The organism is Rhizobacter sp. P5_A1, from assembly GCF_056400745.1.
In genome coordinates this window covers 109,389-221,185 of sequence record NZ_JBFUKR010000003.1, presented here as the reverse complement: position 1 = coordinate 221,185, position 111,797 = coordinate 109,389, and the positions used below count along the sequence as shown (strand labels likewise).

At 69.7% G+C, this 111,797-nt stretch carries 108 protein-coding genes (2 of these 108 cut by a window edge); 36 read left to right on the top strand and 72 right to left on the bottom strand.

Annotation, left to right across the window (positions count from 1 at the left end):
- From AC1DTW_RS04605 to def, 9 genes are all read right to left on the bottom strand, one after another.
- Positions 1-136, bottom strand: partial view of a carbohydrate ABC transporter permease gene (locus tag AC1DTW_RS04605; protein ID WP_477979581.1) — the start only. The gene continues 749 nt to the left of window position 1, outside the view; the window shows 136 of its 885 coding nt (coding positions 1-136); the start codon lies at positions 134-136; its stop codon lies off the left edge, out of view.
- Positions 133-1,437, bottom strand: coding sequence for a sugar ABC transporter substrate-binding protein (locus AC1DTW_RS04600; protein WP_477979579.1), 1,305 nt, complete (start codon positions 1,435-1,437; stop codon positions 133-135). The genes AC1DTW_RS04605 and AC1DTW_RS04600 overlap by 4 nt, the downstream gene beginning before the upstream one ends.
- Entirely contained in the window at positions 1,434-2,954 is a 1,521-nt protein-coding gene (locus tag AC1DTW_RS04595) for a glucoamylase family protein (RefSeq protein WP_477979577.1), read from the bottom strand. The genes AC1DTW_RS04600 and AC1DTW_RS04595 overlap by 4 nt, the downstream gene beginning before the upstream one ends.
- A gap of 80 nt (positions 2,955-3,034) precedes the next feature.
- Positions 3,035-6,034, bottom strand: coding sequence for a TonB-dependent receptor (locus AC1DTW_RS04590; protein WP_477979575.1), 3,000 nt, complete (start codon positions 6,032-6,034; stop codon positions 3,035-3,037).
- A gap of 85 nt (positions 6,035-6,119) precedes the next feature.
- Positions 6,120-7,157 (bottom strand): LacI family DNA-binding transcriptional regulator, encoded by a 1,038-nt coding sequence (locus AC1DTW_RS04585; protein WP_477979573.1) that lies wholly within the window; start codon positions 7,155-7,157, stop codon positions 6,120-6,122.
- A 13-nt stretch (positions 7,158-7,170) separates the two neighbouring features.
- Positions 7,171-8,523, bottom strand: coding sequence for a GH1 family beta-glucosidase (locus AC1DTW_RS04580; protein ID WP_477979823.1), 1,353 nt, complete (start codon positions 8,521-8,523; stop codon positions 7,171-7,173).
- A gap of 182 nt (positions 8,524-8,705) precedes the next feature.
- Entirely contained in the window at positions 8,706-9,557 is an 852-nt protein-coding gene (gene htpX / locus AC1DTW_RS04575; protein WP_477979571.1) for a zinc metalloprotease HtpX, read from the bottom strand.
- 73 nt (positions 9,558-9,630) lie between these two features.
- Positions 9,631-10,599 carry a methionyl-tRNA formyltransferase gene (fmt, locus tag AC1DTW_RS04570; RefSeq protein ID WP_477979569.1) on the bottom strand — a complete coding sequence of 323 codons (969 nt, stop codon included), beginning with the start codon at positions 10,597-10,599 and terminating at the stop codon, positions 9,631-9,633.
- Positions 10,596-11,102, bottom strand: coding sequence for a peptide deformylase (gene def, locus AC1DTW_RS04565; protein WP_477979567.1), 507 nt, complete (start codon positions 11,100-11,102; stop codon positions 10,596-10,598). Before def ends, fmt begins: the two co-directional genes overlap by 4 nt.
- Positions 11,103-11,351: 249 nt before the next feature.
- Between def and AC1DTW_RS04560 the strand changes: the two genes are divergently transcribed.
- From AC1DTW_RS04560 to AC1DTW_RS04550, 3 genes are all read left to right on the top strand, one after another.
- On the top strand, positions 11,352-12,530 hold the full coding sequence (locus AC1DTW_RS04560; protein ID WP_477979565.1) for a LysM peptidoglycan-binding domain-containing protein: 1,179 nt from the start codon (positions 11,352-11,354) through the stop codon (positions 12,528-12,530).
- A gap of 67 nt (positions 12,531-12,597) precedes the next feature.
- A complete protein-coding gene (gene dprA / locus AC1DTW_RS04555) occupies positions 12,598-13,701 on the top strand; it encodes a DNA-processing protein DprA (protein ID WP_477979821.1) in 1,104 nt (367 codons plus the stop codon).
- An 87-nt stretch (positions 13,702-13,788) separates the two neighbouring features.
- On the top strand, positions 13,789-14,241 hold the full coding sequence (locus AC1DTW_RS04550; protein WP_477979563.1) for a Smg family protein: 453 nt from the start codon (positions 13,789-13,791) through the stop codon (positions 14,239-14,241).
- A 73-nt stretch (positions 14,242-14,314) separates the two neighbouring features.
- Here AC1DTW_RS04550 and AC1DTW_RS04545 read toward each other — a convergent pair whose 3' ends face one another.
- From AC1DTW_RS04545 to AC1DTW_RS04515, 7 genes are all read right to left on the bottom strand, one after another.
- Positions 14,315-16,609: a DUF1631 family protein gene (locus tag AC1DTW_RS04545; RefSeq protein WP_477979561.1), complete on the bottom strand. Its 2,295-nt coding sequence runs from the start codon at positions 16,607-16,609 to the stop codon at positions 14,315-14,317.
- Between the two features lie 38 nt (positions 16,610-16,647).
- The gene (secF, locus tag AC1DTW_RS04540; RefSeq protein WP_477979559.1) at positions 16,648-17,694 is read right to left on the bottom strand and encodes a protein translocase subunit SecF; all 1,047 of its coding nucleotides are present in this window, start codon (positions 17,692-17,694) and stop codon (positions 16,648-16,650) included.
- A 41-nt stretch (positions 17,695-17,735) separates the two neighbouring features.
- The gene (gene secD, locus AC1DTW_RS04535; RefSeq protein WP_477979557.1) at positions 17,736-19,616 is read right to left on the bottom strand and encodes a protein translocase subunit SecD; all 1,881 of its coding nucleotides are present in this window, start codon (positions 19,614-19,616) and stop codon (positions 17,736-17,738) included.
- A gap of 92 nt (positions 19,617-19,708) precedes the next feature.
- On the bottom strand, positions 19,709-20,044 hold the full coding sequence (gene yajC, locus AC1DTW_RS04530; RefSeq protein WP_477979555.1) for a preprotein translocase subunit YajC: 336 nt from the start codon (positions 20,042-20,044) through the stop codon (positions 19,709-19,711).
- Between the two features lie 107 nt (positions 20,045-20,151).
- Positions 20,152-21,303 (bottom strand): metallophosphoesterase, encoded by a 1,152-nt coding sequence (locus AC1DTW_RS04525; RefSeq protein ID WP_477979553.1) that lies wholly within the window; start codon positions 21,301-21,303, stop codon positions 20,152-20,154.
- An 89-nt stretch (positions 21,304-21,392) separates the two neighbouring features.
- Positions 21,393-23,165, bottom strand: coding sequence for a bifunctional metallophosphatase/5'-nucleotidase (locus tag AC1DTW_RS04520; RefSeq protein ID WP_477979551.1), 1,773 nt, complete (start codon positions 23,163-23,165; stop codon positions 21,393-21,395).
- Between the two features lie 90 nt (positions 23,166-23,255).
- Positions 23,256-25,625: a TonB-dependent receptor gene (locus tag AC1DTW_RS04515; RefSeq protein WP_477979549.1), complete on the bottom strand. Its 2,370-nt coding sequence runs from the start codon at positions 25,623-25,625 to the stop codon at positions 23,256-23,258.
- 40 nt (positions 25,626-25,665) lie between these two features.
- Between AC1DTW_RS04515 and AC1DTW_RS04510 the strand changes: the two genes are divergently transcribed.
- Complete coding sequence (locus AC1DTW_RS04510; protein WP_477979547.1) at positions 25,666-25,791, top strand: hypothetical protein; 126 nt, start codon at positions 25,666-25,668, stop codon at positions 25,789-25,791.
- 109 nt (positions 25,792-25,900) lie between these two features.
- Here the strand turns inward: AC1DTW_RS04510 and AC1DTW_RS04505 are convergent, their stop codons facing one another.
- From AC1DTW_RS04505 to AC1DTW_RS04455, 11 genes are read right to left on the bottom strand one after another with little or no spacing between them, the layout of a single operon-like run.
- Positions 25,901-26,848 carry a nucleoside hydrolase gene (locus AC1DTW_RS04505; protein ID WP_477979545.1) on the bottom strand — a complete coding sequence of 316 codons (948 nt, stop codon included), beginning with the start codon at positions 26,846-26,848 and terminating at the stop codon, positions 25,901-25,903.
- 40 nt (positions 26,849-26,888) lie between these two features.
- A complete protein-coding gene (locus tag AC1DTW_RS04500) occupies positions 26,889-28,097 on the bottom strand; it encodes a phosphopentomutase (RefSeq protein ID WP_477979543.1) in 1,209 nt (402 codons plus the stop codon).
- The gene (gene deoA / locus AC1DTW_RS04495; protein ID WP_477979819.1) at positions 28,094-29,428 is read right to left on the bottom strand and encodes a thymidine phosphorylase; all 1,335 of its coding nucleotides are present in this window, start codon (positions 29,426-29,428) and stop codon (positions 28,094-28,096) included. Before deoA ends, AC1DTW_RS04500 begins: the two co-directional genes overlap by 4 nt.
- Before the next feature lie 3 nt (positions 29,429-29,431).
- Complete coding sequence (gene deoC / locus AC1DTW_RS04490) at positions 29,432-30,217, bottom strand: deoxyribose-phosphate aldolase (protein WP_477979541.1); 786 nt, start codon at positions 30,215-30,217, stop codon at positions 29,432-29,434.
- Positions 30,218-30,230: 13 nt separating this feature from the next.
- Positions 30,231-31,040 (bottom strand): purine-nucleoside phosphorylase, encoded by an 810-nt coding sequence (locus AC1DTW_RS04485; protein ID WP_477979539.1) that lies wholly within the window; start codon positions 31,038-31,040, stop codon positions 30,231-30,233.
- Positions 31,037-31,444, bottom strand: a complete 408-nt coding sequence (locus tag AC1DTW_RS04480; RefSeq protein WP_477979537.1) for a cytidine deaminase — start codon at positions 31,442-31,444, stop codon at positions 31,037-31,039. Before AC1DTW_RS04480 ends, AC1DTW_RS04485 begins: the two co-directional genes overlap by 4 nt.
- 30 nt (positions 31,445-31,474) lie before the next feature.
- The gene (locus tag AC1DTW_RS04475) at positions 31,475-32,455 is read right to left on the bottom strand and encodes an ABC transporter permease (protein ID WP_477979535.1); all 981 of its coding nucleotides are present in this window, start codon (positions 32,453-32,455) and stop codon (positions 31,475-31,477) included.
- Positions 32,448-33,596 carry an ABC transporter permease gene (locus AC1DTW_RS04470; protein ID WP_477979533.1) on the bottom strand — a complete coding sequence of 383 codons (1,149 nt, stop codon included), beginning with the start codon at positions 33,594-33,596 and terminating at the stop codon, positions 32,448-32,450. Before AC1DTW_RS04470 ends, AC1DTW_RS04475 begins: the two co-directional genes overlap by 8 nt.
- Positions 33,593-35,173, bottom strand: a complete 1,581-nt coding sequence (locus tag AC1DTW_RS04465; protein WP_477979531.1) for an ABC transporter ATP-binding protein — start codon at positions 35,171-35,173, stop codon at positions 33,593-33,595. The genes AC1DTW_RS04470 and AC1DTW_RS04465 overlap by 4 nt, the downstream gene beginning before the upstream one ends.
- 31 nt (positions 35,174-35,204) lie before the next feature.
- Complete coding sequence (locus tag AC1DTW_RS04460) at positions 35,205-36,212, bottom strand: LacI family DNA-binding transcriptional regulator (protein ID WP_477979529.1); 1,008 nt, start codon at positions 36,210-36,212, stop codon at positions 35,205-35,207.
- 33 nt (positions 36,213-36,245) lie between these two features.
- Positions 36,246-37,220: a BMP family lipoprotein gene (locus AC1DTW_RS04455; protein WP_477979527.1), complete on the bottom strand. Its 975-nt coding sequence runs from the start codon at positions 37,218-37,220 to the stop codon at positions 36,246-36,248.
- Positions 37,221-37,450: 230 nt separating this feature from the next.
- Between AC1DTW_RS04455 and add the strand changes: the two genes are divergently transcribed.
- Positions 37,451-38,506, top strand: coding sequence for an adenosine deaminase (gene add / locus AC1DTW_RS04450; protein WP_477979525.1), 1,056 nt, complete (start codon positions 37,451-37,453; stop codon positions 38,504-38,506).
- A gap of 82 nt (positions 38,507-38,588) precedes the next feature.
- On the opposite strand, the gene AC1DTW_RS04445 is transcribed toward add, so the two are convergent.
- Both AC1DTW_RS04445 and AC1DTW_RS04440 read right to left on the bottom strand, forming a co-directional pair.
- A complete protein-coding gene (locus AC1DTW_RS04445) occupies positions 38,589-39,290 on the bottom strand; it encodes an anti-sigma factor family protein (protein WP_477979523.1) in 702 nt (233 codons plus the stop codon).
- 26 nt (positions 39,291-39,316) lie between these two features.
- Positions 39,317-39,820 (bottom strand): sigma-70 family RNA polymerase sigma factor, encoded by a 504-nt coding sequence (locus AC1DTW_RS04440; RefSeq protein WP_477979521.1) that lies wholly within the window; start codon positions 39,818-39,820, stop codon positions 39,317-39,319.
- A gap of 67 nt (positions 39,821-39,887) precedes the next feature.
- Between AC1DTW_RS04440 and AC1DTW_RS04435 the strand changes: the two genes are divergently transcribed.
- Together AC1DTW_RS04435 and AC1DTW_RS04430 are read left to right on the top strand one after the other, a co-directional pair.
- Entirely contained in the window at positions 39,888-41,213 is a 1,326-nt protein-coding gene (locus AC1DTW_RS04435; protein ID WP_477979519.1) for a S8 family serine peptidase, read from the top strand.
- Between the two features lie 123 nt (positions 41,214-41,336).
- A complete protein-coding gene (locus AC1DTW_RS04430; RefSeq protein ID WP_477979518.1) occupies positions 41,337-41,780 on the top strand; it encodes a hypothetical protein in 444 nt (147 codons plus the stop codon).
- Here the strand turns inward: AC1DTW_RS04430 and AC1DTW_RS04425 are convergent, their stop codons facing one another.
- Positions 41,781-42,911, bottom strand: coding sequence for a 3-deoxy-7-phosphoheptulonate synthase (locus AC1DTW_RS04425; RefSeq protein WP_477979516.1), 1,131 nt, complete (start codon positions 42,909-42,911; stop codon positions 41,781-41,783).
- Positions 42,912-42,942: 31 nt separating this feature from the next.
- Entirely contained in the window at positions 42,943-46,536 is a 3,594-nt protein-coding gene (locus AC1DTW_RS04420; protein WP_477979514.1) for an indolepyruvate ferredoxin oxidoreductase family protein, read from the bottom strand.
- 91 nt (positions 46,537-46,627) lie between these two features.
- On the opposite strand from AC1DTW_RS04420, the gene AC1DTW_RS04415 reads away from it, so the two are divergent.
- A complete protein-coding gene (locus AC1DTW_RS04415) occupies positions 46,628-47,143 on the top strand; it encodes an Lrp/AsnC family transcriptional regulator (RefSeq protein ID WP_477979512.1) in 516 nt (171 codons plus the stop codon).
- Positions 47,144-47,145: 2 nt separating this feature from the next.
- Here the strand turns inward: AC1DTW_RS04415 and AC1DTW_RS04410 are convergent, their stop codons facing one another.
- From AC1DTW_RS04410 to AC1DTW_RS04400, 3 genes are read right to left on the bottom strand one after another with little or no spacing between them, the layout of a single operon-like run.
- Positions 47,146-47,529, bottom strand: coding sequence for a VOC family protein (locus AC1DTW_RS04410; RefSeq protein WP_477979510.1), 384 nt, complete (start codon positions 47,527-47,529; stop codon positions 47,146-47,148).
- A 30-nt stretch (positions 47,530-47,559) separates the two neighbouring features.
- The gene (locus AC1DTW_RS04405) at positions 47,560-48,219 is read right to left on the bottom strand and encodes a class I SAM-dependent methyltransferase (RefSeq protein ID WP_477979508.1); all 660 of its coding nucleotides are present in this window, start codon (positions 48,217-48,219) and stop codon (positions 47,560-47,562) included.
- Positions 48,220-48,244: 25 nt separating this feature from the next.
- Positions 48,245-49,036 carry a hydroxyacylglutathione hydrolase gene (locus AC1DTW_RS04400; RefSeq protein WP_477979506.1) on the bottom strand — a complete coding sequence of 264 codons (792 nt, stop codon included), beginning with the start codon at positions 49,034-49,036 and terminating at the stop codon, positions 48,245-48,247.
- A 79-nt stretch (positions 49,037-49,115) separates the two neighbouring features.
- On the opposite strand from AC1DTW_RS04400, the gene AC1DTW_RS04395 reads away from it, so the two are divergent.
- The 4 genes from AC1DTW_RS04395 to modC are packed head-to-tail and all read left to right on the top strand — an operon-like array spanning position 49,116 to position 52,412.
- Entirely contained in the window at positions 49,116-49,880 is a 765-nt protein-coding gene (locus AC1DTW_RS04395) for a DUF72 domain-containing protein (protein WP_477979504.1), read from the top strand.
- Positions 49,881-49,888: 8 nt separating this feature from the next.
- Positions 49,889-50,653, top strand: coding sequence for a molybdate ABC transporter substrate-binding protein (gene modA, locus AC1DTW_RS04390; protein ID WP_477979502.1), 765 nt, complete (start codon positions 49,889-49,891; stop codon positions 50,651-50,653).
- Positions 50,650-51,336, top strand: a complete 687-nt coding sequence (modB, locus tag AC1DTW_RS04385) for a molybdate ABC transporter permease subunit (protein WP_477979500.1) — start codon at positions 50,650-50,652, stop codon at positions 51,334-51,336. The genes modA and modB overlap by 4 nt, the downstream gene beginning before the upstream one ends.
- Positions 51,333-52,412 (top strand): molybdenum ABC transporter ATP-binding protein, encoded by a 1,080-nt coding sequence (gene modC / locus AC1DTW_RS04380; RefSeq protein ID WP_477979498.1) that lies wholly within the window; start codon positions 51,333-51,335, stop codon positions 52,410-52,412. The genes modB and modC overlap by 4 nt, the downstream gene beginning before the upstream one ends.
- Before the next feature lie 15 nt (positions 52,413-52,427).
- On the opposite strand, the gene AC1DTW_RS04375 is transcribed toward modC, so the two are convergent.
- Both AC1DTW_RS04375 and AC1DTW_RS04370 read right to left on the bottom strand, forming a co-directional pair.
- Positions 52,428-52,829, bottom strand: a complete 402-nt coding sequence (locus tag AC1DTW_RS04375) for a hypothetical protein (RefSeq protein ID WP_477979496.1) — start codon at positions 52,827-52,829, stop codon at positions 52,428-52,430.
- Positions 52,830-52,885: 56 nt separating this feature from the next.
- A complete protein-coding gene (locus AC1DTW_RS04370) occupies positions 52,886-53,518 on the bottom strand; it encodes a LysE family translocator (protein ID WP_477979494.1) in 633 nt (210 codons plus the stop codon).
- A gap of 125 nt (positions 53,519-53,643) precedes the next feature.
- Here AC1DTW_RS04370 and AC1DTW_RS04365 point away from each other — a divergent pair, with 125 nt between their 5' ends.
- A complete protein-coding gene (locus tag AC1DTW_RS04365) occupies positions 53,644-54,414 on the top strand; it encodes a glutathione binding-like protein (protein ID WP_477979492.1) in 771 nt (256 codons plus the stop codon).
- Between the two features lie 12 nt (positions 54,415-54,426).
- Here AC1DTW_RS04365 and AC1DTW_RS04360 read toward each other — a convergent pair whose 3' ends face one another.
- Both AC1DTW_RS04360 and AC1DTW_RS04355 read right to left on the bottom strand, forming a co-directional pair.
- Entirely contained in the window at positions 54,427-55,965 is a 1,539-nt protein-coding gene (locus AC1DTW_RS04360) for a glucoamylase family protein (protein ID WP_477979490.1), read from the bottom strand.
- Positions 55,962-58,352, bottom strand: coding sequence for a hybrid sensor histidine kinase/response regulator (locus AC1DTW_RS04355; protein ID WP_477979488.1), 2,391 nt, complete (start codon positions 58,350-58,352; stop codon positions 55,962-55,964). Before AC1DTW_RS04355 ends, AC1DTW_RS04360 begins: the two co-directional genes overlap by 4 nt.
- Before the next feature lie 126 nt (positions 58,353-58,478).
- Between AC1DTW_RS04355 and AC1DTW_RS04350 the strand changes: the two genes are divergently transcribed.
- Positions 58,479-59,786: an esterase-like activity of phytase family protein gene (locus tag AC1DTW_RS04350; RefSeq protein WP_477979486.1), complete on the top strand. Its 1,308-nt coding sequence runs from the start codon at positions 58,479-58,481 to the stop codon at positions 59,784-59,786.
- Between the two features lie 38 nt (positions 59,787-59,824).
- A complete protein-coding gene (locus AC1DTW_RS04345) occupies positions 59,825-60,652 on the top strand; it encodes an arylamine N-acetyltransferase family protein (protein WP_477979484.1) in 828 nt (275 codons plus the stop codon).
- A gap of 14 nt (positions 60,653-60,666) precedes the next feature.
- On the opposite strand, the gene AC1DTW_RS04340 is transcribed toward AC1DTW_RS04345, so the two are convergent.
- Both AC1DTW_RS04340 and AC1DTW_RS04335 read right to left on the bottom strand, forming a co-directional pair.
- Positions 60,667-62,817, bottom strand: coding sequence for a TonB-dependent receptor (locus tag AC1DTW_RS04340; protein ID WP_477979482.1), 2,151 nt, complete (start codon positions 62,815-62,817; stop codon positions 60,667-60,669).
- Positions 62,818-62,855: 38 nt separating this feature from the next.
- On the bottom strand, positions 62,856-63,779 hold the full coding sequence (locus AC1DTW_RS04335) for a LysR family transcriptional regulator (protein ID WP_477979480.1): 924 nt from the start codon (positions 63,777-63,779) through the stop codon (positions 62,856-62,858).
- Between the two features lie 140 nt (positions 63,780-63,919).
- On the opposite strand from AC1DTW_RS04335, the gene AC1DTW_RS04330 reads away from it, so the two are divergent.
- The gene (locus AC1DTW_RS04330) at positions 63,920-64,840 is read left to right on the top strand and encodes an alpha/beta fold hydrolase (protein WP_477979478.1); all 921 of its coding nucleotides are present in this window, start codon (positions 63,920-63,922) and stop codon (positions 64,838-64,840) included.
- A 19-nt stretch (positions 64,841-64,859) separates the two neighbouring features.
- On the opposite strand, the gene AC1DTW_RS04325 is transcribed toward AC1DTW_RS04330, so the two are convergent.
- The 5 genes from AC1DTW_RS04325 to AC1DTW_RS04305 form a co-directional block, all read right to left on the bottom strand.
- A complete protein-coding gene (locus tag AC1DTW_RS04325; RefSeq protein WP_477979476.1) occupies positions 64,860-65,078 on the bottom strand; it encodes a hypothetical protein in 219 nt (72 codons plus the stop codon).
- Positions 65,079-65,086: 8 nt separating this feature from the next.
- A complete protein-coding gene (locus AC1DTW_RS04320) occupies positions 65,087-65,290 on the bottom strand; it encodes a hypothetical protein (protein WP_477979474.1) in 204 nt (67 codons plus the stop codon).
- Positions 65,291-65,477: 187 nt separating this feature from the next.
- The gene (locus tag AC1DTW_RS04315) at positions 65,478-65,684 is read right to left on the bottom strand and encodes a DUF6494 family protein (protein WP_477979472.1); all 207 of its coding nucleotides are present in this window, start codon (positions 65,682-65,684) and stop codon (positions 65,478-65,480) included.
- A gap of 62 nt (positions 65,685-65,746) precedes the next feature.
- A complete protein-coding gene (locus AC1DTW_RS04310; protein WP_477979470.1) occupies positions 65,747-65,905 on the bottom strand; it encodes a DUF3096 domain-containing protein in 159 nt (52 codons plus the stop codon).
- Positions 65,906-66,016: 111 nt separating this feature from the next.
- Positions 66,017-67,171: an HD-GYP domain-containing protein gene (locus AC1DTW_RS04305; protein ID WP_477979468.1), complete on the bottom strand. Its 1,155-nt coding sequence runs from the start codon at positions 67,169-67,171 to the stop codon at positions 66,017-66,019.
- Between the two features lie 249 nt (positions 67,172-67,420).
- Here AC1DTW_RS04305 and exaC point away from each other — a divergent pair, with 249 nt between their 5' ends.
- From exaC to AC1DTW_RS04290, 3 genes are all read left to right on the top strand, one after another.
- Positions 67,421-68,941, top strand: a complete 1,521-nt coding sequence (gene exaC, locus AC1DTW_RS04300) for an acetaldehyde dehydrogenase ExaC (protein ID WP_477979466.1) — start codon at positions 67,421-67,423, stop codon at positions 68,939-68,941.
- Between the two features lie 67 nt (positions 68,942-69,008).
- Entirely contained in the window at positions 69,009-70,754 is a 1,746-nt protein-coding gene (locus AC1DTW_RS04295; protein ID WP_477979464.1) for a PQQ-dependent methanol/ethanol family dehydrogenase, read from the top strand.
- The gene (locus tag AC1DTW_RS04290; protein ID WP_477979462.1) at positions 70,754-71,074 is read left to right on the top strand and encodes a high-potential iron-sulfur protein; all 321 of its coding nucleotides are present in this window, start codon (positions 70,754-70,756) and stop codon (positions 71,072-71,074) included. Before AC1DTW_RS04295 ends, AC1DTW_RS04290 begins: the two co-directional genes overlap by 1 nt.
- Before the next feature lie 9 nt (positions 71,075-71,083).
- Here the strand turns inward: AC1DTW_RS04290 and AC1DTW_RS04285 are convergent, their stop codons facing one another.
- Complete coding sequence (locus AC1DTW_RS04285; RefSeq protein ID WP_477979817.1) at positions 71,084-73,183, bottom strand: sigma-54-dependent Fis family transcriptional regulator; 2,100 nt, start codon at positions 73,181-73,183, stop codon at positions 71,084-71,086.
- Positions 73,184-73,488: 305 nt separating this feature from the next.
- Here AC1DTW_RS04285 and pedF point away from each other — a divergent pair, with 305 nt between their 5' ends.
- Positions 73,489-73,995: a cytochrome c-550 PedF gene (gene pedF / locus AC1DTW_RS04280; RefSeq protein ID WP_477979460.1), complete on the top strand. Its 507-nt coding sequence runs from the start codon at positions 73,489-73,491 to the stop codon at positions 73,993-73,995.
- A gap of 36 nt (positions 73,996-74,031) precedes the next feature.
- A complete protein-coding gene (locus AC1DTW_RS04275; RefSeq protein ID WP_477979458.1) occupies positions 74,032-74,913 on the top strand; it encodes a substrate-binding periplasmic protein in 882 nt (293 codons plus the stop codon).
- On the opposite strand, the gene AC1DTW_RS04270 is transcribed toward AC1DTW_RS04275, so the two are convergent.
- A complete protein-coding gene (locus AC1DTW_RS04270; protein WP_477979456.1) occupies positions 74,855-75,820 on the bottom strand; it encodes a LysR family transcriptional regulator in 966 nt (321 codons plus the stop codon). The two genes, AC1DTW_RS04275 and AC1DTW_RS04270, sit on opposite strands and share 59 nt — an antisense overlap.
- Positions 75,821-75,924: 104 nt before the next feature.
- Here AC1DTW_RS04270 and AC1DTW_RS04265 point away from each other — a divergent pair, with 104 nt between their 5' ends.
- The 6 genes from AC1DTW_RS04265 to AC1DTW_RS04240 are packed head-to-tail and all read left to right on the top strand — an operon-like array spanning position 75,925 to position 80,928.
- Positions 75,925-76,797: an MBL fold metallo-hydrolase gene (locus AC1DTW_RS04265; protein WP_477979454.1), complete on the top strand. Its 873-nt coding sequence runs from the start codon at positions 75,925-75,927 to the stop codon at positions 76,795-76,797.
- Positions 76,791-77,435: a DsbA family protein gene (locus AC1DTW_RS04260; RefSeq protein WP_477979452.1), complete on the top strand. Its 645-nt coding sequence runs from the start codon at positions 76,791-76,793 to the stop codon at positions 77,433-77,435. The genes AC1DTW_RS04265 and AC1DTW_RS04260 overlap by 7 nt, the downstream gene beginning before the upstream one ends.
- 34 nt (positions 77,436-77,469) lie before the next feature.
- On the top strand, positions 77,470-78,732 hold the full coding sequence (locus AC1DTW_RS04255) for a helix-turn-helix domain-containing protein (RefSeq protein WP_477979450.1): 1,263 nt from the start codon (positions 77,470-77,472) through the stop codon (positions 78,730-78,732).
- 45 nt (positions 78,733-78,777) lie between these two features.
- Entirely contained in the window at positions 78,778-79,449 is a 672-nt protein-coding gene (locus AC1DTW_RS04250) for a Vgb family protein (protein WP_477979448.1), read from the top strand.
- Between the two features lie 38 nt (positions 79,450-79,487).
- Positions 79,488-80,267 carry a DUF899 domain-containing protein gene (locus tag AC1DTW_RS04245; RefSeq protein ID WP_477979446.1) on the top strand — a complete coding sequence of 260 codons (780 nt, stop codon included), beginning with the start codon at positions 79,488-79,490 and terminating at the stop codon, positions 80,265-80,267.
- 31 nt (positions 80,268-80,298) lie between these two features.
- Positions 80,299-80,928, top strand: coding sequence for a hypothetical protein (locus AC1DTW_RS04240; protein ID WP_477979444.1), 630 nt, complete (start codon positions 80,299-80,301; stop codon positions 80,926-80,928).
- Between the two features lie 181 nt (positions 80,929-81,109).
- Here AC1DTW_RS04240 and AC1DTW_RS04235 read toward each other — a convergent pair whose 3' ends face one another.
- The 7 genes from AC1DTW_RS04235 to argH are packed head-to-tail and all read right to left on the bottom strand — an operon-like array spanning position 81,110 to position 88,252.
- A complete protein-coding gene (locus tag AC1DTW_RS04235) occupies positions 81,110-82,498 on the bottom strand; it encodes an MmgE/PrpD family protein (protein WP_477979442.1) in 1,389 nt (462 codons plus the stop codon).
- Complete coding sequence (locus AC1DTW_RS04230) at positions 82,495-83,406, bottom strand: polysaccharide deacetylase family protein (protein WP_477979440.1); 912 nt, start codon at positions 83,404-83,406, stop codon at positions 82,495-82,497. The genes AC1DTW_RS04235 and AC1DTW_RS04230 overlap by 4 nt, the downstream gene beginning before the upstream one ends.
- On the bottom strand, positions 83,403-84,260 hold the full coding sequence (locus AC1DTW_RS04225) for a polysaccharide deacetylase family protein (protein ID WP_477979438.1): 858 nt from the start codon (positions 84,258-84,260) through the stop codon (positions 83,403-83,405). Before AC1DTW_RS04225 ends, AC1DTW_RS04230 begins: the two co-directional genes overlap by 4 nt.
- 7 nt (positions 84,261-84,267) lie before the next feature.
- Positions 84,268-85,098: an ABC transporter substrate-binding protein gene (locus AC1DTW_RS04220; protein ID WP_477979436.1), complete on the bottom strand. Its 831-nt coding sequence runs from the start codon at positions 85,096-85,098 to the stop codon at positions 84,268-84,270.
- A gap of 39 nt (positions 85,099-85,137) precedes the next feature.
- Positions 85,138-85,920, bottom strand: a complete 783-nt coding sequence (locus tag AC1DTW_RS04215) for an amino acid ABC transporter ATP-binding protein (RefSeq protein WP_477979434.1) — start codon at positions 85,918-85,920, stop codon at positions 85,138-85,140.
- Positions 85,917-86,819 (bottom strand): amino acid ABC transporter permease, encoded by a 903-nt coding sequence (locus AC1DTW_RS04210; protein ID WP_477979432.1) that lies wholly within the window; start codon positions 86,817-86,819, stop codon positions 85,917-85,919. Before AC1DTW_RS04210 ends, AC1DTW_RS04215 begins: the two co-directional genes overlap by 4 nt.
- Entirely contained in the window at positions 86,813-88,252 is a 1,440-nt protein-coding gene (argH, locus tag AC1DTW_RS04205) for an argininosuccinate lyase (RefSeq protein WP_477979430.1), read from the bottom strand. The genes AC1DTW_RS04210 and argH overlap by 7 nt, the downstream gene beginning before the upstream one ends.
- A 203-nt stretch (positions 88,253-88,455) precedes the next feature.
- Here argH and gcvA point away from each other — a divergent pair, with 203 nt between their 5' ends.
- Entirely contained in the window at positions 88,456-89,370 is a 915-nt protein-coding gene (gene gcvA / locus AC1DTW_RS04200) for a transcriptional regulator GcvA (protein WP_477979428.1), read from the top strand.
- A 139-nt stretch (positions 89,371-89,509) separates the two neighbouring features.
- The gene (locus AC1DTW_RS04195; protein WP_477979426.1) at positions 89,510-90,670 is read left to right on the top strand and encodes a hypothetical protein; all 1,161 of its coding nucleotides are present in this window, start codon (positions 89,510-89,512) and stop codon (positions 90,668-90,670) included.
- Positions 90,671-90,713: 43 nt separating this feature from the next.
- Here AC1DTW_RS04195 and speB read toward each other — a convergent pair whose 3' ends face one another.
- Positions 90,714-91,691 carry an agmatinase gene (gene speB, locus AC1DTW_RS04190; protein ID WP_477979424.1) on the bottom strand — a complete coding sequence of 326 codons (978 nt, stop codon included), beginning with the start codon at positions 91,689-91,691 and terminating at the stop codon, positions 90,714-90,716.
- Between the two features lie 131 nt (positions 91,692-91,822).
- Here speB and AC1DTW_RS04185 point away from each other — a divergent pair, with 131 nt between their 5' ends.
- Complete coding sequence (locus AC1DTW_RS04185; protein WP_477979422.1) at positions 91,823-92,578, top strand: NAD(P)-dependent oxidoreductase; 756 nt, start codon at positions 91,823-91,825, stop codon at positions 92,576-92,578.
- Here AC1DTW_RS04185 and AC1DTW_RS04180 read toward each other — a convergent pair.
- From AC1DTW_RS04180 to AC1DTW_RS04145, 8 genes are all read right to left on the bottom strand, one after another.
- On the bottom strand, positions 92,565-93,557 hold the full coding sequence (locus tag AC1DTW_RS04180; protein ID WP_477979420.1) for a Bug family tripartite tricarboxylate transporter substrate binding protein: 993 nt from the start codon (positions 93,555-93,557) through the stop codon (positions 92,565-92,567). The two genes, AC1DTW_RS04185 and AC1DTW_RS04180, sit on opposite strands and share 14 nt — an antisense overlap.
- Positions 93,554-94,549 carry a sensor domain-containing diguanylate cyclase gene (locus tag AC1DTW_RS04175; RefSeq protein WP_477979418.1) on the bottom strand — a complete coding sequence of 332 codons (996 nt, stop codon included), beginning with the start codon at positions 94,547-94,549 and terminating at the stop codon, positions 93,554-93,556. The genes AC1DTW_RS04180 and AC1DTW_RS04175 overlap by 4 nt, the downstream gene beginning before the upstream one ends.
- Positions 94,550-94,675: 126 nt before the next feature.
- Positions 94,676-94,891: a hypothetical protein gene (locus AC1DTW_RS04170; protein ID WP_477979416.1), complete on the bottom strand. Its 216-nt coding sequence runs from the start codon at positions 94,889-94,891 to the stop codon at positions 94,676-94,678.
- Positions 94,892-94,950: 59 nt separating this feature from the next.
- On the bottom strand, positions 94,951-95,514 hold the full coding sequence (locus AC1DTW_RS04165) for an ECF-type sigma factor (RefSeq protein ID WP_477979414.1): 564 nt from the start codon (positions 95,512-95,514) through the stop codon (positions 94,951-94,953).
- Positions 95,515-95,633: 119 nt separating this feature from the next.
- Complete coding sequence (locus AC1DTW_RS04160) at positions 95,634-95,873, bottom strand: hypothetical protein (RefSeq protein WP_477979412.1); 240 nt, start codon at positions 95,871-95,873, stop codon at positions 95,634-95,636.
- 76 nt (positions 95,874-95,949) lie between these two features.
- Positions 95,950-98,706 (bottom strand): serine/threonine-protein kinase, encoded by a 2,757-nt coding sequence (locus tag AC1DTW_RS04155; RefSeq protein WP_477979410.1) that lies wholly within the window; start codon positions 98,704-98,706, stop codon positions 95,950-95,952.
- Positions 98,707-98,867: 161 nt separating this feature from the next.
- Positions 98,868-99,371, bottom strand: a complete 504-nt coding sequence (locus AC1DTW_RS04150; protein ID WP_477979408.1) for an SRPBCC family protein — start codon at positions 99,369-99,371, stop codon at positions 98,868-98,870.
- Between the two features lie 88 nt (positions 99,372-99,459).
- Positions 99,460-100,560 (bottom strand): AraC family transcriptional regulator, encoded by a 1,101-nt coding sequence (locus tag AC1DTW_RS04145; protein ID WP_477979815.1) that lies wholly within the window; start codon positions 100,558-100,560, stop codon positions 99,460-99,462.
- Between the two features lie 15 nt (positions 100,561-100,575).
- On the opposite strand from AC1DTW_RS04145, the gene AC1DTW_RS04140 reads away from it, so the two are divergent.
- Positions 100,576-101,634, top strand: coding sequence for an ABC transporter substrate-binding protein (locus AC1DTW_RS04140; RefSeq protein WP_477979405.1), 1,059 nt, complete (start codon positions 100,576-100,578; stop codon positions 101,632-101,634).
- A gap of 48 nt (positions 101,635-101,682) precedes the next feature.
- Here AC1DTW_RS04140 and AC1DTW_RS04135 read toward each other — a convergent pair whose 3' ends face one another.
- Positions 101,683-102,141, bottom strand: coding sequence for a (2Fe-2S)-binding protein (locus tag AC1DTW_RS04135; RefSeq protein WP_477979403.1), 459 nt, complete (start codon positions 102,139-102,141; stop codon positions 101,683-101,685).
- Between the two features lie 10 nt (positions 102,142-102,151).
- Complete coding sequence (locus AC1DTW_RS04130; protein WP_477979401.1) at positions 102,152-104,380, bottom strand: xanthine dehydrogenase family protein molybdopterin-binding subunit; 2,229 nt, start codon at positions 104,378-104,380, stop codon at positions 102,152-102,154.
- Positions 104,381-104,545: 165 nt separating this feature from the next.
- Between AC1DTW_RS04130 and AC1DTW_RS04125 the strand changes: the two genes are divergently transcribed.
- Positions 104,546-105,295 carry a Crp/Fnr family transcriptional regulator gene (locus AC1DTW_RS04125; protein WP_477979399.1) on the top strand — a complete coding sequence of 250 codons (750 nt, stop codon included), beginning with the start codon at positions 104,546-104,548 and terminating at the stop codon, positions 105,293-105,295.
- Positions 105,296-105,318: 23 nt separating this feature from the next.
- Here AC1DTW_RS04125 and AC1DTW_RS04120 read toward each other — a convergent pair whose 3' ends face one another.
- The 4 genes from AC1DTW_RS04120 to AC1DTW_RS04105 form a co-directional block, all read right to left on the bottom strand.
- On the bottom strand, positions 105,319-105,531 hold the full coding sequence (locus tag AC1DTW_RS04120) for a hypothetical protein (protein WP_477979397.1): 213 nt from the start codon (positions 105,529-105,531) through the stop codon (positions 105,319-105,321).
- Positions 105,532-105,803: 272 nt separating this feature from the next.
- A complete protein-coding gene (locus AC1DTW_RS04115; protein WP_477979395.1) occupies positions 105,804-106,487 on the bottom strand; it encodes a PEP-CTERM sorting domain-containing protein in 684 nt (227 codons plus the stop codon).
- Positions 106,488-106,655: 168 nt separating this feature from the next.
- Positions 106,656-106,892, bottom strand: coding sequence for a hypothetical protein (locus tag AC1DTW_RS04110; RefSeq protein ID WP_477979393.1), 237 nt, complete (start codon positions 106,890-106,892; stop codon positions 106,656-106,658).
- Positions 106,889-107,041, bottom strand: coding sequence for a hypothetical protein (locus tag AC1DTW_RS04105; RefSeq protein WP_477979391.1), 153 nt, complete (start codon positions 107,039-107,041; stop codon positions 106,889-106,891). Before AC1DTW_RS04105 ends, AC1DTW_RS04110 begins: the two co-directional genes overlap by 4 nt.
- A 163-nt stretch (positions 107,042-107,204) precedes the next feature.
- Here AC1DTW_RS04105 and AC1DTW_RS04100 point away from each other — a divergent pair, with 163 nt between their 5' ends.
- The gene (locus AC1DTW_RS04100) at positions 107,205-107,612 is read left to right on the top strand and encodes a hypothetical protein (protein ID WP_477979389.1); all 408 of its coding nucleotides are present in this window, start codon (positions 107,205-107,207) and stop codon (positions 107,610-107,612) included.
- A 79-nt stretch (positions 107,613-107,691) separates the two neighbouring features.
- Here AC1DTW_RS04100 and AC1DTW_RS04095 read toward each other — a convergent pair whose 3' ends face one another.
- Both AC1DTW_RS04095 and yidD read right to left on the bottom strand, forming a co-directional pair.
- Positions 107,692-108,150: an Hpt domain-containing protein gene (locus AC1DTW_RS04095; RefSeq protein WP_477979387.1), complete on the bottom strand. Its 459-nt coding sequence runs from the start codon at positions 108,148-108,150 to the stop codon at positions 107,692-107,694.
- 126 nt (positions 108,151-108,276) lie between these two features.
- Positions 108,277-108,783 (bottom strand): membrane protein insertion efficiency factor YidD, encoded by a 507-nt coding sequence (yidD, locus tag AC1DTW_RS04090; protein ID WP_477979385.1) that lies wholly within the window; start codon positions 108,781-108,783, stop codon positions 108,277-108,279.
- A 119-nt stretch (positions 108,784-108,902) separates the two neighbouring features.
- Between yidD and AC1DTW_RS04085 the strand changes: the two genes are divergently transcribed.
- On the top strand, positions 108,903-109,595 hold the full coding sequence (locus tag AC1DTW_RS04085; RefSeq protein ID WP_477979383.1) for a hypothetical protein: 693 nt from the start codon (positions 108,903-108,905) through the stop codon (positions 109,593-109,595).
- Between the two features lie 78 nt (positions 109,596-109,673).
- On the opposite strand, the gene AC1DTW_RS04080 is transcribed toward AC1DTW_RS04085, so the two are convergent.
- Complete coding sequence (locus AC1DTW_RS04080; protein WP_477979381.1) at positions 109,674-110,633, bottom strand: LysR family transcriptional regulator; 960 nt, start codon at positions 110,631-110,633, stop codon at positions 109,674-109,676.
- Between the two features lie 138 nt (positions 110,634-110,771).
- On the opposite strand from AC1DTW_RS04080, the gene AC1DTW_RS04075 reads away from it, so the two are divergent.
- Together AC1DTW_RS04075 and AC1DTW_RS04070 are read left to right on the top strand one after the other, a co-directional pair.
- Positions 110,772-111,578 carry a (R)-mandelonitrile lyase gene (locus tag AC1DTW_RS04075; protein WP_477979379.1) on the top strand — a complete coding sequence of 269 codons (807 nt, stop codon included), beginning with the start codon at positions 110,772-110,774 and terminating at the stop codon, positions 111,576-111,578.
- 22 nt (positions 111,579-111,600) lie between these two features.
- Positions 111,601-111,797, top strand: the 5' end (the start) of a protein-coding gene (locus AC1DTW_RS04070; protein WP_477979377.1) for an aldo/keto reductase. It continues 655 nt past the right edge of the window; 197 of the gene's 852 nt are visible here — the first part of the coding sequence; the start codon lies at positions 111,601-111,603; the stop codon falls past the right edge of the window.

Sequence of the window (111,797 nt, the reverse complement as noted above, 5' to 3'; positions counted from 1 at the left end):
GATCGGCCAGTGCGTAGAGGTCGAAGTCGGTCAGGCTCAGCGCGAGACCGGCGGCGACCGGCAGCGCGAAGAACACGAAGATCACGACCAGCGCCGGCGCCGCGAGCGCCCAGCCGACGGCACCGACCTTCCTCATCGCGCGGCTCCCGTGCGCGTGCGCAACCAGCGGCGCTTCTCGAGCACCTTGTCGACCCAGCCATCGAGCTGCGCCGTCGCCGCCTCGGCGCTTTGCGTGCGTTGCACGACGCGCTCGGCGGTCTGCTGCATCTCCTGGAAGATGCGCTCCCACTCGGGGATCTTCGGCGCGGCGCGCACGCGTTCGAGCTGCTGCGCGAACGCCCGCGACGGCGCGTCGTTCGCGAGCACCGGCGCACGCCACGCGCTGCGGCGCGACGGCAGGTTGCCGGTCAGCGCGTGGAAGCGCAGCATCGTTTCGGGCTCGCTGAGAAACTCGATCAACTTCCAGGCCGCGTCCTGGCGCGGCGATTTCCTGAACAGCACGAGGCTGGAGCCGCCGGCCGTCGACACGCCCGGCCCGTCGGGCCCCGGCAGCGGCGCGGTCGCCCAGTTGCCCTGCATGGCCTCGGGAAGGCGGCGGCGGAACTCGCCGACGTTCCACGGCCCGGTGATGTAGAAGGTGAACAGGCCGCGTGCGAACTCGTCCCACACGTTCGACACCTGCGTGTTGGTCATCGCCGGGACGAGGCCGTCGTGAAACAGGCTCGTGTAGAAATCGAGCGCGCGCCGGAACGCCGGTTGCGAGAACGCGCCGCGCGTGTCGTCGTCGGCGAGCAGCGCGCCCTGCTGCAGCGCCATCGCAAACAACGGTTCGGGTTCGTTCAGCGGCAACAGTGCGCCGTAGCCGCGGGCGCCCCCGCGTCGCTTGATGGCGCGCATCGCATCGGCCCACTCGCGCCAGTTCTGCGGCGCGCGCGCGAAGCCGGCCTCGCGCAGCAGATCGCTGCGGTAGAACAGCAGCCGCGTGTCGGCGTACCAGGGCAGACCGAACAGGCGCGGGCCCTTCGACGTGGGCATCAGGTTCGTGTCGAGAATGCCGGCGAAATAGTCTTCGCGCTGCACGACGCGCGATGCGGCCACGCGCGCATCGAGGGGCTCCAGTGCATCGAGCGCGGTGAACTCGGGCAGCCAGGTGTTGCCGAGCTGGCAGAGGTCGGGCAGCGAGTCGCCGGCATAGGCGGTCAACAGCTTTTCGTGGGCCGCCGTGACCGGCATTTGCTGCACGCGAACCTCCACCTCGGGATGTCGTGCCTTGAACGGCGGCAGCAACTCGGCGACGACCTCGGCCTCGCGGCCCATCGCCCAGAAGTGCAGCGGGCCGCGCGGATCGTCGCGCCGCCCGCAACCGGCCAACGCGCCCGCGCCGCCCAGTGCGAGCGCGCCCAGGCGCTGCAGCGTGCCGCGCCGTGCGCCGTTCATCCGGTCTTCGACAGCCAGCCGCCGCTGAAGCCGGCGCGCTCGAGGCCGCGCCGGATCGGCACGCTCCTGCGCATGTCGTCCCAGACGAGCTCGTTGCGGTAGTTGCAGATCATCGCGAGGATCGGGCCCTGGTCGATGCCGAGGTGGTCCTTCGCGATCCAGCCGAAGCCGGGGTCGACGCGGCCGTCGGAGAGCCTCACGTCCTCGGCGGTGAAGCTGCGGTTGAACGAGTCGAGGTAGCCGTACTTCCCGTAGATGTAGAAGCCGTAGCGCGCATGCATCTCCTCGACCGCGGGGATCACGATCTCGGGTGCGAACGGCAGCGACGAGAGCGCCGCGGTCGGCGCGATCGTGCCGTCGTCGACGGTGTGCGCGCGCCCGGCGCCGCGCGCCGAGTAATCGAGAAAGTAGCGCACGCGGCCGCGCCGATCGAACTGGCGCATCGTGCCCGGCCCGTCGCAGGCGGTGAAGCCCCAGACGTTCGCGCCGTACTCGAACCAGCCGTTCGGGTTCGCGATCGCGTAGGCGCGCTGCGCGTAGACGGCGCGGCGCGTGTTCTCGAAGTAGTCGATGCCGCGCTGGCGCATCGACGGATCCTGCAGGCCGCGGAAGTCGATCCACACATGCGAATACTGGTGCCCGAACAGCGGCGCGAAGCTCAGGTGCTCGTAGCCCATGAAGCGGCCCCAGGTGCCTCGGTAGCTTTCGGACCATGCGCTCCACGCAGATTCTTCGACCGAATGCGTCGGCGAGCCGAGCGCGAGCAGCACCACCAGCATCGCCTCGTTGTAGCCGTTCCAGTCGTGCGGGATGAACTGCTTCTCGGGGCTCCAGCCCATGCTGATCAGCTGGCCGCGCACCTGCGCCCACTTCCAGTCGATGCGCCAGTAGATCTGGTCGACCGATTCGCGGATCGCGACCTCGTCCGGGTGCTCGCTGTCGAAGAAGGTCTGCGCATGCAGCATGCCGCCGACCAGCAGCGCGGTATCCACCGTCGAGAGCTCGCTCTTCGGCGCGCGCAGCCCGGTCTTCATGTCGAGGAAGTGGTAGAAAAATCCCTTGTAGCCGGCCGTGCCGCGCGGCTGCGCACCTTGCGGCGCATTGCGGAAGAAGCGCACCGTCGCGAGCACGCGCTCGCGCGCCTGTTCGCGCGTGACGAAGCCCCGGTCGGCGCCGATCACGTAGGCGGTCAGCGCGAAGCCGACCGCGGCGATGCTCGCCGGCGCGGGGCTCGGGTAGCGGTCGGGCACCATGCCGTTGGCCGGGTTGGACGTCTGCCAGAAGAAGTCGAAGGTGCGCCGCTCGATGTCGTCGAACAGCGGCGGCAGCGCGGTGCGCGGGGTGATCGCCGGCGGCTCGATCGGCTGCGCGGCGTTCGATATCGCATCGACATCGACCGTGTCGTACACCGGGCTGCGCAGCTGCGCGGCCCGATAGAGCGACGTGCAGCCGGCGAGCGGACCCAACAAGGTGGCGCCACCCCAGCCCAGCACACGGCGTCGGGAGATTTGTGACATTGGCGATTCGAAGAATGAGTCGGGCGAGCGCCGCGCGGCGGCTCGCCCGAATCTACCGGGCTGCGGTGTCGGGCCGCTTGTCAGAATGCGTAACGCATCGAAAGTTTCAGTGTGCGCATCGGGCTGGCGATGTCGTTCGGCACGCCGAGGTGGGCGTTGTCGCCGCCGAGGAAGTTGGCGGTGCCGGGACCGCCGGCCCATTCGTCCCAGCCCTTGTAGTTGGTCGTGTTGAACAGGTTGATCACGTCCAGGCGCACCGTGAACTGACCGCCGCCGAGCGGCACGTCCTTCGCGATCGTCAGGTCGAACTGGCGGAAGGTCGGCGTTTCGCCCTTCTGCGAAACGCAACCGAGCTTGCCGCCGCCCGTGTCGAAGCCCTTCGTGCAATCGGTGATCCGGTACGGCAGGCCCGAACCGAGCGTCATCTTGCCCGAGATCAACAGACCCCAGGGCAGGATGCGGTCGGTCACCGCGGTCGCGACGATGCGGTGGCGCTCGACGTCCTTCGACGGGTTGAAGCCCGAGGTCGAGCGCCCGTAGGTCCAGTTGAAGATGTCGTCGGTCCACTCCTTGTTGGTGGTCTTGCCGTCGGTGTAGGTGTAGGTCGCCGCAGCGCCCCAGCCCGCCGACTTCGTGTACGGCTTGTCGAGCTTGAAGTAGAGCGACGAGGTCTTGGTCTGGGTGATGAAGTCGCCGAGGATCAAGGTGCCGTAGTTTTGCGGCCCGCCCCACAGCGGGTCGATCGGCGACTGGTTGCCCCAGCCGCCCTGCGGGTCGCGGTTGCCGCCGAACCAGTTGAACTGGTTGTAGCCGCGCGCGTAGCTGACGCCGACCTCGCCGTTCCAGCCCGCCAGCCCCTTGCGCAGGCCGAGGCTGAACTGGTCGGTGTACGGCATCTTGTGGTCGCTCTTGATCAGCCAGATCTCGCCGTTCGGCACCTGGTTCTTCTGGATCTCGTCGAGCATGTGGTTCGCGATCGTGCGATCGTAGGCGCGGCCGAAGCCGCCGAACAGCACGGCGTCCTGGTCGCCCTGGATGTCGTACGAGAAGCCGATGCGCGGCTGGAAAGCGCCCTTGAACGATTCGCGATTCGAGCCGGTGCTGATGTAGTCGCGGATGTTGATGCCGCCCTTCGCGAGCGACTGGTCGTAGGTCTGGCCCGGCGCGACCGGAATGCCGGCCGGCGACGCGCCGCGGCCGGTCGAAAAGCCACCGACCTGCGGCTCGGCCGAGAACAGCGCGGCGACGCGGTCCGCCGGCGTCACGTACTTGTTGTTCAGCATGTTGGTCTCGTAGTCCCAACGCAGGCCGAGGTTCAGCTCGAGCTTGTTCGTCACGGCCCAGTCGTCCTGGAAATACAGTCCGTACTGCTTGTTCTTGTAGGTCAGCGAGACGCCCGGCTCGGCGCGCAGGATGTGGCAAGACGCCGTGTCGGCGATGGTGCCCGCAGGCGCCCCCGAAGCGCCGCCGGCGACGGTCGTGCAGTTGCGCGTCGCGGCGTCGTAGTAGGGCAGGCCGGTCGCGTTGTCCAGGATCGCCTCGATCGTGTCGACGCTGCGCGGCGTGCCCGACAGATCGAAGGTCACGTCCTTGAACTTGAAGCCGCCCTTCATCGTGTGGCGCAACACGCCGGTGTAGGTCAGGTCTTCCTGGATGTTCCAGGCCTTCTGGCGCCGATCCTGTGCGTCGGGCGAGCCGCCGGTCCAGAGGAAGTCCGAGGAGCCGGCCAGCAGGTTGCCCTGCGAGACCTTGTACTTCAGGAACGGATCGGTCGCATTCGAGTGCGGGTTCCAGCGGTAGTCTTCGTAGCCGATGCGCGCCTCGTTGAAGAAATCGCCGTGCGACCACTCGTGCTTCAGGTCGATGCGGGTCTCGTCGTTGGTGCGGTTCTTGTCGTTGCCCGGCAGGCTGACGGTCGCGCTCTCGGGTACCTTGTCCTTCTCGCGCCGGATCTTCGTGGTCAGGATCAGCTTGTTCTCGTCGTTGATCGCGAGGTCGAGCTTGCCGAGCAGCAGGTGCTCCTTGAACTTGTCGACCGTCGAACCCTGCTGGGCGATCAGCCCCGGGAACAAGCCCGCGCTCTTGTCGACGAGGTCGGTGCGCTGCGCGATCACCGAACGCGAGTCGTTGATGTCCTTGCCTTCGTAGGCGAGGAAGAAATGCGCGACGTCCTGCTTGATCGGGCCGCCGAAACTGAAGCCGTACTGGTAGGTCGTCGTCGGCTGGCGGTCGACGCCCTGCTCCTTCGCGAGCTTCTCGAACGGCGAGTAGGCGCGCCAGCTCGAGCCGGTGCGATCGACGAAGGCGTCGCCGTGGAACTCGTTCGTGCCCGACTTGGTCACCGCGGTGATCGCGGTGCTGCTGACCTGGTCGAACTCGGCCTTGTAGTTCGACGACAGCACCTTGTACTCGCCGATCGCCGACTGCGGGAACGGGTTGCCGCGGGTCGAATCGAGGCCCGAGACGCCGCCGCGCAGGATGTAGTTCTTCTGGCCGACGCCGTCGATGAACACATTGGTGTTGTCTCGGTTCTGCGCGCCGCCGCGCAGCGTGACCTGACCGGTCTTCGGGTCGGTGTCGAGCCGCACGCCCGGCGCGAGGTCGGCGAACGCGAGGAAGTTCCGGCTGTTCTGCGGCAACGCTTCGATCTGCTTCGGCGTGACGTTGGTGCCGACCTCGGAAGTCTTGCGGTCGATCGTCTGCGAGCCGACGACCGTGACCACGTTCAGCTGCGTTGTACCGACCGCCGCCAGTGGCAGGTCGAGGTCGACGGTCTGGCCGACGAACACCGTGAGATCCAGCGTCTGCGGCGCGAAGCCGGACGCGGTGATCGAGATCTTGTAGCTGCCGGGCGCGAGGCCGACCAGTGTGTAGCTGCCGTCGGCGCGGCTCGTCGTGCGCGTCACCTGCCCGGTCGCGACGTGCGTCGCGACGACGCTGGCGCCGGGCTGCGCCTTCGCGTCGGCGGTGATCGCGCCGCGCACGGTGGCGCTGCTCAACTGCGCCACGGCGGGCAGCGCCAGCGCGAGCAGCGCGGCGGCCGCAAGGGCACGGATCTGGAATCGGGGGTGTTGTCTCATGGGGTCGGCCTCTGTTGAAAGCTCTGTGGTGGAAAGAACCGCGGTGCAGGCGTCTCCGGATCGCCTGGCCCGCGGGCGAGGAAAGCTAGGAACTGTTCTCCGTACCAGCCGCGCCCGCGGACGGCGCGGGGCTGGCGGTGGACTGGCGCACGATCAGGTCGGCGCGCAAGGTCTGGTGCAGCGGCGCGCTGCGCCCGGGCTCCTCGATCGCGGACGCGAGACGCTCGAGCGCGAGGCCGCCGAGCTCGGTGATGCGCGCGCGCACCGTCGTCAGCGGCGGGTTCACGTAGCGGCTGATCGGCACGTCGTCGAAGCCGCCGAGCGCGATGTCGTTCGGCACCTGCAGGCCGGCCTCGTTCAGCGCCGACAGGCAGCCGATCGCCATCATGTCGTTGCTCGCGAACACCGCGCTGGGCCGCTGCGTCAGCGCGACGATCTGGCTGCCGGCGCGAAAGCCCGACTCCTTCGTGAAGTCGCCCTGCAGCACCTGCTCGTCGGTCTGCGGCAGCAGCTCGGCGATCGCATCGCGGTAGCCGCGCAGGCGCTCCTGGGCCTCGAAGTTGCTCTCGGGGCCGGCGATGAACGCGATCGCGCGATGCCCGCGCTCGACCAGGTGCCGCACCATCGCACTGGCGCCGCCGTAGTTGTCGACCGCGAACGACGAGTGGCTGCCGCCGGCGACGTGGGTGTTCATCAGCACCGCCGGCAGGTCGTCGGCGACGTTGCCCCACAGAAAATCGGCGCTGACATGCGGCGACATCACGAGCAGCCCGTCGACCCGGCCGTTCATCGCGCGCAGCGCCGCGGCGGCTTCGGCGGCGTCACCGTGGGAGCTCGACACCAGCAGGTGCAGGCCGCGCGCGCGCGCGGCGAGGTCGATGCCGCGGATCAGCTCGGAGAAGTACTCGCCGTGCAGATCGGGCAGCAGCGCGCCGACCGTGTGGGTGCGCCGCGTGATCATGCTTTGCGCCGCCGACGACGGCACGAAGCGCAGCTGCGCGACCACGCCCATCACGTGCTCGCGCGTCTGCGGGGTGACGTTCGAATGGCCGTTCAGCGCACGCGAGACGGTCGCGACGGAGACCCCGGCGAGGCGCGCGACGTCCTTGATGGTCGTGGCCATGCGGCGGCGTCGGTCAGGCGTCGCCGTCGAGCGCGGCGCCGTTCGACGCGATCACGCTGGCATAGAAGTGCGCGCTGTCTTTCAGCGTGCGCTGCTGGGTGTCGAAGTTGACGTGAACCAGACCGAAGCGCTTCGAGTAGCCGAGCGACCATTCGAGGTTGTCCATCAGCGACCAGGCGCAATAGCCGCGCAGGTCGACGCCCTGCTCGATCGCGTCGTGGATCGCGCGCAGGTGACTGCGGTAGTAGGCCAGGCGCAGCGGGTCGGCGACGCGGCCGTCGTCGCCGGCCTTCGGCGGGTCGTAGAAGGCGGCGCCGTTCTCGGTCACGTACTGCGGGATGTCGCCGTAGCGCTGCTTGATCCAGGTCAGGATCTCGGTCAGGCCCTGCGGGTGCACCTCCCAGCCGGTGTCGGTGTAGGTCGATTGCGACTGCGCCACGACCGCGGTCTTGACCGGCCACGCGCTTTCCTCGTGGCGAATCATGTCGCGCATGTAGTAGTTGATGCCGACGAAGTCGATCTTCTGGCCGATCAGCTTGTGATCTTCGGCCGGCCATTCGGGCCAGGCCTCGCCGAAGATCTCGGTCATCTCGTCGGGGTACTTGCCGAGAAACACCGGGTCGAGGTACTGGCGATTCATGTAGGCATCGGCGCGGCGTGTCGCGGCGATGTCTTCGGGCTTGTTTGTCGCCGGGTGCTTGGGCGCGAGGTTCACGACCAGCCCGATCTCGTGCCGGCCGAGCGCGCGATACGCCTGCACCGCCTTGCCGTGCGAGCGCAGCAGCTGGTGCGAGGCGATCGGCGCCTCGAAGCGGTTCTTGTGGCCCGGCGCGAGCGCGCCGTGCAGATAGCCGCCGTCGGTGACGACCCAGGGCTCGTTCAGCGTGGCCCATTTCTTCACGCGGCCGTCGAGGCGCTTGTACATCACGCTCGCGTAGTCGGCGAACCAGTCGGCGACATCGGGGTTGAGCCAGCCGCCGCGGTCGTCGAGCGCGGAAGGCAGGTCCCAGTGGTAGAGGGTCGCGAGCGGCTCGATGCCGTTCTCGAGCAGCGTGTCGACCAGGCGCTCATAAAAGCCGAGCCCGCCCTCGTTGACGCGGCCGCGCCCCTCGGGCATCACGCGCGCCCAGGCGATGCTGAAGCGGTAGGCGGTCAGGCCCAGGCGCTTCATCAGCGCGACGTCTTCCTTCATGCGGTGGTAGTGGTCGCAGGCGACGTCGCCGGTGTCGCCGTTCTTCACCATCCCGGGCGTCCGCACGAAGCGGTGCCAGATGCTCGGCCCGGCGCCGTCGGCCAGCGGGGAACCCTCGATCTGGTAGGCCGAGGTCGCGGCGCCCCAGAGAAAGGATTCCGGGAACTTGTACATCTTCACTGCGAGGTGCTCCGATGGTCTGGCGGGTTGATGTAAACGTTATCATTCGAGCACATTCGCACCCATTGGGGTAAATGCGGTGTGAAGAAATGTTCACATCCGGGGCCGTTCCGCGGCAGGCACGCACAACAAAAAGCCGCCTCGCGGCGGCTTCTCGGGCACGGTGAAGCGGGCGTTCAGGCGGCGACCGGCGCCATCGCGAGCAAGCGCGCAACGCGCTCCTCGGTCGACGGGTGTGTCGAGAACAGCCCGCGCAGCCCGCCGGCCGACAGCGGGTTAACGATCATCATCTGCGCGGTCTCGGGGTGGCGCTCGGCGGCTTCGAGCGGGACGCCTTGCGCGACGTTGTGGATCTTCTGCAGCGCGCTGGCGAGCGCGCGCGGGTTGCCCGAGATCTCGGCGCCGCCGCGGTCGGCCTCGAACTCGCGCGCGCGGCTGATTGCCATCTGGATCAGGCTCGCGGCGATCGGCGCGAGGATCATCACCAGGATGCCGACGATCGGGTTCGTCGAGCGGCCTTCGCTGTCGCGGCCGCCAAAGAACATCGCGAAGTTCGCGAGCATCGAGATCGCGCCGGCCATCGTCGCACTGACGGTGCTGATCAGGATGTCGCGGTGGCGCACGTGGGCGAGCTCGTGGGCCATCACGCCGCGCAATTCGGGTTCGGACAGCATGCGCAGGATGCCGGTGGTCGCGGCGACCGCAGCGTGCTCCGGGTTGCGGCCGGTCGCGAACGCGTTCGGCGCGTCTTCGTTGATCAGGTAGACCTTCGGCATCGGCAGCTGCGCGCGTTGCGCGAGCTCGGCGACCATGCGATAGAACTGCGGCGCGGAGCTCTCGTCGACCTGCTGCGCGTTGTACATCTTCAGCACCAGCGTGTCGGAAAACCAGTAGCTGAAGAAGTTCATGCCGAGCGCGACGACGAGCGCGATCGCCATCCCCTGGCGGCCGCCGAGCAGCGAGCCGATGGCCATGAACAGCGCGGTGATCGCTGCCATCAGGACCGCGGTCTTGAGCAGATTGAACATGGCGTGGTGTCCTCGTTGGGAAGACGTCATTGAAGACGCCGGAGACGCACAGATGCGGGCAGGCCGCCGGAGTTCAACGATTCGGCGATGTGAAGACCCGGCCGGAAACGAGCGCCCCGCCCTGCAGACCCTGGACGAATGGTGCCGCCGGCAGGCGCTTGCCGCCGGCGCGCTGCAGTTCGGTCAGCCGCAGCGCGCCTTCGCCGCACGCCACGGTGATGCCGGCGGCGTCGACCGCGAGCACCTCGCCGGGCGCGCCGGTGCCGGACACGACGCTGGCGCGCCAGCACTTGATCGTCTCGCCGTCGAGCGCGGTGCTGGCGCCGGGAAACGGATCGAACGCGCGCAGCCGGCGCTCGATCGTCGCCGCACTCCCGTGCCAGTCGATCGGGCCCTCGGCCTTGTCGATCTTGTGCGCATAGCTGATGCCGTCGAGCGGCTGGGGCCGGCGCACCAGCCCGCCGCAGGCCGCGAGCTCGAGCGCCTCGACGATCAGCCGGCCGCCGCAGGCCGCGAGCTTGTCGTGCAGCGTCGCGGCGGTGTCGTCGAGCGCGATCGGGAGCGATTCGGCGAGCAGCATGTCGCCGGTGTCCAGGCCGGCGTCCATCTGCATGATCGTGATGCCGGTGCGCGCGTCGCCGGCCTCGATCGCGCGCTGGATCGGCGCGGCGCCGCGCCAGCGCGGCAGCAGCGAGCCGTGGATGTTCAGGCAGCCCAGGCGCGGCAGGTCGAGCACCCATTGCGGCAGGATCAGGCCGTAGGCGGCGACGACGAGCACGTCGGGCCGCGCCGCGAGCAGCGCGTCGCGCGCCACCGCGGCCTCGTCGGCGAACTTGCCATCGAGCTTCAGGCTGCGCGGCTGCGCGAGCGCGAAACCGTGTTCGAGCGCGAATGCCTTGACCGGCGACGCATGCATCTTCATGCCGCGGCCGGCCGGGCGATCGGGCTGGGTCAGCACGAGGCCGATCCGGAACCCGGCTGCCTGCAGCTGCGCGAGCGCGAAGTGCGCGAACTCGGGCGTTCCGGCGAACGCGACGTTCATGCCTCCTCGCGCGCCTTCTTCAGCATCTTGGTCTTGATGCGGTCGCGCTTGAGCTGGCTCAGGTACTCGACGAAGACCTTGCCGATCAGGTGATCCATCTCGTGCTGGACGCAGATCGCGAGCAGGCCCTCGGCCGCGAACTCCTGCGACCGGCCGTCGCGGTCGAGCGCGCGCACCGTGACCCGCGCATGGCGCTGGACCTTGTCGTAGACCAGCGGCACCGACAGGCAGCCTTCGTCGACGAAGCTCATCTCCTCGCTCTTCGCGATCAGCTCGGGGTTGATCAGCACGCGCGGGTCGTCGCGGGTGTCGGAGGTGTCCATCACGATCACGCGCTCGTGCACGTCGACCTGGGTCGCGGCGAGGCCGACGCCATCGGCCGCGTACATGCTCTCGAGCATGTCGTCGACGAGCTGGCGGATGCGCGCGTCGACCTGCGCGACGGGTTTGGCGACGATGTGCAGGCGCGGATCGGGGTAGCGCAGGATGTTCAGCTTGGCCATGGAGGTTTCATTTCGGTGGCGCCTCGGGCGCCGCCGGCATTGTGGAACTGACGCAACGCCCGCCACCGTGACAGGTCTCACACGGCGCCGCGGGCGGGGTCACTTTCGTTGCGATATCAAGGGTTTAGAGGCAGAATCTGTGAAACTGATTGAGCATTTTCGCCGAAGCGTTGTTGGCACGGCGAAGACAGCGGACTAAACCCCATCGCGCGGGCGCCCCATGCCGTGCATCGCCTGAGAGACACCTACATGACCCGTCGTGATCGATCCGTTTCTCATGTTCGCCGGGCTGCCGGTACCGTGTCTGTCGGTGCGATGCTGGGCCTGGCCTTGTGTGCCAGCGCGGTTCAGGCTGCCGATTATCCGATCACTTCGCAGCAGCGCGGCACCGCGCAGAAGGTCGCGCAGGATGGCGTTGCGCTGTCGGAGCTGGCACCCAACGCGCCCGACTCTTACACGGTGAAGACGCGCGACACGCTCTGGGACATCTCCAAGCTGTTCCTGAAGAGCCCGTGGCGCTGGCCCGAGCTGTGGGGCATGAACCTGGAACAGATCCGCAACCCGCACCTGATCTACCCGGGGCAGGTGCTGGTGCTCGACAAGACCGGCGGCCGCGCCCGGCTGCGCATGGGCCAGGCGGTCGGCGCCACCGGGACCGACAAGCTCTCGCCGCGCGTGCGTTCGTCCGCGCTCGGGGCGGATTCACTGGCGTCGATCCCGTTCGGGCTGATCGAGCCGTTCCTCAGCGAGGCGGTGATCTTCCAGACCAACGAGCTGCAGGCGGCGCCGCGCATTGTCGCGACGCAAGAGGGCCGCGTGATCCTCGGCCGCGGCGACACCGCCTACGTGCGCGGCGAGCTGAGCAACGGCAGCGACTACCGCATCTTCCGCGAGCCGAAGCCGCTGGTCGATCCGACCACGAAGGAACTGCTGGGCTACGAGGCCCGTTACGTCGGCTCGGCCGAATACACGCGCCAGGGCGAGACGCGGGTCGATGCGGCCGGCAAGTCCGAGGTCGTGCCGGCCACCTTCACGGTGACCAGCGTGCGCACCGAGGCGGGTGTCGGCGACCGGCTCGCGCTGGTGCCGGCCCGCGAGTACACGAACTACGCGCCGCACGCGCCGCAGGGCGTGCTCGAAGGCCAGATCGTCTCGCTGTACGGCGATGCGCTGACGGCCGGCCAGAATCAGATCGTCTCGCTGAACCGCGGCACCCGTGACGGCATGGAGCGCGGCCACGTGCTTGCGCTGATCCACAACGGCGCACGTGTCGTCGACACCACCGACCCGAGCAAACCGACGATCAAGCTGCCGGACGAGCGGCATGGCCTGCTGTTCGTGTTCCGCGTCTTCGACCGGATGTCGTACGCGCTGATCCTGTCGGTGAAGGAACCGGTGTCGCCGGGGGACCGCTTCACGCAGCCCTGAAGTCCCGATCCCCGAACACAAGATCGGCCGGCGCCCCGCCGGCCGCGTGCCGCGACTCCGCAGCGTGATCGAACGCGATGAACTCGGCGCCTGGCTGCGCCTGCTGGAGACACCGCTGCTCGGGCGCGAGTCGGCGCGCCGGCTGCTCGCGGCGTTCGGCTCGCCCGAGGCCGTGATTGCAGCCTCGACCGCAGCGCGGCGTGAAGTCGTCGGCGCACAGCAGGCCCCCGCGCTCGAGACCGAGCCTGAAATACTCGAAGCCCTGCTCGATGCCACGCTCGCCTGGCTGAACACCGCGGCGGTCGAACCGCGCGCGGTGATCACGCTCGGCGACCCGCGCTACCCGCGCGCACTGCTCGACGCGCCTGACCCGCCGCTGCTGATCTATGCGCAGGGCCGGATCGAGTTGCTGCAGGCCGATGCGATCGCCGTCGTCGGCAGCCGCAACCCGACGCCGCAAGGCGCCGACAACGCCCGCGCGTTCGCCAGCCACCTGAGCCACGCCGGGCTGACCGTCGTTTCCGGCCTCGCGCTCGGCGTCGATGCGGCGGCGCACGCGGGTGGCCTCGACGGCGCCGCCAGCACGATCGCGGTGGTCGGCACGGGCCTCGACATCGTCTACCCGCGGCGCAACCTCGGCCTCGCGCACCGCATCGCCGACAAGGGCCTGATCGTCAGTGAATACGCGCTCGGAACGCCGTCGATGGCGCAGAACTTCCCGCGGCGCAATCGCATCATCGCCGGGCTCGGGGGCGGCACGCTGGTGGTCGAGGCGGCGCTGAAATCCGGCTCGCTGATCACCGCACGGCTCGCGAACGAGGCCGGGCGCGAAGTGTTCGCGATCCCCGGCTCGATTCACTCGCCGCAGTCGCGCGGCTGCCACGCGCTGATCAAGCAGGGCGCGAAACTGGTCGAGACCGCGCAGGACATCCTCGAAGAGCTGCGCCTGCCGGGCGCCACGCCGGATGCGCCGGCTGCCGCGCCGGGCGCCGATCCGGCCGATGCGCCTTTGCTTGCCGCGCTCGGCTTCGACCCGGTCACGCTCGACGCTCTCGCCGCGCGCACCGGCTGGAGCGCCGCGGAGCTCAGCACGCGGCTGCTCGGCCTCGAACTCGATGGCCGGGTCGCGCGCCTGCCGGGCCAGCTGTTCCAGCGCCGGGCACCAGGCTGAAGCGCGATGACCGGCGCGTCGATTGCGGCGCAAAACCGGGTATCCGCGACCGCCGTGCGGCCCGAGCGGCTGCGGTATAGTGAAACCATGTTCGATGTGCTCGTGTACCTGTACGAAAACTACTGGCGCCCCGATGCCTGTCCGGACCACGACCAGCTGACGCGCAAGCTCTCGTCGGTTGGCTTCGAATCAGACGAGATCGAGGAGGCGCTGTCGTGGCTCGACGGGGTCGCCGCCGCCGCGCAGGCGTATGTCGGCGAACAGGGCGAATCCAGCCTGCGCGTCTACTCGCCGGCCGAGCAGGAACACCTGGGCGAAGACTCGATCGGCTTCATCAGCTTCCTCGAATCGGCCGGTGTGCTTCCGCCGCCGATGCGCGAAATGGTGATCGACCGCGCCAGCGCGATCCCCGGCGGCCCGATCGACCTCGAAGACCTGAAGATCATCGTGCTGATGGTGTTCTGGAGCCTCGGCGAAGAGCCGGATGCGCTGATCCTCGACGAGCTGTTCGTCGATGTCGAAGACCGCTTGATCCATTGATGGAGGCCTTCGGCCGACGCACATGTCGGCCGATCCCCCGAGGGGATGCGGGGCCGCGGCCCGCGCGCGTTCCCTATGCCAGCAACCGGCTCGGATCGCCGTCGAGCTTGGCCATCGCGCTGCGCGTCGCGCGCACCGTCAGCGATTCGTCTTGCGCCGGCACGAGCAGGCCGGCCTGCAGAAACGCCGCGAGGCGGTTCTGCTGAAACAGCACGCCGCGCCCTTGCGGCGAGACGAACAGCGTCAGCTGCCGGCGCATGCCTTGCCAGGCGAGCTGCATCGGCTCGTTGCGGCTGCGGTAGTCGAGCATGTACCAGCTGCCGACCTGCAGCTCGCGCGCCCACGCGATCATCGCCGGCGTCGGCATCGAGCCACCCTCGGAAACGACCTCGAGCTCGGAGCTCTCGTGGCCCGACAGGTCGTGCACCATCGATTCGTCGATCTCGAGGTCGTCGGCCTCGGGAAGCAGCTCTTCGAGCGTCTCGAGGCGTGCCATCAGCTCTTCGAGGCGCTCATGCGGAATCGCCGCGGTCTTCGCGGTGAACGCGGCGGCGAGCGAGTTGTTCAGGCGCTGGATGTGCTCATCCTGCTTGTCGGCCGGCACGCCGGCGTTGTCCATGCCATCGCGCAGTGTCTTCAGCAGCGGCGGCAGACGGCGGATCACCTCGGCGCGTTCCTCGCGCGAGACCTTCGCGCTGGCCGACCAGATCAGGTCGGCGGCGGCGCGCTTCATCTCGCGCGTCGCATCGCTCTGGTTGCCGGCCTTGACGGCGGTCATCGCGAGCACGTCGGCCCAGACGTGGAACAGGAACTCGCGCACCCCTTCCTGAACCGGCACTTCGTTGAGCATCTTGCGCAACTCGATCGTGTACTGGATCGCCAGCGTCTCGCGCTGCTCGACCTGCTGCGCCAGCGACACGCCCTTGCGCGACGCCTCGTTCTCGTTCTTGAAGTAGTGCTCGAGGAACTTCTCGAACTCGATCAGCACGGTCTGGAACACGCGCCGTCCGGTGTCGGGATAGGCCTCGACGACCTGCACGATGCGCTTGATCTCTTTCTCGAGGATGTCGCCGACGGCACGGCTGGTCGCGTCGAAGCCCATCACGCACGAGCCCATGCGGTCGATCAGGCGCCGCGCCGGGTGGTCGATCGTCGCGAAGAAATCGGGCTCGCTGACCGCGACGCGCAGCACCGGCATCTGCAGCCGCGCGAACCAGACGCGCACCGCGCTCGCGATGCGCTCTTCGGTCAGGATGCTCTGGAACAGCAGCGCGACGATCTCGATCGTCGCACGCTCGACCGGCGTGGTCGCGGCCTGCTTCAGGGCCTGCTTGCGCTGGTTCAGTTCCTCGAGCAGCGCCGGCGTGCTGACATGGCCGCCGGCCACGGTGCGCTGGTGCTCGGCCGTCTCGAGGCGCCGCGCGATGCCCTGCTGCGCCTCGTTGATCGCGCTCTTCAGCCGGGGCGCGGTCATCACCGGGCGGTCTTGCTGCGTGACGCCGAAACCCGGCAGCTGCCGGCCGACGAGCCGGTTCAGGCGGCCGAGCACGGCTTCGGCATGATCGGCGCCACGCGCCAGCCCGCCGGCGCGGGTCATCATGCGGGTCTCGTCGCCGACGTTTGCGCGACCATCGGCGCCGCCCGACGCGGCAAAGCCGCCGGTGTTGCCATGGCCCGAGTGCGTGAAGCCGCCGGTGCGGCTGCCGCGCGAGCGCCGGATGAACGGGCGCAGGTCGATCTCGGGCAGCACGTGGCGCTCGAGCAGGAAGCGGTTCGTCTCGTGGTAGCCCTCTTCGGCGAAGAGCGCGAACTCTTCGTGCAGCACGCCCTGCAGCTGCCGCCATGCGTCCAGGCTCAACCCGGCGGCGCGCCACGACGCGCTGATGATGCGGGCAAACACGTGTGGACGCAGCACATCGTTGGTGTCGAGTTCGTCACGACCTTCGAGCATGTTGATGCGCGAGCGCAGGTCGGTGAACTCCCAGGATGCGCGATCCATCATCGACAGCGCGAGTTTCGAGCTGATGATCTCGTGCTCGATCGTGTCGTCGTCGACGAGGCTGAGCTTGGCGTGGCGGCTCGCCGGCAACGGCAGGTCGCCGGGACCCGTCGCGGACACCAGCCCGCTCTGGCGCGCGCCGCGCAGCATCGAGGTCATGCCCTGGAGCCAGAACGGCGCGGCCTTTTGCAGGTCGGGCACGAGCTCGCGGCGCTTCATCGCGACCATCGGTTCGGCCTTCTGGCTCAGCAGAAGACGGGCGCCCTGCTCGACCGCCTGCACCACGTTCGGCAGACCGGACAGCAGACCCTCCATGTAGGAGCGCCTGGCCTGTTGGGCCAATGCCGTCGGGTTGGCAGGGGTCGGCATGTGTCGGTGACGCTTCCTGAGAATATTACGGGCTGACTCTACACCACCGCCCCGGCGTTCGGGTCATCGGGATCGGTCTCCTTCGCGGGGCCGGCCTTGACCAGATCCTCGCGTTTGACGCCCAGCCACATCGCGATTGCGGCAGCCACGAATACCGATGAATAGATGCCGAACAGGATGCCGATCGTCAGCGCGATCGCGAAGCCGTGCAGCGTCGGCCCGCCGAAGATCAGCATCGACAGCACCATCGCCTGCGTGCAGCCGTGCGTGATGATCGTGCGGCTCATCGTGCTGGTGATCGCGTGGTCGATGACCTCGTGCGTGTTCATCTTGCGAAAGCGCCGGAACGCCTCGCGGATCCGGTCGAAGATGACGACCGATTCGTTCACCGAGTAGCCCAGCACGGCGAGCACCGCGGCGAGCACCGTCAGGTTGAACTCCCACTGAAAGAACGCGAAGAAGCCGAGGATGATGATCACGTCGTGCAGGTTCGCGATGATCGCGGCGACCGCGAACTTCCACTCGAAGCGGATCGCCAGGTAGATCATGATGCCGACGACGACCGCGAGCAGCGCATACGTCCCGTTGACCGCCAGCTCGCGCCCGACCTGCGGCCCGACGTACTCGACGCTGCGCTGCTGCACCGGTTCGATCGAACCGGCCGCCCCGCTCGCCGAACACGCCGGTCGGCTCACCGTCTCGCCCTTCTCGGTCGTCATCTGGCGCACGCTGACGCTGCCGTTCTCGGCCTTGCACAGCGTCTCGAACACCGCGGCGGCCACTTGCGTCTGTTTGGTCGCCTGGGTCGCCGGCAGCCGGATGATCACGTCGCGCGAGCTGCCGAAGTTCTGCACCTGCGACTCGCCATAGTTCAGCTTGTCGACGTTGGCGCGGATCTTCTCGACATCGGCGGTCTGTGCATAGCTCGCCTGCATCACGATGCCGCCGGTGAACTCGATCGAGTAGTGCAGCCCGCGCGTCGCGAGGAAGAACACTGCGGCAAGGAAGGTCACCGCCGAGATGATGTTGAACACCAGCGCATGCCGCATGAACGGGATGTCGCGCCGGATTCTGAAGAACTCCATGAGTGATCCTTGTGCTGTTGCGTCGTCGGGCGTTCGGCGGATCAGGTCTTCACCGCAGGCACATCGGCCGCCTGCGGCTTCCAGACCTGGCCGATCGCGACGCTCTTCAACTTCTTCTGGCGCCCGTACCAGAGGTTCACGAGGCCGCGCGAGAACACGACCGCCGAGAACATCGAGGTCACGATGCCCAGGCAGTGCACGACCGCGAAGCCGCGCACCGGCCCGGAGCCGAACGCGAGCAGCGCGAGGCCGGCGATCAAGGTCGTGACGTTCGAGTCGAGGATGGTTCCGAAGGCGCGCTCGTAGCCCTCGCTGATCGCGACCTGCGGCGACTTGCCGGCGCGCAGCTCCTCGCGCACGCGCTCGTTGATCAGCACGTTCGAATCGATCGCCATACCCAGCGTCAGCGCGATCGCCGCGATGCCGGGCAGCGACAGCGTGGCCTGCAGCATCGACAGCACCGCGAGCAGCAGCAGCAGGTTGAAGCCCAGCGCCAGCGTCGAGACGATGCCGAAGAGCTGGTAGTAGACGCACATGAAGAGCGCGATCGCGGCGAAACCGAACAGCACGCTGTGAAAACCCTTCGTGATGTTGTCGGCGCCCAGGCTCGGGCCGATCGTGCGCTCTTCGATGATGTCCATCGGCGCGGCCAACGAACCGGCGCGCAGCAGCAGCGAGGTGTCGTTCGCTTCGCCGGCCGTCATGCGGCCAGAGATCTGGAAGTGCGAGCCGAGCTCGCCGCGGATCACCGGCGCGGTCACGACCTCGCCCTTGCCCTTCTCGAACAGCAGGATCGCCATGCGCTTGCCGATGTTGTCGCGCGAGATGTCCTTCATGATGCGCGCGCCCTTGGCGTCGACCGTCAGGTTCACGACCGGCTCGTGGGTCTGGCCGTCGAAGCCGGGTTGCGCGTCGGTCAGGTTGTCGCCGGTCAGAACGACCTGGCGCTTGACGATCAGCGGGCTGCCGTCGCGATCGGCGAAGCGCTCGGTGCCGAACGGCACCGGGCCGTTGCCGCGCACCGCGAGCACCGCCTCGCTGCTGTCGTCGACCATGCGCAGCTCGAGCGTCGCGGTGCGGCCGATGATGTCCTTCGCCTTCGCGGTGTCCTGCACGCCCGGGAGCTGCACGACGACGCGGTCGGCGCCCTGCTGCTGGATCACCGGCTCGGCCACGCCGAGTTCGTTGACGCGGTTGTGCAGGGTCGTGATGTTCTGCGTGATCGCCGTGTCCTGCACGCGCTTCGCGGCCTCGGGTTTCAGGCTGCCGGTCAGCTTGATGTCGGTGCCGTCGGGCGTCTCGATCCATTGCAGGTCGGGCAGCTGATCGCCGAGCAGCGTGCGCGCGGCCGTCACCGTCTCGCGGTCGCGGAAGCGCACGTCGACGTTGTTGCCATCGCGCGTGATCCCGGCGTGGCGCAGGTTCTTGTCGCGCAGCAAGGTGCGGATGTCGCCGGTCAGCGCCTCGGCCTTCTTCGTCAGCGCCGACTTCATGTCGACCTGCATCAGGAAGTAGACGCCGCCGCGCAGGTCGAGGCCGAGGAACATCGGCAGCGCGTGCAGCGAGGTCAGCCAGCCCGGCGAGCGCGACAGCAGGTTCAGCGCGACGATGTAGCTGGGGTTCGCCGCGTCCGGGTTCAGCGCGGCGTTGATCGCGTCTTTCGCCTTGCGCTGCGCGTCGAGGTCGTCGAAGCGTGCCTTCACCGAGTTGCCCTCGAACTGCACGAAGTCGGCTTTCAGGCCGGCCTTGGCGATGATCTCCTGGATGCGCGGCGCCATCGTGGCGTCGAGCTTCAGCGTGGCCTTGCCGCTGCTGACCTGCACCGCCGGCGCTTCGCCGAAGACGTTGGGCAGCGTATAGACCAGCCCGACCAGCAGGGCGATCACGAGCAGTGCGTATTTCCAGGCGGGATAGCGATTCATCGATGGGTTCCTTCAGCGGCGCACGTCAAAAAAGCAAACGGCCCGTCGCACCTCGTCGGGTGCGCGAGCCGCCTGCGCGCGCAGCGCAGCATTTACTTCGCGGCGACCGTGCCCTTGGGCAGCACCTGCACGACCGCGCCGCGCTGCACCTGGATCTCGACGCCGCTCGCGACCTCGACCGTCAGGTAGCTCTCGCCGATCTTCGAGATCTTGCCGAGCATGCCGCCGGTGGTGACGACCTCGTCGCCCTTCGCGAGCGCGTCGATCATCGCCTTGGATTCCTTCTGGCGCTTCATCTGCGGGCGGATCATCACGAAGTACAGCACCACGAACATCAGCACCAGCGGCAGCATGCTGCCCAGGCTGCCGAACATGGAGTCGGACGCGGCGGCGGGTGCGGCTTGCGCGAAAGCTTCGGAAATGAACACTTGAGAATCCTCTTTGGGGTCCGGCACGGCGCCGGTAGCGAAACCCGTCGATTGTAAGACGCGCCCCCGGCGCGCGAATGAATGCCCCGACAGCGGCCCGCGCGGCGTCAGGCCGCCCGCGCGACGAGGCGCAGCCGCGTGATCTCGGACGGTGCGCCGAAGCGCTTCGGCGGCCCCCAGTAGCCGGTGCCGCGGCTGGTGTAGATCCACAGTCCGCGCAACCGATGCAGGCCCGCGGTGAACGGCTGCTGCAGCCGCACGAACAGGTTCCACGGCAGGAACTGCCCGCCGTGCGTGTGGCCCGACAGCTGCAGATGGAAGCCGGCCCGCTCGGCGGCCTCGGCGCTGCGCGGCTGGTGCGCGAGCAGCACCCGCGTCGTCGCGGCGTCCGGCGCGCCGGCGAGCGCGGCCTGCGGATCGCTGCGCTGGGCCGGATCGAAGTGGTGCGCGCTGTAGTCGGTCACACCGGCCACCAGCAGCGGCATGCCGCCGTGCTGCAGCACGACATGCTCGTTCAGCAGCACGCGCAGGCCGATGCGCCGCAGCTCGACGACCCACGCCGGCGCGCCCGAGTAGTACTCGTGGTTGCCGGTGACGAAGAAGGTGCCGTGCGTCGAGCTCAGCGCCGCGAGCGGGGCGACATGGCCGGCGAGTTCGTGCACCGAGCCGTCGACCAAGTCACCGGTGACGGCCACCATGTCGACCTCGAGACGATTCACCGCCACGACGATGCGCTGCAGGTAGGCGCGCTTGATCGTCGGCCCGACGTGGATGTCGCTGATCTGCGCGATCGTGAAGCCGTGCAGCGCGGCCGGCAGCCCGGTGATCGGCACATCGACCGAGACGACCGCCGCGGTGCGCCGCGCGTTGACGAAGCCCCACAGCGTGATCAGCGCGCCGAGCAGCGGCACCGCGAGCGCGCTCTTCGCCTCGAGGCCGAGTGCCGCCAGCGCGCCATCGGGCAACGCGAGCGTGACCGCCACCGCGGCGAGCAGCAACACATCGCGCAGCAGCGTCAGCACGAACAGCGACGAGAACAGCCCCATCGCGAGCGCGCCGGCCCATGCGAGCCGGTCCGACAGCGGCTGGCGGCGCACGAGCCGCGCGAGCAGCGCCATCGGCATCAGCAGCGCCGAGGCGAGCAGCAGCGCGACGAACAGCGCGGCCGGCCACGTGCCGCCCGGCAGCGCCGGCGCCACGCGCCAGCCCACGTAGGCGTGCAGCAGCGAAGAGACCAGGAACAGCGGAGCGAGCGACATCGGAGGAAACAGCGGCGGAAGTGAGTCAGCCGCATGTGGTTGCGAACCGCACGAGCGCAAGCCCTCGCGCTCGCCCGCGCGATGCGGGGTTACGGCAGGCGTGTGACGCGCGGCGTCGCGATCGGCGCGCGTTCGGCCTTCAGGTAGGCGAGCAGCGCGTCGAGGTCCTGCCCGCCGCCGGTGCGTGCCTCGCCCTTCTGCAGCGTGATGAAGCCGTCGCCGCCCTCGGCCATGAAACTGTTGACCGTGACGCGGTAGGCGCGGCCCGCGACGATCGGCTCGGCGTTCAGCCGCATGTCGCGAACGTGGTCGCCGGCGGTCGCGTCGGACTGCCAGGTGTAGGCGAACCCTTCGGACGGTTGCAGCACCGTCATGTCGCCGCCGGCCTTCTGCTGCGATTCGAGCAGCGCCTTCAGCTGCGCGCCGGTCAATGTCATCACCACCAGGCTGTTGCCGAACGGCTGCATCGTGAATACCTGCCCGAAGGTCACCGTGCAAGGCGGCGTGCCGCGGCACTCGAGGTCGCTGCGGATGCCGCCCGGGTTCATCAGCGCGATCTGCGCGCCGCCGTTCGACGGCTCACGCGTCGCCGCGAGTTGCGAGTCGGCGATCAGCCGGCCGGCGGCGCTGTCGACCTCGCCGCCGCGACCGAAGCGACTCGTGATCGTGCCGACGCGGCGCTCGGCCTTCGGCGCGACGATTGCCGCGTAGCGTGCGACCTGCGCGGCGATCGCTGGATCCGGCTTCGTTGCACGCAGCACGTCGGCATACGGCGCCGGCGTGGCAGCGGCGAGGCGTTCGCGCAGCAGCGGATCGGTCGCGTCGTTGACGACCGGCAGGTTGTAGCTGCGCGTCGCCGCCGCGACGATCGCGCGCGTCTTGCGGTCGATCTCGACATCGACGACCGAGACGCCGCGCCCGTACGAGGTGCCCGAGATGATCGTGCGGCCGCCGACGATGCAGCGGTAGCCCTGGTGCGTGTGGGCCGAGAAGACCACGCTGATCTCGGGCGCGAGCTGCTCGGCGATCTCGAAGATCGGGCCCGAGCGGTTCGGGCAGGTCGTGTCGTTCCAGTCGCCGCGGTTCTGCGGCGTGCCGAGCTCGCCGCCCTCGTGGAAGATCGCGACGATCGTCTTCACGCCGAGCGCGCGCAGCTGGCGCGCGGCGCGGTTCACGCCCTCGGCCTCGTCGATGAAACGCAGCCCGGCCACGCCCGACGGCACGACGATCGACGGCGTCGTCTTCGTGACCGCGCCGATGATGCCGACACGGATGCCGGCGACGCGCTTGATCGTGTACGGCGGCAGCACCGGCCTGCCCTGCGTGTCGAGCACATTCGACGCGAGCATCGGAAACTTCGCGCCGGTGTAGCGCTCGAGCCCGCAGGAGGTCACCGCGTCGTCGGGCAGTGTCGCCGCACAGCCGCCGGTCGCGATGCGTTGCAGCTCGGTGATGCCGGCGTCGAACTCGTGATTGCCGACGCTGCCGGCGTCGAGCCCGATCGCGTTCATGACCTCGATGGTCGACTCGTGGCGGAACAGCGTCGACACCAGCGGCGCCGCGCCGATCAGGTCACCGCCCGACAGCATCAGGCTGTTCGGCGCGCCGGCGCGCAGCGTTTGCACGATGCCGGCCAGTGCCGCCGCACCGCCCGCCGCGACACGCAGCGGCTTGCCGCCCTGCGGGTCGGCCAGGGTCAGGCTCAGACCGGTCGATTCGAGGTTGCCGTGGAAATCGTTGATGCCGATCAGCCTCAGGTGCACCGGCTCGGCGGCCTGCGCGAGGCCGCACACACCGAGCAGCGCGGTCAGCAGAAGGCGCCGGCAGGCGCGGGGAAACGGCATCGAATCGGGCATCGTCATGGTCGGATCGGCAAACAGGAAAAGTGAAAACGGCGCAAACGCCATCATGACGTTTGCGCCGGCTCGAGGCGGTCGAATCAGATCACTGGATCAATAGTCGACCTGGAAGGTCAGGCTCGTGAAGCGCGGCGCGCCCGCATAGTAGAACGGTGCGCCGGCAGCCCCGCCGTTGACGATCGTGATGTTCGAGCCGCTACCGGCGTTGGCCGTGAAGTACTGCTTGTTGAAGATGTTGCTCACGTTCAGCCGGATGATCGGGTTCTTGAAACCGTTGCCGCTCGGGTTCGGCAGCTTCCATGCCGTGTTCAGGTCGAACGTCGTGTAAGCCGGAATCGCAGTGTCATTGGTCAGCGTCAGGAAGCGGCCGGTCGTGTACTTGCCGGCGATGTTGATCAGGTAGGGACCGTTCGCGTACTGCAGCGACAACGCCGCCATGCCCTTGGGCGTATCGGGGAACTGCTTGCCCGCGGTCGGGTAGAAGGTCGTCGCGGTGCGAGGCATGTCGCTGTCCAGCGTGCTCTTCGTGTAGGTCAGCGAGGCATACGCACTGAAGCCGGCGACCGGCACCGTGCCGGCCTCGAGTTCGAGGCCCTTGGTCGTCGAATTGCCGACGTTGAAGTCGTGCGTGATGTTCTCGGTGATGTCGTAGCTCGACGCGATGCGGTCCTTGAACTTGTTGTAGAAGGCTGTCGCCGACGCGCGGAACATATCGCCCTTGTAGCGTGCGCCGAGATCGAGGTTGACCGAGGTCTCCGGCTTGACAGTCACCGGCAGGAAACCGGTCGCCGTGCCCACCCCGTTGAGGTAGGTCACGCCCTTCGCCAGGGTCATGTAGTCGTTCTTGTTCGGTATTCTGAAGTTCTTCGCCAGGCTGCCGAACAGTTGCACCCGGTCGGTTGCCTGCAGGCTGGCCGCCAGGCTGGGCAAGAGCACGGAGTACTTCTTGTCGACGCTGTAGTCGACTCCGCCGCTGCCGGCGCTGGCGCCGCTGCCCGCGGTGAGCGAGTTTGCATAGTTGCTGTATTGCCGGTGGGTGCTGCGGTAGCTGAGCGCAGGTGTGACTTGCAGCTTGTTGTTCAGCAGATCGATCGTGTCCTGGACGAAGATGCTGTGGGCCGTCGTCAGCGTGAACTGGTCGCGGTTCTGGTAGCTCGTTCCGTCGGCGTAGGTCAGCAGGTTGCCGCCAAGCCAGATGTCGGTAACGCCACCGCCGTTGTCGACCGTGACCGCGGGCGCCCACTCGCGGAACCGTGCCCGCTCGAACCAGACGCCGCCGTTGATCTTCTGGTTGTCCAGCACGTAGGTCAGTGTGGCAGTCACGCCCGGGCGGAAGGTCTTGGACAGCGTGGAGCGGTACACGAGGACGCTGTCGAGGGTGTCGCCGTCGCCGTTGATGTCGGCGATGCCGCCGTGCACGGCGGTGCCCGACGTCGCCTCCTGTAGCAGACTCTGTTGGACGCCACCGGTCCCGTAGCCGTACCAGAGGTAGGGCGAGACGTCCAGGCGCAGACGATCGGTCAGGCCGAAGCTCGCCTTGCCGGAGATCAAGTAATTCTCGAACGGGTTGAGCGAGTAGCCGTAGTAAGGCGGGTTCGGCGAGACATCACTCTGTTTTGTGCCCTTCACCGGCGTCTGGTGCTGCGGAACCACCGACGAGTAGTCGCCGTAGTACCCATTCGTGGCCCAGCCTGTTTGGTTGAACGACTGGAAGTTGTTCGTGATCGCACGGTTGTAGAGCAGGCTCGCGCTCAACTTGTTGCCGGAGCCGAGGTCGTACTCGGCACCCGCGTCGAGGTGCTTGCGGTCGGCGCGGCCCCCGCCTTTCCACTTGTCGACACGCGCATCGGAGATGGACAGAAAGCCCTTGAAGGCGCCGACCTTGCCCGTGTCGACACGCGCGAACCCGCGGAAGAACCCGAGCTGGCCACCCGACAGCGCGATGCGCACGCGCTGCGCATTCTCCGGTCCGCAGGACTGCAGGCCGACGTTGCCGCCGGTCGCGCCGACGTGCGGTGCATCGGTATCGGGTGCGCCCTGCGTCACGTAGAGCGAACACAGGTTCTCCACGTCGACATACTCCTGCGGGTAGACCCGGAAGTCGCCCGAGTCGTTGACTGGCGCCCCGTTGATCGTGAAGCCCATCTGGTCGCTGTTGAAGCCGCGCACCCGCAGGTTGCCGCCGAACATGCCGGTCGCGTCGAAGCTCGAGCTGTTGACGCCCGGCAGCAGCGACAGCGCCTGGAACGGGTTGCTGGTGGAGCGGATTTTTTCTAGCTGCGCCTTGGTCACTGAGCTGCGCGCCTTAGGTGCGTCTTCATCCATCAGCAGGCCGGTGCCGAGCTTGTCGCCTTCGCCGGTGACGGTGACCTTGTTCAGTTCGGTGCTCGCCGACTGCGCGTGGGCAGCGCCGAGCATGGCGAGCATGGCCAGGGCCACGGCGTTGAGCGTGAAGGTGCGCATGAAGAGATGTCCTTTCTGGGGGCGGGCGGAGGGAGGGCGAATGGGTGACGCGTTCGTCTCGGGCGCCGACGCCGGCGCATCAGGCAAACGTTTGCGCGATGCGGTCAAGGCAGCAAGCTGGAACGAGCTCATCAGGGAGGTTTCAGGCCGGAAACTGCGAATGTGAGGAAATGTAGAGCAAGGAGCTTGCCAGCCCTGGATGACGCGCGCGTGACCTGTTGGTGCAGCGCGACAGTCGCCGCGACCCGGAACAGTGCACTTTTCGAGCAGCGGCTTCAGCGCACGAAACAGGCTCGGAATTCGGCGCGCAGCCGCGCCGCGTCGACGCCGATGCAGACCGCTTGCGCCGGCGCGTCCGCCCACGCGCCGGCACGGGAACTGTCGGTCGCCAGCAGCTGGATCGTCTGCCCCGCGGCGATGCCCTCGGTGACGACGCGCACCGCGCCGCGGCGCAACGCGAAGGCCGATGCATCGAGCGCGCAGGCGACCGCGCTGGCATCGTGCGAGTAGATGCCGCCACCGGTCTGCGGTCGATAGAAATCCTCATAGCAGCGCGTGATCGCGCGGATGAATGCGCCCTCGGCGCCGCCGTCGCGGCCCAGCGCGTCGAGGTCGGCGGTGCTCAGCAGCACCTCGTGGGTCACGTCCAACCCGACGATCGTGACCGGCCAGCGCGCCGTGAAGACGCGGTCGGCGGCGTGCGGGTCGCACGCGATGTTGGCCTCGGCGACCGGCGAGACATTGCCGCGATGACCGTTCTCGCCGAACGCGCCGCCCATCACGACGACCGCCTTCACGTGGTCGACGAGCTGCGGATCGTGTTGCAACGCCAGCGCCAGGTTCGTCAGCGGGCCGACCGCGACGAGCGTCACCTCGCCGGGGTGGCGGCGCGCCATCTCGACGATGAACTGCGCTGCGGCGAGCGCTTCTTCGCGCCGCGTTCGCGCGGCCGGCAGGTCGACATTGCCCATCGCATCGTGGCCGTGAACCTCGTGCGGGAACGCCCCCGGTGGCGTGAACAGCGCCTGCGCGGCACCGCGCGCGATCGGCACGTCGATGCCGAAACGCTCGCACAACGCCAGCGCGTTCGCGGTCGTGCGCTCGATCGCGGCATTGCCGAACACGGTCGTGATGCCGAGCAAGTCGGCGCGCGGATCGCGGGCCAGCATCAGCAGGGCCATCGCATCGTCGATGCCGGGGTCGGTGTCGAACAGGATCTTCATCGGGTCGTGTTTCGAGGCAGAGAGGTGATGGCGCGACGGCTCACCAGCAGGCGCGGCCGTGCGCGAGCGCCGGCACGCCGAGGTGGCGCGCCAGCGTCTGGCCGAGGTCGGCGAAACTGGAACGCACGCCGAGCGGCAGCGCACGCGGAACCGGCACGCCGGCGAACAGCAGCGGCACATGCTCGCGGGTGTGGTCGCTGCCCGGCCAGGTCGGATCGCAGCCGTGGTCGGCGCTCAGCGCGAGCAGATCGCCGGGGCCGAGCGCACCGAGCAGGCGCGGCAGGAAGGCATCGAAGGCTTCGAGCGCATCGGCATAGCCGGCCACATCGCGGCGATGGCCGTAGAGCATGTCGAAGTCGACCAGGTTCGCGAACACCAGGCCGCCGTCGGCGCAGGTCCGCCAGGCTTCGAGTGTCTGCGCGCACAGCTCGCCGTTGCCGTCGCCATGGCGATGCTGCGTGACGCCGCGCCCCGCGAAGATGTCGCGGATCTTGCCGATGCCGTGGACCTCGCGACCGGCGCCGGCCAGCACGTCGAGCAGCGTCGGCGCGGGCGGCGGGGTCGTGTAGTCGTGGCGGTTCGCGGTGCGGCGGTAGTGGCCGCCGGCGCCGCTGAACGGCCGCGCGATCACGCGCGCGATGTTCGCCGCGTCGAAGATCGTCTTCGCGATCTCGCAGATCTCGTACAGGCGCTGCAGGCCGAAGTGCGTTTCGTGGGCCGCGACCTGGAACACGCTGTCGCTGCTCGTGTAGCAGATCGGCCAGCCGCTGCGCAGGTGCGCGTCGCCGAGGCGCTCGATGATCTCGGTGCCGCTCGCGTGGCAGTTGCCGAGGCTGCCGCCCAGGCTGCAGGCGGCATACCAGCGCTGCATCAGCGCGGGCGGGAACACCGGCACCGCCGGGTCGTCCGACTTCTCGAAGTAGCCCCAATCGAAGTCGACCGGGCAGCCCATCAATTCCCAGTGGCCGCTGGGCGTGTCCTTGCCGCGGCTGACCTCGGCGGCGGCACCGTACGCGCCCTGCGGTTCGTCGCAGACCGCGAGCCCGAGCGGCCAGTGCCCGCTGGCCGCTCGCGCCGCCTGCGGCAAGCCGAGCTGCGACAGGTTCGGCAAGTGCAGCGGCCGACCCTGCGCGACGCACCATTGCGCGATGTGGCCGAAGGTGTCGGCGCCGACATCGCCGAAGCGTGGCGCATCGGGCGCGGCGCCGAGGCCGAACGAGTCGAGGACGACGACGAGCGCGCGGGTCATCGTGCGCCCGCCTCGATGCGCTCGATCAGCACCGGCGCGGCCGGCGGCGCGGCATCGACGATCTCGAACAGCGGCGCCAGCCCGGCGCAGACTGCGTTCGCGCTCGCGTCATCGGCCGCATGCACGACGGCCAGCGGATCGCCGACTTCGACGCGCCGGCCGATGCCGACGACTTCGCTCAGGCCGACGCGATGGTCGACCGCATCGCTCGCCTGGCGCCTGCCGCCGCCGAGTTCGACGACCCGCAGTCCGACTGCGCGCGTCGCGATCGCGCCGATCCAACCGGCACGCGTCGCGCGCAGCGCATGCTGCACCGGCGCGGCCAGCAGGTAGGCGTCGGCGCGCTCGATGAAGTCGACCGGGCCACCGAGCGCGGCGACCATGCGCGCGAAACGATCCAGCGCCGCGCCGCTCGCGAGCACCGCATCGACACGCCGCAGCGCGCCATCGCGCTGCTCGGCGAGCCCGCCGATCAGCAACAGCTCCGCGCTCAGCGTGCGCGTGACCTCGACCAGGCGCGGATCACAGGCATCGCCGCGCAGGAACGCGAGCGCCTCGCGCACCTCGAGCGCGTTGCCGCAGCTGTGGCCCAGCACCTGGTTCATGTCGGTGATCCACGCGCGCGTCGGCAGCCCGGCGCCTTCGGCGACCTGCACGATCGATCGCGCGAGCGAACGCGCCATCGGCAGATCCGCCGCGAACGCGCCATTGCCGCTCTTCACGTCCATCACCAGCCCCTGCAGACCGGCGGCGAGCTTCTTCGACAGGATGCTCGCGGTGATCAGCGGGATCGATTCGACCGTCGCGGTCACGTCGCGGATCGCATACAGGCGCCGATCGGCCGGCGCGAGTGTCGCGGTCTGGCCGACGATCGCACAGCCGGCGGCGCGCAACGCGCTGCGCAGCCGCTCGGGAGTCGGCGCGGTCTGGTAGCCCGGGATGCTGTCGAACTTGTCGAGCGTGCCGCCGGTGTGGCTTAAGCCCCGACCCGAGATCATCGGCACGAAGCCACCGCACGCGGCGACGATCGGCGCGAGCAGCAGGCTCACCTTGTCGCCCACACCACCGGTCGAATGCTTGTCGAGGATCGGCCCGCCGAGGTTCGCCCCCGCCCACTCGAGCAGCTCGCCGGAGCGCGTCATCGCGCGCGTCAGTGCAACGGTCTCGGCGCTCGACATGCCGTTCAGGAACAGCGCCATCGCCATCGCGGCGGCCTGCGATTCGCTCCACGACGCATCGACCAGCCCGCCGACGAACGCGTCGATCTGCGCGCGGTCCAGCGCGTGGCCGTCGCGTTTGTGGCGGATGATTTCCTGCGCGAGCACGTTGATCGCTCAGTAGCTTCCGGGCGCCCCGGCGGCCGGCGCCACACGCCCACCGAGCAGTGCCTCGATGTCGTTCAGCAGCCCGCTGGCGCCGATCCGGAAGCGCCGCGGGTTCAGCGCCGACGCGCCGAGGATGCGTTCGCACAGCGCGAAGTAGGCCGCCGCGTCGGCGACCGTGCGGATGCCGCCCGAGGCCTTGAAGCCGACACGCCCGGCCGCGCGCGCATCGGCGGCGATCGCCTCGAGCATCACGGTCGCGGCCTGCGGCGTCGCGCTGACCGGGGTCTTGCCGGTGCTGGTCTTCAGGAAGTCGGCGCCGGCCTCCAGGCTCAGCTGCGCGGCGCGAGCGATCAGCGCATCGGAGCCGAGCACGCCGGTCTCGAGGATCACCTTCAGCGTCAGGCCCGCGCAGGCCTTGCGGACCGCGGCGAGCAGCGCGGCGACCGCGCGTTCGTCGCCCTGCTGCAGGCGTGCGAACGGCAGCACGACATCGACCTCCTGCGCGCCGGCAGCGACGATCGCGCGCGTGTCGAGCAGCGCGCGTTCGACATCGGCGCCGCCGTCGGGAAAGTTCGCGACCGCGGCGACCGCGATGGCCGCCGGCAACTCGCGCCGTGCGAGCGCCGCAAAACGCGGCCACACGCACACCGCGGCAACGGCGCCAGACGGGCCGTTGGCGCGCGCGCAGAGCTTGATCACGTCGGCCTCGGTGTCGGCGTCGTTCAGGCTCGTCAGGTCCAGGCACGCGAGCGCGAGTCGGGCGTGCGCGATGGTTTGCGAATCCTGATGGTTCATCGCCCTCTCCCGCTCACAGTTCGATCGCCGCGATCAGGTCCGCGAGCAGGTTGCCGGCGACCTCGCTGGCCGCGTGCGCCTGCGACAGCGTGTGCGCGTGGCTCAGCGATTCGCCCGACAGCCCGGCCCCCATGTTCGTGATCAGTGACAGCGCCAACACGCGCAGCCCCGCATGGCGCGCGAGGATCGTCTCCGGCACGGTGCTCATGCCGACCGCGTCGGCACCCCACTGCTGGAACATGCGAATCTCGGCCGGCGTCTCGAACTGCGGGCCGAGTGTCCAGACATAGACGCCTTCGTGCAGTGTGATGCCCGATCGCGCGGCGACCCGCTGCGCGGTGGCCCGCAGCGGCGCATCGTAGGCATCGAGCATGCTGACGAAGCGCTCCGAGCCGCCGGCACCGACCAGCGGCGAGCGCTGCGACGGGTTGATGTGGTCGGCGAGCACCATCAGGCTGCCCGGGGTCATCGTGGCGCGCAGGCTGCCGGCCGCGTTGGTCTGGACCAGCACCTCGCAACCGAGCGCGCGCAGGGTCTGCAGCGGCACCTGCATCCCCTTCACATCGCCACTCTCGTAAGCGTGCTTGCGCCCGCTCATCACCGCGACCTCGTGCGTGCCGATGCGGCCGAGCCAGAGTTCGCCCGAATGGCCCTGCACGGTGGCCTGCGGGAAGCCGTCGAGCTGGTCGTAGCGGATCCGCACCGGCTCGCTGACGCGCGCGGTCAGACCGCCCCAGCCGGAGCCGAGCACGATCGCGATGCGCGGCCGCGCCTGCGGCGCCAGCGCACGCAGCTGCTGCAGCGTCGATGAAGCGCTTGTCATGGGGCGAGGTTCTCCGGCCCGAAGCTCTCGGGTAGCAGCTGCGCGAGCGTGAACTGCGCGCGCAGCTGCTCGCGGTCGCCGACCAGCACCGGCGTGTCGGCCGCCGCGAATTCGCGCAGCTTCTGGCGGCAGCCGCCGCAGGGCGTGACGAGCCCGGCGCCGTCGCCGACGACCGCGAGCGCGCGCACCTTCGTGCTGCCGGCGAGCACCATCGCGCTGAGCGCGCCCGCCTCGGCGCACACGCCCTGCGGGTACGCGGCGTTCTCGACATTGCAGCCGGCATGGATGCGGCCCTGGTCGTCGAGCACCGCCGCGCCGACCGCGAAGTGCGAATACGGCGCGTAGGCATGCCCCTGCGCGTCGCGCGCGGCACGCAGCAGCCGGGCTTGTTCGAGTTCAGTCATCACGAGCATTTCGGGTTCAAGGTTCTTCTTTCAGCGTTCTTTGACGTACGGCAGGCCCAGCGACTTCGGCGCGACGGTGCGACCGATGAAGCCGGCCAGCAGGATCACGGTCAGCAGGTAGGGCAGTGCCTGCACCGCCTGCACCGGCACCTCGCCGATGCCCGGCAGGCTGACGCCCTGCAGCCGAATCGCGGCCGCGTCGAGAAAGCCGAACAGCAGGCAGGCGAGCAGCGCAGGCACCGGCCGCCAGTTGCCGAAGATCAGCGCGGCCAGCGCCATGAAGCCGCGGCCGGCCGTCATGTTCGGCGCGAACGAGGCATTCTGCGCCAGCACCAGGTAGCTGCCTGCAAGACCGCACAGCAGGCCGTTCAGCGTCAGCGCCGCGTAGCGCAGCCTCAGCACCGAGACGCCGGCCGCATCGACCATGTGCGGGTTCTCGCCGACCGCGCGCAGCCGCAGCCCGAAGCGCGTGCGGTACAGCAGCCACCAGACGCCGCCCACCAGCAGCAGCGCCCCGTAGACCAGGAGGTTGTGGCTCAGCAGCCCTTCGCCGAGCGCGGCGCCGAGGAAACCGCCGACCCCCGGCACCTGCTGCAGCGCGGCCTGCGCACCCGGCCACAGCGCGTGCAGCCGCACCGCGTCGGCGACCGGCGGCGTCTGCCCGCCCTGGTGGAACCACGCGATGCCGAGCACCACCGTCAGGCCGGCCGCGATGATGTCGATCGCCATGCCCGAGACGACCTGGTCGCCGGTGTGGCTGACGGTCGCGAAGCCGTGCAGCCACGACAGCAGCATCGCGACGCCGCAGGCCAGCAGCAGCGCGATCGCAGTCGAGCCAAACACCGCGCCGGCGGCCGCCGCGACGAAGGCCGCGAACAGCATCTTGCCCTCGAGCCCGATGTCGACGACGCCCGAGCGCTCGGCGAGCAGCCCCGCGAGCGCGCACAGGATCAGCGGCGTCGCGACGCGCAAGGTCGACGCGATCAGCGCGCCCAGCAGGGCCTCATCCATTCGATGCTCCCGCTGCGTTCGCGACATCGCCGTGCGCCGGCCGGCGCAGCGCGCGCCAGCGGAACAGCCGCGCGATCCCCGGCGCGATCACATAGGCCATCGCGCCCGAGAACAGCACGATGAAGCCTTGCAAGGTCACGACCATGTCGCGGCTGAAGCCGGGAATCTCGAAGCTGACCTCGGCACCGCCCTGGAACAGCGCGCCGAACAGCAGGCTCGCCAGCACGATGCCGAACGGATGGTTGCGCCCCATCACGGCGACCGCGATGCCGGTGAAGCCGGCGCCGCCGACGAAGTCGAGCAGCAGCTTGCCGTTGACGCCGGCGATCTCGTTCATCCCGACCATGCCGGCGAGCGCGCCTGACAGCCCCATCGCGAGGATCACCTGGCGCTTCGGGCGAATGCCGGCGTAGGCCGCCGCGCCTTCGCTCGAACCGACCGCGCGCAGCCGATAGCCGGCGCGGCTGTGCCACAGAAATGCATAGACGCCGAGCGCCGCGAGCAGCGCCAGGAACAGGCTCAGGTTCAGCGGCGACGAAGGCCACTCGACGCCGAACCACGCGAGCGCCTCGTGCATGCCCGGCAGGTGCGCCGCCGGCCCGAACGGCAGGCTCTCGACCGACATGCTGCCGGGCGCCTTCAGCCGGTTCACCAGCAGGTAGACGAGCAAGGTGCTGGCCAGAAAGTTGAACATGATCGTCGTGATCACGACATGGCTGCCGCGGTAGGCCTGCAGGTAGCCGGGGATCGCCGCCCAGGCCATGCCGAACAGCGCGCCGCCGACGAGCATCAGCGGCAGCAGCACCGGCGCCGGCAGCTGGTTCGACAGCCACATCGCGACCAGCCCGGTGCCCAGCCCGCCGAGCGTGGCCTGCCCTTCGGCGCCGATGTTGAACAGCCCGCCGTGCGACGCGAGCGCGACCGCCAAGCCGGTGAAGATGAAGCTGGTCGTGTAGTACAGCGTGTACGACAGTCCGCGCTCGGTGCCGAACGCGCCGTGCACCAGCATCGTCATCACGTCGGCCGGCTTCTGCCCGATCAGCGCGACGACCAGCGTGGCCGCGAGCAGCGCGATCGCCAGGTTGACGAGCGGCAGCAGCAGCACGTCGGCCCAGCGCGGCAAGGGTTGGCCGGCGCTCATGCCGCGAGCCCCTGGGCAGCGTGCGTGTCGGCCGTCTCGACCATCAGCAGCCCGACCTTCGCCTCGGTGCACTCGTTGATCGGCAGCTCGCCGGTGATGCGGCCTTCGTTCATCACCAGCACGCGGTCGGCGAGCGCGAGGATCTCGTCGAGCTCGCTCGACACGACCAGCACCGCACACCCCGCGTCGCGCAGCGCGCGCAGCTGCGCGTGGATGAACTCGATCGCGCCGATGTCGACACCGCGCGTCGGCTGGCCGACCAGCAGCACGCGCGGCGCCTGGCCGATCTCGCGCGCGAGCACGAGCTTCTGCTGGTTGCCGCCGGAGAACTTCGCGCTCGTCAGCAGCGGGTCGCGCGGGCGCACGTCGAAGCGCTGCATCAGCGCCGCGGTCGCGCGCTGCATGCCGCGGCGGCGCATCCAGCCGCGCCGGCTGTAGGCCGGCAGGCCTTCATAGCCGAGCACCGCCGACTCCCACGCGCCGAAGCTCATCACCATCGCGCGCGCATGCCGGTCTTCCGGCACGTGCGCGACGCGCAGCTCGCGGGCGCCGCGCGGGTCGAGCCAGCGGCCGGGCTCGAACGATGTGCCGGCCACCGTGAGCCGACCCTGCTGCGGCGCGCGCAAGCCGGAGAGCACTTCAAGCAGCTCGCTCTGGCCGTTGCCGGCGACGCCGGCGACACCGACGATCTCGCCGGCGCGGAGCAGCAGGTCGACGCCGCGCAGCCGCACGACGCCCATCGCATCGCGCACCGTCAGCCCCTCGGCCTGCAGCGCCACGGCGCCGGGCGCCACGAGCGCGTCGCCCTGCCGACCCATGTTGACCTGGCGCCCGACCATCGCCTCGGCCAGGCCTTGCACCGAGGCCTCTTTGATCCCGCACTCGTGCACCACGCGCCCGCCTCGCATCACGGTGACGCGGTCGCACAGGCGCATCACTTCCTTCAGTTTGTGGGTGATCAGGATGATCGTCGTGCCCTGCTCGCGCAGCCGCGCGAGCACCTTGAACAGCGCCTCGGTCTCCTGCGGCGTCAGCACGGCCGTCGGCTCGTCGAGGATCAGGATCTTCGCGCCGCGGTACAGCGCCTTCAGGATCTCGAGCCGTTGCCGGTCGCCGACCGACAGCTCGCCGACGATCGCGTCGAGCTCGACGCGCAGCCCGGTCGACGCCATCAGCTCGCCCAGGCGCTGCCGCACGACCGCGTCGGCGCGTCTCAGCAGCACGTGCGGTTCGGCACCGAGCATCACGTTGTCGATCGCGCTCAGCGTTTCGACGAGCATGAAGTGCTGGTGCACCATGCCCAGCCCCAACGCGATCGCCTCGAAGGCATTGCGGATGCGCACCGGCGCACCGTCGACCTCGATGCGGCCGCTGTCGGCCGCATAGAAGCCATAGAGCACCGACATCAGCGTGCTCTTGCCCGCGCCGTTCTCGCCGACCAGGCCATGCACGCTGCCCTTGAACACGCACAGGTTCACGTCGGCGTTCGCCTGGACGCTGCCGAAGCGCTTGTTGATGTCGATCATGCGCACCGCGACTGGCGCTTCGGCGGACGAGGAAAGAGGCGGCGGCGTCATGGTCGCGGTGAGAGAAGGAGGTGCGGGATTCTCAACGGGCCCGCAGCGGGCCCGTCGACTCGCGCCGCAACAATTGCGCCGGCAGAACGACTTCGCGGCCGCCGAGGGCGCCCGCGGCAATGCGCTCGATCAGCACCTGCGCGGCGACCTCGCCCATCGCGCGGATCGGGTGGCCGACCGTGGTCAGCGCCGGGTATGCGTAGGCGCCGAGGTCGATGCCATCGAAGCCGATCACCGACAACATCGACGGCACCGCGACGCCCAGTTCGGCGGCGGCGCGCAGCGCGCCGATCGCGAGCAGGTCGTTGCTCGCGAAGATCGCGCTCACGTCGCCGCGCGCGAGCAGCTGGCGCGTCAGCTCGTGGCCGGCGGCGGCGCTGAAATCGCCTTCGAGCAGCCAACCCGGCTCGATCCCGATCTCGGCCTGCGCCATCGCATCGCGCCAGCCCGCGACGCGCGCGCGGCTGACCGCGAACTCCGAGGGCCCGGCGAGGCAGGCGATCTTGCGGTGCCCGAGCGCAAGCAGGTGTTCGACGGCGAGCCGCGCGCCGCCCTCGTGGTCGACGCGCACCAGGTCGGCCGCGAGGCCCGGGATCGGGCGATCGACGACGACCGTCGGCACGCGCGCCGACGCGAGCCGCTGCGCCAGCGGCGAGGCCTCGCCGGCGGCCGCGGCGAGCAGCAGCCCATCGACGCGGCGCTCGAGCAGGGTCTGCAGGTAGCGCGACTGGCGCTCGGGATCGTCGTCGGAGTTGCACAGGAACACCGAGTAGTCGGTGCGGCGGCAGCAGTCTTCGATGCCGCGCGTCAGCTCGGCGAAGAACGGGTTCGTGATGTTGGGCACCAGCACGCCGAGGATGCAGGTCTCGCTCATCTTCAGCGCGCGCGCCACCGCGCTCGGTGCGTAGCCCATCTCGGCGATCGCGCGCTCGACGCGTTCGCGTGCCGAGTCGCTGACGCGGCGCGTGCCGTTCAGCACGTGCGAGACGGTCGTGAACGACACGCCCGCACGCGCGGCCACGTGCTTGATTGTTGACACGCGCTTGCGCTCCGCCGGGTCAGCGAGCTCCGCTCAGAGCTTGCAAGCGTTGTCTGCCATGTAGTCGGCGACCTTGATCTTGCCGGCGATGATCTCGGCCTTCGCGGCATCGACCTTCTTCTTCATGTCGGCACTGACGAGCTTCGCGTTGTACTCGTCCATCGCGTAGTCGATCCCGCCTTCCTTGAGGCCCAGCACCGTGACGCCCGGCTTGTAGGCCTTCACGGACTCGTAGACCGCGACGTCGACGCGCTTCAGCATCGAGGTCAGCATGGTGCCGGGCTGCAGGTGGTTCTGGTTGCTGTCGACGCCGATCGCGAGCTTGCCGGCGTCCTTCGCGGCCTGGTAGACGCCGATGCCGGTGCCGCCGGCGGCCGCGAAGACGACATCGGCACCCTTGCCGAACTGCGCCTTCGCGAGTTCGCCGCCGCGCGCCGGGTCGGCCCACGCGGCGCCGGTCGTGCCGGTCATGTTCGAGAACACCTCGGTCTTCGGGTTCGCGTACTTCGCGCCCTGCTCGTAGCCGCACTGGAACTTGCGGATCAGCGGGATGTCCATGCCGCCGACGAAGCCGACCTTGCCGGTCTTGCTCGCCTGCGCCGCCATCACGCCGACCAGGAAGCTGCCCTCCTGCTCCTTGAAGACGACCGATTGCACATTGGGCTGCTGCACGACCATGTCGATCAGCGTGAACTGCAGCTTCGGGAACTCCTTCGCGATCTTCTCGATCGCCGCGGCCTGGCCGAAGCCGATGCCGATGATCGGGCTCGCACCGCGCTCGGCCATCCGGCGCAGCGCCTGTTCGCGCTGCGTTTCGTTGGCGATCTCGAACTCCAGATACGGCTTGCCGGTCTCCTTTTTCCAGCGCTCGATGCCGCGGTAGGCCGCCTCGTTGAACGACTTGTCGAACTTGCCGCCCATGTCGTAGACGACGGCCGGTTCGGCACGAGCCGCCACGCTGGCCGTCACGGCGAGGGTCAGCAGGGCGAGTTGTTGGAAGATTTTCATGATCGGTCTCAGGTGACGAGGTTCGGGAGGAGCATGATGGCGCGATTTCCGCACTCTGTTGAGGCGCAAACGTTTGCCGATCGCACTTTAAGCAGAATTCGGGCCTGTTTGAACGGTGGTTTCCCGCGCCGCGGCCCGGTCGACATGGCTCGATTCGTGCGAAAGCCAATCCGCTCCGCCCATTGCCGTCCTCATCCGATCGACCCGCGCCTCGCCGAAAGACCGCCGCCTTGACTGCACCGACCTCGCTCACGCCCCCCGACCTGCGCCCGCTGCCGAAGGCCTTGCTGCACGAACACCTCGACGGTGGCCTGCGCCCCGCGACATTGCTCGAGCTGGCGCTCGCGCGCGGCCTGCCGGTGCCGACCGCCGATGCCGCGCAGCTCGCCGACTGGATGCACGCGAACGCCAACTCCGGCAGCCTCGAGCGCTACCTGCGCGGCTTCGCGCTGACGATCGGGGCGATGGCCACGCCCGAGGCCTGCGAGCGCGTCGCGTTCGAGGCCGCCGAAGACGCGCGGCTCGACGGCTGCGTGCTCGCCGAGTTCCGCATCGCGCCGCTGCTGCTCGAGCCGCACGGCGTCAGCGGCGATGCGGTCGTCGAGGCGATCGTCGGCGGGCTGCGCCGCAGCGCGCTCGCGAGCGGGCTGATCGTCTGCGCGATGCGCACCGATGCCCCCGACGAGACGCTGCGTGCCGCCGAGCTCGCGGCGCGCCATGCCGGACACGGCGTGATCGGCTTCGACCTGGCCGGCGCCGAGCGCGGTTTCCCGCCCGCGCCGCATGCGGCGGCCTTCGCTCATGCCCGCGACGCCGGGCTCGGGCTGACCTGCCATGCCGGCGAGTCCGATGCCGGTTCGCGCGTGCTCGAAGCGGCCATGCTCGGCGCGACGCGCATCGGCCACGGCGTGCACATCATGGGCGGCGCAACACCCGAGCAGACCGCCGAATGGGTCGCCGCGGCGCGCGAGCGCGGGCTGCACTTCGAGGTCTGCCCGAGCAGCAACGTGCACACCGGCGCATTCGCATCGCTGGCCGAGCACCCGATCCGCGCGATGGTCGAGGCCGGGCTGTCGGTGTCGTGCTCGACCGACAACCGCCTGATGTCGGGCGTGACGCTGAGCGGCGAACTGGCCGCGATCCATGCCGAGCCCGGCCTGAGCCTTGCGCAGCTCGCCGGCCTGATGCGCAGCGCGGTCGCCGCGTCGTTCCTGCCAGCCGCGCAGCGCGAGGTCGCGATGCAGGCGATGAAGCGCTGGGACGAAGCGGTGGCAAGCGGCGGCTGACGCCGAGCGCACGCGTCGGCAGACTGCCGAACAAGGCGATCAAGAAGTAGCGACGAAGTGCACCGCCCCTTGAGCGGGCGACTCAGCGGCGCCAGCCCTGGTCGCGCGCCTGGCGTTCGCGGGCCGCGTCGAGCGCGTCGCCGGCGATGCGCTGGTCGACCGCATCGAGCACCGCGCGCGGCAGCGCGCTCGCGGCCTGGCGCACGCCGCCTTCTGGCGCCGCTTCGGCGGTCACCAGGGTCTGGACCGCCCAGCGATCCTGTTGGCGGCAGGCCAGCCCGGCGACGGCCGCGGTGCTGAAGGTGCGGCAGTAGGCGCCGCTCTTGTCGATGAAGCTCAGCTGCACCGCGACCGGGCCCCCTGCGACCGGCGCGCTCGCGAGTTGCGAGGCGAGCGCGTCGCGAATCGCGCCATCGGCGACGAGCTTCCCGTCGCGCAGCGCGACGCCGGGGCTGGCTGCGAGGCGATCGAATTGCGCGCCGACCAGCACGCCGACGAGCACGCCGGCCGCGATACCGCCCCACTGCGCCCAGGTCGGCATGCGCCGGCGCTGTTCGCGCGCCGGGCCGAGGTCGGCGACGGTCGGTGGCAGCGCGGCCGGGCGCAACAGCGTCGCGAGGCGCTCCGGCATCGGCTCGTCCAGCACCGGCGCGAACGCCGCCGCGAGACGATCGCGCTGCGACCGCATCCGTGCCACGCGCTGGCGCAGTGCCGGATCGGCGACGAGCTCGCGTTCGAGCTCGCCGCGCGTCGGTTCGTCGAGCTCGCCGTCGGCAAATGCCATCAAGATTTCATCCGGCCACTTCGTCATCATCGCGCTCCATGTCGGTCGGTCAGGGTCGCCTGCAGCGCCTCGCGGGCACGCGCGAGGCGGCTGGTCAGCGTGCCGATCGGAACGCCCAGCACCTCGGCCGCTTCGCGGTAGGGCAGGCCTTCGACCAGCACCAGGCCGACCACTGCGCGCTGGTCGTCGCCGAGTTGCGCGACCGCCTTGCGCACCGCGATCGCGTCGATCTGCGCGTCGGTCGTCGACACGCCGACGTGCTCGCCCTCTTCCTCGGCGACGAAGGTCTGGCCGCGCCGCTCGCGCGCTCGCGTCTCGTCGATCCAGGCGTTCTGCATGATTCGAAACATCCAGCTGTCCAGGCGCGTTCCCGCCTGCCACTGCTCGGAGCGGGTCAGCGCCCGCTCGACGGCGATCTGCACCAGGTCGTCGGCGTCCTCCCGATGCCGCGCGAGCGTGCGCCCGAAGCGCCGCAGCCGCGGCAGCAGCGCGGCGATCTCGCGTCGAAAGGTCTCGGAAGAATCGGCCATCGATGACAGGTACAACGCCGGGGGACGGGATTTTGTTCCATGCCGCGTTCGTTATCCTTCCAACGCCATGATCTGCACCGCCTTCCTCTCACGTCGGGTCCTGCGCTCGGTGCTCGCGGCGCTCCTCGCGGCCGGGCTCGCCGGCACGGCCGCGCCGGCACACGCGCAGCTCGGCGTACCGCGCGTGACGCTGCCGTCCTTGCCGCGCGAATTGCCGCGCCTGCCGGCCGCGTCGGCGAGCCAGTCCTTGCCGCCGCTCGTGCCGCTGCAGTCGCTGCGCCTGAACACGGTGCGCGCGCTGCTGCGCGAGCATGCCGGCGTGCTCGAGGCCGATCCCGCCGGCGAGCCGGTGCGGCGCGGCGAGCTGTTGCTGATCTCGCCGGCGCCCGCGAGCGTCGATGCCGCGCTCGCCGCGGGCTTCGTGCGGCTGCGCGAGGAAGCGCTGCCGGCGCTCGAACTGCGCGAGCTCGTGCTGCGCCCGCCGCCCGGGTTGTCGATCGCCGACGCGCTCGTGCGCCTGCGGGCCATCGATCCGCAGATCGATGCCGATTTCAACCACGTCTACACGCGCAGCGGCGAAACCACCGGCGCGGCCGTGGCGGCCAGCGCCGGCCCCGCGGTCCCGGCGCGCCGTGTCGGGCTCGTCGACAGCGGCATCGCCCGCGACCATGCGGCCTTCCGCGGCGCCGACCTGCGCAGCTGGGGCTGCCAGGACGCGCCGGTCCCGAGCCCGCACGGCACGGCGGTGGCCTCGTTGCTGGTCGGGCGTGATGCCCCGTTCGCCGGCGTCGTGCCTGGCGCGGTGCTGTACGCGGCCGACATTTACTGCGGCCAAGCCGCCGGCGGCGCGGTCGAGACGATTGCCCAGGCGCTGGCGTGGCTGGCGCGCGAAAACGTCGGCGTCGTGAACATCAGCCTCGTCGGCCCCGCCAACCGGCTGCTCGAAAGAACGATCCAGGCCATGAACCGCAAGGGCCACCTCATCGTTGCCGCCGTCGGCAACGACGGCCCGGCGGCACCGCCGCTCTACCCGGCGTCGTACCCCGGCGTCGTCGGCGTCACCGCGGTAACGCCGACGCGGCGCGTGCTGCCCGAGGCGGCCCAGGGGCCACAGGTGATGTTCGCGGCACCGGGCGCCGAGCTCGCGGTCGCGCGCGGTGCCGGCGGCTATGTCGACGCGCGCGGCACCTCGTTCGCGGCGCCGCTGGTGGCCGGCCTGCTCGCCGAATCGCTGCGGGCGCCCGACGCTGCTGCAGCCGCGGCAGCGTTGCAGCGCGTGACGGATGGCGCCGTCGACCTCGGCGCGCCGGGCCGCGACCCGGTGTTCGGCCTCGGGCTCGTCGGCGAGAGCGCGCGCGTCGCGCCCGATCGCGTGCAGGCCCGGTCGCGCTGATCCGCGCGCCGCGGTCGCTTGCGACTTCTTACACAAGGCCGCGGAAGAAACACGCGGCGAGGCCCGTTGTCAGTGGGCAGGGATCGGGTTGGCCGACCCCTCGAACCATCGAAGGGACTCATCATGTCGAAGCATCAATTCCTCGCTCGTTCCGTGTTGACCGCCGCGATCTCGTGCGCCGCGGCACTCGTCCAACCGGCGCACGCCGGCCTGCTCGGCGGCGCGAGCGGCGGCCTGGGCGGCAGTTTCGGACCGCGCAGCCTCGATGTCGGCGGCCAGGCGGCCGCGCAGGCAAGCCGCAACGGCGCCGGCATCTCGCGCAGCGCGCAGTCGCCCGTCGACAAGGCGCGCGAGGCAACAGCAGCGACCCGCAGCGCGACGGGCGGCGCGCAAGCGACCGGCGCCGTGTCGGGCGCGCAAGCAGGCGGCACAACATCCAGCGCGCAAGCGAGTGGCGGCACTTCCGGCGCGAACGCAGCGACCGCAGCCAACGGCACGACCCAGCCCACGCCCGCGGGCCGTTCGGTGAGCGCCGACGCTTCCGCGCAAGGCTCGGTCGGCCGCTGACTACGCGTGCTGCGCGGCCCGGCGGCGAGCGCGCACCGCCGTCGCCAGATCGTGCAGCACCGGCCGGGTCTGCGCGAAGCCGAGGCAGGCGTCGGTGATCGACACGCCGCGCTTCAGGGGCACGCCGGGCCGCAGATCCTGGCGGCCCTCCTCGAGGTGGCTTTCGATCATCACGCCGACGATGCGTTGCTCGCCGCCGGCGACCTGCGCCGCGACATCGCGTGCAACCTCGATCTGGCGCAGGTACTGCTTGCTGCTGTTGCCGTGCGAGACATCGATCATCACCTGCTCGCGCAGCCCCGCGGCACGCAGCGTCTCGCAACTCGATGCGACATGCGCGGCATCGTAGTTCGGTGACTTGCCGCCGCGCAGGATCAGGTGGCAGTCGTCGTTGCCGCGGGTCTCGAAGATCGCGGCCATGCCCATCTTCGTCATGCCCATGAACGCATGCGACGCGCGCGCCGCCAGGATCGCATCGGCGGCGATCCGGATGCTGCCGTCGGTGCCGTTCTTGAAGCCGACCGGGCAGCTCAGGCCCGACGCGAGCTGGCGATGGCTCTGGCTCTCGGTCGTGCGCGCGCCGATCGCGCCCCAGCCGATCAGCTCGGCGATGTACTGCGGGCTCAGCAGGTCGAGGAACTCGGTGCCGGTCGGCAGGCCGAGCGTCGTCAGCTCGAGCAGCAGGCGGCGCGCACGCTCCAACCCTTCGTTGATCGTGAAGCTGCCGTCGAGGTGCGGGTCGTTGATGTAGCCCTTCCAGCCCACCGTCGTGCGCGGCTTCTCGAAGTACGCGCGCATCACGATCAGCAGGTCGTCCTGCAATTCGTCGGCGACCCGCTTCAGGCGCTGGCCGTACTCGATCGCCTGATCGTGATCGTGGATCGAGCACGGGCCGACGACGACGATCAGCCGGTCGTCGCGGCCGTGCAGCAGCGCCGCGATCGCGGCCCGGCTCTTCTCGACCAGCGTCAGCGTGTCGTCGCGCAGCGGCACGCGCTCCTGCAGCAGCGCCGGCGTGATCAGCGGGCGCACCGCGCCGATGCGCACGTCGTCGATGCGGGTGGTGTCGAGCGTGCTGTCGCGGGCGCCGATTTCGCGGTCGTGCAAGGGGTCGTCGAATGAGTTCGTCATGTCCGCGATGATGCGTCATCAGCGCGCGTCATCAGCGCGAGACCACCGCGATGCCGCGCAGCTGCCCGGCCGTCGCGAGCGCCGTGGGCTTCGGGTAGCGACCGGGCAGGAAGCGGTGCAGCAGCTCGGCCTCGCGTGCCCGCGCCAGTGCGACATTGGCGATCTTGATGTGGCCGTAGCCGCGCATGCTCAACGGCAGCGCGGCGATCTGGATCGCGATCGGCAGCCTGTCGGCGGACAGGTTCGCGGCGAGCTCGTCGGCGCGGCGCTCGAACTGCACGACCAGCTCGCGCTCCATGCGGCGCTCCGCGGTGTGCCCGAACGGATCGAGCCAGCGGCCGCGCAGCACCCTGCCCGGTGCGAGCAGCTTCATCGCCGCCATCATCCAGGACCCCAGCACGACCTTCTTCGGCGCCTGGCCGTTCTTCGGACGCGCGAGGAACGGTGGCGCCATGTGGAACTCGAGCCGCAGCGGTCCTTCGAACTGCGCCTCGAGGCGGCGCCGGAATTCGCCGTCGGTGTAGAGCCGCGCGACCTCGTACTCGTCCTTGTAGCTCATCAGCTTGCGCAGGCTGCGCGCGATGTTGCAGGCCAGCGGCAGCGAAGCGTCCGCGCCGGGCAGCGCCGCCTCGCGCGCCGCGACGCGCCGCACCGCGGCCTCGAAGCGCCGTGCCCACGCAGCGTTCTGGTAGGCACCCAGGTGTTCGAGGCCGTGCGCGATCAGCGCGTCGAGCGATGCGTCGGCCGCTTCGACGCCGCCCGCGCCGCGGATCTGCTGCAAGCCGGCCGGGTCGCCCGCCGCCATCCGGCCGAGCGCGAACGCGAGCAGGTTCGACGCGGTCGCGACACCGTTCAGCTCGATCGCGCGGGTCAGCGCGGGAAGGCTCAGCGGCACCAGGCCGCGCTGCCACGCGTAGCCGAGCGCGAGGATGTTCGAGGTCACGGTGTCGCCGAGAAACTCCTCGGCCAGCGTCTGCGCATCGAAGGTCTCGAGCTGCGCGTCGCCGGCGACGAAGCGCATCTTGTCGAGCAGGCGGTCGACCTTCAGGTCCGCATCGGGGTTGCGCAGCGACTCGGCGACCGGCACCTCGTGCAGGTTCGCGAGGATGCGCGTGCGGCCGTGGCGCACCGTCTGCAGCGCCTCGGGCGACGCACCGACCACGAGGTCGCAGGCCAGGATCGCATCGGCCTGCTGCGTGTCGATGCGCACCTGGTTCAGCCGCTCGGGCACGTCGGCGAGGCGCACGAAGCTCAGCACCGCGCCGCCCTTCTGCGCGAAGCCCATGAAGTCGAGCACGCTGGCCGACTTGCCTTCGAGGTGCGCGGCCATCGCGACCACCGCGCCGACCGTGACGACGCCGGTGCCGCCGACACCGGTGACGAGCAGGTCGTACGGCGCGCGCCAGACGTGCGCGCCGGGCCGCGGCAGTGCCGCAACGCGACGCAGGAAATCGTCATGACCGCCGGCCGACAGCGCCCCGCTCTTCTTGCGCAGCCTGCCGCCGCTGACGCCGACGAAGCTCGGGCAGAAGCCCTTGGCGCAGGAGTAGTCCTTGTTGCAGCTGGTCTGGTCGATCTTGCGTTTGCGGCCGAGCGGCGTCTCGGTCGGCAGCACCGCGACACAGTTGCTCTGCACCGTGCAGTCGCCGCAGCCTTCGCAGACCGCCTCGTTGATGAACAGGCGCGTCGCGGGTTCGGCGAGCTCGCCCTTCTTGCGCCGGCGCCGCTTCTCGGCCGCGCAGGTCTGCTCGTAGATCAGCACCGTGACGCCCTTGATTTCGCGCAGCCGGCGCTGCACCGCATCGAGCTCGGCGCGGTCGTGGAATTCGGTGCCGGCCGGGAAGCGCGACTTGATCGCGTCGTACTTGCCGATGTCGTCGCTGACGACGACGACCCGGCTGACGCCTTCGGCCTCGACCTGGCGCGCGATGCGGTCGACGCTGATGACGCCGTCGACCGGCTGGCCGCCGGTCATCGCGACCGCGTCGTTGTAGAGGATCTTGTAGGTGAGCGTCGCGTTCGCGGCGACGGCCTGGCGGATCGCGAGGTAGCCCGAGTGGTAGTAGGTGCCGTCGCCGAGGTTCTGGAACACATGCGGTGTGGCCGTGAACATCGAGTGCGAGACCCAGTCGACGCCCTCGCCGCCCATCTGGATCAGCCCGGCGGTGCTGCGCTCCATCCAGTTCGCCATGAAGTGGCAGCCGATGCCGGCGCGGGCGGTCGAGCCCTCGGGCACCTTGGTGCTGGTGTTGTGCGGGCAGCCGGCGCAGAAGTACGGCAGGCGCTTGACCGAGTCGGCCTCGTTGGCGAGCAGCTCGGGCGGCGTGAAGTCGCGCACGTGCTGCAGGTGATCGTCGAACGCGACATTGTTCGGAAAGTGCTCGGCGAGCCAGTGCGCGACCGGCTCGATCAGCCGCGAGGGGCGCAGCTCGCCGAGCGCCGAGACGAGCGGCGCGCCGTCGCGATCGTGCTTGCCGATCAGCACCGGTCGCGTCTCGGCCGGCGCGTTGTAGAACAGCTCGCGCAGCTGGTTCTCGACCACCGCGCCCTTCTCCTCGATCACGAGGATCTCCTGCAGGCCGCTCGCGAACGCGCGCATCCGTGTCGTCTCGATCGGGAAGCTCAATCCCACCTTGTAGAGCCGCACGCCGGCGCGCGCCAGGCTCTCGGGCGTGATCTCGAGGCGGCGCAGCACCTCCATCAGGTCGAGGTGCGCCTTGCCGCAGGTGACGATGCCGAATCGCGCATGCGGGCTCGCGATCACCTCGCGGTCGATGCTGTTGACGCGCGCGAATGCGGCGACCGCGGCGAGCTTGTCGGCCAGGCGCGATTCGATGCGCAGCGACGGCAGATCGGGCCAGCGGTAGTGCAGCCCATCGGCCGGCGCGCGGTGGCCGGTCGCGGTGTGCACGGTGTCGGCATCGGCCCAGCCTGCGACGCGCGCGTTGACGATGTCGAGATCGACGGTCGCGCCGCTCTCGACCACTTCCGACAGCGCGGCCATCGCGACCCACGCGCCCGAGTAGCGCGAGAGCTCGTAGCCGTAGAGCCCGAACTCCAGGTACTCCGCGACACTCGCCGGCTGCAGCACCGGCATGCCCCACGCGATGAACGCGTGGTCGCTCTGGTGCGGCATCGACGACGAGACGCAGCCGTGGTCGTCGCCGGCGACGACCAGCGCGCCGCCGTGCGGCGACGAACCGTAGGCGTTGCCGTGCTTCAGCGCGTCGCCGGCGCGGTCGACGCCGGGGCCTTTGCCGTACCACATCGCGAACACGCCGTCGACCGTGCGCTCGGGGTCGGACTCGACGCGCTGCGTGCCGAGCACCTGCGTCGCCGCGAGCTCCTCGTTGATCGCCGGCACGAAGCGGATGCCGGATGCGCTGAACTTCTCGCCGGCCTTCCAGATCGCCAGGTCGACCATGCCGAGCGGCGAACCGCGGTAGCCGCTGATGAAGCCCTGCGTCGCCAAGCCGCGCGCGGCGTCGCGCCAGCGCTGCATCAGCGCGAGACGCACCAGCGCCTGCGTGCCGGTCAGGAAGACCGCGCCGGACGCGGCCCAGAGGTTGTCCTGGAGCCGATAGTCGGGGCGGCGGACCGGCGAATCCTGAGCAGCATCGTTCATGCCGCCAGTGTGGTTCGCATGCCGGCGAACAGGCTTCTTCACTACACTGGAGAAATCCCCAATTCGGAGAACCAGATTCTCCAGATCATCGATGGAAGTCGATCCTCTCCTTCTCGACAGCCACAGCCTGAAGATTCTTTTCGAATTGCAGCGTGACGCGCGGCAGACGGTGCAGCAGATCTCGGACGCCGTCGGCCTCTCGCCGACACCCTGCTGGAAGCGCATCAAGGCGATGGAGGCGGCCGGCGTGATCCGCGGCTACACCGTGATGGTCGATCGCGAGAAGGTCGGCCTGAACATCGCGGTCGTCTGCGAGGTGAACCTGGCGCGCCACAGCGAAGACCAGGTGCAGCGCTTCGAAGAGGTCGTGCTCGCGTGCCCGCAGATCGTGCGCTGCGTCTCGGCGACCGGGCCGGCCGACTACATCCTGACCGTGCTGGTGCCCGACATCAAGCACTACGAGCAGTTCCTGCACGAGACGCTGTTCAGGCTGCAGGGCGTGACGCACGTGCGCTCCAGCATCGTGCTGAAGGAGATCAAGTCGGAGGTCGCGCTGCCGATCGGCCAGACGCCGGCGGCCCTGCCGCGGCGCCGCGCGCGCGGCTGACCTCAGGCCCCGCTGCCGTAGGGCCGGGTGATGATCTCGAGGTAGTGGCCGTCGGGATCGTTCCAGTAGACGCCGCGCCCGCCGTCGCCGTGGTTGATGCGGTTCGGCTGCCGGTGCGCCGGGTCGGCCCAGTACGTGAGCCCGCGCGCCTGGATGCGGCCGAAGATCTGGTCGAACTCCTCCTCGCTGACGAGAAACGCGTAGTGCTCGATGACGAGCTCGGCATCGGCGGCGATGAAGTCGAGCGTGACCCCGTTGTCGAGCGCGACGCCATAGAACGGGCCGAACGGGACCGGCGCGGGGCGCCCGAGCATCTCGGCCAGAAAGGCCGCCGAGGCCTGCGGGTCACGGGCATGAACGATCGTGTGATTCAGGTCGATGGACATCGCACACCTCTCGGCTGGCAGCGTGGCGATTCAGCGCTTGCGCGCGAGTGTCAGCCCGTCGCCGATCGCCAGCAGCGACAGGTCGACACGCTGATCGCCATGCAGCTTGGCATTGAGCTGCTGTAACGCCGTCGTGTCGGCGTCGCGCGCGGGCCGCGCCACGCGGCCGCTCCACAGCGTGTTGTCGATCGTGATCAGCCCGCCGGGACGCAGCAGCTGCAGGCAACGCTCGTAATACGCGTCGTAGCCCGTCTTGTCGGCATCGATGAACGCGAAGTCGTACTGGCCGGCGCCGCCGGCCGCGAGCTCGGCATCGAGCGTCTCGAGTGCCGGGGCGAGGTGCAGGTCGATCTTGTGCGCGACGTCGGCCTGAGCCCAGAACGGCCGGCCGATGCGCGTGTAGTCGTCGCTGATGTCGCAGGCCAGCAGCCGGCCGTCGTCGGGCAGCGCGAGCGCCACGGCCAGCGCGCTGTAGCCGGTGAACACACCGATCTCGATCGCGCGGCGCGCGCCGAGCAGCTTGACCAGCAACCCCATGAACTGCGCCTGGTCGGGCGAGATCTGCATCCCCGCGTGCGGGTGCGACGCGGTCGCCCCACGCAGCGCGGCCTGCGCAGGGTGCTCGCGCACCGAGCAGTCCATCAGGTATCGGTAGAGCACGTCGTCGACATGCAGCCAGCGGTTCGCCATCGATCGGTCTCCTCGCGCGGGCGCGTCACCAGCGGTTGCGCAACTCACGCAGCTTCACGAACACCGTCTTCGCGTCCGGGTGCTCGGGCAGTTCGGGGAAGCTCTCGCGCAGCGCAGCGATGACGCTCGGGCTCGTCAGGCGCAAGAAGGTGTTGAACTGCTTCTCGTCGCGCAAGGTCGTGACCGGCATCGTCGCCGGATCGTGCCCCGCCACCTCGGGCAGCAGCGCGCGCGCGGCGGCGTTGTCGCTCTCGCGCGCGAGCGTGAAGCGCAGGTTGTTCTCGATGTAGTCGTGGCCGGCGTACACGCGCGTCGCGTCGGGCAGCTTCGCGAGCTGGTCGACGAAGGTGGTGTACAGGTCCTCGGCGTTGCCGCCGTTGTGGCAGTTGCCGGCGCCGGCGTTGAACAGCGTGTCGCCCGAGAACAGCGCCGGTTGCTCGGTGTGCGAGCGCAGGCAGATGTGGCACATCGTGTGGCCGGGCGTGTCCATGCATTCGAGCTCGACGGTCTTGCCGACCTTGATCACGTCGCCCGCCTTGACGCCGCGGTCGACGCCGGCGATGCGCGCGCCGGCACGGTGGTGCGCGATCAGCTTCGCGCCCGTGGCCGCGACGACGGCCGCATTGCCGCCGGTGTGGTCGTGGTGCTCGTGCGTGTTCAGGATCTGCGTGATCTGCCAGCCCCTGGCCCGCGCGGCGGCCAGGCACTTTTGATGGTCCAGCGGATCGATCGCGAGCACCTCGCCGCTCTCGGGGCAGGCGATCAGGTAGTTGTAGTTGCGGTAGGCGTTGCCGGTCCAGATGCGTTCGACGATCATCGCGGGCTCCGTGGGCGTGAGTCCCATTGTAGGAAGCGCGCGTGGCGGCGTCATGCGCAGGTCGAACAGGAGGTTTCCGATGCAAACGTCGAAGCTCTGGGCCGGCGCCAGCGGCTACGCCTTCAAGGAATGGAAGGGCAGCTTCTATCCCGAGAAGATCCAACCCGACGCGATGCTCGCCTGGTACGCCGAGCGGCTGCCGTCCGTGGAGATCAACAACACCTTCTACCAGACCCCGAAGGTCGCGGTGCTGGAACACTGGGCCGAAGCGACGCCCGAGGCCTTTCGCTTCGCGATCAAGGCGCCGCGCCGCATCACGCACGATGCGCGGCTCAAGGCCGATGCCGCGGCCGATCCGCTCGCCTACCTCTACAAGAACCTCGCGACGCTCGGGTCCAAGCGCGGGCCGGTGCTCTTTCAGTTGCCGCCGTTCCTGAAGAAGGACCTGCCTCGGCTCAACGCGTTTCTGCAGTTGCTGCCCGAGGGTCACCGCGCCGCGTTCGAGTTCCGCCACGACAGCTGGTTCGACGACGACGTGTACGCCGCACTCCAGGCCGCCGGCGCGTCGTTGTGCCTGTCGGAGCGCGAAGACAACGCCCCGCCGCCGCTGGTGGAGACCGCGCCCTGGGGCTACTTGCGGCTGCGCCTCGAGCACTACGCCGAGGACGACCTCGCGCAATGGGTGCGCCGTCTCGCGGCGACCCATTGGCTGGAGACCCACGTGTACTTCATGCACGAGCCGACGGCGCCCGGCTACGCGGCGACGCTGCTGCGTCTGCATGCGGAATTGGGACGGCACGACCCTTCGGTCACGCCACGATCCGCCCCACCAAACGCGCTATAACCCTGCCGATGAAAACTTGCCCGCGCAGCCTGTCGTCGATGTTGATCGCGGCCGCGCTTGCCGGGTTGGCAGCGAGCGCGCGGGCCGACGAGGTGTTGGTCGCGGTGGCCGCCAATTTCGCCGCGCCGCTGGCCAGGATCGGCGAAGGCTTCAGCGCGGCCACCGGCCACACGCTGAAGGTCTCGGCGGGCGCCACCGGAAAGTTCTACGCGCAGATCGTCGCCGGCGCGCCGTTCGAGGTGCTGATCGCCGCCGACGACGAGACGCCGAAGAAGCTCGTCAACGAAGGCCTGGCCGTGCCCGGCAGCCAGTTCACCTACGCGATCGGCAAGCTGGTGCTGTGGAGCGCGCAGCCCGGGGTCGTCGACGGGCAGGGTGCCGTGCTGGCGTCCGGCCGGTTCGCGCACCTCGCGATCGCGAACCCGAAGCTCGCGCCGTATGGCCAGGCGGCCGCCGAGGTGCTGAAGGCGCGCGGCCTGACCGACGCGCTCGCGCCGAAGCTCGTGACCGCCGAGAGCATTGCGCAGGCCTATCAGTTCGTCGCCACCGGCAATGCGGAGCTCGGCTTCGTCGCGCTGTCGCAGGTCGCGGTGCCGGGCAAGGCGATGGTGGGTTCGTACTGGCTGGTGCCGGCGTCGCTGCATGGCGAAATCCGCCAGGACGCGGTGCTGCTCAAGGTGGGCGAGAAGAACCCTGCGGCCACGGCCCTGCTGACCTATCTGAAGAGCGCCCCCGCGAGGGCGCTGATCCAGTCCTGGGGCTACGGCCCGTGACACCGGCGGCCTGGAGCGCGATCCGCGTCAGCGCCGAACTGGCCGGCTTCAGCACGCTGCTGCTGCTGCTCGTCGGCACGCCCCTCGCGTGGTGGCTGGCGCGCACGCGCTCGCGCCTGAAGCCGCTGTTCGCGTCGCTGGTCGCGATGCCGCTGGTGCTGCCGCCCACGGTGCTGGGCTTCTACCTGCTGCTGCTGATGGGCCCGCACGGGCCAATCGGGCAGCTCACGCAGGCGCTCGGGCTCGGGCGTCTGCCGTTCACGTTCGGCGGTCTCGTCGTCGGCTCGGTGCTGTACTCGATGCCCTTCGTCGTGCAGCCGCTGCAGCAGGCCTTCGAGGCGATCCCCGAGCGCCTGCTCGAGGCCGCCGCGACCTTGCGTGCGCCGCCGTGGGACCGCTTCTTCAGCGTCGCGCTGCCGCTGGCGCGGCCCGGCTTCGTCACCGCCGGCGTGCTCGGCTTCGCGCACACGGTCGGCGAGTTCGGTGTCGTGCTGATGATCGGCGGCAACATCCCGGACCGCACGCGCGTGCTGTCGGTGGCGATCTACGACCACGTCGAGGCCGGCGAATTCGCCGAGGCCCACGCACTGGCCGCGGGCATGGTCGCGTTCGCGCTGGTCGTGCTGGTGTCGCTCTACCTGGTCAACAGAACGCCGCGCGACGACGCGCGGGCGACGCGATGATCAGCGCGAGCCTGCGCTGGCAGCGGCGCGATTTCGCGCTCGACGTGGCTTTCGCATTGCCGGCGCGCGGCATCACCGCCATCGCCGGCCCGTCGGGCTGCGGCAAGACCAGCGTGCTGCGCGCGCTGGCCGGGCTGGAGCGCGCCGCAGGCCGCGTCGCGATCGGCGACGAGGTCTGGCAGGACGACGCCACCGGCCGCTTCGTGCCGACGCACCGGCGCCCGCTCGGCTACGTGATCCAGGAGGCCGCGCTGTTCCCGCACCTCGACGTGCGCGGCAACCTGCACTATGGGCGCCGGCGCAGCGCCATCGAATCGGGCCGCGTCGCGCTCGACGCCGTCGTCGAACTGCTCGGCATCGGGCACCTGCAGACGCGCCGCCCGGCGACGCTCTCGGGCGGCGAGCGCCAGCGCGTCGCGATCGCCCGCGCGCTCGCGACCGGCCCGCGCCTCTTGCTGATGGACGAGCCGCTGGCCGCGCTCGACGCCGCGCGCAAGGCCGAGATCCTGCCCTACCTCGAGCGGCTGCACCGCGAGCTGGCGCTGCCGGTCGTCTACGTGACGCATGCGATGGACGAGGTCGCGCGCCTCGCCGATCACCTGGTGCTGCTGCGCGACGGGCGCGTCGAAGCCACCGGGCCGTTGGCCGAGCTGATGGCGCGCACCGACCTGCCGCTGAGCCGGCAGGACGACGCCGGCGTCGTGATCGAGGCGCAAGTCGTCGAGCACGACGCGCAGCACGGCATGACGCGCATCGGCTTCAACGGCACGGGCCTGTGGGTCGGCGAGTCGGCGGCGGGGCCGGGCGACCGCGTGCGCGCGCGCGTGCTGGCGCGCGATGTCAGCGTCACGCGCGAGCTGCCCGGCGCGACCAGCATCCTCAACGTGCTGCCGGTGATTCTCGACAGCGTGCAGCGCGAACGGACCACCGCGCTGCTGCGCCTGCGCGTCGACGCGGGTGCGCCCGGCGGCGACCGAGTGCTGCTGGCGCGCATCACGAGCCGCAGCTGCGACCTGCTTCGACTGCAGCCGGGCGATGCGCTGCACGCGCAGATCAAGGGCGTCGCGTTGATGTAGCGCGACGCCGGGGCGTCACGCCGCCGCCGAATCGCGTCGCGACGGCAGGCGCGTCAGCACCAGGTAGGCAAACAACAGCACGCCGATGCCGACCACGAGGGCCGGGATGCCGATCGCCGGCTCCGGGATGTCGAGGCCGCGGAGCTTCGCGGCGAGCGCGACCAGCATCAGCGGCACGCCGATGTTGTGCAGCCAGAACTGCACCCTCGCGATCGGCCCTTCGGTGATGGCCGGGTAGGCCATGCCGATCAGGCCGAACAGGGTCATCGACACCCAGCCCAGCAGGTTCAGGTGCGCGTGCACCGGCAGCATCGCGTGGTTGCCCGACAGACCCATCACGATGCCGAGCGCGACGGCCACGGCGAAGTAGATGACGGCAAGACGGAACCAGGTTCTGCTGCGGGCGTTGTCGGTCATGGAAGCCTCCCTTGGTGGTGGTGATGGTGGTGAGAATCGTTCCCGGGTCGCAACGATCAGCTCGCGCTGCGCCGATAGAAGAGCAAGGAACCGGCAAGCACGAGCAGCGCGCCGCCGCACAGGCGATCGAGCACCAGCACCGCGCGGCGCCTGAGCAACCTGATCGCATGCGCGCCGACGGCCGCGTAGCCGAACATCACCGCGAAATCGATGCCCGCGAAGACCAGGCCGATCACGACGTACTGCGGCCACTGCGGGGCGGCCGCATCGATGAACTGCGGCAGCAGCGCCGAGCAGAACAGGTAGCCCTTCGGATTGGTCACCGCGACGAGGAACGACTTCGCGAAGACGGCGCGACGCGACGCCTCGCCGCCGGCCGCGTCGGCACCGGACAGGTCGAGCCCGCCCTTCGACCGCAGCAGCCTGACGCCGAGCCAGGCCAGGTACGCGGCGCCGATCCACTTGACCACCGAGAACCAGAACTCGGACGCCGCCAGCAACGCGCCGAGCCCGAGCGCCACCGCGCCGACGAGCACGACGTCCGATGCGACCGCCCCCAGCATGCCGGGCACCGAACGCCGCACTCCGTAGCGCGACCCGTTCGCCAGTGCCAGCAGGACCGTCGGCCCGGGCGTGACGATGGCCAGCAACGCGACCAGCGAGAACAACAGCAGCGTCGCGATGTTCATCGGCGGCACCGGCGGCCGAGGTGCATGGGCAGCATGGGCGAATCCTCGCGGCAAACGGAAGGCAGGAGGGAGGGCGAGAGCTTACCCGAGCGGCCACAATGTGCGCCCAACCAAGCGGAGACGACATGAGCTTCCAGTACATCAGCGTCGAAGAGGCGATCGAGCGCAGCGGGCTGCGCATGGTGGTCGTCGGCGGAATCCCGAGCCCCTGGGGCGAGGCGGCCAAGGGCATCCTGCACATCAAGGGCATCGACTGGGCGGCCGTGCGGCTGGATTACCAGAGCGAGGCGCTGAAGCAATGGGCCGGCCAGCGCAGCGGCCCGATCGCCTTCTACGAGAAGGAGCGCCCGCGTGCCGGCTGGAGCGAGATCCTGCTGCTTGCCGAGCGCCTGGCGCCGCTGCCGGCGCTGCTGCCGGCGGATCCGTTCGAGCGCGCGCTGGTCTTCGGCCTCGCCCACGAGATCTGCGGTGAAGCGGGCCTCGGCTGGTCGCGGCGTCTGCAGCTCGTGCATGCGGGCCTGCACGGCGCCGGCGGCTTTTCGGAGCGCGCGGCCAAGTACCTGGCCGCGAAGTATGGCTACAACGCGGCGCTGGGCGCAGGCTACGGCACCCGGGTCGTTGCGCTGCTGGCGATGCTGGCCGCGCGCCTGAAGGCGCAGCGCGCGGCGGGCCAGCGCTTCTACGTCGGCGATCGCCTGACCGCGGTCGATGTCTACAGCGCAACCTTCGTCTCGATGTTCGCGCCGCTCGCACCTGCGCATTGCGAGATGGACGCCGCGACACGCGCCGCATTCGAGACCATCGATGCGCCCACCGCAGCAGCGCTCGACCCGATCCTGTTCGAGCATCGCGACATGATGTACGCCGATCACCTGGAATTGCCGCTGTCGCTCTGAAAGGGTCGGAGTTCAGGCGGCTTGCGCCAGCCAGCCACCGCGGAAGCCGGCGCGCTCGAGCCCGCGGCGCAACGGCAGGCAACGGCGCATGCTGTCCCAGACGGTCTCGTTGCGGTAATTGGCGATCATCGCGAGGATCGGTCCCTGGTCGATGCCGAGGTAGTCGCTCGCGATCCAGCCGAAGCCGGGGTCGACACGCCCGTTGCTGAGGCGCAGATCGGTGGAGGTGAAGCTGCGGTTGAACGAGTCGACGAAGCCGTAGGTCGAGTAGATGAACTTGCCGTAGCGCGCGTGCATCTCCAGCGCGGCGGGGATCACGATCTCGGGCGCGAACGGCAGCGACGACAACGCGGCCGTCGGCGCGATCGTGCCGTCGTCGATCGTCGTGGCCTGACCGGCGCCGCGCGCCCGGTAGTCGAGGAAGAAGCGCGCCCGCCCGGCGCGGTCGGTGTCGTGCAGCCAGCCCGGGCCGTCGCAGGCGGTGATGCCCCAGACGTTCGCCCCGTACTCGAACCAGCCCTTCGGGTTCGCGATCGCGTACGCGCGCTGCGCATAGGTGGCGCGACGGCTGCTCTCGAAGTAGTCGATGCCGTGCTGGCGCATCAGCGCATCCTGGATGCCTCGAAAGTCGATCCAGGTGTGCGAATACTGGTGGCCGAACAACGGCGCGAAGCCGAGGTATTCGTAGCCCATGAAGCGCGGCCAGGCGCCGCTGTAGCCCTGGGTCCAGGCGCTCCAGGCACTCTCGTCGACCGGATGCGTCGGCGAACCGAGGGCGAGCAGCACCACCAGCATCGCCTCGTTGTAGCCGCCCCAGTCGTAGGGCGCAAAGCCTTTCTCGGGGCTCCAGCTCAGGCTGATCAACGGCCCGCGCACCTGCGCCCATTTCCAGTCGACGCGGCGGTAGATCGCGTCGACGCCGGCGCGGATCTCGGCCTCGTCCGGATGCGCGCCGTCGAAGTGGCTCTGCACATGCAGCAGCCCGGCCAGCAGCAGCGCGGTGTCGATGGTCGAGAGCTCGCTGGGCCCGGCGCGGGTGCCGGTCCCGATGTCGAGGAAGTGATAGAAGAAGCCCTTGTGGCCCGCCGTGCCGCGCGCCTGCGGCCCTTGCGGCGCATCGCGCAGGAAGCGCACCGTGGCCAGCGTGCGTTCGCGCGCCTGCTCGCGTGTGACGAAGCCGCGATCGGCGCCGATCACGTTGGCGGTCAGCCCGAACCCGATCGCCGCGACGCTGGCCGGCGACGGGCTCGGCCAGCGATCCGGCACCAGCCCGTTCGCCGGGTTCGCGGTGGCCCAGAAGAAGTTGAAGGTGCGCCGCTCGATGTCGTCGAACAAGGGCGGCAAGGCCGCGCGTGCCGCTGGCGCCGGCGGCACGATCGGTGCGGCGGCGCGGGAGGCCGCATCGGCCTCGAGCGATCGGTCGTAGACGGGGCCGCGCAGTGCGTCCGCAATGTCCGCACACCCCGCCGTCGCCCCGAGCAGCGCGCCACCGAACGAAGCGAGGAGGCCGCGTCGCGCGAGATCCGGCATGCCGATCGTGGCGAAGATCAATGCGCCCGCGGGCCCAGCGCCGCGTGGACCAGCGCGCCGAGTTCCTCCAGCGTGTGCTCCTTCTGCATCACGCCGGACACGCCGAGTTCGAACGCGCTCGCGCGCAGTTCGTCCGAGATGTAGCCCGAGCTGATCGCGACCGGCAGGTCCGGGCGGATTCCGGCGAGCGCGCGCACGACGTCGAGCCCGGAGCAGCTGGGCATGTTGAAGTCGGTCACGACGAGGTCGACGCCCGCAGGGTCGCGCGCGACGATCGCGATGGCCTCGCGCGCATCCAGCGTGCAGGTCGCGCGGTAGCCCAATCGCTGCAGCAGGCCCTGCACCATCATCGTCATGACTTCGTCGTCGTCGACATACAGGACGTGCTGACCCTGGCCGCGCGGCGCCCGCACATCGACGGGCTCGAGCGGCATCGGCTGGGTCTGGTGGTCGACCTGCGGCAGGTACAGGCTGAAGGTGCTGCCGTGGCCCACACGGCTCTCGACCGTGATGCCGCCGCCGTGCGCCTCGACGATGCCGTGCGCCACCGCGAGGCCGAGGCCCGTGCCCTCGCCGATCGGTTTGGTCGTGAAGAACGGCTCGAAGATGTGCTCGCGGGTCTCGTCGTCCATGCCGCAGCCGTCGTCGCGCACCCACAGGTGCACGTACGGCCCCGGCGCCAGGCCCACCGGCCACGACGGCGAGCCGCCCTCGGCCAGCACCAGCTCCTGTGCACCGATCTCGATGTGCCCGGCGCCATCGCGCAGCGCCTGCCATGCGTTGGTGCCGAGGTTCATCAGCACCTGCTGCAGCTGAGTCGGGTTGCCCAGCACCGCGAGCTGATGCGCCGGCAGCACGCAGCGCAGCTGCACCGCGGGGCCCACCGTCGAGCGCAGCATCGTCACGGTCTCGTCGATCAGCGGCTGCAGCGCGAGACCGACGAAGCCCTCCGACTGCTTGCGGCTGAACGCGAGGATCTGCTGCACCAGGCTGCGCGCGCGCCGGCCGGCCTTGTTGATCTGCGCGAGATAGACCTGTGCCGGATCGCCCGCGCCGAGCCCTTCGATGGCGAACGCCGCGTTGCCGAGGATCGCCCCCATGATGTTGTTGAAGTCGTGCGCGATGCCGCCGGCCAGCGTGCCGATCGCCTCGAGCTTCTGCGCCTCGCGCAGCTGCGACTCGAGCACGCGCTGCGTGAGCTCGGCGCGCCTGCGCTCGGTCACGTCGGTGTAGGTGCGCAGCACGCCGCCGCCCTTGATCGGCATGCTCTGGATCTCGATCACGCGGCCGTTCGGCCGCCGGCGCTCGTAGCACTGCGGCTGGTCGAGGATGCCGCCGGTGCGGACGAACTCGCGCAAGTCCTCGGGCGTGTGGACGAACTCGTCGGTCGACCATTGGTACTCGAGGACCTGCGCGAAGGTCGGCTTCGAGGTCATCAGCTCCACCGGCAGGCCGAGCAGCTCGATCGCGCGCCGGTTGCACACGACGACCACCCGGTCGGCATCGACCATCATCACGCCCTGCTCCAGGCGCTCCAGCGTCACCTCGAGCATGCGCGACTTTTCGGCCAGCAGCACCTGGCTTTCGCGCGCGCGCCGTTCGGCCCCGATCAACTCGTGCTGCTGGCGCTTCAGCACCGTGATGTCGACAACGGCGAAGAAGCCGACGCCGTCGCGGCGCCGCTGTTCGATCACGCGCACCCAGCGACGGCCCGGAAGCGGCAGCTCGAACGGCGCGCCGGCGTAGCGCAGGTTCTCGGTCAACGCCGCCAGCCCGTCCTCGAAGAGCGCGCGGTTCTCCGCCCGCCGGCCCTGCCAGGCGCCGCCATAGACCGTCTCGAACCGGGTGTCGATCGCCGCGGACTTGTTCGGCATCGCGAACATGCGCACGAAGTGCTCGTTGACCCAGGTGATGCGGTTGTCGGCATCGGTGAGCATCACGCCGTCGCCGACATGCTCGAACAGCTCGGTGTTTTCCACGGCGTGCTGCAGCGCGGACTCCGGCAGCGCGAGCGGCTCATCGGTGTCGTTCAGCGGCGGCGCGGCGCCGCGGGTCCAGACACGAACCCGCCCGACCCCGGGCAAGGGCAGCGACGCGACGCGCAGCCAGACCCCCGCATGGCGGAAGGTGTACGGGCGATGCTGCCCCTGGTGCCGCGCGATGCCTTCGTCGATGTAGCGCTCGATCGAGGCCAGCTCGCCGGGCGCGAGCCGACCTTCGTAGAAGCGGCGCAGGTTCGCCCGGTACGGTTCGCCGACGTGCAGGTGGGCGGCATGCTCGGGGAAGAAGCGCAGGAACGCGCGGTTCCAGGCCAGCGTGCGGTCGTCCTGGTCGAACGCGCACATCGCGACGTCCAGGCCATCGAGCGTCGCGGCGATCGTGCTGAGGATTGCTTGGGCATCGGCCACGCGCGGATTGTGGCCCCGGCGCGCGGGCCGGTCACGCTGCGGACATCACCGGTCCGAACAATCGGCGGCCTGGCAGCGGCGTCCCGCCGCTGCCTCGCTCGCCGCACATCCGAAGGGATCACGACCATGTTTCGATTTGCCGCACTGCGCCCGCTGGGCGCCGCCGTACTCCTGTTCGCAGGGGCGGCCCACGGCGCCGGGCCGACGCTGACAGGCTGGGCCTCGATGCCCGCCGCGACCTTCTCGGACGGCCCGACCTCGGGGCAGTTCGCCGCGCCCAACCCCTACGGCACGAACCTGCCGCCGTACGTGGGCCGGCAGCCGGTCCAAGGCTTCTCGGGCGTGCTGCCGGGCCCTGGCGCCGACACGTTCCATTTCCTCGTCGACAACGGCTTCGGCGCGCAGGCCAACTCGGCCGACTCGGTGCTGCGCATGTACACGCTGAAGATCGACTTCCGCGCCCGCAGCGGCGGGAGCGGCACCGTGGCGCCGGCGAACTGGTCGACAGGCCGCCCGGCCGCGGCCTTCGATGCCGGCACGCGCCTGGCGCTCAACGATGCGAACCACCTGCTCGGCATCCCGATCCAGGCCGACTACACGCACTACTACGACAACCCCGCCAACCCCGCCGTCGACGCCGCGATCCGCAGCGGCCGGCTGCTGACCGGCGCCGATCTCGACGTGGAGTCGGTGCGTCGCGACCGCAACGGCCACTACTGGTTCGGCGACGAGTTCGGGCCGTACCTGGTCAAGACCGACGCCCATGGCACGGTGCTGCGCAGCGTGATCCCGTTGCCCGGCGTGTATGCGCCCGAGAACCAGGACGTGCGGCGCGGCGCGGCCGTCGCGAACCTGCCCGGCTCGGGCGGCTTCGAGGGCCTGGCGATCAACCGCAGCGGCACGCGCCTGTACACGCTGCTGGAGAAGACCGTCGCCGGCGACGCCGCGAAGCTGCTGCGCATCGACGAGTTCGACATCGGCGCCGAGTCGTACACCGGCGTGCGCTACCTCTACCCGCTCGATGCGGCCGGCACGAACATCGGCGACATGACCGCGATCGACGACCACCGCTTCGTCGTGATCGAGCGCAACGGCGCGACGGCAACCACGAGCGGCACGGCGCCGTTCAAGAGGCTCTACCTGATCGACATCGAAGGCATCGGCAATGGCAGCGTCGTCAGCAAGACCGAGCTCGTCGACCTGATGGACATCGCCGATCCCGACGACCTCAACGGCGACGGCAGCACGACCTTCTCGCTGCCCTACGTGACGATCGAAAACGTGCTGCTGCTGAACCCGCACACGCTGCTCGTCGTCAACGACAACAACTTCCCGTATGGCGGCGGGCGGGCGCTGGCCTCGGACGACACCGAGTTCCTGCGCATCGCCTTGCCGCAGGGACACGGGCATTGCGAGAACTGCGCGCCGCGCTGAGCCGGGATGGGTCAACCGGGGTTAGCATCCCGGCGACCATGACCGACACCTCCATCGATCTCGACGCCTACACGCGTCGCATCGGCTTCGACGGCGCGCTCGCGCCGACCCTCGAGACGCTGGCCGGGCTGATCGAGCGGCATGCGGCGACGATCCCGTTCGAGAACATCGAAGTGCTGGCCGGGCGGGTCCCATGCCTCGATGCGGCGGCGCTGCAGCAAAAGCTCGTGCAGGGCCGCCGCGGCGGCTACTGCTTCGAGCAGAACGGGCTGTTGCTCCCCGCGCTGCGGCAGATCGGCTTCGTCGCCGCCGGCCTCGAAGCGCGCGTGCGCGCCGGCGTGCCGGGCGAGGTCACGACGCCGCGCACGCACATGGCCGTGCGCGTGACGCTGGCCGGCACCGACCACCTCGCCGATGTCGGTTTCGGCGGGCTCGCGCCGATCGCACCGCTGCAGCTGCGCAGCCGCGAACCGCAACCCGGCATCGGCGGCGCCTACCGCTTCGCCGACATCGGCAGCGACCTGCTGCTGCAGGCCGAGACGCACGAGGGCTGGACGGATTGCTACCGCATCGGCCCGACCGAGCCGCACGCGATCGACTACGAGATGGGCAACTGGTTCGTCGCGACCCACCCGAAATCCATGCTGCGGCAGAACCTGCTCGTCTCGCGCAGCGTGCCGGGCGGGCGGCTGACGCTGTTCAACCGCCAGCTGTCGCTGCGTCGGCGCGCGCCGGCCCGCCCCGAAGAGCAGACCCTGCGCACCCGCGCCGAGTTCGCCGATGCACTCGCCGATGCGTTCGGCCTGCAGATCGAGTCGGTCGATCTCGATGCGGTGATGGCGGCCATCGAGCGCCAGGCTGCCTGAAACAGCGCGGCGCGTCAGAAGTTGGCGGTCAGCGTCACGCGCAGGCTGCGCGGCTCGACCGGGTGAAAGTGGATGTCGCCGATGCCGGCCGCCGGCTCGCCGGCCAGACGCGACACGTAGTAGTAGTCGATGTCGGAGGCCTTGCGGTCGAACAGGTTGAAGACGTCGAAGGCGAGCTTCAGATCCTTCGTGAGGCGGCGGCCGACGCGAAGGTTCGCCAGCGTCGTCGCCTTCGAGCGCTGGCTGTCGTCCTCGATCAGCGGGCGCGGCCCGAAGTGGCGGATCTGGAACTGGCCGAACCACCGATCGAATTCGGTGACGGTCGCCCCGAGCGACACGACCGTTGCGACCGACCCCGGGATGCGACGGCCGGTGTTCGGAGCGTCGCCCTGGGCTTCGTCGAAGCGCGCGCGCGAGATCGCGATGTCGGCATCGAGCAGCAGCCACGGCGCCGCGACGTGATGGTTGTTGAGCTCGATCCCGCGACGCTTGCTCGCGCCGCTCGCCACGGTGTCGCCGGCATCGCCGGAGAAGACGAGCTCCGAGCCGAGCTCGAGCTGCCACAGCGCGAGCGAGGTCTGCAGGCCCGGGACGATCTCGGTGCGCAGGCCGATCTCGCCGCCCCTCGAGCGCACCAGCGGCGCTGACGCGCTGGCGGGTTCGCCGGTCGTGGGTGCGAGCCTCAGCGTGACACCGCGCGCGTCGTTGCTGTGGAAGCCGTCACCATAGTTGGCGAAGAACTCGGTCTGGCGCCACGGCCCGAAAATCAGCCCGAACTTCGGGCTCGTCAGGCTGGCGTTCTTCACGCCGCTGTTCGCCGCGATCGAACTCGTCACGTCGAAGCGAAAGGCGTCGACGCGCAGCCCGACGACGCTGCGCAGCCACGGCGTCCACTGCGTGCTGTTCTCGGCATGCAGTCCGATGCTGGTCTGGCGCACGCGCGCCTCCTGCGTGGTCGACGTGCGTTCGCGCGCGATCGTGCGGTACAGCCCGACCGGATCGAGGCGGTCGTGGCGCAGCTGCATGCCGACCGCGCTGGTGCTGTCGGCACCGCCGAGCCGGCCGTCGAAGCTGCGGCGGATGCCGGCACCGACCACGCGGCGCTGCTCGGCCTGCTCGAACTGATCGGCATTCGGCGGGCTCGGCGCGTCGAGGTTGTAGCTGAAGTCGGAGAACAGATCGAGGCGCGACCGGACGGCGTACGCGCTGATCTCGAGCACGCCGTCGTCATCGCGGCGCTCGCTCGCATACGAGAGGCTGTAGCGCGCGGTCCGGCCGCCGTCGGTCGGGTCGATCGCACCGAAGCGGCCGATGCGCCCCTGGTCGACCGCGCGCTGCGGGATCTGGTCGGTCGCGTTCCAGCCGGCCGAGTACGCCATCGCGGTGATCGATGCGCGGTTGCCGGCGTCGCCGAAGCTGTAGCGCAGCACGCCGTTCAGTCGATGGAACTTCTCCGCGTCGTCCCACGGGCCGTCGTTGTGCGCGGCCTCGATCGCGTACAACAGGTCTCCACCGCCGACCGACACCGACTTCGCGAGCAGTGCGCGCTCGTAGCGATGCGCGCCGGCCGTCAGCGAAGCGGTGCCGGCCGGCAGCTTGCCGAACAGGCGGATGCGGGCCACGCCGGCCGACGAGAAGTCGCCTTCCGCGGCGTCGTACGGGCCTTTGGCGTAGTCGATGCGGCTGACGAGTTCGGGGATCAGCCAGTTCAGGTCGCTGTAGCCCTGGCCATGCGCATGCGTGGGCATGTTCACCGGCATGCCGTCGACGAAGGTCGCGAAGTCGGTGCCGTGGTCGAGGTTGAAGCCGCGCAGGAAGTACTGATTCGCCTTGCCGTCGCCGCTGTGCTGCGTGACGATCACGCCGGGCACGAACTCGAGCACCTCGGCAGGGCGCAGCGTCGGCCGGTTCTCGATCAGCCTGGAGGTGACCGAGCCCTGGCTGGCGGCGTCCGAGCTGCCGACCGGGTTGTCGTAGTTGCCGGTCACGCTGACCGGTGCGAGCTGCGCCGGCGCGGCCGCGGCAACGGCCGGCGACGACGCCGCTTCGGTGCTCGCCGATGCCGGCGGCGCTTGCGTGCAGGTGGCGGCGGCGACAAGGGCAGCGGCAGCCAGCGCAACGCGACGCGGCCGTTCGCGCCGCGCGGCGGTGCGGTGACGATTCATGGTGCTCGCGCGATGCTAGGGCGCGTTTGTGACAGGCGTCAGCGGCCGTCGACGAGCCGCGCGAAGCCGGCCGATCTGAAGCGCTCGGTGACGAAGTCGACGAAGACCCGGGTCTTCGCCGGCAGCAGGCTTCGGCTCGGGTAGTACAGCGAGAGCGGCCCCGCGTCGCTGTACCAGCCGGGGAGAAGCCGCACCAGTTCGCCGCTGCGGATCGGCGCGAACGCGAACGGCATCGGCAGCAGCGCGACGCCGAGCCCGTCGCGCGCCGCATGCGCGATCGCTTCGGGGTCGCTGAAGATCAGCCGCGGCCGGCACGGCACGGGCTGTTCGGCCGCGCGCCGTGAGCGCAGCGTCCAGGGCCGCACGCGGCCGGTCGGTGAAGAGCGGCGCATGATGCCGTCGAAGCCGGCCAGCTCCTCGGGGCTGCGCGGCGCTTCGCGCCCTGCCATGTAGGCCGGCGACGCGACCGCGACGATGTGCACCGGCGCCAGTTCGCGCGCGACGACGCCGGCGCTCAGCTCGAAGCCGCCACCGATCGCGGCATCGAAGCCCTCGCCGACGATGTCGACGCGGCGGTTGTCGAAGTGCCAGTCGGGCAGCACGGCCGGATAGCGGGCCAGAAACTCGCCGAGCAGCGGCACCACGAAGTTCCGGCCGAAGGCCTGGCCCATGCTGACCCTCAAGGTGCCCGCGGGCGTATCGGCGCCGCTCCGGACGCCCGTCAGCGCACCCTGCAGAGAAGCCAGCGGCGCGTCGACCTGCTGCAGGAAGCGCTCGCCGCCTTCGGTCAGCGCGAGGCGGCGCGTGCTGCGCTGGAAGAGCCGCACGCCGAGTTCGGCCTCGAGGCGCGCGACGTTCTTGCTGACGCCGGCCGGCGTCAGGCCCAGGACGCGCGCCGCGGCGGAGAAGCTGCCGTGCTCTGCCGTTCGGACGAACGACACCAGGTTCTGCAGGTGGGCCATGCGCCCGATCTTAAACCGGCGGTTGAAGCTGATTGCGGACATTGGCGACTAGTCGACGCATCCACCTTTCGAGACACTGGGTTCCAGCCGAGCACGTGTCGGGCACGACTCGGCGCCCAACCAACTTCTGGAGAAATTCAATGCGTGCGCTTGCCGGACTGATCTCTGCGTGGCTGATGCTGCTCGCCGTGCCGACGCCTTCATCGGCACAGACCTTCGACTTTCCGCCGGGCTTCGCGGTGCGCGAGATCGCGACGAACGGCGTGACCCTGCACGTTCGTTCCGGCGGCGCCGGCCCCGCGGTCGTGCTGCTGCACGGCTATGGCGAGACCGGCGACATGTGGGCCGCGCTGGCCGCCGAGCTGGCGCGCGACCACACGGTGATCGTCCCCGACCTGCGGGGGCTGGGCCTGTCGTCGAAGCCGGCCGGCGGCTTCGACAAGAAGACGCAGGCCGATGACGTGAGCGGCGTGCTGGACGCGCTCGGCGTTCGCCAGGCCGACGTCGTGGCCCACGACATCGGCAACATGGTCGCGTTCCGCTTCGCGGCGCAGTTCCCGCAGCGCGTGCGGCGGGTGGTGCTGATCGATGCGCCGGTGCCGGGTGTCGGGCCGTGGGACGAGGTGCTGAAGAATCCGTTGCTCTGGCACTTCCGGTTCGGCGGGCCCGACATGGAGCGCCTCGTCGCCGGCCGCGAACGGATCTACCTCGATCGGTTCTGGAACGAGTTCTCGGCCTCGCCCGATCGCTTCGGCGAAGCGGCGCGCACTCACTACGCGAAGCTCTACGCGCTGCCCGGCGCGATGCATTCCGGCTTCGCCCAGTTCGCCGCGTTCGACCAGGACGCGATCGACAACCGCGAGTTCCTGGCGCGCGGCCGCCTGAAGATGCCGATCCTCGCGCTCGGCGGTCAGAAGTCGTTCGGTCCGATGATGGCGACGGTGATCCGCGCGGGCGCCGACGACGTGACCGAAGGCATCGTTCCCGATTCGGGCCACTGGATCATGGAGGAGAACCCCCAGGCCACGATCCAGCTCGTCCGCGCGTTTCTCGCGCGTTGACGGCGACCGATCGACCGGTTCAGCCGGCGCTGCGCGCCCGGCTCGGCTTGTCGGACACCTGCTCGACCCGGTAGCCGTGCTCGTCGCGAAGCCGCTCCCAGGCGGCACGTTTCGCTTCGGCCGAGGCGCGGCGCCCGGCGATCGCCATCGCGATCTGGTCGATCGCCTCCTCGGCGGTCGACCGGGCCATGACCATGCGCCGGCCGGCCCGGTCCGAGATCACGAACATGCGGCGCATGCCCGGACTCAGCGGAGAAACAGGTCCTGGAAGGCTTCGCCCGTGATCGTCTTGGAGAAGTCCGTCACGTCGACGCCATTCATCAGCTCGAAGGACGAAAGCTGCCACAGCGGCGGGGCCTCGGCATCGATGTCCGAGACGCTGAGGGCCGGATCGAGGGGGTTCTCGAGGGACTTCCAGAACAGCCGCGGCAAGTCGTTGAGCAAGGGCATAGCCATTGGCCTTCACGTGAGGTTCGGCGGGCGCCCGCGTTGCCAGGCAAGCGGGCGGGGACGTTCGACCCCCTAACTATAGGGGTTTTTTGAAACATCAGGTTACAGCGTTCTTCCGGTCATCGTTCACGACCGGAAATTCAGACCCGGACCGCGGCGAGCGGGTCGTCGCGGCCGAGCCCCCGCCCTACTGCAGCTGGACCTCGCCGTCGAAGCGCACGTCGAGCTGCAGCCCGTCGATGCGCAGCGTCATCGAGGCCGGGAACCTGGCGGCGTCGCCGATCGTCCCGTCGGCAAGGGCCTTCGCGACCGCGTGCTCGATCTCGCGCTGCGAACTCACGCCGACCATCTTCAGGAACTTGCGGATGCTGAGGTTGAATGTCTCTTCGTCCATGGTCGCCTCCGTCGTGACGCCGACCGCGTCTTGATGTGCTGCTCGCGATTCTGCGCCGACCCTCACGACCCTCGGTGGATCACCCCGGGGCCGAAGATGCCGATCAGCCCGATCACGATCAGGTAGATCGCGACGATCATGTTCAGCAGGCGCGGGATCACCAGAATCAGGATCCCGGCGATCAGCGAAATCAGCGGCGTGAGAATCAGGTGGATGTCCATGGCGTTTCGATCTTGGAGTTGACGCACGGGTGGTTATCGGCCCGGCGTCGCGCGGCCCGCGTCGGACAAGCGGCGCTCGCGGTGTAGGCCGATCTCGCGGCCCCGCGGCCTTCAGCCGGCGATCAACCCGTAGACGCGCTCGGGCAGCACCCGCGGAAACGCTTTCGCGTCCGCCAGCGGCCCGACGACGGCGAACTCCGGCTGTGCGGTATCGCGCCGGTGCGTCTCGCCGATCGGGCGCCCGCTGCGGTCGCTGAGCGTCGCGACCAGCGGGCTCGTGCCGGCGGCCGGTCGGCGGATCGCGACCGCGACCTCGCCGGATTGCAGCTGCACCAGCGCGCCCGGCGGATGCACGCCGACGGTCTTGATCATCGCCATCGCGAGCGGATCACCGGGGCGCTGCTGGAACAGCTGCCGGATCGCGGTCTGCGGGGCCAGCGGCACCCGTTTGGCGCGCGGGCTGATCTTCGCCATGTACACGTCGGCGGCGCGCAGCAGCTGCGCCTCGTCGGCGATCTGCGTCAGGCCTTGCGGGTAGCCCGCGCCCTCGGCCTGCTCGTGATGTTGCGCGATCGCGCTCAACCAGACCTCGTCGTCGATGCCGGCCGAGCGCAGCAACGCGACGGTCGCGTCCGGATGCGCGCGGATCTGCTCGAGCTGCTTCTTGGTGGCCGGCGTGTCCTGCTCGGCCATCAGCGCCTGCAACTCGAACATCGACAGGTTCATCGTCAGTGCCGCGCAGGCCAGCGAGGCGCAGCGCGCCTCGGGCCAGCCGAGCTGCCGGCCCGTCAGCAGCGCGAGCACCGCGCAGTGAATCGAGTGCCGCAGCGGATAGAGCGCGAAGCGGCGGTCCTCCTGCCGTATGCAGAGAAAGAGGGCGACGTCGGGATCGCGATCGACCAGCGCCTGCAGCGACGCGTACAGCGCCAGCAATGCGTCGCCTCGCGCCTCGCGCCGCGCGACGGCGCGCGCGCACTTGTCGAACTGCCAGAGCAGGCGTTCCCAGCGATCGAACAGCGACAGCTCCGGCACGATCGCCGCGGCCCGCGCGGCGGCCGCCCGCGCCGTGCGCTCGGCCTCGACCAGCGCGCGCTCGGCCCACGCACCGCGCTCGACCAGCGCCTCGAACTGCGCCTCGTCGAGCAGCACATGGCCCTCGTTCAGCAGCAGGCGCTCCTGCGCGTCGAGCACCCGGAACGGCAGCGCATGCCCGACCAGCAGCAAGTCGCGAACCTGCTCGAGCGGGATGCGATCCGAGGCGTTCATGACGGTCACCGGTCATGGCAGTGTCGCGCACGATGTGGCGGCGCGGCGTTCACGCATTCCCGCCCCCGCGCGACACCTGCTCCAGCGTGGCACACCTGTGCCAGCGCAGTGGCTCGCGAAGCCTCGATCGCGCACTCGAACCGCGGGTTAGGCCCGATGTTTCGGGGTTCGATCGGCCTCGCCGGTCAATGGCATGGCGTTTGCGCTCTGGGGTCGTCCGCGTTCCACATTCACCCCCAGGAGACTCACATGCTCTACGCCGCTCCCGGCGCCCCCGGCGCCAAGGTTTCGTTCAAGTCCGAGTACGACAACTTCATCAACGGCAAGTTCGTGCCGCCGCTGAAGGGCCAGTACTTCGAGGTCATCACGCCGATCACCGGCAAGCCTTTCACGCGCGCCGCGCGCTCGGGCCCGGAAGACATCGAACTCGCGCTCGACGCCGCGCATGCCGCGTCCGATGCATGGGGTCGCACCTCGCCGGCCGAGCGCGCCAACGTGCTGTTGAAGATCGCCGATCGGCTCGAGCAGAACCTCGAGCTGCTGGCCTACGCCGAGACGGTGGACAACGGCAAGCCGATCCGCGAGACGCTGAATGCCGACATCCCGCTGACCGTCGACCACTTCCGCTATTTCGCCGGCTGCCTGCGCGCGCAGGAAGGCGCGCTGAGCCAGATCGACGAGAACACCGTCGCCTATCACTTCCATGAGCCGCTCGGCGTCGTCGGGCAGATCATTCCGTGGAACTTCCCGATCCTGATGGCGGCGTGGAAGCTCGCCCCGGCCATCGGCGCGGGCAACTGCGTGGTGCTCAAGCCCGCCGAGTCGACGCCGATCAGCATCCTGATCATGGCCGAGCTGATCGCCGACCTGCTGCCGCCGGGCGTGCTGAACATCGTCAACGGCTTCGGCCGCGAAGCCGGCATGCCGCTGGCGAGCAGCAAGCGCATCGCGAAGGTCGCGTTCACCGGCTCGACCGCCACCGGCCGCGTGATCGCGCAGGCCGCGGCGACGAACCTGATCCCGGCGACGCTGGAGCTCGGCGGCAAGTCGCCCAACATCTTCTTCGACGACATCGCGTCGGCCGACGACGAGCTGTTCGACAAGGCGATCGAGGGCATGGTGCTGTTCGCGTTCAACCAGGGCGAGGTCTGCACCTGCCCATCGCGCGCGCTGATCCAGGAATCGATGTACGACAAGTTCATGGAGCGCGTGCTGGCGCGCGTCAAGGCGATCAAGCAGGGCAACCCGCTCGACACCGAGACGATGATGGGCGCGCAGGCCTCGGCGATGCAGATGGACAAGATCATGTCGTACATGGAGGTCGGCAAGGCCGAGGGCGCGACCTGCCTGATCGGCGGCGGGCGCGCCGAGCTCGGCGGCGACCTGGCGGGCGGCTACTACATCCAGCCGACGCTGTTCAAGGGCAACAACAACATGCGCATCTTCCGCGAAGAGATCTTCGGGCCGGTGCTCGCGGTGACGACCTTCAAGACCGAGGCCGAAGCGCTCGCGATCGCCAACGACACGCCTTACGGCCTGGGCGCCGGCGTCTGGACGCGTGACGGCAGCCGCGCCTATCGACTCGGCCGCGAGATCAAGGCCGGGCGCGTCTGGACCAACTGCTACCACGCCTATCCGGCGCATGCGACCTTCGGTGGCTACAAGGAATCGGGCATCGGCCGCGAGACCCACAAGATGATGCTCGACCACTACCAGCAGACCAAGAACCTGCTGGTCAGCTACAGCCCGAACAAGCTCGGCTTCTTCTAAGCCGACGCAGGCACGGGGCGGCGGATGCCGCCCCCGTTCGACCGCATTCCCATTCGAGGAGACAAACATGCAACCGAAGCTCTTGACCATTCTCGTGTCCGCCGCGCTCGCATCGACCGCGGCGAACGCCGCCGGCGTCACCGACCAGATGATCCAGCACGAGGCCACCGCGAGCGGCAACGTGCTGACCTGGGGCGTCAACACGCAGGGCCAGCGCTATTCGCCGCTCAAGCAGGTCAACACCGCGACCGTGGCCAGGCTCGCGCCGGTGTGGGCGTTCTCGTTCGGGGGCGAGAAGCAGCGCGGCCAGGAATCGCAGCCGGTGATCCACCACGGCAAGATGTTCGTGACCGCGTCGTACTCGCGCCTGTTCGCGCTCGACGCGACCACCGGCAAGAAGCTCTGGAAGTACGAGCACCGCCTGCCCGAAGGCATCATGCCGTGCTGCGATGTCGTCAACCGCGGCGCGGCGCTGTACGAGAACCTGGTGATCTTCGCGACGCTCGATGCACAGCTCGTCGCGCTCGACCAGGACACCGGCAACGTCGTCTGGAAGGAAAAGATCGACGACTACAAGGCCGGCTACTCGGCCACCGCCGCACCGATCATCGCCAACGGGCTGATCCTGACCGGCGTCTCGGGCGGCGAGTTCGGCGTGGTCGGCCGGGTCGAGGCGCGCAGCGCGAAGACCGGGCAGATGGTCTGGACGCGCCCGACGGTCGAAGGCCACATGGGCTACACCTACGACCCGGACGGCACCCCGAAGGAGAACGGCGTCTCCGGCACCACCAACCAGAGCTGGCCCGGCGACCTGTGGAAGACCGGCGGCGCAGCGACGTGGCTCGGCGGCACGTACGACGCCAAGACCGGCCTGGCCTACTTCGGCACCGGCAACCCGGCGCCGTGGAACAGCCACCTGCGCCAGGGCGACAACCTGTTCTCGTGCTCGACCGTCGCGATCGACGTGAAGACCGGCAAGATCGTCTGGCACCACCAGGGCACGCCCAACGACGGCTGGGACTTCGACGGCGTCAACGAGTTCGTGACCTTCGACATGGACGGCAGGCGCGTCGGCGGCAAGGCCGATCGCAACGGCTTCTTCTACGTCAACGACGCGAGCACCGGCCAGCTGATCAACGCGTTCCCGTTCGTCAGAAGGATCACCTGGGCGAGCAGCATCGACCTGAAGACCGGCCGCCCCAACTTCATCGCCGAGAACCGGCCCGGCGACCCGACCGCCGGCGCCGACGGCAAGAAGGGCAGCTCGATCTTCTCGGCGCCGAGCTTCCTCGGCGGCAAGAACCAGATGCCGATGGCCTACAGCCCCGACACCAGGCTGTTCTACGTGCCCGCCAACGAGTGGGGCATGGAAATCTGGAACGAGCCGGTCGCGTACAAGAAGGGCGCCGCGTACCTGGGCGCGGGCTTCACGATCAAGACGCTCAACGACGACTACATCGGCGCGCTGCGCGCGGTCGACCCGAAGACCGGCAAGGTCGTCTGGGAAGTGAAGAACGGCGCGCCGCTGTGGGGCGGCGTGCTGACGACCGGCGGCAACCTGGTGTTCTGGGGCACGCCCGAGGGCTACCTGAAGGCCGCCGATGCGAAGACCGGCAAGGTCGTCTGGGAGTTCCAGACCGGCTCCGGCGTGGTGGCGCCGCCGATCACCTGGCAGCAAGGCGGCGAGCAGTACGTGAGCGTCGTGTCGGGCTGGGGCGGGGCCGTGCCGCTGTGGGGCGGCGAGGTCGCGAAGAAGGTCAACTTCCTCGAGCAGGGCGGCATGGTGTGGGTGTTCAAGCTCCCGAGGCTGTGATGAAGAACTCGACCCGCCGCATTTTCATCACCCGAAGCATCGCCAGCGGTTGCGCCGCGTTCGCCGCCCCCGCCCTCGTGTGCGCCGCGCCATCGCACGTCGACGAAGCCGACGAGACGGCCGTCGCGCTCGGCTACAAGCACGACACGAAGCAGGTCGACGCGCAGCGCTACCCGAACCACAGCGCGGCGCAGAGCTGCGCCAACTGCTCGTTCTTCCAGGGCAGCGCGGCCGATGGCTGGGCCGGCTGCGCGATGTTCGGCCGCAAGCACATCGCCGCGGCCGGCTGGTGCAGTGCCTGGGCCAAGAAGCCCAGCTGAGCGAAGCGCTCAGCTGGGCTTGCCGCAGCGCAGCCGGCGGTAGATCGTGTTGCGGCTGATGCCCAGCCGCTTCGACGCCTCGGAGATGTTGCCGTTCGCCGCGGCGATCGCCGCGCGGATCATGTCGATCTCGGCTTCGCCCAATGTGCGATCGGTGCGCTCGGCCGCGACCTCGGCCGCAGGCCTCGGGGCACCGCACGCGTCGCCCGGGTCGCGTGCGCTCGACGGCGCTGGCGCCGGCAGCGACGCGGCCTGCGGCGCAGCGCGCAGCGGCACGCCCGGCCCGCGCTGCAGGTCTTCGAGAAAGTCGTCCGACAGGTGCTGCTCTGTGATCTGCCGCTCGCCGGCGGCCATCACCGCGGCGGTGCGCAGCACATTGGCGAGCTGGCGGATGTTGCCGGGCCACGCGCAGCGCTCGAACAGCGCCATCACCGGCGCGCTGATCTCGGGCGTGCCCTGCGGGCATTCGGAGAGCAGGATGCGCCGCGCGACCGCGCCGAGATCGTTGCGGTCGCGCAGCGCCGGCAGGCGCACGACCAGGCCGTTGAGCCGGTAATACAGGTCTTCGCGGAACGCGCCGGCTTCGATCATCTTGCGCAGGTCGCGGTGCGTGGCCGCGACGACCGCGATGTCGACCGCGATCGACTTCAGGCTGCCAAGCGGCGTCACGCAGCGCTCCTGCAGCACGCGCAGCAGCCGCGCCTGCAGCGCCAGCGGCATGTCGCCGATCTCGTCGAGGAACAGCGTGCCGCCGTTGGCCTGCACGATGCGCCCGCTCGCGCCCTTGCGGCGCGCGCCGGTGAAGGCGCCGTCTTCGTAGCCGAACAGCTCGGCCTCGATCAGCGACTCGGGGATCGACGCGCAGTTGACCGCGACGAAGGCCTGCTTCGCGCGGTTCGAGTCCTGGTGCACGGCGCGCGCGAGCAGCTCCTTGCCGGTGCCGGTTTCGCCCAGGATCAGCAGCGGGATGTCGCGGTTCAGCACGCGCTGCACCTTGTGCACCATCGCCTCGACCAGCGGGTCGCCGGTCTTCAGGTAGTGCAGCCCCGAGAGCCGGCTCGACCCCGTGCCTTGCGAAGGCCCGAGGTTCGCCGATCGGCCGGCGTCGAACGGGGCGGGCTCGCCCTCCGCACGGCGCACCGGCACCGCCTCGTCGATCGTCAGGCCGGCCAGCATCGAACGTGTCGGCCCGTTGATGCGTGCGCTGACGCAGAGCTTCCGCCCGTTCGGCTGGCTCAGGCACATCGGCACCGGCAGCGGCGCGCGGAAGTGATCGAACACCGCCGACACCGTGGTACCGAACAGGCTCGTCAGGCTGTGCATGCGCAGGGCCGCGCCGCTCAGGTCGAGCTGGTCGAGCGCACTGCGATTCGCGCCCAGGATCCTGCCGTCGGCACCGACCACGAGGATGCCTTCGAGCAGCGTGCCGATGAACTCGGCGCGGCTGTGGAAGTGCAGCCGCAGGCGATCGCCACAGTCGTCGGAGAGCCAGTGGTTCTCGATCATGCGTGCCGACATGCGCACCAGCCCCATCGTGTGCTGGTGATACGAGCGCTGGTCGCCGGTCACGTCGAGCACGCCGAGCATGTTGCCGCGCGGATCGAAGATCGGCGCCGCCGAACAGGTCAGGAAACTGTTCGCGTGGATGAAGTGCTCGCCGCCGTGCACGAGCGTGGGCCGCTCCTCGAACAGCGCGGTGCCGATGGCGTTCGTGCCCTTCGACTGCTCGGCCCAGTTGACGCCGGGCGACAGCGCCACCTTGTCGGCGCGCACGAGAAACTCGTTGTCGCCGACCGAGTGCAGGATGGTCCCGTGCGCATCGGTCAGCACGATCATGCTTTCGGTGTTGACGATCTGCTCGAACAGCATCTCCATCACCGGCGCGGCGTGGCTGAACAGGCGCTGGTTGCGCTCGCGCGCGACGCCGAGATCGCTGCGCATCATCGGCTCGAACTCGAGGTGACCGACGCGCGTCAGCCCGAGCGCGGCGCAGCGCAGGTGCGACTGCTCGATCAGGTCGGTCCGCGCCGCCTCGCGCACGGCCGGCAGCGCCGAGGGGGCGGACCAGGTCGGTGAATGGGCGACCACGGCATGGTGCGGTGCAGGCATCTCGCGTTCCTTCTGCCCTGCTTGACGCAAGGTTGTCTCCGTCGAATCTCCGCGCGCCGGGCCGTCGTGTTCGGCATCGGTCTTCGCGGGCTGGAACTGTCGCGTTCTGACACAGGCTCTGGCGGCCTGCTTTCGCGCCGAGACGCATGCGTGCAGGGTGCCTGCACGGCGCTCGCACGACTTGATCTGGCGCAATTCGCCGCTCGGTTCGGCGCCATCTTGTGTTCCTGTCTGCAACACCGGCTCGTGGCATACGGTTTGCAGACAACGGCACATGATCCAGCCCAACTTTACGGAGAACTGACATGGCCCACGACCCGCACTCCTCGCCCGCTCCCCGACCCGCCGGCCGGCCTCGCGTCCGCACCTCGCTGCTGCTGAGCGCCGCCCTCGTCGCGTGCGCCGCCGCGTGGGCCCACGGCGACGTGACGCCGCAGGCCGTCGACACCACCGGCCTGCCGCGGCTCGGCGAAGCGTGGCGCGACGAGAACCCGTTTCGCGGCAACGCGCTGGCGATCAAGATCGGCAACTCGGGCTACAACCAGAACTGCGCGCGCTGCCATGGCCTGGAGGTGATCTCCGGCGGCATCGCGCCCGACCTGCGCAAGCTCGACAACGAGTGCGCGACGCTGAAGGACGGCAAGCGCGGCGCCTGCGTGAAGGAGGTCGACGACTACTTCGTCTCGACCGTCCGCAAGGGCCGCACCCGCAACGGCGCGGTCTACATGCCGCCGTTCGAAGGCGTGCTCGACCAGGAAGCGATGTGGTCGATCAAGGCCTACCTCGAAACGCGGCGCGACAAGCCGCTTTGACCCGCGACCCGCCGCGCCCCGACCGGGAGAACCACGATGCGAACCACGAACCCGACACGCCGCGACTGCCTGCGCTGGATCGGCTCGGCCGGCGCCGCGGCGTTCGCGGCCGCGCCGCTCGCCCTGTCGGCCGCGCCACCGGCGGCGCCCGCGCCGTCGCCCACGCTCTTGACACGCGTGCAGGAGCGCGGCGTGCTCAGGGTCGGCCTGTATCACGACATGCCGCCGTTTCATGTCGACGGCAAGGGGATCGACGTCGAACTGGCCCAAGCGCTCGCCGCAGCGCTGGGCGTGAAGCTCGCGCTGCTGCCGTTCCATGCCGACGACAACATGAACGACGACCTGCGCAACATGGTCTGGCGCGGCCACTACCTCGGCCATGGCCCGGCCGACGTGCTGCTGCACGTGCCGGTCGATCGGCCGCTGATGGACGGCAACCCGCAGGTCAGCGTGTTCGCGCCCTACTGCCGCGAGCGCGTCGCGATCGCGTGCCGGCTCGATCTCGTGCCGCGCCTCGACGCGTTCTCGCAACTGCACGGCCAGACGATCGCCGTGCCCGGCCAGTCGCTCGCCGGCTGGTTGCTGATCGGTGCCGACGGCGGCGCCTACCGGAATCAATTGAACACGCAGTGGAAAGACGGCGCGCAGGCTGCGCAGGCGCTGCTGCGCGGCGAGGTGCAGGCCGCCGCCGGGCTGGCCTCGGAACTCGAATCGGTGCTGCGCGGCGAGCCGCGCTTCGCGATCTCGCCGCTGCCGTCGCCGCGCGCGCCGCGCGACGGCTGGGCCGTCGGCATGGCGGTCAAGCGCGATGCCACCGAGCTCGCGCAGACACTGCAGCGCGCCGTCGACGAGCTGGCCGCTAGCGGCCGCCTGCAGCAGATGTTCGCGCGCGCGAACGTGGCGTGGCAGGCGGCGTGAGCGTTGAGATGCGATCCCACGGCGGCTCGGCCGGAAAGCGCTCGACCAGGAAGTCGAGCACCGCGCGCAGCGCGGACGACATGTGCTTGCGCGAGGTGTAGACCGCGTAGAGGCTCAGGTCGCGCGGGCGGGCGTTCGGCAACAGCGCGACCAGTTCGCCGGCGTGGATCAGCGGCCAGGCCGCAAAGGTCGGCAGCATCGCGACGCCGGCGCCGCCGCGCGCGGCCATCGCCAGCGCGATCGAGTCGTTCGCGCTGATGTTGCCGCCGACGGCGACCGAGACCGGCGAGCCGCCCTCGTTGAATACCCACAGCGTCTTGCCGTAGTACGAGTGCGTCAGGCAGTTGTGCCGCGCCAGATCCTCGACGCGGCGCGGTGCCGGGTGGGCGCGCAGGTAGGCCGGCGAGGCGCAGACCACCGACCGGCAGATCGTCAGACGCCGCGCGATCAGGTTCGGATCGAGGTCGTTGGTGATGCGGATCGCCAGATCGATGCGCTCGTCGACCAGATTCACCGCGCGGTCGAGCAGCACCAGATCGACGCCGACACCCGGGTTCAGCGCGACGAACTCGCTCATCGCCTGCGTCAGCTGCGCCTGGCCGAACGACGTGCTGGTGGTGATGCGCAGCAGCCCCTGCGGGCTGCCGCCGGGCGCCGTGCTGGCCTGGCGAACGTCCTGCGCGAGCTCGAGCATCTGGCGGCACTTCGCGAGCACCTCGTTGCCGGCGGCCGTCAGGCTGAAGCGGCGCGTCGTCCGGTGCAGCAGCCGCGCGCCGGCCCAGGCTTCGAGCTCGGCGAGGTAGCGCGAGACGACCGGGCGCGAGAGATCGAGGCGCAGCGCCGCGGCAGACTGGCTGCCGCCCTCCACCACCGCGACAAAGACTTCCATGGCCTTGAGCCTGTCCATGATTCGACCGATTCGAGAAACAAACTGTGGTCGAGTCTAGGCTTTTTTGATCGACGCGCGGCAACTAAGCTCCGGCGATCAAAAACCACTTCCGGACTCTTTCCATGCGCCTCGTACAAGGTCTTGCCCTCGCCAGCGCCTTGCTGGTCTCCGCGAGCTCGGCCACCGCCGCCACGCCGCTGAAGCTCGCCGTCCACAACCCCGGCACCGAAGCGATGTTCCCGGTCTCGTCGGTGCTGGTCACCGGCGCGAAGGACGCTATCCTGGTCGACGCGCAATTCGATGTCGCGCAAGCCGACAAGCTGGTCGAGCTGGTCCGCCGCAGCGGCAAGACGCTGACCACCGTCTACATCAGCCATGGCGACCCGGACTACTACTTCGGGCTCGAGCGGATCAAGGCGGCGTACCCGAACGCGCGCATCGTCGCGACGCCGCAGACCGTCGCGCACATCCAGGAAACCAAGGACGGCAAGCTCGCGTTCTGGGGCCCGAAGCTCGGCGCCAACGCGCCGAAGACGCTGGTCGTGCCCGAGGTGCTCGATGGCGACACGCTGAAGCTCGAAGGGCAGGCGCTGAAGATCGTCGGCCTCGACGGCAAGCAGCCGGATCGCAGCTTCGTCTGGATCCCGTCGATCAAGGCCGTCGTCGGCGGCGTCGTTCTGGCGAACAACCTGCACGTGTGGATGGCCGACACGCAGAGCGCGCAATCGCACGCCGACTGGCTCGCCACGCTGAAGACGATCGACGCGCTGAAGCCGAAGGTCGTCGTGCCGGGCCACTATCTTGCCGGGCCCTCCACACCGTTGCAGGCCGCCGGATTCACGGCCGGCTACGTCCGCGCGTTCGATGCGCAGACCGCGACCGCCAAGGATTCGGCCGAGCTGATCGCCGCGATGAAGCAGCTGTACCCGAGCGCCGGCGGGGTGTCGTCGCTGGAGCTCGGCGCGAAGGTCGCGAAGGGCGAGATGAAATGGTGAGCGCGAGGCTCCACTACGTCCACGACCCGATGTGCGGCTGGTGCTACGCCGCCGCGCCGCTCGTGAAGGCGGCGCGCGAGTCGCTCGAGGTCGTCGCGCATGCCGGCGGCATGCTGGCCGGGGCACGGCGCAGGAGCGTGACCGCGGAATGGCGCAGCTTCGTGATGCCGCACGACCGCCGCATCGAAGCGCTCAGCGGCCAGCCGTTCGGCCCGGCGTATTTCGACGGGCTGCTGCGCGACCCGAGCGCCGTCTTCGACTCGGCGCCACCGACGACAGCGGTTCTCGCGGCCGATGAACTCGGCGGCCGCGGCCTCGATCTGCTGGCGCGGCTGCAGACAGCGCACTATGTCGAAGGCCGGCGCATCGCCGACCGCGAGGTCCTGATCGAACTCGCGCACGGCATCGGGCTCGGGCGCGAGGCGTTCACGGCCGCGTTCGATCGCCTGACAGGCACCCCGACCGACGACCACTTCGCGCAGAGCGCGCGGCTCCTGCGCCAGATCGGCGGCAATGGCTTTCCGAGCTTCGCGCTCGAAACCGGGCAGGCCTTCGAACTCGTGGCCTCGGCGCCGTTTCTCGGCCAGCCCGAGGCCTGGAAGGACCATCTCGCGCAGCGCGTGACGCAGCTCCGATAGATCGGATCGACGCGATCGGCGGTAACCTGCAGCGATGGACTCGCTGATCGCCGCCGCCGCGCGCGCCCTCGCCGCCGGTGACGCGCTCGGCGCGCTGAAGCGCGTCGGCCTGCTCGACGACCCACCGGCGCTCGCGCTGCGCGGCATCGCGATGGCCCAGCTCGGCGAGCACCCGCGCGCCCGCGAGTTGCTGCGGCGCGCCGCACGCGGCTTCGGCGCGCACGAGGAGCTGGCGCGCGCCCGCTGCGTCGTCGCCGAGGCCGAGGTGGCGCTCGCGATGCGCGACCTGCGCGGCTCGCCGCGCACGCTGGCGGCCGCGGCGGCCACGCTGGATGCGCGCGACGATCGCGCGAATGCGCTGCAGGCCCGTCTGATCGCGATGCGCCGCCTGCTGCTGCTGGGGCGCCTCGACGAGGCCGCGGCCGCGCTGGCCAGCCTGGACGTCAACGCCAGCGCACGCGGCCTGCCGCCGTCGCTGCTGGCGGTCGCCGAGCTGGCGGCGGCCGAGGTGGCACTGCGCTCGCTGTGCACGGCGCCGGCGCAGGCGGCGCTCGATCGCGCGTTCGATGCGGCCGGGCGCGCGCGCGTGCCCGCGCTGCTCGCCGAGGTGGCCGAGGCGCGCGCCGCGCTCGATCGCCCCGCCGCGCGGCGCTGGCGCGCCGACCACGAGCAGGCGCTGCGCCTGCCCGAGGTCGAGGCGCTGCTCGGCTCGGGCGCGCTGGTGCTCGACGCCTGCCGCCGCGGGCTGCGCGCCGGTGCGGTCTGGCGGCCGCTGGCGCGCCGGCCGGTGCTGTTCGCGTTGGCGCGCGCGCTCGCCGAGGCGTGGCCCGGCGACGTCGATCGCGACGCGCTGATCGCCCGCGCGTTTCGCACCCGCCGCCCCGACGAGACGCACCGCGCGCGCCTGCGTGTCGAGATCGGTCGTCTGCGCGCGCTCGCGGCACCGCTGGCGCGCATCGAGGCCAGCGCGCGCGGCTTCGTGTTGATCGCGCGGCCCTCCGCGCTCGCGGGGACCGATTCCGCGGCAGAGCGCGACGTGGCCGTGCTGCTGCCGCCGATCGATGGCGACCAGGCGTCGCTGCTGGCGCTGCTGGCCGACGGCGCGGCCTGGTCCACCTCGGCCCTCGCGCTGGCGCTCGGCGCGAGCCAGCGCACGGTGCAGCGTGCGCTCGTCGAGCTCGAGTCCGCGGGGCGCGTGCGCGCGATCGGGCGTGCGCGCCTGCAGCGCTGGCTGGCGCCGCCGCTGGCCGGATTCACGACGATCTTGTTACTCCCCGCCACGCTGCCGCTCGCGTAGATTTGCTCTCACGGCGCCGCCACCGAGCGCCGAACGGAGCAGACGATGACGAGCAAGACCAAGCCACGGCCCGCACCGGCGCGCGCTGCCGAGATCGTGCGTGAATACGGCCCGTTCGCCGGTGCCGATCAGATTCATGGCGTCACCCACGACGGCCGGCGCGTCTGGGCCGCCACCGGGCCGCGGCTGGTCGCCTTCGATCCCGAGAGCGGCCGGGTCGAGCGCACGCTGGCCTGCGCCGGCGACGCCGGCACGGCCTACGACGGCACGCACCTCTACCAGATCGCCGAAGCGCGCATCGACAAGATCGACCCCGCCACCGGTGACGTGCTGGCATCGATCCCGGCGCCGGGCCGCGGCCGCGATTCGGGCCTCGCATGGGCCGAAGGCAGCCTGTGGGTCGGGCAGTACCGCGATCGCAAGATCTACCAGGTCGATCCCGAGACCGGCGCCATCGTGCGCACCATCGAGTCGAACCGCTTCGTCACCGGCGTGACCTGGGTCGACGGCGAACTCTGGCACGGCACCTGGGACGGCGACGAGAGCGACATCCGCCGCATCGATCCGGACAGCGGCGCCGTGCTCGAGCGGCTCGAGATGCCGCCCGGCACCGGCGTCAGCGGCATCGAGTCGGACGGAGCCGACCTGTTCTATTGCGGCGGCGGAGCGAGCGGAAAGGTCCGCGCCGTGCGCCGTCCGAAAGGAGAAAGACCATGACCGAGATCCGAACCACCCATCGAGCCAAGGAGCACACCATGACCCATGCCGTTGCCAGCGCCGAAGCGAGTCCCGTGAATCGTCCCGTCGCGTCCCACGACGAATGGATCGCGCAGCGCACGAAACTGCTGGCGCACGAAAAGGAGCTGACGCACCTGCGCGACCAGATCGCCCGCGAGCGCCGCGCGCTGCCGTGGGAGCGCGTCGACAAGAACTACGTCTTCGAATCGCCCGACGGCGGGCGCACGCTCGCCGAACTGTTCGAAGGGCGCCGCCAGCTGCTGGTGCAGCACTTCATGTTCGCGCCAGGGTGGGAGCAGGGTTGCCCGAGCTGCTCGTTCATGGCCGACCACGTCGACGGCATGAACGTGCACCTGGCGCATCGCGACGTCACGTTCGTAGCCGTCTCGCGCGCGACGCTGGGCGAGATCGAGCGCTTTCGCCAGCGCATGGGCTGGCGGTTCAAGTGGGTGTCCTCGCACGGCACCGACTTCAACCGCGACTACGGCGTCACCTTCACGCCGGAAGAAGTGGCCAAGGGCACGCTCCACTACAACTACGGCGCATGGCCGATGGCATCGGAGGAGTGGCCCGGCATCAGCGTCTTCTGCAAGGACGACGCGGGCGATGTCTTCCACACCTACTCGACCTACGGCCGCGGCGTCGAAGTGATGATGGGCACCTACAACCTGCTCGACCTCACGCCCGAGGGCCGCGGCGAGCGCGACGTGGACTACAAGATGGAGTGGGTGCGCCACCACGACCGCTACGAGCCGCAACCGGTTGCGGCCGGTTCGTGCTGCGCCGCGCACGGCTGAGCCGCGCTCCGCAAGCCCGGATGCCCGCGCGATGGCAACCCTGTGGCCCTGGCTGGCGATCGCCGGCCTCGGTGCGCTGCACGGCCTGAACCCGGCGAGCGGCTGGATGCTGGCGGCCGCGTCCGGCGTGCGGGCGCGCGACACCGCGCGCGCACGGCGCGCGCTGCTGCCCATCGCGATCGGGCACGCGGCATCGATCGCGACCGTGGCGGGCGCCGTCGCGCTGGGGATGGCGCTGGATCGCACGCTGTTCCAGCGCCTGGGCGGCGCGCTGCTCGTCGGCGTGGCCTCGTGGCGCATGCTGCGCGGCGCCGCGTCGCGTGCGCCGACAGTCGCCGACCTCGGGCACGCCGGGATCGCGCTGTGGTCGTTCCTGATGGCCACCGCGCACGGGGCCGGGATGATGCTCGTGCCGGCCCTCGTGCCGCTGTGCCTGGCCGACAACCCGGCGCGGGCGATCACCGCGTCGGGTTCGCTGGTCCTGGCGCTGGCGGCCGTCGGCGTCCACACCGCGGCGATGCTGGCCACGACCGGCATCGTCGCCAGCGGCGTGTGCCGCGGCCTCGCGTGGCGCCCCGGCCTGCTGAACGGCAGCGCACCGCGCCGGGCCTGGACCGCGGCACTGGCGGTCGGCGGCGTGCTGCTGATGGCGCTGCGTTAACGCCAGAGCCACAGGATCGCCGCGCAGTCCCGAGCATGCAGCGCCTCGCGCTCGAGGCCACGCTGTACACGCCCATCGGCCCTCTGCGGGTGACGACCACGCACCTCGAGTACTCCTCGGCGTCAGCCCCTGTGAGGGGGGGCTCCCTGGCAGCGCCAAGCCTGTTTGGCGCGAGAAGAATTCAGCAGACCAGCGCGTGCTGCTCGGCGTGGCCGACGAGCAGCGGGAGCAGCGCGCGTGCATCGTCGAGCTCGTCGAGGTGCAGCACCTGCTCGGCCAGCGCATCGGCTCGTGCCGGCGGCAGCGCGACGGTGGCCAGCGCCTGGAACTTCGCGCGCAGCGCGGCGGCCGACATCGGATGGCTCGGCGCACCGAGCGCGACCGGCACGCTGTGCGAGACGACGAGCCCGTCCTGCGAGGTGATCGTGACGACGGGTTCGTCCAGCGCGCCCATCGAAGGGTCGGCCTGCAGCCGCACCAGCGACATCGCCGCGGCGAGCCGCGCGTCGCCGCGCACCGGTGCGAGGTAGCGCTCGAGGCTCGCGTCGCCGAACACCCACGCGATCGCCACCGCGTACGGCAGGCTCATCTGCGCGCTGGCCAGCGCGGCCAGGTCGCGTCCGCCGCACATGCCCAGCACGAACTCGCTCAGGCGCACGTCGACATGGCGCACCTGCTGCGCGAGGCCCGGGTTCGCGGCGAGCAGGTGCAAGACCGCATCGATCGTCGAGTGGTTGCTGCGGCAGGACGCGTGCGGCTTGATCGAGCAGCGCATCAGCTTCCAGGTCTGGCCCAGCTCGGCGAGCAGCGCCTCGGGCTGCCTGGACTGCGGCGCGAACGCATTGAAGAAGCCGCCCCACACGTCCTCGAATACCTGCGTCGGGCCGCTGATGCCGCGCGCGGCCAGCAGCGCCGCCGTGAGCCCGCCTTCGGCCGCGCGACCCGCGTGCAGGCGCTTGGTCTGCGACGCGTCGTGGATGAAGGCCCAGAGCCCGCCGCTGAAGCTGGCCGCGTGGCCGAGCGCGGCAGCGGTCTGCGCCGCATCGAGCCCGAGCAGATGCGCCGCCGCGGCGGCCGCGCCGAAGGTGCCGCAGGTCGCGGTCGAATGCCAGCCCGCGCCGTTGTGCGGCGCGTAGCCGCCGCAGGCCTCGAGCACGCGCCGGCCGACGTCGTAGCCGAGCACGACGGCGGTCAGCAGCGCGCGGCCCGAGATCGCCCGCGTCGGCAATGCCAGCGCGGCCAGCGCGGCCGGCAACACGACCGCCCCGGAGTGGTCGCAGCCGCCGGTGTCGTCGAGCTCGAGCGCGTGCGCGGCGGCGCCGTTCGCGAAGGCGGCATCGCGCGCGCCCAGCGCGGTCGCGGTGCCCCACACCGGCGAAGCGCCATGCGTCGCCTCGGCCGTCAACATCGCCAGCGCCTGGCGCGGTTCGAAGGCCGCGCTGCCGGCGAGCGCCGCGCCCAGCGTGTCGAGGACGTGCTGCTTCGCGCGCGCGACGAGCGCGGGCGGCAGGTCGTCGAATCGGGTGGCCGCGCAGAACGCGCCGAGCTGCATCGCCGCGCTGACGGTCATGCGATCGAAGCGGCTTGCTGGAGCGGCGCGAGCACGTCGACCGGGTGCCCGGGCTCGTTCTCGCGGTATTGCGTGCGCCACCATCGCGCGACCTCGCGGCCGGTGGCGAGCCACACGTCGTCGCTCGACCGGATCGTGGCCAGCAGCTCGCGCAAGAGATCGATGCGGCCGGCGGTGCCGAGAATCTCGGGGTGGATGCGCAGCGGCATGCACAGCCCGAGGCGGCGGAAGCCGGCGAAGTCCTGGCGCCAGTTCGCCAGCACCTCGCGGTACGACGCGATGCGCGGCTGGCCCACCGGCACCGGCGGGAACAGGTTGAACGCGAAGTACGGTTCGTCCTCGAGCTCGTGGTGCAACGGCACCTCGATCAACGGCGCAGCGCCGGCGGGCGGGTGGAAGTAGGGCCGGTCGTCGCCGCGCCACGACGACGACCATTCGATGCCGGCCTCGCGCAAGTGGCGCGTGAAGCCCGGCGCCCAGTTGCCGAACGGGGCGCGAAAGCCAACCGGCGCCGTGCCGGTCGCGTCGGCCAGCGCAGCTTGCGCGCTGCGCAGGCTGTCGCGCTGCTGCGCGAGGCCGAGGCGCTCGAAATCCTCGCACGCGAACGTGGCGTTGGCGATCTCGTGGCCGGCCTGGTGGATGCGCTGCACCAGCGCGCGGTGTTCGATCGCGGCCCGGCCTGCGACGAACCAGCTCGCCGACAGCGTGAACTCGTCGAACGCCTGCAGCAGGCGGTCGACGCCGCGGCGGGCACCGTATTGCCAGACCGACAGGCTCTTCTCGCGACCGGCCATGCGCGGCTCCTGCGTCAGGATCGCGTGGGTGTCGAGAAAGTCGACGCTGACGACGACGGCCATGCGCTTGCCGTGCGGCCATCGCGGCGTCGACCGCAGCAGCGTCGTCGTCATGCCGATGCCTGCGTTGCCGCGCGCGCGCCGCGCCACCACTGCGCGACCTCGCCGCAGGTCGCGAACCACACGCCGTCGGCCGCGCGCATGTGTTGCAGCAGCCGCTCCAGCAGCAGCACGCGCCCCGGCTTGCCCGACACCTTGGGGTGGAACAGCGTCGTCATGCACAGGCCGTCGCGGTGCGAACCGTCGAACTCGCGCCGCCAGTTGTCGAAGGTCGTGTCGTAGGGCGCGATGCGATCCAGCCCGGCGGGGAAATCCGGGTTGCGCTGATAGGCGAGCGACGCGTAGTCGTCGAGCTCCCAGCGGCCCGGGATCTCGACGAGCCGCCGGCCGCTCGCCGCGTGCTCGATGAAGTAGGGCCGGTCGTCGCCGCGCATCGAGCTCGACCAGGTGACGCCGGCGTCGAGCAGGACCTCGATCGTGTCGTCGCCCCAGTCGCCCGATGGCGTGCGAAAGCCGGTCGGCGTCAACCCCAGGTGCTGGCGGAACAGCGCGAGCGACTGCGCCATCACTTCCTGCTGGCGCTCGCGCGTGAGCTGCCAGAAGGCCTCGTGCCGGTAGCCGTGAAAGCCGATCTCGTGGCCGTGGTCGACGATGGCCTTGATCTGTGCCGGCCAGGTCTCCAGCACCCAGCCGGGCACGAAAAAGGTGGTCGGGATGCGGTACTCGGCCAGCAGGTCCAGCAGATAGCCCACGGCCCGCCACGGGCCGTAGCTGCCGAGCGTGAAGAACGCGGGGTTGTGCCAGATCGAGCCGTCGAGCATCGCGTTGCCGGTCGGCCCGTCGACATCGAAGGCGAGCGCGACGCAGGAGCGCGCGCCGTCGGGCCACAGGCTCTGGCGGATCGGCATCGTCAGATCAATTCGCGCTGTCGATGATCACCTTGGGCAGCGCGTAATCCTGCAGGCCCCACTTCGCGGCGATCTTCGCGTAGGTGCCGTCGGCGATCAGCTTGCTCATCGCATCGCTCAGCTCGGCGACCAGCGCGTCGTTCTTGCGCGTGACCGCGAGGCCGACGTACTGGAACACGAAGGCCTTGCCGACCGGGAAATAGGTGTTCGGCTCCTGGCCCATCAGGTACGGCAGGGTCTCGCCGCCCTGCACCGCCGCATCGAGCCGGCCCTGGCGCAATTGCGTGCGCGCGTCGGCCGACCCGTCGGTGCCGGTGACGACGATCGCGGGCTTGCCGGCCTTCACGCAGTTGTCGTCGCTCCACTTCGTGATCTCGCCCGGGAACGAGGTGCGGCGGCTCGCGCCGACCTTCTTGCCGCACAGCGCGGCCATGCCCGCGAACTCGGCGGCGCGTTCCTTCATCGTGTAGAACTGCGGGCCGGTCTTCAGGTAGTCGATGAACTTGACCGCGTCGCGTCGCGTCGGAATATCGGTCATGCCCGACAGGATGATGTCGACACGCCCGGTGGCCAGCGAGCTGAGCATCTGGTCGAAGCTCGTCTCCTCCCACTTGATCGTGGTCCCGAGCTTGGCGGCCAGCGCTTCGCCGAGGTCCACATCGAAGCCGGTGAGCTTCGCGGTGGCCGGGTCCTTGAACTCCATCGGCGGGTAGTTCGAGACGATCGCCGCGGTGATCGGCGCGCCCTTGGCGCGCGTGCTCTGCGCATGCGCGACCGGCAGAATGAGTGCGACGGCGGCCGCGACGAGGCTCGAGCGTTGGAACAGGCTGAGGGACATGAAGGTCTCCGGTGGGACGTTGGGAAGAAGGCAACAGGCTCAGCCGCGCACGGCCGAGATGAACTCGCGGGTGCGGGCGTGCCGCGGGGCGGACAGAACCTGCTCGGGCGTGCCGGTCTCGACGACCCGGCCCTGGTCCATGAACATCACGCGCGTCGCCACTTCGCGCGCGAAGCCGAGCTCGTGCGTCACGACGATCATCGTCATGCCGCTCTTCGCCAGGTCGCGCATCACCGCGAGCACCTCGCCGACGAGCTCGGGGTCGAGCGCCGACGTGGGCTCGTCGAACAGCATCAGCTGCGGCTTCATCGCGAGCGCGCGGGCGATCGCGACGCGCTGCTGCTGGCCGCCCGAGAGTTCGATCGGGAACGCATCGCACTTGGCCGCGAGGCCGACGCGGTCGAGCAGCGCGCGCGCCTCGGCGAGCACCTCGGCGCGCGGGCGCTTCAGCACCTGCACCGGGCCCTCGCAGACGTTCTCGAGCACCGTCATGTGCGGGAACAGGTTGAAGCGCTGGAACACCATGCCGGTCTTCAGCCGCTGGCGCGCGATCTCGGTCTCGGACAGCGCATGCAGCTTGTCGCCGGCGCGCCGGAACCCGACCAGCTCGCCGCCGACCCACAGCGCACCGTCGCTGACGCTTTCGAGCTGGTTGATGCAGCGCAGGAAGGTGCTCTTGCCGGAGCCGGACGGCCCGATCACGCACAGCACCTCGGCCGGTGCGATGTCCAGCGTGATGCCGTGCAGCGCCTGGAAGTCACCGAAGCGCTTGCGCACGTCGACCGCGCGCACGATGGGTCGCGTCTGCAGGTCCATGCTCATTGCCTCGCCGCCGTGCGGCCCGCGCCGCGTGCATAGAACCGCTCGATGCGCGACTGCACGATCGACAGCACCGTGACGACGACCACGTACCAGATGCCCGCGACGATCAGCAGCTCGATCACGCGCGCGTTCGCGTAGTAGATGTTCTGCGCGCTGTGCAGCATCTCGGCGTACTGGATCACGCTGGCCAGCGAGGTCAGCTTGATCATGCCGACGAACTCGTTGCCGATCGGCGGGATGATCACGCGCATCGCCTGCGGCAGGATGATGCGGCGCAGCGCCAGCAGGCGCGGCATGCCGATCGCCTTCGCGGCTTCGTACTGGCCCACGTCGACCGACAGCAGGCCCGCGCGCACGACCTCCGAGGTGTAGGCGCCCTGGTTGATGCCCAGGCCGAGCAGCGCCGCGAGGAACGGCGTCATCAGATCGACGGTGCGCATCTCCCACACGCCGGGCAGCCCGATGGCCGGGAACACCAGTGCGAGGTTGAACCACAGCAGCAGCTGCAGGATCACCGGCGTGCCGCGGAACAGCCAGGTGTAGCCGCGCGCGACCCAGCTCAGCACCGGATTGGTCGACAGCCGCATCACCGCGGTCACGACCCCGAGCACGATGCCCAGCGCCATCGCCAGGATGCTCATCACGACGGTGTTGACGAGGCCGGTCAGGATCGATTGCGCGGTCAGGAACTTCGCCACGTACGACCACTCGATCTTGCCGCGCGCGAACGCGTTGGCGACGAACAGCAGCGCGATCACGATCAGCGCGGTCGCGAGGTAGCGGCCCCAGTAGCGGCGCGGCACATGCGTCAGGTGCGAGATGCTGCCGAGTTCGGCGACCCCGGCCGGCGCGCTGCCCGGTTCGCGATCGGCGGGTGCCGCGGCGCTTGCGCTCAGCATCGCGGGCCTCGGTAGTTCGCGGTCCACGCGGCCTGCGCCGTCAGGTGCTGCTTCAGGCGGCCGATCTGTTCGCGCACGCGCGCCGGTGCGGTGCCACCGGGGCCGGTGCGTGCGGCCACCGCCGCTTCGAGCGTGAGGTGCTCCAGCACGCCGGCCGTGAGCCGCGGGTCGACCTCGGCAAGCAGTTGCACCGAAGCCGCGCCGAGTTCGATCTGCTTCGCCTCGCACGCCTTCACCAGTGCGCCGGTGATCTCGTGCGCCTCGCTGAAGGGCACGCCGCCGACGGCCAGCCAGTCGGCGACCTCGGTCGCGAGCGTGAAGCCCAGCGGCGCCTGGCGGCGCAGCTCGTCGACGTTGACGCGCATCGTGCGGATCATCCCGGCCATCGCCGGCAGCACCAGCGCGAGCGTGTCGACGCTGTCGAAGGCCGCGCTCTTGTCCTCGGCCATGTCGCGGTTGTAGGCCAGCGGCAGCGACTTCAGCGCGGCCATCAGGCTGACGATGTTGCCGATCAGGCGGCCGGCCTTGCCGCGGCTCAGTTCGGCGATGTCGGGGTTCTTCTTCTGCGGCATGATCGAACTGCCGGTGCAGTAGGCGTCGTCCAGCGTGACCCACTGGAACTGCCGCGACGACCACAGCACGACCTCTTCCGACAGGCGCGAGAGCTCCACTGCCAGCATGCCGGCGACGAACAGGAACTCGCACACGTGATCGCGCGCCGCGACCGCATCGATCGAGTTCTCGCACGGCGCGTCGTAGCCGAGCTCGACCGCGGACAACTCCGGCGACCGGCAGATCGCCGAGCCCGCGAGCGCGGCCGCGCCGAGCGGCGAGCGCGCGCTGCGGCGGTCCCAGTCGATCAAGCGGTCGATGTTGCGGCCGATGGCCTGCGCATGCGCGAGCAGGTGATGCGCGAACACGACCGGTTGCGCCGGCTGCAGGTGCGTGAAGCCGGTCGACAAGGTCTCGGTGTGCGCCTCGGCCTGCTGCACCAGCGCGGCCTGCAGCTCGAGCACCGCACCGACGATGCTGCGGGCCCGGTCGCGCAGGTAGAGCTTCAGGTCGTTGGCGGCCTGGTCGTTGCGCGAGCGACCGGCGCGCAGCTTGCCGCCGATCGAACCGAGCCGCGTCGTCAGCACGCGCTCGAGAAAGGTGTGCACGTCCTCGTCGGCCTCCGACGGGTGCAGCTCACCCGCGACGAACTCGCGCTCGACCTGGTCGATCGCGACCAGCAGCTGGTTCAGCTCGGTGGGCTGCAGGATGCCGGCGCGCTGCAGCTCGCGCGCATGGGCCCGCGAGCCCGCCAGGTCGTACGGCACGAGCCGGAAGAAGCTCGGCTCGGAGCGCGACAGCGCCTTCAACGCGGCCGAAGGCTCCGACTTGAAGCGCGCACCCCACAGGCGCTGGGTTCCACTCGTTGAAGTTGATTCCATGCGGGCGCCATCCAGGGACAAGATGGCGCGATCGTAGTGAGGATGCCGCGGGCTGGAAACCGAGATTAAGAACCGCGCCGGCTGCAAAAATTCTCAGCACCGAAGCGTCGGCAAAAGAGCCCGAACCGCGGGGAAACGCGGGTTGTGGCCTGAACCTTGCAAGCGTTAAACCCCCTCATGAAAAATCGAACGACAGCCCGCTCATGCACGACGCCGCGAAGCGCCTGACGACCCGCAGCCGGCTGCCGCCACTCAATGCGCTGCGCGCCTTCGACGCGACCGCACGCCACCTCACCGTCGTGAAGGCCGCCGACGAGCTCAGCGTCACGCCCAGCGCAGTGAGCCATCAGCTGCGCACGCTCGAAGAAGCGCTGGGCGTGCAGCTGTTCACCCGCAACAAGACCCGGCTCAAGCTGACCTCGCACGGCGAGGCCCTGCTGCCGTCGGTGCGGGCCGCGTTCCAGATGATCGCGTCGGCCGCGGCGCGCATGGGCGACACGGCGATGGTCGGCGACCTCGTCGTCTCGGCACCGGTCGGCCTGAGTTCGCGGCTGATCACGCGCCACATCGGCGAGTTCCTGACCGCGCACCCCGACGTGCGCTTCAGGCTGATCGCGTCGAACGACGACAAGGAGGTCTACTCGCCGTCGGTCGACGTCTGCATCCGCTACGGCACCGGCATCTGGCCGGACCGCCAGGTGCGCCTGCTCAGCCCGGTAGAGATCTTCCCGCTGTGCAGCCCGGCCTTGATCAACGGCCCGCAAGGCGTGCGCACGCCCGACGACCTGAAGCACCACCTGCTGCTGTGCGAGGACGGCGGCGCCGAATGGACCCGCTGGCTGCTCGCGGCCGGCGCACGCACCGACGGTTTTCGCATGACCGAGATGGGCAACTTCCACCTCGCGATCGAGGCCGCGCTGCACGGCCAGGGCGTCGCGCTCGGCGACAGCCTGCTGGCCGGCGACGACCTGGCCGAAGGCCGGCTGGTGCGCCTGTTCGAGCAGAGCGTGCCGGCCAGGCACGCGTACTACGTGGTGTGCCGCCACGAGGTCGGCGAGAGCCCGCTGGTCGCGGGGTTCAGCGAGTGGATGCTGAGCAAGGTGCCCGGCGGCGCATAGCGGGTCTGGTCGGCTGCGATCGAGCTGTCGCGTTCCGCGCCGCGTTTGCGATCTCCCCTTCGACGGCCAGTTCCGGCGGTCATGTCGCAACGAGAACGCGAGGGCGTCCTCTTCATCGCACGCACTTCAGGAGCATCCCATGCATTCACAGACTCGCCTCCCGCTGCGAGGCCATCTTCTCAAGCTGTTCGCCGCGGCGCTCTGCACCGCCGGCTTCACCGGCCACGCGCAGGCATTGCCGTTCCTCGACGCGAGCCCGGACTTTCTGCCCAGCTACGCCGGACCGAAGGACAGCGACCTCGATGTGCTGCAGGCCGACGTGGTGATCGATGCGCTGGCGCAGACGATCACGTTCTCGGCGACGATGAAGGGCAACATCGATACGCGGTCGCCGAAGCTCTACGTCTTCGGCATCGATCGCGGCGCCGGTGCGGCCGGCGGCAACCTCGTGTTCCACGGCCCGCTCGGCGGCGAGCCGAAGATCGGCAACGGCGTGATGTGGGATTCGGCGATCGCGCTGACGGCGGCCGGCCAGGCGCTGTTCTTCGATGTGCTCAATCCCGGGCTGGTGCCGCTGCCCAATGTGGCGGTCACGATCAACGCCAACCAGATCACGGCGACCGTGCCGCTCGCGCTGTTTCCGTCGCAGGGTTTCAAGCTCAAGGAATACACGTACAACGTGTGGCCGCGCTCCGAACTCTCGCTGGCGAACACGGTGGTCTCCGATTTCGCACCCGACAACGGCAACGCGCCGGTGAGCATCGCGGGCAAGCGCGCGCAGTTCGCGCTGGTGCGCTCCGCCAAGGCGGCGAATGCCAATTGCCTCGCACAGGCGAGCGCGGAAGTCCGCATCCGCTCCGAAGGCGCGGTCGACGTGATGGACGTGACCGTCCAGGGGCTGCCGCCGAAGACCGGCTTCGATGTGTTCGTCACCCAGGTGCCGAACGCGCCCTTCGGCCTGGCGTGGTACCAGGGCGAAATCGAAACCAACCAGTACGGGCTGGGGCGCCAGACCTTCATCGGCCGGTTCAACGAAGAGAGCTTCATCGTCGCGCCGGGCAGCGCACCGGCGCCGCAGGTGCACCACAACGCCTTTCCCGACGCGCAGCTCAACCCGCCGACCGGGCCGGTTCATACCTTCCATCTCGGCATCTGGTTCGACTCGCCGGCCGACGCGGTGAAGGCCGGCTGCCCCGGCGACGTGACGCCGTTCAACGGCGAGCACAACGCCGGCATCCAGGCGCTGAGCTCGCGCAACTTCGTCGATGCGCAGGGACCGCTGCGCGAAGTGCACCCTTGAAGGGAGCCGCCCGCCGATCGCGCCGCTCGGCCGCCGACCGGCTTCAGCGGCGGTACGCGACCCCGGGCAGCACGCACAGCATCTCGAACGCCAGGTTCGCGCCGACCAGCGCGGTCGTGCCGTGCGGGTCGTAGGGCGGCGAGATCTCGACCAGGTCGGCGCCGACGATGTTCACCCCCCGCAGGCCGCGGATGATCTCCAGGCCCTGCTGCACGCTCAGCCCGCCGATCTCGGGCGTGCCGGTGCCGGGCGCGAACGCCGGGTCGAGGCCATCGATGTCGAAGCTCAGGTAGACCGGGCCGCTGCCCACGCGCTCGACCACCTCTTTCATCAGCGGCACCAGACTCCTGTGCCAGCACTCCTCGGCCTGCACGACGCGAAAGCCCTGTGCGCGGCACCAGTCGAAATCGTCGGCGTGGTAGCCGGTGCCGCGCAGGCCGATCTGCACGACGCGGTTGCAGTCGAGCAGGCCCTCCTCGACGGCGCGGCGGAACGGCGTGCCGTGCGCGATCTTCTCGCCGCCCATCGTGTCGTTGACGTCGGCGTGCGCGTCGACGTGCACGACGCCGATCGGCCCGTACTTCCTGCGCATCGCGCGCAGGATCGGCCAGGCGATCGTGTGGTCGCCGCCGATCGTGATCGGGCGGCAGCCGTTCGCGATGATGCGGTCGTAGGCGGCCTCGATCCGATTGATCGAGTCGACGATGTTGTAGGCGTTGGTCGCGACATCGCCGATGTCGGCGACCTGCAGCGAATCGAACGGCGCGGCGCGCGTCGCCATGTTGTAGGGCCGCAGCAGCACCGACTCGCTGCGCACCTGGCGCGGCCCGAAGCGCGCGCCCGAGCGGTTCGAGGTGCCCAGATCGAAGGGCACGCCGACGAAGCAGGCATCGAGGCCCTCGGTGCTCGGCTGGTGCGGCAGCCGCATCATCGTCGCGATGCCGGCGAAGCGCGGCACCTCGTCACCGCCCAAGGGCTGGTTGAAGCGCGCAGCGCCGACAGGAGGGTCCGAAGGGTTCACGGGGGGTGCCGACTGCAAGGGTGAACAAATCATAGGAGCCGCTGCGCGCACGCGCGCGTCGAAAATCTCAGCGCCCTGGCTTAGATTTATTGCCGGACGGTCGTGCCGCGCTGCCTATGATTCGCGCCACGATGAGCGTGCCGCGTCCCCGCATCTACTTCTTCAGCCGCCTCGATTCGCCCGCGATCTGGCGCGACGCGCTCGCCGCGCAGCTCGGCAACGACCGCTTCGACTTCATCGTCGGCCCCGACTGCGCCGCGCCGCACGAGATCGACATCGGGCTGATGTACAGCCTGCCCCCCGATGGCCTGCTCGCGTTCCGCAACCTGCGCGCGGTGCTCTCGCTGTCGGCAGGAATCAACCAGTTCGACCGCGAGCGCATGCCCGCCGGCGTGCCGCTGGCGCGGTCGGTCGACAGCGCGCTCGCGCAGCACATGGTGTGCTACGCGAGGGCCGCGGTCTATCGCTACCACCGGCGCTTTCACCGCTACGAAAGGGCCTCGCGCGAATCGACCTGGCGCTTCGAGCTGCCGCGGCTGAACCGCGACACGGTCGTCGGCGTGCTGGGCCTGGGCGAACTCGGCCGGGCAGTCGCCGAGGCGCTGGCTGGCGACGGGTTCCAGGTGCACGGATGGAGCCGAGCGCGGCGCGATGTTCCCGGCATCCGGACGCACGGCGGCGCCGCTGCCGCACGGGCATCCCTTCTGGGCGCATCCCGGCATCCTGATCACGCCGCACGTCGCCGGCATCGTCACCCCGGCAACGGCGGCGTCGCAGGTCGCCGAGAACGTGCGCCGAGCCATGCGCGGCGAGCCCCTGCTGAACCAGGTCGATCTGGCGCGCGGCTACTGAGCGCCGCCCCGAGGACGTCGCTCAGTCCGGTTTGATCCTGGCGCGGGCGATCACCGGCTTCCAGCGCTGCTGCTCTTGTTCGATGAAGCGGGCGAACTCGGCGCTGGTGCTGCCCACGGCGATCGCGGCCTCGCTCTCCAGGAGCTTCAGCGCGGCGGGCTCCTTGACGGCACGGGCCGCAGCAACGGCCAGCTTGTCGGCGCTGGCCTGCGGCAGCGACGAAGGCGCCAGCAGGCCATACCACTGCGTCATCTCGAAGCCCGGGAAGCCCTGTTCGGCAACGGTCGGCACATCGGGCAGCTGCGGCAGGCGCTGGCTGGTGCCGGTGGCGATGCAGCGCAGCTTGCCGGTCCGGATGAACTGCAGCACCGCCGGCGCTCCGACCGCGGCCGCATCGAGCCGGCCGCCCATCAGATCGGTGAGTTGCGGCCCGGTGCCGCGGTAGGGAACATGCAGCACGAAGGTGTTGCTCACCATCTTCAGGTATTCGAATGCCAGGTGACCGGCACTGCCGTTGCCCGCCGAGCCGTAGTTCAGCGCGCCGGGCCTGGTCTTGGCCAGCGCGATGAACTCCTTCAGGTCCTTGGCCGGCAGGTCGGGCCGCACCACGTACAGGCTGGGGACCTTGGACAGCAGCGAGATCGGCCGGAACGCCTTGTACGGGTCGTACGGAAGCTTGTCGAAGATGAACGGGTTCACGGCCAGCGTGCCGATGTGCCCGAGGATCAGCGTGTGCTGGTCGTCCGCACGCGCGACTTCGGCCATCGCCACGTTGCCGGCCCCGCCGGGCTTGTTCTCGACGTACACGCTTTGGCCCAGCAACTTGGCCATCTCGGCCGCGGTCGCGCGAGCGACGATCTCCGAACTGCCCCCGGGGGCGAACGGAACGACGAAGCGAATCGGCCTGTTCGGCCACGTGGGCTGCGAACGCGCTGCAAGGGGCATCAGGGCCCCGACGGCGGCCGTTCCGCCAAGACGCAGCGCGTCGCGGCGGGTCAGTTCGGAGGTGGTCATTCGGGTCTCCAGCCGATCACCCGATCACGCCCCAGCGACTTCGCGTGGTACATGCGGGCGTCGGCAATCTTCATCAGTTCGACGAGGGTGCCGGCTTGCTGCGGAAACGTGGCCACGCCGAACGAGGCCGTCAGCCTCAGCGTGGTGGCATCCGCCGGGGTGGTCATCCCGGCCAGCGTGGACCGCCAATTCTCGGCGCGCTCCAGGGCACCTTCATGGCCCATGCCCACCAGAAGAACGGCGAACTCCTCGCCGCCCAGCCGAAACGCGAGGTCACCGAGGCGCGTGGTGGCGCTCAGCATCGAGCCGACAGCCTTCAGCGCGATGTCGCCGGTGGAATGCCCGTACAGGTCGTTGACGTTTTTGAAGTGATCGATGTCCATCATCACCAGCGAAACCGAGGCCCCATGGCGACGCGCACGCTCGAGTTCGCGTTCGGCCACGTCGACGAAGTGGCGGCGGTTGTGCACGCCGGTCAGCTCGTCGCGAATGGCCTGCTCGCGCATCTGCTCGTGCAGTTCATGGATGTGGCGAAGCTGCGCCTCGAGCTGGTGGTTCGCCTCGAGCAGTGCCCGCTCGGCGCGCTTGCGCTCGGTCGTGTCGCGGGTGATGCCGAAGTAGCCGATGTGGACGCCGTCGTCGTCGAACACCGGCACGGAGACGGTCTCGATCCACAACCTGGATCCGTCCTTGCGAAAGAATTCCCCTTCGTGCCGGATCGGCCCGACGTGGGCCAGCGGGTTGTCCTCGCTGCCACGCGCCTTCGAGTGCCGAATGACCTCTGCGCTGTATTCCGGCGTCATGAACTCCAGGACCGAGCGACCGTGCAGTTCTTCGCGCGGGTAGCCCATCATGCGGCACATGTTGTCGCTGATGTGGACGAAGCGACGCGCGACATCCGTTTCCCAGAAGCTGTCGCCGCTGGCATTCACCATGGAGAGCAGGCGCGCTTCGGTGATGGGTCGCGGGTCGGTGGGGCGGTCGTTGCTCATGGGGCCTGGGTACGCGCGAAGTTTCCCATGACCCGCGCCCGGCCCAGGCGCCGATCAGCGCAGACTGTCGTCGAGCTGCCACGCCACGGCGCCGGGATCCGTGGCCCGAACGTCCGGCGGCGCGATTCAGTGGGCCGGCCCGTCGGCGCCAACGCGCGCGCGGATCTGCGCACCGATGGCGCGTGCCTCGAGGAACACGCCCTGCGTGTCGGCGCGCCGGATGCCGGCGGCCACATCGATCGAGGCGTCGGACAGCGTCGAACAGGCGGCGGCCGAGGCCAGCGCCGCGAGAACGGTCAGCGCCCAGGCGGATGTCGCCAGGCGGGTCGTGAAAGCATTCATGGGTCGTCGGGTGAGGGTGGCAGGAAGGGGTGTCGCGGCGCGTGTCTGCGGCCCACGCGTCAGGCCTGGCCGAGCGCGCCGTACAGCATCAGGCGCGCCTTCTCCCATTGCCGTTGCACGGTGCGCTCCGACACGCTCTGCATCACGGCGATCTCCGCGAGCGTGAAGCCGCAGAAGAATTTCAGGTCGACGACGTGCGCGAGTTCGGGTTCGAGCGTCGACAGGTCGTCGAGTGCGTCGCCGAGCTCCTGCAGGAACTCGGGCTGGGCGATCTGCTCGGCGTGGTGCGTGTCGAGCGAGGTGATGAGCGAGCCGCCGCGCTTCTGCGAGTGGCGCGTCCGCACGCGGTCGATCACCAGACCGCGCATGGCGCGCGCGGCATAGGCCAGGAATCGGCCATCGCTCTCGAAGGCCAGCGACGGCCGCCGGCTCAGGTCCAGCCAGGCTTCATGGACGACGGTCTGGGTGCTCATCATGTCGCGCGCGCCGTTGCGTCGCACCTCGCGGCGCGCCAGCCGGCACAGGTCCCCATAGAGCGCCTGGAACAGCGCGTCCGGCGGCGACAGCGCGCTCGCTCGTGCAGCGCGGCTGCAGGTCGGGTCGATCCGGGTACATGTCGTCATCGCGAAGCCTGGCCGTTGCGGTCAGCGGGAAGCTGCCCTTGGGTGGTACATCGAAAACGCGCCGTCGAACGCGCCACCGATCGACGGCTTGTTTCCGTGGCAGGCGTTCGGCGGGCCACTCACGAGTCGAGCGGCTTGTGCAACGCATCGATGCCCTCGCGGGCCGCCTCGCCTTCGAGGAATCGGTCGGCCTCGGCGGCCGCCGCGGCGCGGAGCATGGCTTCGAGTTCCCGTGCGAGCGCGGCGTCGCGGATGCGCAAGGCGCTCAGCCGTCGGTCGCGCGCCGCGGGCGCCATGCCGAGCAGCTCCTCGAGGATCGGCCCCAGCTGCTTCCAGCGTTCTCGGTCCGGCAGTGACATGGCGCGCCCTCGGTTCGGGCACGGCGTGCCCATGCAGGGGTAATCGGGAAGCGCGGCCCGGCAGCGACACCCGCGCTCACCGACGCGCGAGCGCCTGCGCCTCCAGGGTCAACGGATGCCCGGCGCCCACGGTCGCGTCGAGCTGCGGTGCCGCGCGCGCCGCGAGCGCCCGCGACGCCGCCGCATCGCCGCGCGCGAGCTCGACCTGGGCCTGCAACAGCAGGCAGTGGCCGAGCCAGTAGGAGGGGTGGCCCGGCAGTGCAAACGTGCCGGCCAGCGCAACCGCCTGCGCTGCATGCGCCGCCGCGGCGGCGCCGGCGCCGGTCCCCGCCTCCGCCCGCGCCAGCAGCGCGAGGTTCGTTGCATGGGTGGGCCGACGCGCCTTCACCGCGGCATTTCGCTCGACGACCGCCGACAAGGTCCGGGTCGCTGCGGCGAAGTCCCGGCGCGCCAGTTCGAGGCGACCCGCCTCGAGCAGCAGTTCGCTTCGGGCGGGATGCTCGGCCGGGAAGTGCTGGTCGACAAAGTCGCGCGTCGCCCGCAGTGCCGCATCGGCCGCCGCCAGATGGCCGCGCTCGCGCTGCACCGCCGCCAGGCCCAGCATCGCCAGCGCTGCGATGTCGGCATCGTCTTCGTTGCGCGCCATGCCTCGGGCGCGCTCGAAGTAGTCCTGTGCGTCGTCGAGCCGGTTCAGGCTCAGCAGGCGCTGGGCATGGTTCAGGCTGGTGATGTGATCGGGCTTGCCGTCGGGGCGCAGCGCGCGGCTGATGTCGAGCGCCGCAGCGAGCAGTCGGGCGGCGGCCAGCGGATCGCCGACATCGGACTTCACCAGCGCCCAGCCCGCATCGAGCACCGCGGCATCGGCCGTGCGATCGCGGCCGAGCCGCTTCAGCAGCAAGTCGATCTCCTGGTAGGTGCTGTCGGCCCGGGCGCGCTGCCCCGCCAGGCGGTAGGCAACGGCGAGCTGCAGGCGCGGCGCGATCTGGACCGTCGGCGACGCCACCATCAGCGTGGCCGCCAGCGCGCTGGCCTCCTCGGCCGCCGCAACGCCGGCACCGATGTCGTCCTGCGTGAGCGACAGGTCGGCGCGGTACTGCAGGCACTCGACCAGCGCCGGCGCAGCGGCCTGGCCGGCGCGCAGTTCGGCAATCGACCGATCGAGCAGCCGGGCCGCGTCGTCCAGCCTCGACACGAAATGGAGCTGCTGGCCCAGCTCGCAGGCGACGCGGCGGCGCAGATCGGCGTAGCCGCCCTGCGTCGCCCGCCGATGCGCGGTCTCGGTCAGCTCGAGCGCCTTCTTCTGGCGGCCGAGCGCCGAGTAGAGCTTGGCCAGCGTGATCAGCTGCTCGACCGCGAGCCGGCTCTCGCCACGACCGAACTGCGCGGCGAACTGCCGTTCGCCGCGCGCGAGCAACTCGTCGGTCGTGAACGGTCGGCCGCTCGCGCCGGCGTCGGTCAGCACGAACTCGAGGAACTCGCGCGTCGAGCCGGCGCGGCTCGCCTCCTCCTCGGCCATCTGCCGCTGTTCGCGGGCCTCGACCATCTGCACCAGGGCCACGGCGCTGCTGGCCACGAACGCCGCGCCGACGACCGCGGCCGTGAGCACGCCCACCCGATGCCGGCGCACGAACTTGGCCGCGCGATAGACCAGCGTATCGGCGTGCGCGCTGACGGTCTGGTTGGCCAGGTGGCGCTGCAAATCGTCGGCCAGCGCGGCGACGGTCGGATAGCGCTCGCCCGGCGCCTTCTTCAGCGCCTTGGCAACGATGTTGTCGAGGTCGCCGCGCAGTGCGCGGTTCAGCCGCGCACCACATTCGGCGAGCGGCGGCGCCAACGCGGCATTGCGCGCGGCCGCGGCCGACAGCCGCTGCGGTTCGGCCGTCGCGACCGATCGCAAGCGCTCGACCGGCGTGTCGGTCTGGCGCGCGGTCGGGTGGCCGCCGCCCAGCAGCACGTACAGGAGCACGCCGAGGGCATACACGTCCGTCGCCGTGCTCACCTCGCCGCCATCGATCTGTTCCGGCGCCGCATAGTCCGGCGTGAAGGCTCGGGCGCCGACCTGCGTGAGCTGCGACGCGTCCATCGGCCCGCCATCGTCGTCGAGCAGCTTGGCAACGCCGAAGTCGAGCAGCTTGACCTGGCCCTCGCCGTTGATCAGGATGTTGCTCGGCTTCAGATCCCGGTGCAGCACCAGCTTGCTGTGCGCGTGCGCCACCGCCGCCAGCACATCGAGCACGACGCGCACCCGCGCCTGCACGCCCAGCTTCCTGCTGTCGCACCATTGATCGATGTGCTCGCCCTCGACATGCTCGAGCACCAGGTACGGCTGCCCGCACGACGTGATGCCGGCGTCGTGCAGTTGCGCGATGTTCGGGTGGCCGAGCCGGGCCAGGGCCTGGCCTTCACGGGCAAAGCGGATCGCACCGCTGCCCGCCAGCAGGGCCTGGTTCAGCAGCTTGATCGCCACACTCCCGGCGTAGCGCCCGTCGCTGCGGTGCGCGAGCCAGACCGCGCCCATCCCGCCGGCACCGAGCGGGCGGTCGAGGGTGTACGCACCCAGCGTGCGCCCGGCCAGCGTGGCGTTGTCCGCAAACGCGCCGGCGCTGGCGACCAGGAAGGCCTCGCGATCGAGGCGAGCCTGACCGGCAAGCAAGCTGCGCAGTTCGCCGGCCAGCGCGCCGTCGTCCGCCTGCATCCGTTCGAGCCGCGACGCGCGCGACTCCTCGTCGAGCTCGAGCAATTCGTCGAGCAAGGCACTGACGCGTCTCCATTGGCGCGCATCGATGCGCGCCACGCGCCTGGCGCTCGTGTCTGCCGCTGGACTTTCCGTCACGTCGCGATCTCGATGGCCGAAACATGCGACTCTGGGCGCCGCCGGCGCGCATGCCCTGTTCGGGCGTCGCCGTTCCTTGATCGATCGTCCAGCGATCCGACCCGACGCCCAGGCCCGCGCGCTTTCAGGCGCGCGGGCTCGTCGCTTCGAAGGCGCCGCGGCTACTTGGGGCTGCCCGCCAGGCTGTCGAGACCCGCGCGATACACGCCGGCGATCGCGCGCTGCATCTCCTCGCCCGATGCGCCGGGCTTGACGCCGAAGTGCGAGCTCCAGATCACCGTCGATCCGACCTTGTTCTCCCTGACTTCCAGCGTCGAGACGTAGTCGACCAGCGGCAGCGGCGACTCGATGATCCGGTACTTGTAGGTGCGCGCACCGGCGTCATGCGACACCAGTTCCTCGATGAACTTGGCGCCGTCCTTGGTGGACAGCACGCGCACGGTCCCGGCAGCGTTGCCGTGGCCCTTCGTGATCTCGGTACCGGCAAACGCCGGATGCCAGTGCTGCCAGCCGTTGAAGTCCCGGATCTGCGCCCAGGTGGCGGACGGCGTCGAGGTCAGGTCGACCTTTTCGGTCACCGAGAAGCTGTTGTCGGCGGCCAGGGTGCTGCCGGCGATGCCGGTCATCATCAGCCCGAGGCCCAGGTTGCGGATGGTCGTGTTCATGTGCGCTGTCTCTCCGAGTGGACGGCCGACATTGGCCGTTGAACTGGAGATCGCAAACCGCCGCCGATTCCCGCCACGGGACAGCACACTAGGCCGCCGCCTTGCGCCAGGCGGATGGCGGCAAGCCGAACTCGCGCTTGAAGGCCCGGCTGAAGGCAGCGTCCGTCTCGTAACCGCTGCGCTCGGCCACGCGGGCAATGGCTTCATCGCCCGAACGCAGCGCGCGCGCTGCCAATGCGAGGCGCCAGCGCATCAGGTACTGCATCGGTGACTCGCCGACGAGGGCCGCGAAGCGCTGCGCGAACAAGGAGCGCGAGAGGGCCACTTCGCGCGCCAGCGCATCGACCGTCCACGCGCGGCCGGGCTCCTCGTGCAGCAGGGCCAACGCGCGACCGATCGGCATGTCGCCCACCGCCGCAAGCCAGCCGGTGCCGCCCGGCGGCAGCATCTCGACGTAGCGGCGCAGCGCTTCCACGAACATCAGCTCCGCCAGCTTGGCGAGCGTCGATTGCGCACCCGGCCGCGACGCCGACGATTCACGCACACCGAGGCGCAGCAGTTCGCGCAGCAGGACGGCCGCCTGGCCATCGCCGATCGGAATGCGCAGAACGCGTGGCAGCGCCTCGAACAGTGGGCGGCACAGGCTGCGGCTGCACGCCAGATAGCCACACACGAAGCGCGTCGCCACGCCGCCGCCGCCGTGGCGGATCGCCACGAAATCGGGGTCGGCCGCAGCCGCAGCCGCGGCATTGATCAGGTCGTCGGCTTCGAGGGGCGCGAGGTGCAGATCGCTGCCCATCAGGTGGCGATCGTCCTGCGGAAACAGGATCAGGTCGCCGGCGGCCACATCGACGACATCACCGCCATCGGCGAGCCGGACCTGGCAGGCGCCTACGGTGAGGAAGTGGAACAGCACCACATGCTCCGCGCCGGCGAGCTGCTCCCGAATGCTCGTGCGGCCGTAACGCCCGCGCATGCACCAGGGCGCCGTGAATTCGGCATCGAGGAACACGGCGCCTTCGAGACGCACGGACTTGAGAACGCCCGACAAGGTATCCATCGGATCTTGGGTGGTCATCGCAGAGCCCGCGCCAGGAAGGGCAAGCGCGGTGAGGATACTCTGTCGCGTCGCGCGGCCCTTCGCAGTCGGCCGCGCAGGCAGACCGTCCTGATATCCTGGGTAAATCACCAAGGGAGGAGCCCGTTGCGTGACGACAAAGGGAAGTCGACTGGACACGCGTTTCATCGCGTGCCCAAGTTGCTCGAGATGAGCATTTCGCGTCGGCACGCGGGGCTGGTCATCGTGCTCGCGAGCGTCGCGAATCGATCGTTGGCGGCACAGCGAGTCATGCGCGTCGGCGTTCTGGGTGTCGACCTTTGGGATCCGCTCGATCCCGACGCAAAGGTCTTGATGAGCGAGCTTTCCAGGCGCGGATACGTTCTTGGGCGCAACCTTGTCTTTATCAGTCGCGCTTGCGGCAATGACTTGGGACAGTTGGACAAGCTGGCATCCGAGTTGGTCGCGCTCAAGGTCGACTTGATTTGGACAGTCGGGGGAACCCCTGCAGCGCTGGCTGCGAAGCGGGCGACGGTGACGATTCCCATCGTGATGTCGTCACGCGACCCGGTAGAGGACGGCTTGGTGCAAAGCCTTGACAGGCCCGGCGGCAACGTGACCGGAAGCTCGGACATCGGACAAGAGCTCATGCTCAAACGCCTTCAACTGCTGTTGGAAGCTGTCGGCGAGAGCAAGCTGGTTGGCTACCTAATTCACCCAAAGATTCTCGAGCGTCAAAGCGAGCACAAAACCATCGCCGCCATGGAGTCCATGATGCTTGCGAGGGGCGGGAAATTGATCGTTGCGGCGGTGCGAGAGGTTTCTCAGGGCGACGACATTGAGTATGGTGTGGCGTTGCTGCGGCGGCAAAAGGTTGGTGCCGCGTTGGTCAACAATTACTCGACGATCGGAGCCGATTCAGCCCGGACCGCGGATGTCTTTCTGCGTCACCACTTGCCGACCATCATGGAGCACCGCGCATACGCAGAGAGCGGAGTAATGATGACTTATTCCGAGCCCCCGGCCGCTGAAGATCTTCGGAACGCCGCGTTCATCGACCGCATTCTCCACGGGGCCAAGCCTCGCGATTTGCCCGTCGAGCGGCCAACACACTTCGAATTGTCGATCAATATGCGAACCGCTCGGACGCTTGGCATCACGATCCCTCCGACGCTGCTGGTACGCGCCGACCACCTGATTCAATAGCACTGCAACCCGGATCCATCAGCGCCGACCCGCTGGGCACCCGCATGGTTACGGCATCAGCGCGCCCGCGGCCTTGATGGCCTGGCGGATGCGACCGTAGGTGCCGCAGCGGCACATGTTCTCGATCGCATCGATGTCGGCATCGGTCGGCGTCTTGGTGCGCGTCAGCAGATCGACCGCGGCCATGATCTGGCCGGGCTGGCAGAAGCCGCATTGCGGCACGTCGATGTCGAGCCAGGCCTGCTGCACCGGATGCAACTGGTCGCCGTTCGCGAGACCCTCGATCGTGGTGACCTGCTTGCTGCGCACCGACGAGACCTTCGTGACGCAGGTCTGCACCGCCTTGCCATTGACCAGGCAGGTGCAGGCCTTGCAGACGTTCAGGCCGCAGCCGTACTTGGGGCCGGTGATGCCGAGCTTGTCGCGCAGCACCCACAGCAGGGCCATGCCGTCGGGCGCATCGACATTGACCGCCGTGCCGTTGACAGTGAAGCTTTGGTTGGGCATGGAGCGCTCCTCAGTTGAAGGCAGGGACAGCGGGCAGCTGGCCGGCCGGGGTGGGCGTGAAGACGGGCTGCGCATTGAGCGGGAAGTTGCGCGGCTTGGTGCCGGTGGCGCGCGCATACGCATTGGCGATCGCCCCCGACGGGGCCGTCATGCCGACCTCGCCCATGCCCGAGGCCGCATCGCCGACGTTGGGCATCACGATGATCTGCACGTTCTTCGGAAAGTCCCTCATCCTGGCGAACGCATACTGGTTGTAGCTGCCCTCCTGGGGCAGGCCCTCCTTGATGTTGATGCCGGTCTTGAGCACCAGCGAGATCGCCTCCGCGATGCCGCCGTGGCATTGCTGCTCGATGCCCGACGGGTTGATCGGCTTGCCGGCGTCGATGGCCATCGTCACCCGCGTCACCTTGCAATTCAGCGGGTCGCGCGCATCGAGCTCGACGATGCAGGCCGAGAAGGAGCGCGACTCCATGTGGATGCCCACGCCCTGCGCGAAGCCCGCGGGCATCGCCTTGCCCCATTGCGCCGCGCCGGCCACCCGCTGCAGCACTGCCTTGGCACGCTCCAGGCGCAGGAACTCCAGGCGGAACTGCACCGGGTCGCGGCCCAGCTTGGCCGCCATCTCGTCGACGATGATCTCCTCGACGGTGCGTGCCGGGTTGATGTGGACCGAGCGGTACGAGACGGTGTTCATCGCGATCGGCACGGGGAACAGCAGCTTCGTGCTGGCGCCGAAGTTGTACGGCGACGCGACCATGGTCTTGAAGAAGAACTCCTCGTAGCCCAGGTTGCCGACCGTCTGCGCGACCAGCGGCGGCAGCGAGCCGCCGAGCGCGGTGCCGATCTCGCCGTAGCCGTGGCGCGCATCGAGCCGCACGATGCCGATGCTCTGCTGGTAGCTGAGCACGTTGCCCGGCAGCAGCAGCGTCGACGGCAGCAGCGTCGCGCGGACCTTGTGGACCTGCGGCGGGCGCATGCGCGTGTGGCGAATGTCGTCGCTGCGGTGGTACATCAGCTTGCAGATCCTGCCTGTCTTCTTGGAGATCTGCGCCGCCACCTGCACCGGATCCCAGAACAGCCGGCGCCCGAAAGCGCCGCCGCTCGGAATGACATGCGCGGTGACCGAACCGAGCGGCAGGCCGAGGTCCAGCGCGATCGCCTGCGTCGTGACGATCGGGGTTTGCAGGCCGGCCCAGATTTCGGCGCGATCGGGGCGGGTCGCGTCGACGATCGCGCACTCGACCTCGAGCGGGCAGGCCGTCGCGGCCTTCCAGGTGAACTCGGCGTCGATCGAGATCGTGCCCGGCAGCGCCGGCACCAGCGGCGGTATCGCAGCGCGCAGCTTGTCCCGGATGGTCGCGTCGGACTCGCCCTTGAGCGGGCCGTCGCCCCAGGTGATGTCGAGCGCGAGACAGGCATCCCAGCACTGGCCGAAGGTCTCGGCCATCACCGCCACGCCGGGCGGAATGCCGACGACCGTGCCGCCGCCCGGGATGGTCTCGACCGCGATCACGCCGGGCAGCGCCAGCACCGCGGAGCGGTTGTTGACGCTGACCACCGTGCCGCGGATTTGCGAGGGCATGCGGCACATCGTGGGCACCGCGCCCGGCACGTTCTGGTCCATCGTGAACTTCTTCTTGCCGGTCACGATGTCGCGCGCGTCGAGCTTGCCGTAGCGCTTGCCGATGACCTGGTACTGCGCCGGATCCTTGGGCGCGCCGGCCTGCGGCGGCAAGCCGGCCTTGGCCCGCGCCGCGAGCACCATCGCCGGCAGCAAGGGTTCGAAGGCGCGGACCGTGCAGGACCCGCCGGTGATCTGGTTGTAGAGCAGTTCCGGCTGGGCATCGGCCGACTTGACCCTGACCATCGAGAGCGGCACACCGGCTTCCTCGGCGATCATCATCGCCAACGCAGTGGCCACGCCGGTGCCCGACTCGAGGCGCGGCAGCTCCATCGTGTAGACGCCGCCCGAGTCGATCGACAGGTGGACCAGCGGCATCGTCGGCGCGCTCACCTGCACGATCGAGTCGCCGACGTCGTAGTTGTCGACCGTGTCGGGCGGTGTCAGCGGGAGCGGAAGCGCCTCGGCCCTCGACGGCGTGACGCCCAGCCCCACCGCGGCGGTCACCGCCGGCGCGGAAGCCGCATAGGCGAGCAGGCGCCGGCGGTTGAGCGGCAGCGATTGCGGTTCCTGCGCATCGCTGCGGGCGTTCGCGAGCGTGAAGTCCGGATCTCTCATCGTTGTCTCCTTTTTGGGTGGGCCGCGCGATCGTGCCGTCGGTGCCGGGCCGAAGTTGTCGTTGCGACGACATCTCTGACTAGTGTTTCCGAGTGCATCCGCCCGCGCTGCGCCCGCGTAGGCTCGCGAGCGAGGGACACAGAATCCCCGCGAGGAGACATCGCCATGCAGACCCTGCAGACCATGCTTCGCGGCAGCCTCTGGGCCGCTGCGCTGAGCGCCGACGAACTCGATCAGGTCGCCCGCGAGTCCTTCGAGCGGCGGCTCGGGGTGGGCGGCTACGCGGTGCGATGCGGCGAGCCGGCCGAACACTGGATCGGCGTGATCGATGGCCTGATCAAGATGTCGGTCTCGCAGTCCGACGGCCGGCATTCCACCTTCACCGGCGTGACCACGGGCGGCTGGGCCGGCGAAGGCTCGCTGCTGAAGGCCGGGCGCTGGCGCTACGACGCGGTGGCCGTGCGCGAGACGCGCCTGGCCTGCGTGCCACGCCGCAGTTTCGAGCGCCTGGTCTCGACGAATCTGGCTTTCAACCGTTTCCTGCTGTCACAGCTGAATGCGCGCCTGAGCCTGTTCATCGGTCTGGTCGAATTCGACCGCCTGCTCGGGCCGGACGCCCGCGTCGCGCGCTGCCTGGCCAGCCTGTTCGACCCCGATCTCTATCCACAGGCCGGCAACTTCGTGCAGCTCAGCCAGGAGGAGATCGGCCTGCTGTCGGCGGTCTCGCGGCAGCGCACCAACGAATCGCTGCACGGGCTCGAGCGGGCTGGCCTGCTGCGCATCGAGTTCGGGGGCGTCACGGTGCTCGATCTGGCCGGGCTTCGCGGCTATTGCGGTTCGCCCGAGACGCGATCGGCGAGCAGCGCGCGCGCGCCGGCAGCGTCCGGGGACTACGCCGCACTCGGCAAGTCATAGCGGCAGCCGCTGCACGCGCCCGTTCATCCGAGGTCGTACAAGTCCCGAACGCCGTCGATGGCCTTGCGATGCACGGGCGTGGGGGCCGGCATGCTGACATCCCAGTTCCGGCCCATGCCGTCGCGGATGTGGCCTTCGATGAAGGGCGGCATGACACGCGATGCGCTGAGGGCCACCTCGATCGCGTCGGCCACCAGCAGCGCCAATTCGCCTCTGGACTTTGTCTGCTTGGTCAACGGTGCCTCGCATGGTGAAGCCTGGAAGGTTGTCGCAAGCAGTATGGCGAGCTCGGCCGGCGCGATCGATCCCTATCTCCCGGTTTCCGCGGCACCGGAAGTGGGCCGGCGGCTACCCAACGCGCTTGGGGTCTCCGACGAGCGTGCGGCCGCCGACGCTGTCGCCGCCAAGAAGCCCGCCAAACCGGGCGCCCAGTCGGGGCCGAAGCCCGCCCCGGCGCCCGCCTCGCAGTGAGAGCTGCTTGCGGCAAATCTTGCCGGCGACCCGCGCGCTAGCTGCGCCGGCCACGCCTTCGCGCGACGATGCCCGCGACACCCAGCCCGGCCAGCATCAAGGCATACGAGCCGGGCTCTGGAATCGGGCTGGTCGTCGGCGTATTCGCGACGAAGAAGGTCTCGAACCCTCCGGTCGCGTTCGTCGCCTGCGCCGACAGACCGATGCGCAGGTCGACGCTGAAGAGCGCCTGCAGCGTCGCCGCGTCCGGCGCACTGAGTGCGAAGACGAAGCCGGAGTTGCCCGCGCCGGTCAGCGTGTTGGCAAACGAGTAGCTTTGCGGGGTCGACGCGGTGAAGACCAGATTGCCGGAGCCGTCGTACACGCCGAGCGTCAGGCTGGTCAGCTGGATGCTGTTGGCACTGTTGCCGGGTTCGAGCGCATTGAAAACGACCCGCAGGTCAGCCGCCGACATCACGCCGAGTTCGGCGAAGGTCCGCGTCCGGGTCTGCGACGCGCCGCTCTTGAAGTCACCTGACTTGACGTCGCCGGTTCCGTTCCACGCCACGCTGCCGGATTCGCTGGTTGAGTCTCCCGGGCTCTGGATCGTCAGGACGGTGTTGACTGCGCCCAGGCCGGTGCCTTGAAAGTCCTCCGGTCCGGAGAGCACGAGCTGAGCATGAGCGGCGCCGGCGCACATCGCGATCGCGGCAGCCAAGTGGTGAGGGCACGGCTTCTTCACTGATCTTCTCCTCGGTTGTTGATGTGTCCCAGTGCCGCCGTCGGTTCGAGCTGCCAACGGCGCGCTCTCCAGGGCAAGGCGTGTGCCTGAGCGTCGCCCGCCTGCAGCGCGACACGCGATCAGTGGGTCGCCGAGTTCGCCGGCGCGGCGTCGCAACTGCGGCCGCAGTCAGTGCCGGTGCCGCCACCATGCGGCGTTGATCAGTTCGTTCGCGGCCGCGGCGCGCTCGGCGCGGCCGGCACCCGCCGATGCGGCCAGCGTGTCGGGAGCGACCCGCCACGGCAGATCGAACGGCTCCAGCGCGGCGAAGAGGCACTCCAGCACCCGCGGCAGCTCGTCACCCTCGTCGAGCGACAGCCAGGCCAGCGCCGTGCGGGGTGGCAGGCGTTGCAGCTGGCGCGTCAAGGCGGCGGTCTTGCCGAACCGGCCGGCGCGCTGATGAGCGTGAGCCGCTGCGTGGCGAGTGCGTCGCGCACGGCCAGGTCGAGCGCAGGTCGCTCGATCTGGGCGCCGCGCTGGCGTGGCGGCTGGATCTTCGTGCGGGGGAAGGTCATCGTGGATCGCGCATCGGCAGCCGCCGATTGTGCCGGCCGCGCTGCATGGAGGGGTCCGGCAACACCTCATTACGAAGCTGCCGCGGCGACCGTCAACGACGGTTCCGACCTCGCGTTGATGGAAGGACGCAACGCCATTCGCGTGCGGTAAAGGAGTCCCGTCATGCTGCTTCGTACCTTCCTGGCCACCCTCGCTGCCGGCACCGCGCTCTTCGGCGCGACGGCGGCACACGCGGGAACCCATTGGTCTGTCGGCATCAACTTGCCAGTCCCTGGACTCGTGGTGTCGAACGGCGGCTACTACGCCGAGCCGGCGCCGGTCTACTACGCCCCGGTGCCCCGCTATGTCGCGCCCGAGCCCTACTATGACGAGGCACCTCGCGTCTACGCGCCCCCGCGGGTGGTCTATTCGACGCCCGAAGTCGTCTATCGGGACACCTATCGGGGTTGGAACGGCGACCGATACTCCCGCTGGGAGCGTCACCGCGAGTTCGAGCGCGCGCGATGGGAGCATGAACGTCGCGAGCACCGCCGGGGCGACGACGACGGCCATCGTTGGCACCGGGATTGATGGGCCGATGAGCGACCTTCCCGTGGCTTGACTCGAAGCGCCGCAGACGCGGCGCTTCTTCTTTGCACGCTGCCTGGAGCTAGGCGAGCAACGTCCGAAGCCGGCGCTGCACGCGGATGATTTCGACCATCTGGTTGTCGACGAGACCGTGAAGGTCGGCGCCGACGGTCCCCTGGTGGGGAGCCTTCAGGGTCAGATGCATCTCCACCGCCTCGCAAGCCGCAGCGAGCCGCAGAGCACCGATTTGTCCGGCAGCGCTCTTGAGCTTGTGCGCTGCGAAGAGGAGTCGTTGGGCGCCGCCGGGATGCCGCAGGTCGACCTCAATGGATTCCAGGGTCGGCTCCAGCGAGTCCCGGAACATCGCGAGGACCTCGCGAACGACGCCGTTGGCGCCGGTGGGGTCCAACTCGCCAATGACGGACAGCGTCGTGACGTCGAAGGCCTCTCCGAGCTCGGCCTGGCTCCATGCGCCATCGAGACTGTGGCGCACCGTATTCAACGAGCCCGGAAAGGTCCGCGGAGATTTCCAGGCTGACATCGTTCGCAGTGTCGGGCACCCAGCTGACGAGCATCCATCGAACTGACCCGGTTTCCCGCCACCTGCTACCGGTTGTGTCACGCCGACCTCAGGGACCTCGTCTCCACGCCTCTCGGCAAAGCTTCTTCACGTCCTCGCCTCACCCTGACGCTCATGCCTTGTCGACCGTCGCTGCGACTTCTCCGGCCAGCATGTCAGGAAGTCGCACGGCGTTGGGCATGGAAGACCGCTGCAGCAGCTGGCCATGTCCACTGCCGACAAGGCGTCGCACGGGACGGCGCCACACCCGGCATCGCAGGGAATGCACGCCAGCGCGTCACAGAACCCTCGTTGCCGCTGGATGCGTCCCGCCGTCGGTGTCGCGCCATCGCGGTATCGGTGATAGACGTCGCGGCACCGCTCGAACCGCCCGAAGAGCAGTCCCATTCCAGCGCGGACACCTCGCCATCGAATCGCTCGGAACCCCAGCCGAGAGCAGCTTGCGTTGCCCGTGTGGCATGCGTATGCGCACCGAAAGCCCTTGTAGGGCGACACGAATCGCTGGTACACAGCGATCGCTTGAAGAAGCAGGTCCCTGACGAATGCGTGCACGCGAGCAAGGTACCGGTCGCCTCCGCACCTGGCAATGCGCATGGGCAATCGGGGGTACCGACGTTCGCTGTTGCGCTGCGGTTCTCGACCAGTGAACGCCGGGCACGTTTGCGGGCCGGCCCTGGCGGCGGCACACTACGGCCAGAGAAAAGGGGGCCCCCATGAACGAACTCGAGACAGCGCTTGACGACCTGGACGGCCTGTACGAGGCCTCTTGCGCCCTGTCGGACGCACAGCGCGCGAGCCCGCTGGCGAGCCAGGCCAAACTCCGGAAGAAACTGCGGCAGGATCTGGCAGCCGGGGCCGAAGCCTACGTGTCCACCCTCATCGCGACGTCTCGAGGCGAACTCGACCCGAAGCGAATCAGGAAGTGCCGCGCCGCCGCCGCCCGAATGATGCCGACCGCCGTGGCGAGCCAGAAGCGCCTTGCGTCGCTGGTCGAAGAACGGCGCATCCCGAACCCCGAATTCCGGCAGGACCTGCAGCAACTCCTCAGCCTCTCTCTGCATTGCCGCGCCGCCCTCGCGGCGTTGGCGCCGACGGTCGACCGGCGCGCCGCCGAGGCGCTCGGCAACAAGGTGCTCGTCGAGCTTCGTGAGGCGACCCTCCTCTATGTCTCGACCGCCCGGGCAGCGGACGATGGAGGCACTGAAAAGGCGCGGGCAGTGGTGGTGGAACACCTCAAGAAAACCGAAGGCCACGCCGGTGAATTCGTTGCCCTGGCGCCCGGGTCCGCTGATGACGCGCCGTCGCTGGGCGCCGCGCTCTCGAACGACGTGGTCGAGATGCTCCACAAGACTTCGCTCGGCTGGAGCGCGACGGCCACGCCGTCGACATCCGAAGCGGCGACATAGAGTCGGCGTGTTTGGAGGGGTCCAAGTAAGGAGGGGCGACAGGACCTGCCGATTTCGCGGGGTGACGACTCGGGCTCTTCAAGGACGACGGCCCCTGGCTTGAGCCGCCCTCAGTTCCTTCGAGTTCAGCACGTACGCCGCGTTGCCGACCAATCGCTTGACGGCCAGGTCGATGAACGCGCGTGCCCGTGCCGGCTGCGAGTTGCGGCTCCCGAAGTACACGAAGTAGCTCGACCGCTCCGGCATGTGATCGACCAGCAGAGGCACGAGCTGCCCCGAACGGATGTACGGTGCGGCCGACACGCCGGCCAACTGCCCGATCACCTGTCCCGCCACCACCGCGTGAAGTTCCAGGATCTCGTCGTTGGTGCAGATCGCCGGGACGACCGCCTGTTCGACCACATCGTCGCCCACCTTCACGCGCCACGGCACGACCGCGCCCGTCCCTGGGTGCCGGTACACGCTGCAGCGGTGTGACTGCAAGGCAGCCAGGTTGTCCGGCCGGCCGTTCCTTTCGAGATAGGCCGGCGACGCGCAGATGATCAGCTGAACCGGGAACAGGCGCCGCGCGATGACACCCTCGTGCGGCGACTGTCCCAGCCGGAACCCCACATCGACGCGGTCTTCGACCCAGTTGCCGACGCGGTCCTCCAACTGCACGTCGGGCACGATGCCGGGGTACTGCTGACAGAACTCTTCGAGCAACCTCCAGAGCACGGGCTGGAACGTCGTCCGCGGGCCGACGATGCGCAGCGGTCCCGCGATCTCGTCCTTCGCGCGCTTCGCGGTCCGCAAGGCCCGCTGCAGGCCGAGCAGCGCCGGCTGAGCCTCCTCCAGGAACTGCCGGCCTTCGTCGGTCAGCGACATCACACGCGTCGTGCGGTGAAACAGCCGCACATCCAGATGCTGCTCCAGCTGCGCCAGGGCCTGGCTGGCCGCCTGCGGACTGATGTGCAGCGCCTCTGCGGCCCTGCGCAGGCTGCCCAGCTCGGCCGCCCTGACGAAGAGGGAGATGGAACGCAGTTCGTTGATGGCCATGGCGCTTCTCTTTCGACCGATCCCTTTCCGACCGATTGTCGGCTCTGGGTTGTCAATCCATCAAGCATCGACGGGCTACTCATGTGCCAATCGAACTCCTAGAGTGGCGGGATGCGTGTGTCACCGAAGGAGACCCCGATGAAGCAACTCGCTGCCGCCGCGCTGGCCCTGTCGATGCTGCCGCCCGTGGTCGCGGCCGAGCCCGAGCTGCAGATCTCGCGGGCCGGTTCGCGATCGGCGACCACTGCGCCGGCGCAGAACTTCACCGGCAGCGTCCGGGTCGAGATGCTCTACACACCGGCCGGACCCGAGCGCACGTCCGCAGGCACGGTCTCCTTCTCGCCCGGCGCACGCACGGCATGGCACACCCATCCGCTCGGCCAGACCTTGATCGTCACGGCAGGCGTGGGCCGCGTGCAGCGCTGGGGCGGTCCGATCGAAGAGATCGGGGCCGGCGACGTCGTGCACATCCCGCCGGGGGTCAAGCACTGGCACGGCGCCGCACCCGGCAGCGCGATGACGCACATCGCCATCACCGAGGCCCTGGACGGCAAGGCGGTGGACTGGCTGGAGCAGGTGCCCGACGCGCACTACGGCGCGTCGCAGCCCGCTGCGGCGGCAGCGTCTGCGCAGCCCTCGCAAGCGCAACGCCTGATGGGCGATGTCGCGCCGAAGCTGGCGCAGCTGACCGACGACGTGTTGTTCGGTGATGTGTGGGCACGGCCCGGGCTCTCGCCACGCGACCGGAGCCTCGTCACGGTGAGCGCGTTGATCGCGATGAACCGGCCCGACCAGCTGCGCTCGCACATGGCACGCGCTCGCGACAACGGCGTGTCGAAGGACGAGCTGGTCGAGACGCTGACCCACCTCGCGTTCTATGCCGGCTGGCCCAACGCCGTCACGGCGGCCGGTGTGGCGCGCGAGGTGTTCGCGAACAAGCCGTGATGACCCACTTGAGGAACTCGACATGCAGCACGTGACATTGAACAACGGCATCCGGATGCCGATCGCCGGCTTCGGCGTGTTCCAGATTGCCGACCCCAACGAGTGCGAGCGCAGCGTCGTCGACGCCATCGAAACCGGTTACCGGCTGATCGACACGGCCGCCTCGTACATGAACGAGGAGGCCGTGGGCCGGGGCCTGCGACGCAGCGGCGTGGCGCG

Coding starts and splice junctions, on each gene's coding strand:
- AC1DTW_RS04600 (WP_477979579.1), bottom strand. CDS start 1,437: ATGAACGGCGCACGGCGCGGCACGCTGCAGCGCCTGGGCGCGCTCGCA.
- AC1DTW_RS04595 (WP_477979577.1), bottom strand. CDS start 2,954: ATGTCACAAATCTCCCGACGCCGTGTGCTGGGCTGGGGTGGCGCCACC.
- AC1DTW_RS04590 (WP_477979575.1), bottom strand. CDS start 6,034: ATGAGACAACACCCCCGATTCCAGATCCGTGCCCTTGCGGCCGCCGCG.
- AC1DTW_RS04585 (WP_477979573.1), bottom strand. CDS start 7,157: ATGGCCACGACCATCAAGGACGTCGCGCGCCTCGCCGGGGTCTCCGTC.
- AC1DTW_RS04580 (WP_477979823.1), bottom strand. CDS start 8,523: ATGTACAAGTTCCCGGAATCCTTTCTCTGGGGCGCCGCGACCTCGGCC.
- htpX (WP_477979571.1), bottom strand. CDS start 9,557: ATGTTCAATCTGCTCAAGACCGCGGTCCTGATGGCAGCGATCACCGCG.
- fmt (WP_477979569.1), bottom strand. CDS start 10,599: ATGAACGTCGCGTTCGCCGGAACGCCCGAGTTCGCGCACTTCGCGCTC.
- def (WP_477979567.1), bottom strand. CDS start 11,102: ATGGCCAAGCTGAACATCCTGCGCTACCCCGATCCGCGCCTGCACATC.
- AC1DTW_RS04560 (WP_477979565.1), top strand. CDS start 11,352: ATGACCCGTCGTGATCGATCCGTTTCTCATGTTCGCCGGGCTGCCGGT.
- AC1DTW_RS04550 (WP_477979563.1), top strand. CDS start 13,789: ATGTTCGATGTGCTCGTGTACCTGTACGAAAACTACTGGCGCCCCGAT.
- AC1DTW_RS04545 (WP_477979561.1), bottom strand. CDS start 16,609: ATGCCGACCCCTGCCAACCCGACGGCATTGGCCCAACAGGCCAGGCGC.
- secF (WP_477979559.1), bottom strand. CDS start 17,694: ATGGAGTTCTTCAGAATCCGGCGCGACATCCCGTTCATGCGGCATGCG.
- secD (WP_477979557.1), bottom strand. CDS start 19,616: ATGAATCGCTATCCCGCCTGGAAATACGCACTGCTCGTGATCGCCCTG.
- AC1DTW_RS04525 (WP_477979553.1), bottom strand. CDS start 21,303: ATGTCGCTCGCTCCGCTGTTCCTGGTCTCTTCGCTGCTGCACGCCTAC.
- AC1DTW_RS04520 (WP_477979551.1), bottom strand. CDS start 23,165: ATGACGATGCCCGATTCGATGCCGTTTCCCCGCGCCTGCCGGCGCCTT.
- AC1DTW_RS04515 (WP_477979549.1), bottom strand. CDS start 25,625: ATGCGCACCTTCACGCTCAACGCCGTGGCCCTGGCCATGCTCGCCATG.
- AC1DTW_RS04510 (WP_477979547.1), top strand. CDS start 25,666: ATGGGTGACGCGTTCGTCTCGGGCGCCGACGCCGGCGCATCAGGCAAA.
- AC1DTW_RS04505 (WP_477979545.1), bottom strand. CDS start 26,848: ATGAAGATCCTGTTCGACACCGACCCCGGCATCGACGATGCGATGGCC.
- AC1DTW_RS04500 (WP_477979543.1), bottom strand. CDS start 28,097: ATGACCCGCGCGCTCGTCGTCGTCCTCGACTCGTTCGGCCTCGGCGCC.
- deoC (WP_477979541.1), bottom strand. CDS start 30,217: ATGAACCATCAGGATTCGCAAACCATCGCGCACGCCCGACTCGCGCTC.
- AC1DTW_RS04485 (WP_477979539.1), bottom strand. CDS start 31,040: ATGACAAGCGCTTCATCGACGCTGCAGCAGCTGCGTGCGCTGGCGCCG.
- AC1DTW_RS04480 (WP_477979537.1), bottom strand. CDS start 31,444: ATGACTGAACTCGAACAAGCCCGGCTGCTGCGTGCCGCGCGCGACGCG.
- AC1DTW_RS04475 (WP_477979535.1), bottom strand. CDS start 32,455: ATGGATGAGGCCCTGCTGGGCGCGCTGATCGCGTCGACCTTGCGCGTC.
- AC1DTW_RS04470 (WP_477979533.1), bottom strand. CDS start 33,596: ATGAGCGCCGGCCAACCCTTGCCGCGCTGGGCCGACGTGCTGCTGCTG.
- AC1DTW_RS04465 (WP_477979531.1), bottom strand. CDS start 35,173: ATGACGCCGCCGCCTCTTTCCTCGTCCGCCGAAGCGCCAGTCGCGGTG.
- AC1DTW_RS04455 (WP_477979527.1), bottom strand. CDS start 37,220: ATGAAAATCTTCCAACAACTCGCCCTGCTGACCCTCGCCGTGACGGCC.
- AC1DTW_RS04445 (WP_477979523.1), bottom strand. CDS start 39,290: ATGGCATTTGCCGACGGCGAGCTCGACGAACCGACGCGCGGCGAGCTC.
- AC1DTW_RS04440 (WP_477979521.1), bottom strand. CDS start 39,820: ATGGCCGATTCTTCCGAGACCTTTCGACGCGAGATCGCCGCGCTGCTG.
- AC1DTW_RS04435 (WP_477979519.1), top strand. CDS start 39,888: ATGATCTGCACCGCCTTCCTCTCACGTCGGGTCCTGCGCTCGGTGCTC.
- AC1DTW_RS04430 (WP_477979518.1), top strand. CDS start 41,337: ATGTCGAAGCATCAATTCCTCGCTCGTTCCGTGTTGACCGCCGCGATC.
- AC1DTW_RS04425 (WP_477979516.1), bottom strand. CDS start 42,911: ATGACGAACTCATTCGACGACCCCTTGCACGACCGCGAAATCGGCGCC.
- AC1DTW_RS04420 (WP_477979514.1), bottom strand. CDS start 46,536: ATGAACGATGCTGCTCAGGATTCGCCGGTCCGCCGCCCCGACTATCGG.
- AC1DTW_RS04415 (WP_477979512.1), top strand. CDS start 46,628: ATGGAAGTCGATCCTCTCCTTCTCGACAGCCACAGCCTGAAGATTCTT.
- AC1DTW_RS04410 (WP_477979510.1), bottom strand. CDS start 47,529: ATGTCCATCGACCTGAATCACACGATCGTTCATGCCCGTGACCCGCAG.
- AC1DTW_RS04405 (WP_477979508.1), bottom strand. CDS start 48,219: ATGGCGAACCGCTGGCTGCATGTCGACGACGTGCTCTACCGATACCTG.
- AC1DTW_RS04400 (WP_477979506.1), bottom strand. CDS start 49,036: ATGATCGTCGAACGCATCTGGACCGGCAACGCCTACCGCAACTACAAC.
- AC1DTW_RS04395 (WP_477979504.1), top strand. CDS start 49,116: ATGCAAACGTCGAAGCTCTGGGCCGGCGCCAGCGGCTACGCCTTCAAG.
- modA (WP_477979502.1), top strand. CDS start 49,889: ATGAAAACTTGCCCGCGCAGCCTGTCGTCGATGTTGATCGCGGCCGCG.
- modC (WP_477979498.1), top strand. CDS start 51,333: ATGATCAGCGCGAGCCTGCGCTGGCAGCGGCGCGATTTCGCGCTCGAC.
- AC1DTW_RS04375 (WP_477979496.1), bottom strand. CDS start 52,829: ATGACCGACAACGCCCGCAGCAGAACCTGGTTCCGTCTTGCCGTCATC.
- AC1DTW_RS04370 (WP_477979494.1), bottom strand. CDS start 53,518: ATGAACATCGCGACGCTGCTGTTGTTCTCGCTGGTCGCGTTGCTGGCC.
- AC1DTW_RS04365 (WP_477979492.1), top strand. CDS start 53,644: ATGAGCTTCCAGTACATCAGCGTCGAAGAGGCGATCGAGCGCAGCGGG.
- AC1DTW_RS04350 (WP_477979486.1), top strand. CDS start 58,479: ATGTTTCGATTTGCCGCACTGCGCCCGCTGGGCGCCGCCGTACTCCTG.
- AC1DTW_RS04345 (WP_477979484.1), top strand. CDS start 59,825: ATGACCGACACCTCCATCGATCTCGACGCCTACACGCGTCGCATCGGC.
- AC1DTW_RS04340 (WP_477979482.1), bottom strand. CDS start 62,817: ATGAATCGTCACCGCACCGCCGCGCGGCGCGAACGGCCGCGTCGCGTT.
- AC1DTW_RS04335 (WP_477979480.1), bottom strand. CDS start 63,779: ATGGCCCACCTGCAGAACCTGGTGTCGTTCGTCCGAACGGCAGAGCAC.
- AC1DTW_RS04330 (WP_477979478.1), top strand. CDS start 63,920: ATGCGTGCGCTTGCCGGACTGATCTCTGCGTGGCTGATGCTGCTCGCC.
- AC1DTW_RS04325 (WP_477979476.1), bottom strand. CDS start 65,078: ATGCGCCGCATGTTCGTGATCTCGGACCGGGCCGGCCGGCGCATGGTC.
- AC1DTW_RS04320 (WP_477979474.1), bottom strand. CDS start 65,290: ATGCCCTTGCTCAACGACTTGCCGCGGCTGTTCTGGAAGTCCCTCGAG.
- AC1DTW_RS04315 (WP_477979472.1), bottom strand. CDS start 65,684: ATGGACGAAGAGACATTCAACCTCAGCATCCGCAAGTTCCTGAAGATG.
- AC1DTW_RS04310 (WP_477979470.1), bottom strand. CDS start 65,905: ATGGACATCCACCTGATTCTCACGCCGCTGATTTCGCTGATCGCCGGG.
- AC1DTW_RS04305 (WP_477979468.1), bottom strand. CDS start 67,171: ATGAACGCCTCGGATCGCATCCCGCTCGAGCAGGTTCGCGACTTGCTG.
- exaC (WP_477979466.1), top strand. CDS start 67,421: ATGCTCTACGCCGCTCCCGGCGCCCCCGGCGCCAAGGTTTCGTTCAAG.
- AC1DTW_RS04295 (WP_477979464.1), top strand. CDS start 69,009: ATGCAACCGAAGCTCTTGACCATTCTCGTGTCCGCCGCGCTCGCATCG.
- AC1DTW_RS04290 (WP_477979462.1), top strand. CDS start 70,754: ATGAAGAACTCGACCCGCCGCATTTTCATCACCCGAAGCATCGCCAGC.
- AC1DTW_RS04285 (WP_477979817.1), bottom strand. CDS start 73,183: ATGCCTGCACCGCACCATGCCGTGGTCGCCCATTCACCGACCTGGTCC.
- pedF (WP_477979460.1), top strand. CDS start 73,489: ATGGCCCACGACCCGCACTCCTCGCCCGCTCCCCGACCCGCCGGCCGG.
- AC1DTW_RS04275 (WP_477979458.1), top strand. CDS start 74,032: ATGCGAACCACGAACCCGACACGCCGCGACTGCCTGCGCTGGATCGGC.
- AC1DTW_RS04270 (WP_477979456.1), bottom strand. CDS start 75,820: ATGGACAGGCTCAAGGCCATGGAAGTCTTTGTCGCGGTGGTGGAGGGC.
- AC1DTW_RS04265 (WP_477979454.1), top strand. CDS start 75,925: ATGCGCCTCGTACAAGGTCTTGCCCTCGCCAGCGCCTTGCTGGTCTCC.
- AC1DTW_RS04260 (WP_477979452.1), top strand. CDS start 76,791: ATGGTGAGCGCGAGGCTCCACTACGTCCACGACCCGATGTGCGGCTGG.
- AC1DTW_RS04255 (WP_477979450.1), top strand. CDS start 77,470: ATGGACTCGCTGATCGCCGCCGCCGCGCGCGCCCTCGCCGCCGGTGAC.
- AC1DTW_RS04250 (WP_477979448.1), top strand. CDS start 78,778: ATGACGAGCAAGACCAAGCCACGGCCCGCACCGGCGCGCGCTGCCGAG.
- AC1DTW_RS04245 (WP_477979446.1), top strand. CDS start 79,488: ATGACCCATGCCGTTGCCAGCGCCGAAGCGAGTCCCGTGAATCGTCCC.
- AC1DTW_RS04240 (WP_477979444.1), top strand. CDS start 80,299: ATGGCAACCCTGTGGCCCTGGCTGGCGATCGCCGGCCTCGGTGCGCTG.
- AC1DTW_RS04235 (WP_477979442.1), bottom strand. CDS start 82,498: ATGACCGTCAGCGCGGCGATGCAGCTCGGCGCGTTCTGCGCGGCCACC.
- AC1DTW_RS04230 (WP_477979440.1), bottom strand. CDS start 83,406: ATGACGACGACGCTGCTGCGGTCGACGCCGCGATGGCCGCACGGCAAG.
- AC1DTW_RS04225 (WP_477979438.1), bottom strand. CDS start 84,260: ATGCCGATCCGCCAGAGCCTGTGGCCCGACGGCGCGCGCTCCTGCGTC.
- AC1DTW_RS04220 (WP_477979436.1), bottom strand. CDS start 85,098: ATGTCCCTCAGCCTGTTCCAACGCTCGAGCCTCGTCGCGGCCGCCGTC.
- AC1DTW_RS04215 (WP_477979434.1), bottom strand. CDS start 85,920: ATGAGCATGGACCTGCAGACGCGACCCATCGTGCGCGCGGTCGACGTG.
- AC1DTW_RS04210 (WP_477979432.1), bottom strand. CDS start 86,819: ATGCTGAGCGCAAGCGCCGCGGCACCCGCCGATCGCGAACCGGGCAGC.
- argH (WP_477979430.1), bottom strand. CDS start 88,252: ATGGAATCAACTTCAACGAGTGGAACCCAGCGCCTGTGGGGTGCGCGC.
- gcvA (WP_477979428.1), top strand. CDS start 88,456: ATGCACGACGCCGCGAAGCGCCTGACGACCCGCAGCCGGCTGCCGCCA.
- AC1DTW_RS04195 (WP_477979426.1), top strand. CDS start 89,510: ATGCATTCACAGACTCGCCTCCCGCTGCGAGGCCATCTTCTCAAGCTG.
- AC1DTW_RS04185 (WP_477979422.1), top strand. CDS start 91,823: ATGAGCGTGCCGCGTCCCCGCATCTACTTCTTCAGCCGCCTCGATTCG.
- AC1DTW_RS04180 (WP_477979420.1), bottom strand. CDS start 93,557: ATGACCACCTCCGAACTGACCCGCCGCGACGCGCTGCGTCTTGGCGGA.
- AC1DTW_RS04175 (WP_477979418.1), bottom strand. CDS start 94,549: ATGAGCAACGACCGCCCCACCGACCCGCGACCCATCACCGAAGCGCGC.
- AC1DTW_RS04170 (WP_477979416.1), bottom strand. CDS start 94,891: ATGAATGCTTTCACGACCCGCCTGGCGACATCCGCCTGGGCGCTGACC.
- AC1DTW_RS04165 (WP_477979414.1), bottom strand. CDS start 95,514: ATGACGACATGTACCCGGATCGACCCGACCTGCAGCCGCGCTGCACGA.
- AC1DTW_RS04160 (WP_477979412.1), bottom strand. CDS start 95,873: ATGTCACTGCCGGACCGAGAACGCTGGAAGCAGCTGGGGCCGATCCTC.
- AC1DTW_RS04150 (WP_477979408.1), bottom strand. CDS start 99,371: ATGAACACGACCATCCGCAACCTGGGCCTCGGGCTGATGATGACCGGC.
- AC1DTW_RS04135 (WP_477979403.1), bottom strand. CDS start 102,141: ATGCCCAACCAAAGCTTCACTGTCAACGGCACGGCGGTCAATGTCGAT.
- AC1DTW_RS04130 (WP_477979401.1), bottom strand. CDS start 104,380: ATGAGAGATCCGGACTTCACGCTCGCGAACGCCCGCAGCGATGCGCAG.
- AC1DTW_RS04125 (WP_477979399.1), top strand. CDS start 104,546: ATGCAGACCCTGCAGACCATGCTTCGCGGCAGCCTCTGGGCCGCTGCG.
- AC1DTW_RS04105 (WP_477979391.1), bottom strand. CDS start 107,041: ATGACCTTCCCCCGCACGAAGATCCAGCCGCCACGCCAGCGCGGCGCC.
- AC1DTW_RS04100 (WP_477979389.1), top strand. CDS start 107,205: ATGCTGCTTCGTACCTTCCTGGCCACCCTCGCTGCCGGCACCGCGCTC.
- AC1DTW_RS04095 (WP_477979387.1), bottom strand. CDS start 108,150: ATGTCAGCCTGGAAATCTCCGCGGACCTTTCCGGGCTCGTTGAATACG.
- yidD (WP_477979385.1), bottom strand. CDS start 108,783: ATGCGCATTGCCAGGTGCGGAGGCGACCGGTACCTTGCTCGCGTGCAC.
- AC1DTW_RS04085 (WP_477979383.1), top strand. CDS start 108,903: ATGAACGAACTCGAGACAGCGCTTGACGACCTGGACGGCCTGTACGAG.
- AC1DTW_RS04080 (WP_477979381.1), bottom strand. CDS start 110,633: ATGGCCATCAACGAACTGCGTTCCATCTCCCTCTTCGTCAGGGCGGCC.
- AC1DTW_RS04075 (WP_477979379.1), top strand. CDS start 110,772: ATGAAGCAACTCGCTGCCGCCGCGCTGGCCCTGTCGATGCTGCCGCCC.